Below are 112,905 nucleotides of genomic sequence, written 5' to 3' on the forward strand. Positions count from 1 at the left end.
TCGCGCAATGGGGCATCGACGTCGCGCAGCAACGCACGCGCCGGCGACGCTTCGCGTGCGGCTGCCTCGACTGGAGCGAGCGGCGCTCGCATCTCGGCGGCGCGCTCGGCGCGGCACTGCTCGAAAGCTTCTGCGCGCACGGCTGGATCGAGCGCGCTGCCCGACCGCGCGTGCTGCGCGTCACGGTGCCCGGACAGCAGGTTTTCGACGCGTGGCTTACGTCCGCTTGACGCCGGCATTGCAGCCGCACGACAACAGCGCGCGATGGACAGGTTTTGTTACATCGCGTGCCATTCGACTTACAAAACACCGTGCCTTGAAACAGGCCAAGCGGATATCGTGAACTGGACGGCACGAATCGACGCGCCGCGATCACAACGATGACGCTCACCATGGCCTCCCTCTTCACGCTCAAGCGCACCGCCCGCTACACGCTGCTCGCGTTCGTCGCGCTGGCGACGCTGCCGCCCGCCTTCGCGCAATCGGCCGATGCGCCGCCGAATATCGCCGCGGCACGGCAACCGGCCGGCGATCCGCCGGGCCGCGTCGCGCGGCTCAATTACCTGTCGGGCGCCGTGACGACCGAGCCGGCCGGCACCGATACGTGGTCGTATGCGGCGGTGAACCGGCCGCTGACGACCGGCGATCAGCTCTGGAACGATGCCGGCGCGCGCTCGGAACTGCACATCGGCTCGACCGCGGTGCGGCTCGGCGAATCGACGAGCCTGTCGGTGCTGAACCTCGACGACACGACGACGCAATTGAAGGTAGGGCTCGGCACCGTGTCGACACACGTGCGCGACTTGCCGGCCGGCGGATCGTACGAAATCGACACGCCGAACCTCGCGCTCGGCATCGCCGGCCCCGGCGACTATCGCGTCGATGTGGCGCCGAACGGCGCGAGCACGACGGTGACGGTACGTAGCGGGAGCGCGACCGTGTACGGCAGCAACGGGCAGTATCCGCTGTCGCCGGGGCAGCAGGTGGTGTTCACCGGCACCGACCTGCAGGTCGCGCAGCAATCGGGTGCACCCGGCCCCGACGCGCTCGACCAGTGGGCCGCCAGCCGCGACGCGGCCGAAACGCGCTCGGTGTCCGCCCGCTACGTGTCCCGCGACATTCCCGGCTACCAGGATCTCGACGCGAACGGCACGTGGCGCGAAACCCCGAATTACGGCGCGGTATGGGTGCCGAACGACACGCCGGCCGATTGGGCGCCGTATCACGACGGCCACTGGATCTGGCAGGCGCCGTGGGGCTGGACCTGGGTCGACGACGCGCCGTGGGGCTTCGCGCCGTATCACTACGGCCGCTGGGCGTACGTGGACGACAACTGGGCATGGGTGCCCGGCCCGATGGTCGTCAGCCAGCCGCCCGTCTATGCACCGGCGCTCGTCGCGTTCGTGGGCGGCGGGGGCGGCGGCGGTTCCGACTGGAGCGTCGCGCTCACGGTCGGCGGCGTCGCCGCGGCCGGTTGCGCATGGTTCGCGCTCGGCCCCGGCGAACCGTGGCATCCGGGCTGGGGCGGCTGGAGCCCGCACTACTACGACCGCGTCAACCGCAACATCGTGGTGAACAACGTCAACGTGAACAAGACCGTGAACGTGACGAACATCACCAATATCACCAACATCAACAAGACATATGTGAACTTCCGTGCACCGCACGCGATCACGGCCGTGCCGGCCACCGCGTTCGTGCACGGCCAGCCGGTCGCGCATTTCTCGCAGCACGTCGATCCGCAGCAATGGCGCAACGCGCACGTCACGCCGGGCACGCCCGGCATCGCGCCGGTGCGCCAGAGCTTCACCGGCGGGCTGCGCAATGCCAGCTACCGCCCGCCGGCGGCGATCGCGCAGCACCCGTACGTCGCGACGCGCAATCCGGCCGTGCCGCCCGCGTATCGCGACCAGGCCGCCGCCCACCTCGCGCAGCAAGGCGGGCGCGTACCGGGCGCCGGCGCGCCCGTCGTGAAGACGAACGTGCCAGCCGACTATACGGCTCGCCCGGTCCGCGTTCCGGGTCAGTCGCAGGGCGGCGGCGCATGGGCGATGCACAACGTGCAGCTCGTGAATCCGCACGGCCCCGTCGTGCAGCCGCCCCGTGCGTCGCGCGAAGGCCCGCCGGCCGGCGAGCAGGCCGCGCGGCCTGGCGCGCCGACGCCGGGCATGTCGAATGTCGCGCGGCCGCCGAACGGCGAAAGCCCCAACGCACCGCGATTCGCCAACGGCGGCACGCTGCCGGCACCCGGCAACCCGATGCCGCATCAGGCGTTCGCGCCCGGCAACGGCGTCCCGCATCCACCGGGCGCGAACAACGCTCCGGCAGGGACCGGCAACGCGCACGCGGCGAACGCGCCGTCCCCCGTGTGGATGCAGCCGCACACGCCGATGGCGCGTCAACGCCCCGATTCACCCACCGCACTGCATGCGGCAGGAGAGAATGCGCTGCCCCCCGTGCGCAGCGCCGCGGTGCCGCATCCGAACGGCGTGCCGGCGCCGCAAGGCGTACAGCCCGGCGGCCGCAACGAAGCGCCGCGCGCGCGGCCGCAACCGCGGGTCGACAATACCGCGCAGATTCAGCAACCGCGTCCGCACCCTGATTTCCAGACGCCGGCCCGGCATGCGCAGCCGCAACCGGAACGGGCCGCCCCCGCGCCGCAACCACGCCCGGACTTCGCTCAACCGGCGCCGCATCGCGAGGTCGCGCCGCCGCGCGTGAACGAGTACCGTCCGCCCGCGCCCGCGGTGCACGACGTGCCGCGTCCGCAGCCGCAGGCGCCGCACATGGAGCCGCGACCGCAGCCGGCGCCCCGCATGGAACCGCGCCCGTCGATGCCTGCTCCCCGGATGGAACCGCGGCCGCAGCCGGCGCCGCACGTCGAGGCGCCGCATCCGGGCAATCCGCCGCCGCAGGGCGGCCACGACGAGCGGCATCGCCAGTAAGTGCAGCAAAGATGAAACAAAAAGGCTCGACCGGCTAATACCGGTCGAGCCTTTTTGCAGGGTACGGATCGATGAAACCGTGCGGGCTCGCCCGCGCGATCAGACCGCCATCGGTGCGGTCAGCGGCTCGTGGTGGCGATAGCCGACGAGCGAGAAATCGGACGGCTCGACCTGCTCCAGCCATTCGGGCGCATAGACGCCCGTTTTCGCGTACTCGGGCACGCGCTCGGCGATCTCGAGCCGCGGGCTTTCGTACGGCTCGCGCGTGAGCTGCTGCTGCAGCATGTCGAGCTGGTTCTCATAGATGTGGGCGTCGCCGATGAAATACGTGAACCAGCGCGGCGTGTAGCCCGTCAGCCGGCCGACGAGCGACAGCAGCGCGGCCCCTTCCGTCAGGTTGAACGGCGTGCCGAGACCGACGTCGTTGCTGCGGATGTACAAGCACAGCGAGATCTCGCGCTTCGTCGCGTTCGGCAGGAACTGGTACAGCAGATGGCACGCGGGCAGCGCGATCTGGTCGAGCACGGCCGGATTCCACGCGTGAAACAGGATACGACGATCGGACGGGTTCTCCATGATCGTGTCCAGGCACTGGCGCAACTGGTCGATCGCCTTGTACAGCAGCACCTTCGGCGCGCCATCCTCGTCGAAACGCGTGACGATCCGGAAGCCGCGGCGTGTCGCATCGGCGATCTGCGCGTCGGCGCTCGCATCGAGCACCTTGTAGCCAGGCCACTGGCGCCATTGCACGCCGTATACGTCGCCGAGATCGTCGACGCCCTGGCGATACGGGTTCGCGAGCCACTGCGCGTTCTCGTTCGCGTTCGCATCCCACACCTTGCAGCCGAGCGCGCGGAAATCGGCCGCGCTGCGCGACGCACGCAGGAAGCCGACCAGTTCGCCGATCGCCGACTTGAACGCCAGCTTCTTGGTCGTCACGGCCGGAAAGCCTTGCTGCAGGTCGAAGCGCAGCATCGCGCCCGGCATGCTGATGGTACGGATCCCCGTGCGGTTCTCCTGCCAGGCGCCGGTATCGAGAATGGTACGAACGAGATCGAGATACTGTTTCATGCGGGTTCCTTCGGCCGCGAGAGGCGGCCGTACCCGCCGATTTTAACAAGCGTGGCGCGGAAGCTCCGGCAACGGCGCCGAAAACCCTGCCAGCGTGTCGCCACGATCGCGCATGCCGTGCGCACACATCAGCCGGTAGAGCGTGACGCGCGACACGCCGAGCTCGCGCGCGGCATCCGCAAAACGGCCGCGATGGCGCAGCAGCGCCTGCTCGATCGCCTGCCGTTCGGCCGCCTCGCGCGCCTCCAGCAGCGACACTGGCGCGAGCGTCGCATAGTCGTTCAGCTCGAGATCGGCGGCGGTGATCATCCGGCCTTCGGACATCACGATCGCACGGCGCACACGGTTGATCAGCTCGCGCACGTTGCCGGGCCACGAATAGCCGTACAGCGACGCGACCGCATCCGGGGAAAAACCGCGCAGGCGCCGATGCGCATCGCCCTTGAAGCGCTCGAGCATGTGGCGCGCGAGCACCTCGATGTCCTTGCCGCGCGCGCGCAGCGGCGGCTCCTCGATCTTCAGCACGCACAGCCGGTGAAACAGGTCCTCGCGAAAGCGCCCTTCACGCAGCGCCGCCTCCATGTTCACGTGCGTCGCGCAGATCACGCGTACATCGACCGGCATCGACGCATGCGCGCCGAGCCGCTCGATCTTGCCTTCCTGCAGGAAGCGTAGCAAGCTGGCCTGGCTTTCGAGCGGCAGATCGCCGATCTCGTCGAGAAACAGCGTGCCGCCGTTGGCTGCCTCGACGCGGCCGATCTTGCGCTGGTTCGCGCCGGTGAACGCGCCGCGTTCATAGCCGAACAGTTCGGCCTGCAGCAGCGTCGACGGTATCGCACCGCAATTGATCGCGATGAACGGCGCCTGCGCGCGCGCCGAGCGCTCGTGAATCGCGACCGCCGTCAATTCCTTGCCCGTGCCCGACTCGCCGGAGATGAACACCGGTGCGTCGGTCGCCGCGACACGGCGGATCGTCCTGAAGAGCCCGAGCATCGCATCGCAGGTGCCGACCATCTCGCCTTCGCTGCGCCCCGCGCCGACGGGCGGCGAAACGGGATCGGTCAATGCGACCATGCCGTGCGCATGGCCGACGGTCTCGACGATCCGCGCCGTTTCGTACGGCATCGTCACGTAGTCGAAGCAATAGTCGCGAATGAGATGGCGCAGCGTCGCGTCCTGCAACTGGCCGCGCCGCGTCGCCGCGATCCAGCCGATGTGCTGGATGCTCAGGCAGGATTCGAGTTCGCGCAGGTCCGACGGCTTGAAGCCCGGCGAGAAATCGAGCAGGCCGGCGGTGGCCACGCCGTGCTGCACGACGCGCCGCACATCGCGCACGGTCTCGGCCAAGTCGACGCGCCAGCCGCATTCGTCGAAATGGCCGCGCAACGCGTCGTTCGGTTCGCGCGAATAGTAGACCACGTGCCGCTGATCGGCTCCCATATGCTCACCCCGTTCATCAACCGTCCAACGATTGCTGCACACGTCGGATTGCGTGCAAAAGGATCGAATCGGGTCAGCCAGAGGTGGCTCGATTCGCCATGCCGATGCGCGGCAACGACACAGCCTCGCATGATGGCGCTTGTCTCGCGTCCAGTAATTTTTTGATCGAGACAACCCGGTTATAGGCACCGAATACGACAAATCCGTTTCATTGCCGATGGCGACACAGCCGAATCGCTCGGGAGTCGATGCAGATCAATCCTCTGCACATAGCACATGCGCAGGAACGGTTTCGTCATCGACACACGCGCCGATTTTCATCCTTGAAGCGTGTCGATTGAATCAGCAGTATTCCCGAGCCCCGTCGTTTCAGGCCTGAAACATTTTCAGGCGTTTTCGGCCACCATTCGCAACGCTCGAGCGCGAGTCGCAATGGCGGCAATGGCCCCGGTACGGTGGCATGTATTTCGCTGAATACGTACACGATCGGAGACATCCGCCATGCGAAAACCTCGTTTACTTTCTTTCGTGCCGATGGCGCTCGCGCTCTCGGCCGCCGGCCCGCCTGCTCCGGCATGCGCAGACGATGGCATGCAACCGGATCGCGCCATGCTGCTTGCCGAAAACACGTCGAGCAGGCAGCACGGCAACGGGTTCGGCATCCTGACCGTGTCGGCACCGCAACCGCTGCCGGCCGCCAACGCCTCCGTGACGCTGTGGGACGAGATCCCGCCACCGCCCCAGTTGCCGATGCCGCTGCCGGCGCCGCAACCGGGCGACATCCGGCATGCGATGGAAGGCAATGCGCGAGGCAATACGCATCCCTGATGCATGTGCCTCTTCAATTCGATCAGGATAACGTATTGAACTGACGAGCCGGTCGAACGGGATGCCGTCGAGCGGAACCGGCCTCGCCGATCTCGCGACATAAAACGTTTTGGTGCCCCGTCCCCCGGCGGGCACTCTTTTTATTCGGACGGGCCGCCGCGACGCGGGGCATCGCGCGTCGCGGCGCACGACGCCGGAAACGCCGGTCCCCGTGCGGGCGGGCGGAATCCGGCGCACGCCGTCGTTCCGGTAAAATCGGCCCCGTTCCGTTCCCCTCTTTCCCGACCTTCATGACGACGTTGACCCTGATCGTCGCGCGTGCCCGCAACGGCATCATCGGCCGCGACAACCAGTTGCCTTGGAAACTTCCCGAGGATCTCGCGTTCTTCAAGCGCACGACGATGGGCGCGCCGATCGTGATGGGCCGCAAGACCCACGAATCGATCGGCCGGCCGCTGCCCGGCCGCCGCAATATCGTCGTCACGCGCGACGCCACGCGCCGTTTCGACGGCTGCGATACGGTCACGTCGCTCGCCGACGCACTGGCGCTCGCCGCGCGCGACGGGGCGCCGGAGGTATTCCTGATCGGCGGTGCGCAACTCTACGCGGAAGGTCTCACGCTCGCCGACAGGCTGGTCGTCACCGAGATCGACGCCGACTTCGACGGCGACGCGTCGTTCCCGGCGCCCGACGCCGCGCACTGGCAGGAAATCTCGCGCGACGCGCATCAGGCTGCCGCGCCGAACACGTTCGGCTATGCGTTCGTCGTCTACGAACGCAAGCGCGGCTGACGTCTTCTTCCGCACGATGAAAAAAGCCCGACCGGCTTCGCGCGCCGGTCGGGCTTTCGTTTTCTGGCGGCCTGCGCCGCGTGCGGCTTACTGCCCTGCGATCGTCATCTGCTCGATCAGCACCGAGCCGGTTTCCTTCGTACCGCGCACGATCGAATCCGCACCGATCGCGACGATATGGCGGAACATCTCCTGCAGCGTGCTGGCAACGGTGATTTCCTCGACCGGATACTGGATCACGCCGTTCTCCACCCAGAAACCCGCAGCACCGCGCGAATAGTCGCCCGTCACGTAGTTCACGCCCTGCCCCATCAACTCGGTCAGCAGCAGCCCCGTGCCGAGCTTCTTCAGCATCGCGTCGAAGTCGTCGCCCGCCTGCGTGTTCGCGCTGCGCAGCGCGAGATTGTGCGAGCCGCCCGCGTTGCCGGTGGTTTGCGTGCCGAGCTTGCGTGCCGAATAGGTCGACAGGAAATAGCCTTCGACGACACCGTCCTTCACGACGCTGCGCGCACGCGTGCGCACGCCTTCCTCGTCGAACGGCGCGCTGCCCATCGCGCGCGGCACGTGCGGATCCTCGACGATCTGGATGTGCGGTGCGAACACCGGCTTGCCGAGGCTGTCGACGAGGAACGACGTCTTGCGATACAGCGCGCCGCCGCTCACCGCCTGTACGAATGCGCCGAGCAGGCCGGCCGCGAGCGGCGCCTCGAACAGCACGGGCACCTTGCGCGTGTCGAGACGACGCGCGCCCATCCGCGCGAGCGCGCGTTCGGCCGCGTAACGGCCCACCGCTTCGGGCGCGGCGAGATCGATCGCGCTGCGCTTCGACGAATACCAGTCGTCGCGCTGCATGTGGCGGCCGCTGCCCGCGATCGGCGCGCATGCGATGTAGTGGCGCGAGTACGGATAGCCGGCCAGGAAGCCGCGCGACGTCGCGAGCACGAACTGCGAGTGCTGCGCCGACACGCTCGCACCTTCCGAATTGCGAATTTGCGGGCTGACCGCAAACGCGGCGTCTTCCGCGCGGCGGGCAAGCTCGACCGCGTCGTCGGCCGTCAGCGCCCACGGGTGGTACAGATCGAGGTCCTGCGGGTCGGTTTCGAGCAGCTCGGCTTCGGCGAGACCGGCCGCTTCGTCCTCGGCCGTGAAGCGCGCGATGTTGTAGGCGGCGGCGACGGTATCCTTGATCGCGGCCGGCGAGAAATCCGACGTGCTCGCGTTGCCGCGTTTCTTGCCGATGAACACGGTGACGCCGACCATCTTGTCGCGGTTGTGCTCGATCGTTTCGACCTCGCCACGGCGCACCGACACCGACAGGCCGTCGCCCTCGGAGATTTCGGTCGCGGCGTCCGTCGCGCCGAGCGCCTTCGCATGGCGAAGGATGTCCGATGCGATTTCTTTGAGCTGGTCCTGCGTGTGCGGGAAATAGCGCGCTTGTACGTCGAGATTGGCTGCCATCGTCTTGGTATCCGGTGGCGGGCGGGCGCCCGCATGGTCAAAATGTTGCGTATCCCGCGATCATAGCAAGGTCCGGGGCCGGACACAGACAAGCTTGGGGTATCCGCGCCGCGATACAATGCGGCCCATGACACGCAAAACCCGAATCCAGCCGATCGAACATGCCGTCGAGGACGACGACAATGGCTACGATCGCCCCAGCAAATCCCAGTTGAAGCGCGAAATGCACGCGCTGCAGGAACTCGGCCAGGCACTCGTCGACCTGCCGAAGGACGCGCTCAAGCGCATGCCGATGCCCGAAGATCTCGCGGACGCCGTGCGCGAGGCCCGCCGGATCACCGATCACGAAGGCAAGCGCCGCCAGCTCCAGTACGTCGGCCGCGTGATGCGCTCGCTGACCGACGACGAAACGGCCGCGCTGCGCACCGCGCTCGACGCGCAACGCGGCGTGAACAAGGCCGCGACGGCCCGCCTGCACTGGATCGAGCGCACGCGCGAGCAACTGCTCGCGAGCGACGACGCGCTGACCGAATTCCTGCGCCAGCACCCCGACGCCGACATCCAGGAAGGCCGTACGCTGATCCGCAACGCGCGCAAGGAAGCCCAGCAAGGCAAGCCGCCGCGCTATTTCCGCGAGCTGTTCCAGTGGATCAAGACCGCGAGCGGCACGCCCGGCGGCGATGACGAAGGGGACGACGCCACCGGAGACGACCATGACGACGAAGCGTAACCATCCGGACGAGCTCGTGGTCGGCCTCGTGTCGATCAGCGACCGCGCGAGTACGGGCGTCTACGAGGACAAGGGCATCCCGGCGCTGCAGGAATGGCTCGCCGGCGCGCTCGTCTCGCCGTGGCGCGCGCAAACGCGCCTGATCCAGGACGACGCGCCGACGATCTCGGCCACGCTGACCGAACTGGTCGACGTCGCCGGCTGCGATCTCGTGCTGACGACGGGCGGCACCGGTCCCGCGCGCCGCGACGTGACGCCGGAAGCCACGCTGGCCGTGGCGACGAAGGAAATGCCGGGATTCGGCGAACAGATGCGGCAGATCAGCCTGAATTTCGTGCCGACCGCGATCCTGTCGCGGCAGGTCGCGGTGATCCGCGAAACGGCCGACCATGCGGCGCTGATCATCAACCTGCCCGGCCAGCCGAAGTCGATCCGCGAGACGCTGGAAGGGCTGCGCGATGCCGACGGCAAATCGACCGTGCCCGGCATCTTCGCCGCGGTGCCCTACTGCATCGACCTGATCGGCGGCCCGTATATCGAGACCGACGCCGCGGTGGTCGCGGCGTTCCGGCCGAAAAGCGCGCGGCGCTGAACGTGGCTCGAGCGCCGCGCGCGTGCCGGCCCGCTCAGGCGGCCGGCACGGAGTCGCCTGCCGGCGCCGATGCGGCCGGAATCAGGAAATGCTCGCGATAGTACTTCAGCTCGTCGATCGACTCGTGGATGTCGGCGAGCGCGGTGTGCATCGCCCGCTTCTGGAAACCCTTGTAGATGGCGGGCTGCCAGCGGCGGCACAGCTCCTTGAGCGTGCTGACGTCGAGGTTGCGGTAATGGAAGAACCGCTCGAATTCCGGCATCCAGCGCGCCATGAATCGGCGGTCCTGGCAAATCGAGTTGCCGCACATCGGCGACTTGCCCGGCGACACGTACTGCGCGAGGAACGCCTGCAGTTGCGCGGCGGCTTCCGCCTCGGTCACGGTCGATGCGCGCACGCGGTCGATCAGCCCCGAGCGGCCATGCGTCGACTTGTTCCAGTCGTCCATCTTCGCGAGCGTCTCGTCGCTCTGGTGAATCGCGAACACCGGGCCCTCGACGGCAACGTCGAGCGTGGAATTGGTCACCACGACCGCGATCTCGATGATGCGGTCGTTTTCCGGGTCGAGGCCCGTCATCTCCATGTCGAGCCAGACGAGGTTCAACTCGTTGCGCACGAGCGCGGGCTGGCTGGCGGAAGCGGCGGTATCGGTCATGATTCATCCTGGAAAATGGCGGACCGGGCGCGCCGATGCGGCGCCGCCCGGGCGGCCGGCATCGCATCAGCGGGGCCGGTCCGCAAGAACATATAATTCTCGCATAGAACCCTTTGGCGCCTTCGATGTCACCCTTTTCGTTCACCCTGCTGTTCGCGATCGCCGTACTCGCGATGGTCGTCACCAAGCTGTGGCTCGCGTCGCGGCAGATCCGCTTCGTCGCCGCGCACCGCAACGGCGTGCCCGCGCAATTCAGCGCCACCATCCCGCTGACCGCCCACCAGCGCGCCGCCGACTACACGGTCGAGCGCACCCGGCTGACGATGCTCGAGATCGTCGTCAGCGCGGCCGTGCTGGTCGGCCTCACGCTGCTCGGCGGCGTCGGCGCGCTCGACTCGCTGCTGACCGGCTGGCTCGGCCGCGGCTACGGGCAGCAGGTCGCGCTGGTCGCCGCAGTGCTCGTGATCATGAGCGCGATCGACATCCCGTTCGAGTATTACCGCCAGTTCGGGATCGAGCAGCGTTTCGGCTTCAACCGGATGACGAAGCGGCTGTTCTTCGCCGACATGCTGAAAAATTCGCTGCTCGGCGCCGTGCTCGGCCTGCCGCTGCTGTTCGTCGTTCTGTGGCTGATGAACCAGGCCGGCAGCCTGTGGTGGCTGTGGACCTGGATCGTGTGGGTCGCGTTCCAGATGCTCGTGCTGCTGATCTACCCGACCTTCATCGCGCCGCTCTTCAACAAGTTCGAGCCGCTGAAGGACGACGCGCTGCGCGCACGCATCGAGTCGCTGATGAAGCGCTGCGGCTTCGCGGCGAAGGGCCTGTTCGTCATGGACGGCAGCCGCCGCTCGGCGCACGGCAACGCGTACTTCACGGGCTTCGGCGCATCCAAGCGGATCGTGTTCTTCGATACGCTGCTCGCGCGCCTGTCCGGCCAGGAGATCGAAGCCGTGCTCGCGCACGAGCTCGGCCACTTCAAACGCCGCCACGTGATGAAGCGGATGCTCGTGTCGTTCGTGCTGAGCCTCGTGCTGCTCGCGCTGCTCGGCTGGCTCGCCCAACGCACGTGGTTCTATACGGGGCTCGGCGTCACGCCGTCGCTCGACACCAGCAACGCGGGCGCCGCGCTCATCCTGTTCTTCCTCGCGATTCCGGTATTCCTGTTCTTCGCGACGCCGTTCAGCAGCCTCACGTCGCGCAAGCACGAATTCGAGGCCGACGCGTTCGCGGCCAGCCAGACCGACGCGCAGGATCTCGTCAGCGCGCTCGTGAAACTCTATGAAGACAACGCGTCGACGCTGACGCCCGACCCCGTCTACACGGCCTTCTACTACTCGCATCCGCCTGCGTCGCAGCGGATCGACCGCCTGCTGCAGCACGCATGAGCCGGCCGACCTCCCGCAAGCCGGCCCCGCGCGCATCGGGCGCGCAACGGGCCGAAGGCCGCGTGATCGCGGCGCACGGCCGCCACTACATCGTCGCCCCCGACGACGGCGGCCCGATGCTGCAATGCTTCCCGCGCGGCAAGAAGAGCGACGTCGCGGTCGGCGACCGCGTCGCATACGAACTCGCGTCGGCCGACCAGGGCGTGATCGTGGAGATCGGCGAACGGCGCAACCTGCTGTACCGCTCCGACCAGTTCAAGTCGAAGCTGTTCGCGGCCAACCTCGACCAACTGCTGATCGTGCTCGCGACCGAGCCCTATTTCAGCGAGGATCTGCTCGGCCGCGCGCTGATTGCCGCCGAAGCGAACGAGCTGAAGCCGCTCGTCGTGCTGAACAAGATCGACGTGGAGGCCGCGCTGCCGGTCGCGCGCGAACGCCTCGCGCCGTACCGCGCGCTCGGCTACGACGTGCTCGAGCTGTCGGTGAAAGGCGCGCCGGACGACGCGCGCGCGCAACTGATGCCGCACCTCGCCGGCCATTCGACGATCCTGCTCGGCCAGTCCGGGATGGGCAAGTCGACGCTCGTGAACCTGCTCGTGCCCGACGCCGAAGCCGCGACCCGCGAGATCTCGGCCGCGCTCAACAGCGGCCGTCACACGACGACGTTCACGCGCCTGTACCCGCTGGAAGGCGGCGGTGCGCTGATCGATTCGCCGGGCTTCCAGGAATTCGGCCTCTACCACCTGACCGAAGGCCGCCTCGAGCGCGCGTTCCCGGAATTCCGGCCGCTGCTCGCGGACTGCCGTTTCTATAATTGTCATCATCTGCACGAGCCCGGCTGCGCGATCCTCGAAGCCGTCGCCGACGGCCGCATCGCGCCGTCCCGGCACGCGCTGTACGCGCAGCTCGTGCACGAGGCGAGCCAGATCGTCCGCTGATCGCGCGCGACGTGTGCGACGGCCGGCCGGCGCCAGACGGGCCGGCCTTCATCGACAGGAGCGGCGATGCGTTTCAAGGCACCCGACCTCGCGACCGCGCAGCATTGGGCCAACGTGCTCCAGATGGCCGGCATCGGTTGCGAGTTGCACAACTGCTACGCGACCGGCGCGCTCGGTGGCCTGCCCGCCGACGCGTGCACGCCCGAACTGTGGCTCGACGACGAACGCGACGACGCGCTCGCCCGCCGGCTCCTCGATGCCGCATCGCACGGCCCGTCTGCCGGCGCCGCACCCTGGCGCTGCCGGCAGTGCGGCGAAGCGCTCGAAGCGCAATTCACCGCGTGCTGGCAATGCGGCGCCGTGCGCGACCCGCTCGACGACTGAACGCATTGCGCCGACGCACAGCGAAAAGGCCGGCATCAAGCCGGCCTGTTCATTTCATCGGGTGCCGGGCTAGCGCGTCACGATACCCAGACCGCCAGCGTCAGCATCAGCAACAGGATCATCCACAGGATCACCGCGCGCCACACGAGGCCGACCGCCGACTGCAGCGTGCGCGGCGTGCAATCGTCACCAACCGTCAACGGACCGCTGTCGCCGACTGCCAGCGCATCGAGGCTCGACGGCTCCGCGAGCGGCCCGGCAAGACGCGCGCCGAGCGCCCCGCTGCCGGCGGCCAGCAGCACGCCGTCGTTCGGGTCGGGCCACTGGCGCGTATGGTTGCGCCACGCGTAGATTGCATCCTCGAAATTGCCGACGATCGCGAAGCCGAGCGCCGTCAGCCGGGACGGAATCCAGTCGATCACGAAGAACGCGCGCTGCGCGAACGTCGAGAAGGCAGCGGTGCGGTCGTCGCCCGGCGTCGACCAGCTGCGCGCGAGGTATTCGGAAATCCGGTACAGCACGGCGCCCGCCGGGCCGAGCGGCAGCACGTACCAGAAGAACACGCCGAAGACGTGGCGATGCGACGCGACGACCGCGTGGATCAGCGTATGACGGACGATTTCGCCGACCGGCATGTCGACCGTGTCGATACCCGTCCACTCGTGCAGGATTTCGCGCGCGCGCGGCACGTCGTCGTTGTTGAGCGCGAGATGGATATCGGTGAAGTAGTGGCTGAACTGGCGGAAGCCGAGCGTGAAATACACGACGACGACGTTCCACAGAAACGCGAGCACGAAGCTCACCTTGTACAACAGGAAATAGATCAGCGCGACGATCAGTACCCACGGCAGCACGACCGCGAGCCATGCAAGGATTCCGTGCTTCTGCTTGCCGGCGTCGAGGCCATGCGCGACGGTTTCCGCATGAAACTGGAACAGCGCGAACACCGGATTGCTCGGCGACAACGCGCGGACCTGTTCGATGATGAGGGCGAGGAGAACCGAAAAGAAAGTCATGCGTGGCGCCGTCTTCGGAGTTATGTCATTTTTTGCATAACGATAGCACAGCGTCAGCCGCGCATGGCTGCACGGCGCGCTCGCCAGGCAGCCGGCGGCGCGCGCCGGCCGGCGCGCCCGCCTAGCCGGCAGCCAAGAAGCGATACAGATTGCGAAACATGGCGGCAGTTGCGCCCCAAATGAAGTAATGCCCGTCCGGTTTCTCATTCGGATAGGGCATGGCAAAAAAACGACGCTCGCCGCCTTCCCACCGGAACACACGCACCTGATGGTTCGCGGGATTCATCACGAACGCGAGCGGCACCTCGAAAATCTCGGCGACTTCGAACGTGTCGGCCTGCACGGTGAACGGCGGATGCACGAGGCCGACCACCGGCGTCACGCAGAAACCCGTGCCGGTCAGGTAGTCGGGCAGCGCACCGAGAATCTCGACGCGTTCGGCGGCCAGCCCGATCTCCTCCTTCGCCTCGCGCAACGCGGTGGCGGTCGCGTCGCGATCGAACGGCTCGCGACGACCGCCGGGAAAGCTGATCTGTCCGGCGTGGTCGTTCAGGTGATCGGCGCGCTGCGTCAGCAATACGGTGAGGCCCGATTCGCGGACGACGAGCGGCACGAGGACGGCCGCGCTACGCGGATCGACGCCTTCCTGCAGCCTCGCTTCGCCAGGCTCGACGCTCCATTCGAGCGTGCGCGCGAACCGTTCGCGCAGGCCGGACGGCGTCATCAGCCGGGAATCGATGACCGGCAGGCCGGCGCCGGTGCCTTCGACCGGCAATACTTCGGGATCGATGATGGGGCGGCGATTCAATGGGGCTCTCGGGTTCGTGTCGTGTCGAGCATATTGTCGCGCCAGAATGAAAAAAGCACCCGGTTGGGTGCTTTTTCCTTACAGCCCTTACTCTTGGGAAGCTGCTGCGGCGCGATCCTTCGACACCAGCTTTTCCTTGATACGAGCCGACTTGCCCGAACGCTCGCGCAGGTAGTACAGCTTCGCACGACGCACATCACCGCGACGCTTCACGACGATGCTTGCCAGCAGCGGCGAGTACGTCTGGAACGTACGCTCGACGCCTTCGCCCGACGAGATCTTGCGGACGATGAAGTTCGAGTTCAGACCACGATTGCGAATCGCGATCACGACGCCTTCGTAAGCCTGAACGCGCTTGCGGTTACCTTCAACCACGTTCACGTTCACGATCACCGTGTCGCCCGGGGCGAAATCGGGGATCGTCTTGCCGGCGAGCGCGCGCTCGATTTCTTCCTGCTCAAGTTTTGCGATCAGATTCATTACTGACTCCTTATGCCATCGTGTCGGCGTTCAACCCGCCTGCTTCCAGGCTTGGTCCCGATAGAGGATGGATTCACATCAGGCGCCGCACACGCATGTACGGCACCGCCAATTCCCGCTCGCGCAGCCGCCTCAGGAGGCGTCCTTCGCTTCGCGTGCGAGGTTCGCGAGCCACGCCTCGTCGGCGCGGCTCAACAACTTCTCGCGGCGCGCCCGGACGATCAGGTCCGGCCGCTTCCGCAACGTATTCCTCAATGCTTCCTGACGCCGCCACCGCTCGATCTCGGCATGATGCCCGCCGAGCAGCACGTCCGGCACGCGCACGCCGGCGTATTCCTCGGGGCGCGTGTAGTGCGGGCAATCAAGCAGGCCGTCGGCGAAGCTGTCCTGCACGGCCGACAGCGAATCGTTCAGCACGCCGGGCAGCAACCGCACGACCGCATCCATCATCGCCATCGCCGGCAGTTCGCCGCCCGACAGCACGAAATCGCCGAGGCTGATTTCCTCGTCGACGCAACGGTCGAGCAAGCGCTGATCGATCGCTTCGTAGCGACCGCACAGCACGACGACGCCGGGTTCCTGCGCCATCCGCACCGCACGATCATGCGTGAGCGGCGCGCCTTGCGGCGACATCATCACGACGCGCGTGCTCGCGATGCCCTGCTCCGCCTGCGCCGCTTTCGCGGCGTCGATCGCGGCTTCGAGCGGCCTGGCCAGCATCACCATGCCCGGACCGCCGCCGTACGGACGATCGTCGACCGTGCGGTAGTTGTCCGTCGTGAAATCACGCGGGTTCCAGGTGCGCAGCCCGAAGCGCCCCTGCTTGACGGCCCGGCTGGTGATTCCCCAGTCGGTCAGTGCGCGGAACATCTCGGGAAAGAGCGTGATGACGTCGAACTGCACCGCGCTCTCGGTAACCTGGTTCATTTCAGTAATCGGCTTCCCAGTCGACGACGATGCGACGCGCCGCCTGATCCACCGTTTTGACGTAGACGCCGACGAACGGAATCAACCGCTCGCCGGTGGTCGGCTGACCGTCTTTGCCGGTTGCCGGATACTCGACGCGCATGATCGAATGCACGCCGTTGTCGATCATCCCGCTCACCTTCCCGAGCGCCACCGATTGCTCGTTGACGACATCGAGACCGATCAGGTCGACCCAATAGAATTCGTCCGCGGCCAGTGCCGGGAAATCTTCCCGGCGCACGAACACGCGAAAGCCGCGCATGGACAGCGCAGCATCGCGGTCGCCGACACCCGCGGGTTGCGCAACGACTGTGTCGCTGTGCGTCTTCGACTGCATGATGCGGACGGAAAGCCGCTCCGCACCGCGTTCCAGCCACCAGCGACGCGCGCTGAGCAGCGCGTCGCCACCGCGACCGGCATCGGCATGCGTCGCCACCTTGACCCAGCCCTTCAGGCCGTAGGCGTCGACCACCGCCCCGACCTCGACGACATCGTCGGGCCAGGCTTGCGTCGCTTCGGGGCCGCCCTGTTCGGCAGCCTGACCGGCGTTCGCGACCGTGTCGCGCTCGACCGGCTTGCGGACGAATGCGCCGAATGACGCACGCCCGCGCCTTGCATTACCGGAATCGTGACCCGCCATCAATGCACCTCACAGCCGGCACGACCGGCACACCGCGCCATGTCAGGCAGCCGGTTGCGCCTTTTGCGCTTCCTTCACGAGACGCTGGACGGTCGGCGACAGTTGCGCGCCAACGCCTTGCCAGTACGTCAGGCGATCCTGAGCGATACGCAGCGATTCGCCCTTCGTGGCGACCGGGTTGTAGAAGCCGACGCGCTCGATGAAGCGGCCGTCACGACGGTTGCGCGAATCGGTAGCAACGATGTTGTAGAACGGGCGCTTCTTCGAGCCGCCACGAGCCAGACGGATGATAACCATATGATGTCCTTCGGGAAAACCGGGTTCGAAACTACTGAAACACGCGATTATAGCCGGAAACCAGAGGTACAACAAACACTTACGCGTAAAAATCCGCGGACGGCCCGTCGGCCGGGCCTACAATCGTCGTGTCCAGGATGCGCTCGACCATCATGCCGCCCCTTCGCGCCACCCCGATGCGCCGCGTGCAGCGCCAATTGGCGGCGCTGCTTGCCGGCCTTGCCTGCGTCGCGTCCGCAGCGGCGTTTGCCGCGCCGCTGCCGGTGAACGAACTCGTCGTGCCGCCCGGATTCCATGTGAGCGTGCTGACCGACGCCGTACCGGCCGCGCGCGAAATGGCGTGGTCGCCGCGCGGCAACCTGTATGTCGGCACGCGAGACGGCCGCGTCCACGCGTTCGCAATGCACGAGGGCCGGATCAGCGCGCACTACGTCATCGCGTCCGGGCTCGACATGCCCGTCGGCGTCGCCTATCGCGATGGCGCCCTCTATATATCCGCCGTCTCGCGCATCCTGCGCCTCGACCATATCGACGACCGGCTCGCCAGACCGCCCGCGCCCGTCGTCGTGACCGATGCGCTGCCGACCGACCACCATCACGGCTGGAAATTCATCGCGTTCGGCCCCGACGGCAAGCTGTACGTGCCGGTCGGCGCGCCGTGCAACGCGTGCCTCGCCGATCGCGGCCGCTACGCGATCATCGCGCGGATGAACGCCGACGGCAGCGGGCGTGAAGTGATCGCTCGCGGCATACGCAATACGGTCGGCTTCGCATGGCACCCTGACTCGGGCGAGCTGTGGTTCACCGACAACGGGCGCGACATGATGGGCGACGACGTACCCGACGACAAGCTGAACCGTGCGCCGCGCACCGGCCTCGACTTCGGCTTTCCATACTGCCACGGCGGCGATACGCCCGACCCCGAATTCGGCGGCGCCGACGTCTGTCGTCATTACGTGCCGCCCGTCCTGAAACTCGGCGCGCACGTCGCGGCGCTCGGGATGCGCTTCTATACCGGGACGATGTTTCCGGCGCCCTATCGCAACAATGTCTTCATTGCCGAACACGGCTCGTGGAATCGCAGCACGAAGGTCGGCTACCGCGTGATGCGCGTGATCGCATCGGCGGACGGCAGCCACGCCCGCCAGATACCGTTCATCACGGGCTGGCTGCGACCCGACGGCACCGTATGGGGACGCCCGGCCGATGTATTGCCGCTACCGGACGGCTCGCTGCTCGTCAGCGACGATTACGCCGGCGCGATCTACCGCGTGACCTATGCGGCACCTTGACGCAGGCGAGGCGTGACCGGGCCCGACCGGGCATCGTAGAATGCGTGCCGGGCCGCGCGCCCGCGCCGGCCTGCCGGCCCCGCCCATGCCAACGACAATACGCCGCCATCCATGTCCAGCAGCACCGCATCGCCCCGCCGCTTCCGCTCCAAGACGCTCACCGCCGCCCTCGCGTTCCTGCTCGGATCGCTCGGCGCGCACCGCTTCTATCTGTACGGCTTTCGCGATGTGTACGGCTGGGCCCACCTGCTCGCGACGATCGTCGGCATCCCGGGCTTCCTCCTGCTCGCCGCAACCCAGCGCAGCGCCGGCCTCGGCTGGTGGCTCGCGGTACCCGGCGCAATCTCGCTGCTGGCGGCGTTTCTTGCCGCACTCGTCTACGGGCTGCGCCCCGACGAAAAATGGGATGCGCAATTCAACGCGGACACCGGCAAGCACAGCCGGTCGGGCTGGACCGTGATCTTCGTCGTGATCTTCTCGCTGCTGATCGGCGCGTTCCTGTTGATGACCGCACTCGCGCTGTCGTTCCAGACGTACTTCGAATCGCAGGTCGAAGCAGCCAAGCAGATTTCGCAGTAAGCACGACCCATACGGTCGATACGACACACCGGCGACTGCATGGCTCGCCGGTCAGAACAGGTTCAACTGCATGTCGTCGCGCGGCTTCGCGCCGGCCGCACGCACCGCGACACGCGGTGCCGGCACCCCGGCGGCAGGCGCACCGCTGAACCGCGACAGATCGAGGATACCGTTCGTGCGTTCGTTCAACCCGAGCCGCTTGACGGCCTGGCGGAAGCGCTGCCGCAACAGGTCGGCCCAGATCCCCTCGCCCTTCATCCGTTTCGAGAAATCGGAGTCGTAATCCTTGCCGCCGCGCATGTCACGTACGCGGTTCATCACGCGCTCCGCGCGATCGGGAAAATGCGCGGCAAGCCATTGCTTGAACAATGGCGCAACCTCCCACGGCAACCTCAGGATGATGTAGCTCGCATGCGTCGCGCCGGCTTCCGCACAGGCCTCCAGCACGCGCTCCATGTCGGGCTCGGTCACGAACGGAATCACCGGTGCAATGCTCACGCCGACCGGCACGCCCGCATCTCGCAGCGCGCGGATCGTGCGCAGCCGCCGCGCCGGCGTGGCCGCACGCGGCTCCAGCGTGCGCGCGAGCTCGGCATCGAGCGTCGTGATCGTGACCGCCGCCATCACCTGCCCGCGTTCGGCCATCGGTGCGAGCAGGTCGAGATCGCGCTCGATCAGCGACGATTTCGTGATCGCCGCGAACGGCAGCCCGCGATCGTGCATCACCTGGATCACGCTGCGCGTAATGCGCAGGTCGCGCTCGACCGGCTGGTATGCGTCGGTGTTGACGCCGAGCGCGATCGGCTCCGGCACGTAGCGCTTGCGCGAAATCTCGCGCTCGAGCAGTTCGGCCGCATTCACCTTCGCGTAGATGCGGCTTTCGAAATCGAGCCCCGGCGACAGCCCGAGGTAGCTGTGCGTCGGCCGCGCGAAGCAGTAGATACAACCGTGCTCGCAGCCGCGATACGGATTGAGCGACACGCTGAACGGAATATCGGGCGACTGATTGTGCGTCAGGATGCTCTTCGCCCGCTCCTCGAATACCTGCGTGCGCAGCGGCGCGGGGAAATCGGCATCGTCGGACTCGTGCGTCCAGCCGTCGTCCACCGCTTCGCGCTGCGCGATTTCGTACCGCCCCTGCAAGTTGTCGACCGCACCGCGCCCCTTGCGGGGCACGGGCGGCGCTACCGGAAATTCGTTGTCGGACCGATCGTCCATGTGCCCACCCATTCGCCTGCGCCCAATACTGTACATTTATACAGTATTGGGCGCAGCATGCCAAGGGCGGGATAAAGGGCCCGACAAACGGGCCGCCGGTACGTCACTCGCCGACGGCGATCGTCAGCGTTTCCTTGATTTCTTCCATCACGACGTAGCTCTTCGACTGCACGGCACCGGGCAACTGCAGCAGGATGTCGCCGAGCAGCTTCCGGTAGTCGGCCATCTCGCCGATCCGCGCCTTGATCAGGTAGTCGAAATCGCCGGAAACGAGATGGCATTCGAGCACCTCGTCGATCTTCATCACTTCCCGGCGGAATTGCTCGAACATGTTGCCGCCCTTGTGGCCGAGCGTGATCTCGACGAACACCAGCAGCGCTGCGCCCAGCTGGCCCGGGTCGACCCGCGCGTGATAACCGGTGATCACGCCGTCGCGCTCCATGCGCCGCACGCGCTCGATGCACGGCGTGACGGTCAGTCCGACCTGTTCCGCGAGATCTTTCATCGCCATCCGGCCGTCGTCCTGGAGCAGTTTCAGAATGCGCCGGTCGAGCTTGTCGAGCGAGCGTACGGGCTGACGTTGCGTTCTCATTTGTTTATGCTGAAAACCGAAAAAATACGATAACAAAAACTGCACATTCGACAATACCATAGCTCGAAAAACTAGATCAGCTAGAGGTTACACGGAGCCGCAGGTGCGCCCGGCCTCAATCTGGTCCCTTCCATCTGGAGCAGCTATGCGAGTCGTCATTCTGGGCAGCGGTGTAGTGGGCGTGGCAAGCGCGTATTACCTTGCGCGCGCCGGCCATGAAGTCACTGTGATCGACCGGGAAGCCGGCCCGGCGCTGGAGACGAGCTTCGCGAACGCAGGCCAGATCTCGCCCGGCTATGCCGCGCCGTGGGCCGCGCCCGGCGTGCCGCTGAAGGCCGTCAAGTGGATGTTCGAAAAGCACGCGCCGCTCGCGATCCGCCTCGACGGCACGCGCTTCCAGCTCCAGTGGATGTATCAGATGCTGCGCAACTGCACGGCCGAGCGCTATGCGGTCAACAAGGGGCGCATGGTCCGTCTCGCCGAATACAGCCGCGACTGCCTGCAGGCGCTGCGTGCCGACACCGGCATCCAGTACGAAGGCCGCACGGGCGGCACGCTGCAACTGTTCCGCACGCAGCAGCAACTCGACGGCGCGGCGAAGGACATCGCCGTGCTGCAGGAAGCGAACGTGCCGTTCGAACTGCTGTCGCCGGCCGAACTGAAAAAAGCCGAACCGGCGCTCGCCGCCGTCTCGCACAAGCTGACGGGCGGCCTGCGCCTGCCGGGCGACGAAACAGGCGATTGCCAGCTGTTCACGACGCGCCTCGCCGCCCTCGCCGAATCGCTCGGCGTCAAGTTCCGCTACAACACGCCGATCGATGCGCTCGCGATCGCGGGCGGCAAGATCGCCGGCGTGCAGTGCGGCAGCGAGACGGTGCGTGCCGACGCGTACGTCGTCGCGCTCGGCTCGTATTCGACCCGCTTCATCTCGAACCTGATGAAGATTCCCGTCTATCCGCTCAAGGGCTATTCGATCACCGCGCCGATCGTCAACGAAGCCGCCGCGCCCGTGTCGACCGTGCTCGACGAGACCTACAAGATCGCGATCACGCGCTTCGACCAGCGCATCCGCGTCGGCGGCATGGCGGAAATCGTCGGCTTCGACAAGACGCTGCGCGCGGCGCGCCGCGAAACGCTCGAGATGTGCGTGAACGACCTGTTCCCGGGCGGCGGCGATACGTCGAAGGCCACGTTCTGGACAGGCCTGCGCCCGATGACACCGGACGGCACGCCGATCGTCGGCCGCACGCCGGTGTCGAACCTGTTCCTGAACACCGGCCACGGCACGCTCGGCTGGACGATGTCGTGCGGCTCGGGCCAACTGCTCGCGGACCTGATCTCGGGCAAGATGCCCGCGATCCAGGCCGACGACCTGTCGGTGCATCGTTATCTGAAGGACGTGCCCAGCCAGACGCGCCCGGCATACGCGTAAATCGGAACGGCCCGCGATGCGGGCCCGTTGCATCAGCGAAAAAGGCGCCCGAGGGCGCCTTTTTCGCTTCGGCGGCTGCGACGTGCAGCGACCGCGAATGTCGATTCGGCACGAGGCTTCAGTCAACGTGCGCATGCTGCCGTCGCACGGCGATCGAATCGACGCTACCAGTCGTGCGTGCGCGACGATACGTTCCGCACGGCACGGTACGATCCGGAATCTTCCTGACGAGCGACGCTCGCGCCGCTTCGCTTCGGCGAAAAAGCGTCAACCTATTTCAGGACGGAACAAATACAACAAAAAAAGGGCGCTCGTCGCGCCCCTCTTCTCGTGTGCTTTACCGCTGAAGCGTCACGCCGCGTCAGCCGAGCTCGGTCACGAGCTCCGGCACGAGCGAGAACAGATCGCCGACGAGGCCATAGTCGGCCACGCTGAAGATCGGCGCTTCCGGATCCTTGTTGATCGCGACGATCACCTTCGAATCCTTCATCCCGGCCAGATGCTGGATCGCGCCCGAGATACCGACCGCGATGTACAGCTGCGGCGCGACGATCTTGCCGGTCTGGCCGACCTGGTAGTCGTTCGGCACATAGCCGGCGTCGACTGCCGCGCGCGATGCGCCGAGTGCAGCCGACAGCTTGTCCGCCAGCGGCTCCAGCACCTTCGTGTAGTTCTCGCCGCTGCCCAGACCGCGGCCGCCCGACACGATGATGCTCGCCGACGTCAGCTCCGGACGGTCCAGCTTCGTCACTTCACGGCTGACGAACTGCGACTTGCCGGCGTCGGCTGCCGCTTCGATCTTCTCGACCGCTGCGCTGCCGCCTTCCGCCGCCACCGGATCGAAGCCCGTCGCACGCACCGTGATGACCTTGATCGGGTCGCTCGACTGCACCGTCGCGATCGCGTTGCCCGCGTAGATCGGGCGCTCGAACGTGTCGGCCGAATCGACCGCCGTGATGTCCGAGATCTGCGCAACGTCCAGCTTCGCGGCGATACGCGGCGCGATGTTCTTGCCGTAGGCCGTCGCCGGCGCGAGGATGTGCGAGTAGTCCTTTGCAATGTTCAGCGCGGTCGCTTCGACGTTTTCCGCGAGGCCTGCTTCGAGCTGCGGCGCGTCGGCCAGCAGCACCTTCGACACACCTGCGATCTTCGCGGCCGCGTCGGCAGCCGCTTGCGCGTTGTGGCCCGCGACCAGCACGTGGATGTCGCCGCCGATCTTCGCAGCAGCCGCCACCGTGTTCAGCGTCGCGGCCTTGATCGACGCGTTGTCGTGTTCTGCAATCACCAGAATCGTCATTTCTTTCCGCTCCCTCTTACAGCACCTTGGCTTCGGTCTTCAGCTTCTCGACCAGCGTCTTCACGTCCGGCACCTTCACGCCGGCTGCGCGCTTCGGCGGCTCGGCCACCTTCAGCGTCTTCAGACGCGGCGTGACGTCAACGCCCAGGTCTTCCGGCTTCACCGTTTCGAGCGGCTTCTTCTTCGCCTTCATGATGTTCGGCAGCGTCACGTAGCGCGGCTCGTTCAGGCGCAGGTCGGTCGTCACGACCGCCGGCAGCGTCAGCGACAGCGTTTCCGCGCCGCCGTCCACTTCACGGGCGACCGTTGCCTTGCCGTCGGCGATCGTCACCTTCGACGCGAACGTCGCTTGCGGGAAACCTGCCAGCGCCGCCAGCATCTGGCCCGTCTGGTTCGAGTCGTCGTCGATCGCCTGCTTGCCGAGGATCACGAGCTGCGGCTGTTCCTTGTCGACCAGCGCCTTCAGGATCTTCGCGACGGCCAGCGGCTCGACGCTGTCGTTCGACTCGACGAGGATCGCGCGATCCGCTCCAATCGCCAGCGCCGTGCGCAGCGTTTCCTGCGCTTGCGCGACGCCCACCGACACCGCGATCACTTCGGTCGCCACGCCCGCTTCCTTCAGGCGCACGGCTTCTTCAACGGCGATTTCGTCGAACGGGTTCATCGACATCTTCACGTTCGCGATGTCGACACCCGTGTTGTCCGACTTCACGCGGACCTTCACGTTGTAGTCGACCACTCTTTTCACTGGCACCAGGATTTTCATGCACACGCTCCAAAGTTACGAATACGACCAGAGGCCATTTTATAGCGCGACCTCATGACTGCGCGGCCAGGCGGCCCCAACCATCATGGTTGTCGAGGATACCGCTTCTTGGCGACGCGCCAATGATAGCGAACGGTCGTTCTATTTTAAAAGAGAAAAAACCCGGACGCAAAGCCCGGGTTTTCGATCATCGACTCTAATCCCGCCGGGCGTCCGCGCTCCACCGTTACCAGGCAGCAACGACCGCGCCGCCGAACTTGCCTTCGATGAACTGCTTCACGTCGGCCGAGTGATACGCCGCAATCAGCTTGGCGACCCACGGCTTGTTCCGGTCCGCCTCGCGGATCGCAAGGATGTTCGCGTACGGGCCGTTGGGGCCCTCGATCGCGATCGCGTCCTGCTTCGGTTTCAACCCCGCTTCCATCGCGTAGTTGGTATTGATCGCGGCCGCGTCGACGTCGCCGAGCGAGCGCGGGATCTGCGCCGCATCGAGCTCGACGATTTTCAGCTTGCGCGGATTGTCGACGATATCGAGCGGCGTCGCCTTCAGCCCAGCATCCGCGCGCAGCTTCAACAGCCCCTGCTTCTGCAGCAACAGCAGCGCGCGGCCGCCATTGGTCGGATCGTTCGGAACCGCGACGCGCGCGCCCGGCTTCAGTTCGGCCAGCGACTTCACGCGCTTCGAATAGATGCCCATCGGGAACGTGACGGTGTCCGCGACCTTGAGCAGCTTGTAGCCGCGATCCTTCACCTGCGCCTGCAGATACGGATCGTGCTGGTAGCTGTTCGCGTCGAGGTCGCCCGACGCGAGCGCCGCGTTCGGCTGCACGTAATCGGAGAATTCGACGATGCGGATCTCCAGGCCGTCCTTCGCCGCGACCTTCTTCACCACTTCCATGATCTGCGCGTGCGGACCGCCCGTCACCCCCACCTTGATGGTTTCGGCCCGGGCATGTGCGCCCGCGAACAGCGCGGCCGCGCCCAGCGCCGCCGCAAACTTCAGCATGAAGCGTCGTTGCATCGTGTCTTTCCTATCGGATCGGTTTGGTCTTATTTGTGGCTCAGCCGGCGCACCAGCCAGTCGCCGAACGATTGCACGATCTGCACGAACACGATCAGGATCGCGACGACCGTCCACATCACTTCCGGCAGATAGCGCTGGTAACCGTAGCGGATCCCGAGATCGCCGAGCCCGCCGCCGCCGATCGCACCCGCCATCGCCGAATAGCCGACGAGCGACACGAACGTGATCGTCAGGCCCGCGACGACGCCCGGCAGCGATTCGGGCAACAGCACCTTGAATACGATCTGCGACGTGGTCGCGCCCATCGACTGCGCGGCCTCGATCAGCCCGCGATCGACCTCGCGCAGCGCCGTTTCGACGAGACGTGCGATGAACGGCGCGGCCGCGAGCGTCAGCGGCACGACCGCCGCGGCCGTGCCGATCGACGAACCGGTGACGAGCCGCGTAAACGGAATCACCGCGACCAGCAGGATGATGAACGGCGTCGAGCGGACCGCGTTCACGATGCCGCCGAGCACGCGATTCACCGCCAGGTTCTGCAACACGCCCTGGCGATCGGTCAGGTAGAGCAGCACGCCGAGCGGCAGGCCGACGAGCGCGCCGACCGCCCCGGAGATGCCGACCATGATCAGCGTCTCCCAGAACGACTGCACGAACATATCGAACATCTCACTCAACATACGAAAGCTCCTCTACCACCACACCTTGCTCGCGCAGGAACGCGAGCGCCTGCCCGACCTTGCCCGGCTCGCCGCCGGCGAGCACCGCGAGCGAACCGAATGCCTGCCCCTGGATCTCGTCGATCTGGCCGTGCAGGATGTTGAAATCGAGTTCGTACCGGCGGATCGTCTCCGACAGGATCGGCTGGTCAACACCCGAGCCCGTGAACGCGAGCCGCAGCAGATGCCCGCTGCCCGTCTTCAGCCGCTCGGCCACGCGCGCCTTCAGCGCGGGCGGCAGTTCCTGCGCGATCACGTCGCCGATCAGCGCGCGCGTGACTTCGTGATGCGGTTGCAGGAACACGTCGATCACGCGGCCCTCTTCGACCACGCGCCCCGCGTCGAGCACCGCGACGCGATCGCAGACCTGCTTGATCACTTCCATCTGGTGCGTGATCAGCACGATCGTCAGTCCGAGTTCGCGGTTGATGCGCTTGAGCAGATCGAGGATCGAACGCGTGGTTTCGGGATCGAGCGCGGACGTCGCCTCGTCCGACAGCAGCACCTTCGGCTGGCTCGCCAGCGCGCGGGCGATGCCGACGCGCTGCTTCTGGCCGCCGCTGATCTGCGCCGGATAGCGATCCTTCTGCGCGGACAGCCCGACCAGGTCGAGCAGCGGCAACACGGCGGCCTCGATGTCGGCACGGCTCGCGCCGGCCAGTTCGAGCGGCAGCGCAACGTTGTCGAACACCGTGCGCGACGACAGCAGGTTGAAGTGCTGGAAGATCATGCCGATCTCGCGGCGCGCCTCGCGCAGCGCAGCGGCCGACAGCAGCATCAGGTCACGCCCGCCGACGACGACATTGCCTTCGGTCGGCCGCGTGAGCAGGTTGATGGTGCGCACGAGCGTGCTCTTGCCGGCGCCGCTTCGGCCGATGATGCCGAACACCTCGCCTTGCGGGATCGTCAGGTTGACGTTGCGCAACGCTTCGACCCAACCGCCCGGGCCGGGGAAACGCTGCGAAAGATTGCGTAATTCGATCATGTAAACAAAACGGCGGCCGGCCGGCGAGTTGGCCCGCCAGTCGGCCGCCGATGCATCTGGAATAGCCGGCGATTTTACCGCAAACCCCTCATTCCCCTTAATAATCGATTTCGATCTTTTCATAACCGGACGAAATTAGAGGAGCGCCGCTTCGCCCCTATGGGAAGGTCGCGACTATGATCGGGAACGCACTTGCCAACGAACCGGAGACACGCCAGATGAGCGCCACCACCACGCCGGCCGCCGCACCCGCCGCCATCGCCGGATCGGCGCCTTCGGCGCCCGCGCCGCACATGGGCCGGCTGCGTACCGCGGACGGGCTCGAACTGGCGTCGTACCGCTGGCCGGCCGGCGACGGCAGCGTGCCGCCGCGCGCGACGATCGCGCTCGTGCACGGCCTCGCCGAACACGCGGGCCGCTATGCCGCGCTCGCCGGCCGGCTGAACGCAGCCGGCATCGACGTGCTTGCGATCGATCTGCGCGGGCATGGCCAGTCGCCGGGCAAACGCGTGTGGGTCGAGCGTTTCGACGGCTACCTGAACGACGCGGATGCGCTGGTCGCCGAAGCCGCGCGCGGCGATGCGCCGCTGTTCCTGATGGGGCACAGCATGGGCGGCGCGATCGCGGCGCTCTATGCGATCGAACGTGCACCGGCTCGCGGCCACGCGCTGGCCGGCCTCGTGCTGTCGAGCCCGGCGCTTGCGCCGGGGCGCGACGTGCCGCGCTGGATGCTTGCGCTCAGCCGCCTCATCAGCCGTGCATGGCCTACTTTCCCCGCGATCAGGATCGATGCGGCCCTGCTGTCGCGCGATCCGGCCGTCGTCGCGGCCAATCGCGCCGACCCGCTCGTGCATCACGGCGCCGTGCCCGCCCGCACCGGCGCGGAGATCCTCGATGCGATGGCGCGCATCGAGAGCGGCCGCGGTGCGCTGCGCGTGCCGGTGCTCGTCTATCACGGCACGGAGGACAAGCTGACCGAACCCGACGGCAGCCGGGCGTTCGGCGCGCACGTCGGTTCGCCCGATCGTACGCTGACGCTGTACGAAGGCGGCTTCCACGAAACGATGAACGATCTCGAACGCGACCGCGTGATCGACGCGCTGATCGCGTGGATTCATGCGCGCGTGCCGGCGCGCTGAACGCGCCCGGCCCGGCCGGTCAATCGCGAATCAGATCCCGGCCAGCACGCGCAGGTGCGCGACGACGCTGCGCCCGAGCGCGGACAGGTTGTAGCCGCCCTCGAGGCAACTGACGATACGGCCCTGCGCATGCCGGCGCGCCACGTCGACGATCCGCGCGGTCAGCCATTCGAAATCGGCTTCGACGAGGCCGAGATTGCCGATATCGTCCTCGCGATGCGCATCGAAGCCGGCCGACACGAACAGCATCTGCGGCTTGAACGCGTCGAGGCGCGGCAGCCAGAACATGTCGACGGCTTCGCGGATCGCCATCCCGTTGCTGCGTGCGGGCATCGGCAGGTTGACCATGTTCGGCGCCTGATGATCGACGCCCGAGAACGGATACAGCGGATGCTGGAAGAAGCTGCACATCAGCACGCGCTCGTCGTTCGCGAACGCCGCCTCGGTGCCGTTGCCGTGATGCACGTCGAAATCGACGATCGCGACGCGCTCGATGCCGTGTACGTCGAGGGCGTGCCGCGCGGCGATCGCGACGTTGTTGAAGAAGCAGAAGCCCATCGCGCGCGCGGGCTCCGCATGGTGGCCGGGTGGACGGACGCCGCAGAACGCATTCGCATAGCGGCCTTCGATCACCGCGTCGGTCGCCGCAATCGCGGCGCCGGCCGCGCGCAGCGCCGCGCGCCACGTGTCGCGATTCATCAGCGTGTCGGGATCGATCTCGACGTAACCGTCGACCGGCGTCATGCTCCGGATGTAGTCGATGTGCGCCTGCGTATGCACCCGGCCCAGCGCGACCTCGCTCGCGAACGGTGCGGTTTCGTGCACGATCAGGTCGTCGATGCGGCTCGCAATCAATTGATCCTGGATCGCCGACAGGCGGGCCGGACATTCCGGATGCCATTCCCCCATCTCGTGCAGCATGCAGTCGGGGTGCGTATAGAAAGCGGTTGCCATAAGCTGTCATCCGCGGCGCACGGTGCGTCGCAGGTCTCCATCAATGATGTCCATCGTCTGCCGCGAATTCGCCGCTAACTTACCACAACGGGGGCCAGCTTCGGCCCGGCGCGCCGGATGCGTCGGGTATACTGCGCCGAACACAATCGCCCTGTCCGCCCGCTTCGACATGAATTCCAGCAAGCCTGCCGCCCTTCTTTCCGCGCTGTTCCGGGTTCGCGCTCCGCTCGTCGCCGCTGCCCTCGCCGCTGCCCTCGGCACCGCACCTGCCGTCGCGCAGACGCAGCCGGCGAAGCCCGCCGGCACGCTCGTCGCCCAAGCCCAACCGCAGCAGGAGACGCCGCAAGGCCAGACCTTCGAAGAGGAAATCGTTCCACAGCGTTACGCGAACAATGCGAAGGTCGACGCGTTCATCGACGAGATGGTGAGCCGCAACGGCTTCGATTCGGCAAGCCTGCATGCGCTGTTCTCGCGCATCAGCTACTCGGCGACGGCCGTCAAGCTCGTGAAGCCGGCCCCGTCGCCGACGGTCAAGAACTGGCGCGTCTATCGCTCGCGCTTCATCGAGCCGATCCGCATCAACGCGGGCGTGAAGTTCTGGAAAGCGAACCAGGCCACGCTGCAGCGCGCGTCCGAGCAGTTCGGCGTGCCGCCCGAGGTGATCGTCGGCATCATCGGCGTCGAGACCATCTATGGCCGCTACATGGGCAATTTCCGCGTGCTCGACGCGCTGACGACGCTCACGTTCGACTACCCGGACACGCCGAACCGCGACAGCCGCCAGGCCACGTTCCGCAAGAACCTCGAAGACTTCCTGGTCTGGACCCGCGACAACCAGCTCGACCCCACCACCGTGCTCGGCTCGTACACCGGCGCGATCGGGATTCCGCAGTTCCTGCCGAGCAGCATCCGCGAATATGCGGTCGACTTCGACGGCACGGGCCACGTCGATCTGCGCAGCAGTCCTGTCGATGCGATCGGCAGTGTCGCGAACTACCTGAAGCAGCACGGCTGGGAAACGGACCGTCCGATGGTCTGGCAGATCACGCCCGATACAGGCAGCCTGGGCATCGCGCAGGCCGCCGCCGACGGCCAGCCCGAGCCGCACTGGGCGCTGTCGCAGCTGCTGCGTGCGGGCATGACGTTGAACGAGCCGACGGTCAACATCACGACCGAAGCCGGCACGCCGGTCACCGTGGTCGACTTGCCGACGCCCGGGCGCGCGACCGAATACATGCTTGGCCTGAAGAACTTCTATGTGCTGACGCGCTACAACCGGAGTTTCTTCTACGCGCTCACCGTGTACCAGCTCGGCGAGGCAGTGAAAGCGCAGATGGAAGCGAGCGGCGCGCTGCAACCCGCCGCTGCCGGAACGCAGTCGCAGTAAGCACTGGCCGCCCAAAGAAAAAGCGCCGCAGAAGCGGCGCTTTTTTTATCGATGCGCGGGCCGCGCCCCCATTCGCTCAGGCGGGAAACACGCCCGTGGACAAGTAGCGGTCGCCACGATCGCAGACGATGAACACGATCGTCGCATCCTCGACCTGGCGCGCAATGCGCAACGCGACTTCGCATGCGCCGCCCGACGAAATGCCCGCGAAGATACCTTCGACCGCCGCGAGCCGGCGCGTCATCGTTTCCGACGCAGCCTGACTCACGCTCTCGACGCGGTCGACGCGGCTGCGATCGAAAATGGTCGGCATGTACGCTTCCGGCCACTTGCGAATGCCCGGAATACGCGAGCCGTCTTCCGGCTGCGCACCGACGATCTCGATCGCCGGATTCTGTTCCTTCAGGTAGCGCGACGTGCCCATGATCGTGCCCGTCGTGCCCATGGCCGACACGAAGTGCGTGATACGCCCCTCGGTATCTCGCCAGATCTCCGGCCCCGTTCCTTCGTAGTGCGCGACGGGATTGTCGGGGTTGCCGAACTGGTCGAGGATCACGCCCTTGCCTTCGCGCTGCATCTGTTCCGCGAGGTCGCGCGCCAGTTCCATCCCGCCCTTCACCGGCGTCAGGATGATTTCGGCGCCATACGCCGCCATGCTCTGGCGGCGCTCGACCGACAGATCCTCCGGCATGATCAGCACCATCTTGTAGCCGCGGATCGCCGCGGCCATCGCGAGCGCGATGCCCGTGTTGCCGCTCGTCGCCTCGATCAGCGTATCGCCCGGCTTGATGCGCCCGCGCGCCTCGGCCTTGCCGATCATCGACAGCGCCGGGCGATCCTTCACGGAACCTGCCGGATTGTTGCCCTCGAGCTTCGCGAGCACCACGTTGTTGCGGGCGCGAATCTCGTCGTCCGGCAGGCGGACCAGTTGCACGAGCGGCGTATTGCCGATCGTGTCTTCGATAGTTTTGTAAGCCATGGATATACCGTGAGTACGAGGCCGATCAATCGATCGATTGTAAACCAGCACCAGCACGCGCGCCGGCAACCCCATTGCGACGATGGAATACGCGCGCCGCGCGGTGCGCGATCGCCGCGTACGCCGCCCCATGCAAAAAACCCGCGGCATGCCGCGGGAAGCCGTCGCAACGACGGCGGCTGAAGGAGCCCTTTGCGGATACGTGCGACCCGTTATTTCTGCGCGGTGCGAGCCGGTGCGGCGGCCGGTTTCGCTGCCGCCGGCTTGCCTGCGGCCGACGGCGCCGCGCCCGCCACCGCACCGATCGTCAACCCTTCCTGCTGAAGCCGCTCGACGGTATGCCCGCCCATGCCCTTCACGCGCGTGGCGAGATCGTCTGCATTCCTGAACGGGCCGCGTGCGCCGCGCTCGTCGAGAATCGCCTTCGCCCGCGCCGGACCGATGCCCTTGATACCGACGAGCGCATCCTCGTTCGCGGTGTTAACGTCGACGGCCGCCCAGGCCGACGCCACTGCGCCGAGCATGACCGCCGCGGCAAACCATTTCCTGATCATGTGCTGGATCTCCGAAGAAAAACGGCCGGCGGCTGCCGACCGTGAGACCCAGTCTATCGATGCAACGCGCCGGTTTAAACCTGGCCGGATAGCCAACGGACGTAGCGGTCGACGCCTTCCTGCACGGTCAGGAACGGTGCGTCGTAGCCGGCCGCGCGCAGTTTCGTCTGGTCGGCCTGCGTGAAGCACTGGTACTTGCCGCGCAGCGCATCGGGGAACGGCACGTATTCGATCAATCCCTGCTCGACCTGCTGCGCGAGCGTCAGCGGCGGCTGGTTGTCGAGTGCGCGCAGCGTGTTCACGACCGTCGACGCGATATCGTTGAACGGTTGCGCCCGGCCCGTGCCGAGATTGAAGATGCCCGACTTCTCCGGATGATCGAAGAAGAACAGGTTCACCTTGGTCACGTCCTCGACGGACACGAAATCGCGCGTCTGCTCGCCCGGCGCATAACCGTTGTACTCGCCGAACAACTTCACCTTGCCTTCCGCGCGGAACTGGTTGAAGTTGTGGAACGCGACCGACGCCATGCGTCCCTTGTGCGTCTCGCGCGGGCCGTACACGTTGAAATAGCGGAAGCCCGCGATCTGGCTCTTCGCGCTCGGCAGCACGCGACGGATCACCTGGTCGAACAGGAACTTCGAATAGCCGTATACGTTCAGCGGCGCCTCGACGTCGCGTTCCTCGACGAAACGCGTCGAGCCGCCGTAGATCGCGGCCGACGATGCATACAGGAACTGCGTGCCCTGCGCGAGGCAGGTATCGAGCACCGCGCGGCTGTAGCGGAAGTTGTTGTCCATCATGTAGCGGCCGTCGGTTTCCATCGTGTCCGAACAAGCACCTTCATGAAATACCGCGCGTACCTTGCCGAAATCGCCGCGCGCGAAGCGTTCGACGAATTCGGTCTTGTCGAGATAGTCATCGATCTCGCAGTCGACGAGATTGCGGAACTTGTCCGCGCGCGTCAGGTTGTCGACCGCGATGATGCGCGTCTCGCCGCGCTCGTTGAGCGCCTTGACGATGTTCGCGCCGATGAAACCGGCTGCGCCGGTAACGATGAGGGTCATGATCGTCCTGCCTGAAAAGTGCGAGCCACTCGTGCAGCGCGCTCGTCGCGCCGCCGAATGCACTCAGTGAAACAGTTCGTCGTAGTCCACCGTGGCCGTGCCGAGCTTGCCGACCACGATGCCGGCCGCGCGATTCGCGAGCACCACGGCGTCGACGAGCGGCACACCGGCGCCGAGCATCGTCGCGACCGTCGCGATCACGGTGTCACCCGCGCCCGACACGTCGAACACTTCGCGCGCAAGCGCCGGCGCATGCAGTTCGCCGCCCGCGGAAAAGAGCGTCATGCCCTCTTCCGAGCGCGTGAGCAGCAACGCGTCGATGCCGAGCGCCGCACGCAAATTCGCGACGCGCGCGCGCAGGTCGTCTTCCGATTTCCACTGCCCGACCACCTCGCGCAGCTCCGCGCGATTCGGCGTGATCAGCGATGCGCCGCGATAGCGTTCCCAATCGTCGCCCTTCGGGTCGACCAGAACCGCCTTGCCGGCCGCACGCGCCTTCTCGATCATCGTCGTGACGTGCGTCAGGCCGCCTTTCGCGTAATCCGACATCAGCACGACGTCGTGCTGCGGCAACAGCGCGTCGAAGCGCGCGAGCCCCGCGAGCAGCACCTCGTGCGTCGGCATCGCCTCGAAGTCGACGCGCAGCAACTGCTGCTGACGCGCGAGCACGCGCAGCTTGATCGTGGTCGGTAACGCCGGATCGCGCTCGAGATGCGGCGTCACGCCGCTGCCGGCGAGCAGCTCGACGATCCGCTCGCCGGGCTCGTCGCAACCGACGACGCACAGCAGCCCGGCCTGGCCGCCGAGCGTCACGGCATTGCGCGCAACGTTGGCCGCACCGCCGAGCCGCTCCTCCTGACGCTGCACGTGCACCACCGGCACCGGCGCTTCAGGCGAAATGCGATCGACGTTGCCGAACCAGTAACGGTCGAGCATCACGTCGCCGACGACGAGCACACGCGAGCGCGCGAGTTGCTCGCGCGGCACCGGAACGACTTCGCGAAGAGTATCCATCGTACGTTCAGCCACGGGAGAACGACTGGGGATCGACATACGGCCGGCCGATCGCGTAGTAATCGATGCCCAGTTCGGCCATCGCGTCCGGCTCGTACAGATTGCGCCCGTCGAAGATCACCGGCGCCTTCAGTTCGGCCTTCAAGCGCGTGAAATCGGGGCTGCGGAATTCCTTCCACTCGGTCACGATCACGAGTGCGTCCGCGCCGGTGACCGCGGCGTCCTGCGTGTCGACGAGATGCAGTCGTGCCAGCATGTGCGCATCGTCGCCGAAATCCAGCGCGAACACGCGCCGCGCTTCGTCGACGGCGACCGGATCGTAGGCGCGCACGGTCGCGCCGCGTTCGAGCAGCGCGGCGATCAGGCGGCGGCTGGGCGCCTCGCGCATGTCGTCGGTGTTCGGCTTGAACGCCAGGCCCCAGACCGCGAATTCGCGCCCCGTCAGGTCGGCGCCGAAGCGCTGCTCGATCTTGCCGATCAGCACGTCCTTCTGAGCATGGTTGGCGGCCTCGACGGCCTCCAGGATGCGCAGCGGCTGGCCGTTCTCGCCGGCGGTGCGGATCAGCGCCTGCACGTCCTTCGGAAAGCACGAGCCGCCGTAGCCGACGCCCGCATACAGGAAGTGATAGCCGATGCGCGGATCGGAGCCGATTCCGCGGCGCACGGCCTCGATGTCGGCGCCGACCTTGTCGGCGAGATTCGACATCTCGTTCATGAACGAGATGCGCGTCGCAAGCATCGCGTTCGCCGCATACTTCGCGAATTCGGCCGAACGCACGTCCATGTAGATCGTGCGCTCGTGATTGCGGTTGAACGGCGCGTAGAGCTTCTTCATCTTCTCGCGCGCGATCGTGCCGGTGTCGTCGTCGTCGACGCCGATGATGATCCGGTCCGGGCGCATGAAGTCCTCGACCGCGGCGCCTTCCTTCAGGAATTCCGGGTTCGACACGACCGAGAAGCGATGCGCGACGCTGCCCGCGAGCCCGCGTGCAGCCAATGCCTCGTCGACCACGTCGCGCACGCGCCGTGCGGTGCCGACCGGCACCGTCGACTTGTCGACGATCACCTTGAAGCCCGTCATGTGGCGGCCGATGTTGCGCGCGGCCTCGAGCACGTACTGCAGATCGGCCGAGCCGTCCTCGTCGGGCGGCGTGCCGACCGCGATGAACTGGATCTCGCCATGCGCGACGCTCGCCTCGATGTCGGTCGAGAAGCGCAGACGCCCCGCCGTGCGGTTGCGCGCGATGATGTCCAGCAACCCCGGCTCGTGAATCGGCATCCCGCCGTTGTTCAGGATATCGATCTTGCGCGGATCGACGTCGAGACAGAAGACGTCGTGACCGATCTCCGCGAGGCAGGCGCCCGTGACGAGGCCGACATAGCCGGTGCCGATGATGGTGATTTTCATAGATGTTCCGGTACTTCCCGGTAATTGACTAACTTGGCCGCCGGAGCGAGCCCGGCGGCAACCGCAGCGCGTTGGCTCCGCGGCCGGGATCAGCCCGGCATCGCAGGTTCGACGCGGCGCGGCGCATAGGTTTCCCAGCCGCTGCATCCGGGGCACTGCCAATAGAAGAGCCGTGCCCGGAAACCGCAATTCTGGCACGTATACCGTGGCAGATTTTTCGTGCGCTGCTTGATCAGCGCACGCATCATTTCAAGTTCCTTACGACGCGGTTCCTCGGCCGCCGCGATCTGCGCATCGAGCAGGTGCAGCATCCCCGACAGGTTCGGCGACTTTTCCATCTGCGTCCGCGCGAGCGTGTGCGCCGCATCCTGGCCACGCAACCCGGCGATATGCTGATAGGCGATGTCGAGCAGGTCGTTCGACGGATAACGATCGACGTACCCCATCAGCAACTCCGCGCCTTCGACGTTCTTGCCGAGCGCGACGTATGCCTTCATCAGCTTGTCGGCCACGAGCGGCAGATACGCCGGGTTCTGCGCTTCGACGCGCTTCCAATGCTCGATCGCGCCCGCGTGATCGCCCGCCGCTTCCGCCGCGTCGCCGGACAGGACCGTCGCACGCACGTTCTGCGGATTCACGGTCAACGCAAGGCGCAACTGTTCGGCCGCTGCGGCGGCATTCTTGCGCTGCAGCGCGTCCTGCGCGAGTTCGCAGTGAAACTGCGCGATTTCGGTGCCGAGCGGCTTGTCGCTCATCGACTCGATGCGTTTCGCCGTATCGATCGACTTGTTCCAGTCCTTCTCGATCTCGTAGATCGTCAGCAGCGCCCGCTGCGCGCCGAGCGCGTAGTCGCCGTCCGCGAGCTTGTGGAACGCCTCTTCCGCGCGATCCAGCAAGCCGGCTTTCAGGAAATCCTGGCCCAGTTCGTACAGCGCGTGGTCGCGTTCGTTGACCGGCAGATCGGTGCGACTCAGCAGGTTCTGGTGCACGCGGATCGCGCGGTCGGTCTCGCCGCGACGGCGAAACAGGTTGCCGAGCGCGAAGTGCAGCTCGACCGTTTCGGGATCGAGCTTGGCAACCTCGATGAACGCATCGATCGCCTTGTCGGGTTGTTCGTTCAACAGAAAATTCAGGCCGCGAAAATACGAACGCGGCAGGTTGGCGCTCTCCGACAGGAGATTCTTCAGGTCATAGCGTGACGCCGCCCAACCGAGCGCGAACGCGACCGGAATCGCGAGCAACCACCAGAAATCCAGATCCATGCGAAATATCGAAGCAGAGACGAAAACCGCGCGATGATCGCGCGGCGTCCGTGTTAAATGACGGGCGGCATCGGCGGCTGGTCGATGACGGCAGGCGTTTCGCGCGCCGCACGCAGATCGCGCTTCAAACGCCCGTTCTCGAGACGCAGGCGGAAGATCGAAGGCAGCGCGGACAGCAGGCCGGCCAGCAGCCCCACGGCGAAGAATGCCAGGCCGATCAGGATCAGCGGCGCTTGCCATGCGTAGCCGGCAACGAAATTCAGCGTCGCGGTTTGCGTATTGGCCAGCGCAAGCACCAGCAGCAGGACGAACACCAATACCCGGATCAGCCAGACGATAAACTTCATGAAGCCCTCTCTTTGTTGAGGTTTGCCGCGGCGCGCGACTCCCCTTCGTCGCACCGAATCGACCCGTATTGTAAAGGAAGCGTTTCCGCGGCTGCGCACATCCTGTGCGCGGCGTTGCGCATCGGTGGCCGGAAATGAAAAAAGCGCCCGCAAGGGGCGCTTTTCTTTTCAGCCTTCGCCGGACAGGTTCCGGGCACACCGAACGACGTTCAACGCTCGTCGTCCGGATCGTCAGCCTTCAGCGGTTCACCGGCGCGACCGTCGACGCGTTCACGCAATTCCTTGCCAGGTTTGAAGTGCGGCACGAACTTCTCGGGCACCTGCACTTTCTCCCCCGACTTCGGGTTGCGTCCGACACGCGCCGGGCGACGATTGAGGCCAAAGCTGCCGAAACCCCGAATTTCAATGCGATGCCCTTTCGCCAGGGCGTCGGACATCGCATCGAGCATCGTTTTCACCGCGAAATCCGCATCCTTGAGGACAAGTTGCGGAAATCGCGATGCCAGCTGCGCGACCAACTCGGATTTGGTCATACTTCAGCAGACCTCGTAAGGCTTACTGGTTTTGGCCGTCGAGCTTCGCCTTCAGCAGCGCGCCGAGGTTGGTCGTACCGGTCGCAGCAGCGCTGGAGTCCGACTGCAGGCCGCGGATCGCTTCCTGTTGTTCGGCCGAATCCTTCGCCTTGATCGACAGGTTGATGCCGCGCGACTTGCGATCGATGTTGATCACCATCGCGTTGACCTTGTCGCCTTCCTTCAGCACGTTGCGTGCGTCTTCGACGCGATCCTGCGAGATTTCCGACGCACGCAGGTAGCCTTCGATGTCGCCCGTCAGCGTGACGACCGCACCCTTCGCATCGACCGTCTTCACGACGCCGTCGACGATCGAGCCCTTGTCGTTCATTGCAACGTAGTTGCTGAACGGGTCGCCTTCGAGCTGCTTGATGCCGAGCGAAATACGCTCCTTCTCGACGTCGATACCGAGCACGATTGCTTCGACTTCGTCGCCCTTCTTGTACTTGCGAACGGCTTCTTCGCCGGCTTCGCTCCACGACAGATCCGACAGGTGGACCAGGCCGTCGATGCCGCCCGGCAGACCGATGAACACGCCGAAGTCGGTGATCGACTTGATTGCGCCCGTGATCTTGTCGCCCTTCTTGAAGTTGCGGCTGAAGTCATCCCACGGATTCGGCTTGCACTGCTTCATGCCGAGGCTGATACGACGACGGTCTTCGTCGATCTCGAGGACCATGACTTCGACTTCGTCGCCCAGCTGGACAACCTTCGACGGCGCAACGTTCTTGTTGGTCCAGTCCATTTCCGACACGTGGACGAGGCCTTCGATGCCCGATTCCACTTCGACGAATGCGCCGTAGTCGGTGATGTTCGTGACCTTGCCGAACAGGCGCGTGCCCGACGGGTAACGGCGCGAGATGCCTTCCCACGGATCGTCGCCCAGTTGCTTGATGCCCAGCGAGACGCGGTTCTTCTCTTGGTCGAACTTGAGGATCTTCGCGGTGACTTCCTGGCCAACCGACAGGACTTCGCTCGGGTGACGCACACGACGCCATGCGATGTCGGTGATGTGCAGCAGGCCGTCGATGCCGCCGAGGTCGACGAACGCGCCGTAATCGGTGATGTTCTTGACCACGCCGTTGACGATCGCGCCTTCCTTCAGCGTCTCGAGCAGCTTCGCGCGCTCTTCGCCTTGCGTTGCCTCGATCACTGCACGACGCGACAGCACGACGTTGTTACGCTTGCGATCGAGCTTGATCACGCGGAACTCGAGCGTCTTGCCTTCGTACGGGGTCGTGTCCTTGACCGGACGCGTGTCGACCAGCGAACCCGGCAGGAACGCGCGGATGCCGTTGACCATCACGGTCATGCCGCCCTTCACCTTGCCGGTGATCGTGCCGGTGACGAGCTCGTTGTTGTCGAGCGCCTTTTCCAGCGACAGCCACGATGCAAGGCGCTTCGCCTTGTCGCGCGACAGGATCGTGTCGCCGTAGCCGTTTTCGAGTGCGTCGATCGCGACGGACACGAAATCGCCCGACTGCACCTCAACCTCGCCCTGATCGTTCAGGAATTCCTCGATCGGAATGTAAGCCTCGGACTTCAGGCCTGCATTGACGACCACGAAGTTGTGGTCGACGCGCACGACTTCGGCGGAAATCACTTCGCCGGCGCGCATGTCTTGGCGGGTCAGCGACTCTTCGAACAGAGCCGCAAAGGATTCGGTATTCGGGGTGGAGGTTTGCAGGTCGGACATAAAAATCTGATTGTGCATGGCTCGCTGTGCCACGCCGGCCGGAATGGCAGGCTGAAAGGGCCAGATCGAAGACCACACGGGGTTAAGGGTTCGAAACACGCTCTGCACTTACGCGCGGAGCACCTACTGCCGCCCGCCTTCTCAGGCTGGCTGGCCGAGCGCCCGGTACCACTGCAGCACCTGATCGACGGCTTCATCGACCGAAAGTGCCGACGTATCGAGCAGCTTGGCATCTGCCGCAGGCTTCAGCGGCGCGGCTGCGCGATTGCTGTCGCGCGCGTCACGTTCACGAAGATCCCGGAGCAAGTCATCTATGTTAGCAGAAAAACCTTTTTGCATCAATTGCTTATGCCGTCTGGTCGCACGCGCCTCGGCGCTGGCCGTCAGGAACACCTTCAGCACGGCGTCGGGGAAGATCACCGTGCCCATGTCGCGCCCGTCCGCCACGAGGCCCGGCGTCTTGCGAAACGCCCGCTGGCGCGCGACGAGCGCGGTGCGCACGGGGCCGTGCACGGCAATGGCCGACGCGCGGTTGCCGACCGCTTCGGCACGGATGTCGTTCGACACGTCGACGCCGTCAAGCTGCGCGCAGCCTTCACGGAACGTGATGTGCAGATCGTCGATCAGCTTCACCAGCGCGTCGACGTCTTCCGCGGCGATTCCGTAGCGCACGCTCGCGAGCGCCGCGAGCCGGTACAGCGCGCCGCTGTCGAGCAGGTGGAAGCCGAGGTGCGCGGCGACGAGCGCCGCCACGGTGCCCTTGCCGGAGGCGGTCGGGCCGTCGATCGTGATGACGGGAGTCGGGTGAAAGGGTCGGGTCGATTTCATCGGAACAGTCGGATCAGGCTTTGGCGAGCGCGGCGAAGCGGTCGAAATAGTCGGGGAACGTCTTGCCGACGCACTTCGGATCGTTGATCCGCACGGGCACGCCGCCCAGGCTGACGAGCGAGAAGCACATCGCCATCCGGTGATCGTCGTACGTATCGATCGCCGCGTTCGGCGTGAGCTTTTCCGGCGGCGTGACGACGAGATAGTCGGGGCCTTCCTCGACGATCGCGCCGACCTTGCGCAGCTCGGTCGCCATCGCGGCGATGCGGTCGGTCTCCTTCACGCGCCAGCTCGCGATGTTGCGCAGCGTGCTCGTGCCGTTCGCGAACAGCGCCGCGACCGCGATGGTCATCGCCGCGTCGGGAATCAGGTTGAAGTCCATGTCGATCGGCTCGAGCTTGCCGTGATCGTGGCCGATGCCGCGCACGTCGATCCAGTCGTCGCCCATCGTCACGTTCGCGCCCATCTGCATCAGCGCATTCGCGAAGCCGACGTCGCCCTGGATGCTCGCCCGCCCGACGCCCTCGACCCGCAGCGGGCCGCCGCCCAGCGCGCCGGCCGCGAGGAAATACGACGCAGACGACGCGTCGCCCTCGACCATGATCCGCCCCGGCGAGCGGTAGCGGACGCCGGCCGGCACGACGAAGCGCTGCCAGCCGTCGCGCTCGACGCTCACGCCGAAGCGCGCCATCAGCCGGATCGTGATGTCGATGTACGGCTTCGAGATCAGCTCGCCGTCGACTTCGACGACGATCCGGCCGTCCCTCGCCTTCACGAGCGGCAGCGTCATCAGGAGCGCGGTGAGGAACTGGCTCGACACGTCGCCGCGCACGCGGATCGGCGCATCGACCGAGATCGTCGCGGGCTTGATCTTCAGCGGCGGGTAGCCTTCGTTCAGCTCGTAGTCGATCTGCGCGCCGATCTGGCGCAAGCCGTCGACGAGATCGCCGATCGGCCGCTCGTGCATGCGGGGCACGCCGTGCACACGGTAGTCGCCGCCGTTCACCGCGAGTGCGGCGGTCAGCGGCCGCACGGCCGTGCCCGCGTTGCCGAGGAACAGGTCGGCCGTCTTCGCGGTAAACGCGCCGCGCGTGCCGGCGACGACACAGGTGTCGCCGGCACGCGCGAGCTTCACGCCGAGCTTGCCGAGTGCATCGAGCATCACGCGCGTATCGTCGGAGTCGAGCAGGTTGGTGATCGTCGTTTCACCTTCGGCGAGCGCCGCGAGCAGCAGCACGCGGTTCGAAATGCTCTTCGAGCCGGGCAGGCGCACGGTGCCCGATGCGCTGGAGTACGGGCCGAGATCGAGATAGTCCATGGGAATCGTCCTGTTATTTCTTGACCGGTTCGGCAGCGGGCGTGCCGCCGCGTTCCTGCCATGCCTTGCGCGCGGCGCGCGAGCGCGTGAATACGGCTTCGAGCGCCGCGCCGTCGCCGGCGTCGATCGCCGCGCGCAACCGCGTGAGCACGCGTGTGTAGCCGTCGAGTTCGTCGAGCAGCGCCGCGCGGTTCGCGACGCACACGTCGCGCCACATTTCCGGGTTCGACGCCGCGATGCGCGTGAAATCGCGAAAACCGCCGGCCGCATACGAGAATTTCAGTTCCGCGTCGGCCTCGCCGAGAATCTGCTCGACGAGCGCGAACGACAGCACGTGTGGCAGATGGCTGATCGACGCGAATACGCGATCGTGCTGTTCGGTGGTCATCGTGCGCACGTCGGCGCCGGTCGCGCGCCACATCGCGTCGATCCGGGCCACCGCTTCGGGCGCGTTCTCCGGCAGCGGGCACAGCACGACGTTGCGGCCGACGTAGAGGTCCGGCAACGCAGCCTCGACGCCGCTCGACTCGCGTCCGGCGATCGGATGACCCGGCACGAACTGCACGATCCGCGCGCCGAGCGCGTCGCGCGCAGCCGCAACGACATCGGACTTGGTGCTGCCTGCATCGGTGACGATCGTCGCGCCGTCGAGCCACGGCGCAATACGTGCGAGCAACGGGCCCGTCTGTGCGACAGGCGCGGCCAGCAAGACGAGATCGGCGCCGGCAAGGGCGTCGCGCACCTGAGCGTCGTCGTCGAGCGCCGCTGCGCGGTCGATCACGCCGAGCGACAGCGCGCGCTCGACCGATGCACGCGAACGGCCCACGCCGATGATCTCGCCCGCGCCGCCCGGCGCGCGTTCGCGCAGCGCGCGGGCCAGCGATCCGCCGATCAGGCCGACGCCGAAGATGACCAGTTTGTTGAATGCAAAGCCTGACACGACAAGAGCCAAGTTACGCGTGCGGGACGACGCCCAGCACGCGGAATTCCAGATTCCGGGCAACCGGCCCGCACCCGGCGCAACCTGCGCCGGATACCGCCCGCCCCCGCCTTCGGCAGCGCCGATCGGCCTGCCCTGCCCGCTTCTTCGCGCGCCGCCTGCGCACCGCAGGCGACGAGCCGCCGCGTCAGCGTGCGCGCGGATACGAACCGAGTATCTTCAGGAACGCAGCCTTTTGGCCGAGTTCCGCCAGCGCGGCCGCCACCGCCGCATCGTCGCGATGCCCTTCGATGTCGATGTAGAAGTAGTACTCCCACGTACCGACGCGCGCCGGACGCGACTCGAAGCGCGTCATCGACACGCCGTGCCGCGCGAGCGGCTCGAGCAGCTTGAACACGGCGCCCGGCTCGTTCTTCACCGACACGATCAGCGACGTCTGGTCGTGACCGCTCTGGCCGGCCGGCTGCTTGCCGACGATCACGAAGCGCGTGCGATTGTGCGGATCGTCCTGGATCAGCGAGAACGCAATCTGCAGGCCGTAATGCGCGGCCGCGCGATCGCCCGCGATCGCGGCGACGGTCGGATCGGCCGCGGCCAGACGCGCGGCTTCCGCGTTGCTCGCCACGGCTTGCCGCTCGAGCTGCGGCGCATTCGCCGCGAGCCACTGCTGGCATTGCGCGAGCGCCTGCGCATGCGCGCAGACACGCTTCACGCCGTCGAGCGTGCCGCTCTGCGTGAGCAGGTTGTGATGGATCGGCAGCGCGAGCTCGCCGCTGATCACCAGTTGGGTCTGCAACAGCAGGTCGAGCGTGCGCGATACCGCGCCTTCGGTCGAATTCTCGACCGGTGCGATGCCGAACGCGGACGCCCCGGCCTCGACCGAGCGGAACACCTCGTCGATCGACGGGCACGGCAAGCCTTCGATCGACTGACCGAAATACTCGAGCATCGCCTGCTCGCTGTACGTGCCGACCGGCCCGAGGAACGCGACGTGGATCGTCTGCTCGAGCGCGCGGCTCGCCGCCATGATCTCGCGCCAGATGGCGCTGATGTGCTCGCTCGCGAGCGGCCCCGCGCTCATGTCCTGCAGCCGCGCGATCACCTGCAGCTCGCGCTCCGGCCGGAACACCGGCGCGTTGAAATGCTTCTTGACCTCGCCCACCTCCAGCGCCACCGCGGCGCGCTGGTTCAGGAGCGCGATCAGCTGCGCGTCGATCGCGTCGATGCGGTCGCGCAGCGGTTTCAGGCGGGAATTCAGTTCGTCGTCCATGCGTTTTGCCGTGCTGTTTGAACAGCGCCGCGGTCAGGCGCCGCGCTGCTCGAAGTCCTTCATGTACTCGACGAGCGCCTTCACGCCCTCGAGCGGCACCGCGTTGTAGATCGACGCCCGCATGCCGCCGACGGACTTGTGGCCCTTCAGCTGCAGCAGCCCGCGCGCCTTTGCGCCGGCAAGGAAGTCTTCGTTGCGCGTTTCGTCGGCCAGGAAAAACGGCACGTTCATCCGCGAACGTGCTGCCGGCTCGACCTTGTTCAGATAGAAACTGCTCGCGTCGATCGTGTCGTAGAGCAGCTTCGATTTTTCGATATTGCGGGCCTCGATCGCTTCGAGGCCGCCCTGCCGCTTCAGCCACTGGAACACGAGGCCCGCGATATAGATCGCGTAGGTGGGCGGCGTGTTGTACAGCGAGTTGTTCGCGGCGATGGTCTTCCATTCGAATGCGGACGGACAGATCGACAGCGCGCGATCGAGCAGATCCTCGCGCACGATCACGACCGTCACGCCGGCCATCCCGATGTTCTTCTGCGCACCGCCGAACAGCACGCCGTACTTCGCGACGTCCATCGGGCGCGACAGGATGTGCGACGAGACATCCGCGACCAGCGGCACGTCGCCGAGATCGGGGATCTCGAACGTCTCGACGCCGTCGATCGTCTCGTTGGTGCACAGATGCACGTAGGCGGGATCGTCCGACAGATGCCATTCGGCGCGCGCGGGCGCGCGCGTGAAGCCGCCCTCCGTCTTGCCGGTCGCGGCCAGATGCGGCGTGCAGAACTTCTTCGCCTCGCCGAACGATTTCTGCGACCACGAACCCGTCACGACGAAGTCGGCCGTCTTGCGCGAGCCGAGCAGGTTCATCGGCACGATTGCGTTTTCCGCGATGCCGCCGCCCTGCAGGAACAGGATCCGGTGGCTCGCCGGCACGCCGAGGAGGTCGCGCAGGTCGGTCAGCGCGGCCTCGTGGATCGACATGAACTCCTTGCCGCGATGGCTCATCTCCATCACGCTCATGCCGCTGCCGTGCCAGTCGAGCATTTCGTCGGCGGCCTGCCGCAACACTTCCTCGGGCATCGCCGCGGGGCCGGCGGAGAAATTAAAGACGCGCATCGTGAAAACCTCGGGAGGGACGCGACCGGCTTGCCGCCGGCAAAACGCGCCAGAAAAGAAATGGCCGCTTGCGCTCGCGCGCAAACGGCCATTATCGCACTGTCGTCAGGCTCCCGCCAAACCCGGCCGAACGGCCGGGGGCGTGCCCGGACAGCTTACTTGCCCGGCTTGACTGCTGCGACTTCCTTGTCAGCCTGCGTACGCGTTGCCTGGATCGCTTGCGGCATGTACTTCTGCATCAGGCCGTTGACCACGTCGCGACCGACCTGATCCTGAACCTGGATGAACTTGCGGCCCGTCGGGCTCTTGTAGAACGTCGTCAGATCCTTGATCTCCGACGTGCTGTAGTACTTCGCGTACGCGTCGTACTGAGCCGACATCGCGTCGCTCTGGAACTGCTGCGTGCCGAACACCTTGCCTGCACCGTCGACCAGCTTCGGCACCGCGTTCTTCTGCAGCGTCGGAACGGCAGCCTGCTTCTGCTTGTCGTTCAGCGTCTTGTTTTCCGACAGCGCGTCCGACAGGATCGCCGGCACGAGCTGCTTGGCCTGCATTTCGGCGCTGTTGCCGATTGCCGACACGAGCTTCGGCGCGTCGATCGCGTCGAGCAGATCCTTGATCGCCGCCTTCTTGTCGGCGTCGATCGGCGCAGCTGCCGCCGGAGCAGCCGGTGCGGAATTCGACAGCGCCTGCGCCATCGCGAACGTCGGCACCAGTGCAGCCAGCAGAACCAGTTGCTTGAATTGCTTTTGCATCATCACTCCCTTTTGGAAATATGAATGGTTGCTCGCCGGCCGCGGCGCTTTTCGCCCGCGGCGGCCAGAGTCTCATCCGTTCTTCAGGCTTCGCCGTCCGACGCCTCGTCGGCCTCGCCCTCTCCCTCTTCGGCCTCCGCGATCTGCTGCAGGCCAGAGAGCTTGGTACCCTCATCGAGACTGATGAGTGTAACACCTTGCGTGGCGCGCCCCATCTCGCGTATCTCGGAAACACGGGTGCGAATCAACACGCCGGCCGTGGTGATCAGCATGATCTGATCCTCGGCGTCGACGAGCGTGGCGGCCACGACCTTGCCGTTGCGCTCGGACGTCTGGATCGCGATCATGCCCTTCGTGCCGCGGCCGTGACGCGTGTATTCGGTGATCGGGGTGCGCTTGCCGTAGCCGTTCTCGGTTGCGGTGAGCACGGTCTGCTCCTCGCTGCCCGCGACCAGCATCGCGATGACCTGCTGCCCGTCCTCGAGTTGCATGCCGCGCACGCCGCGCGCCTCGCGCCCCATCGGACGCACGTCGTTCTCGTCGAAACGCACTGCCTTGCCGGAATCCGAGAACAGCATCACGTCGTGCGCGCCGTCGGTGATCGACGCACCGATCAGGTAGTCGCCATCGTCGAGACCGACCGCGATGATGCCCTTCTTCATCGGGCGGCTGAATGCTTCGAGCGGCGTCTTCTTCACGGTGCCGAGCGACGTCGCCATGAAGATGAACTTGTCGGCCGAGAATTCCTTGACCGGCAGCACGACGTTGATCTTCTCGCCTTCCTGCAGCGGGAACATGTTGACGATCGGACGACCGCGCGAGTTGCGCGAGCCCTGCGGCACTTCATAGACCTTGACCCAGTACACGCGGCCGCGGTTCGAGAAGCACAGGATGTAGTCGTGCGTGTTCGCGATGAAGAGCGTCTCGATCCAGTCGTCTTCCTTCATCTGCGTCGCCTGCTTGCCGCGACCGCCGCGCTTCTGCGCGCGGTACTCGGACAGCGGTTGCGACTTCACGTAGCCCGCATGCGACATCGTGACGACCATGTCCTGCGGCGTGATCAGATCCTCGGTGTTCAGCTCGGTCGCGTTCAGCTCGATCTTCGAGCGGCGCGCGTCGCCGAATTCGGCCTTCACCGACGTCAGTTCCTCGCCGATCATCGTCGTGATCCGCTCGGGGCGCGCGAGGATGTCCAGCAGGTCGGCGATCTGCGCCATCACTTCGCGGTACTCGCCGATGATCTTGTCTTGCTCGAGGCCGGTCAGGCGCTGCAGACGCATCTGCAGGATTTCCTGCGCCTGCGTGTCGGACAGGCGGTACAGCCCGTCGGTCTGCATCCCGAACGCCGGGTTCAGGCCTTCCGGACGGTACGCGGACCGGCCGCCGGCCGCCGCGTTCTCGCTCTCGGCGCGCGTCAGCATCTCGCGCACGAGCGACGAATCCCACGGCTTCGCCATCAGTTCCTGCTTCGCGATCGGCGGCGTCGGTGCAGCCTTGATGATCGCGATGAACTCGTCGATGTTCGCGAGCGCGACCGCGAGACCTTCGAGCACGTGGCCGCGCTCGCGGGCCTTGCGCAGTTCGTAGATCGTGCGGCGCGTCAGCACTTCGCGTCGATGCGACAGGAAGCACTGCAGGATTTCCTTCAGGTTCAGCAGCTTCGGCTGGCCGTCGACGAGCGCGACCATGTTCATGCCGAACGTGTCCTGAAGCTGCGTCGCCTTGTACAGGTTGTTCAGCACCACTTCCGGCACTTCGCCGCGCTTGAGTTCGATCACGACGCGCATGCCGCTCTTGTCGGACTCGTCGCGGATGTCGGAAATGCCTTCGAGCTTCTTCTCGTTGACGAGCTCGGCGATCCGCTCGAGCAGCGAGCGCTTGTTCACCTGGTACGGCAGCTCGTCGACGATGATCGCCATCCGCTGGCCGCGGTCGATCTCCTCGAAATGCGTGGCCGCGCGCATCACGACACGGCCGCGCCCGGTGCGGTAGCCGTCGCGCACGCCGGCGACGCCGTAGATGATGCCGGCCGTCGGGAAGTCCGGCGCCGGGATGATCTCGATCAGCTCGTCGACAGTCGCCTCCGGATTGCCGAGCAGATGCTGGCACGCGTCGACGACTTCGTTCAGGTTGTGCGGCGGGATGTTGGTCGCCATGCCGACCGCGATGCCCGACGAGCCGTTGATCAGCAGGTTCGGAATACGCGACGGCAGGACCGACGGCTGCGTTTCGTTGCCGTCGTAGTTCGGCTCGAAATCGACCGTTTCCTTGTCGATGTCGGCGAGCAGTTCGTGACCGATCTTCGCCATGCGAATTTCGGTGTAACGCATCGCCGCGGCATTGTCGCCGTCGATCGAGCCGAAGTTGCCCTGCCCGTCGATCAGCATGTAGCGCAGCGAGAAGTCCTGCGCCATCCGCACGATCGTGTCGTAGACCGCGGTATCACCGTGAGGGTGATATTTACCGATCACGTCACCGACGATACGCGCCGATTTCTTGTACGCGCGGTTCCAGTCGTTGTTCAGTTCGTGCATCGCGAACAATACGCGCCGGTGCACGGGCTTCAGGCCATCGCGGACATCCGGAAGGGCACGTCCGACGATCACGCTCATCGCGTAATCGAGATACGAACGGCGCATTTCCTCCTCGAGGGAGGTGGGCAGGGTCTCTTTGGCGAATTGATCCATGTATCCGTATCGTTTCGGAGCGAAGACGGCGAACGCCTTTCGCGTGGGCGCTGCATGCGCAACGCAACGCGAGATTCTAACATGCGCCCATCAGCCGCCAATCCGCTCCCCCTCTATATGTAAACAGCAAAAATCGCGGCGGCGGCGAATCGGCCGAAATCGCGCGCGACTGGAGACGTCGCATACGATCCCATCCGCCGTGTTTCACGCGCGCGAGTAAACGATGGCATGCATTCGTACGATTTCCCGGCCACGCTCTTGACAATCTCTAAAAGTTACGGCAGGCCGGTGTTGCGCATGCACCACAAAGTTGAAGCGATCTTGGGGTGGGGAGGATTTTTTTTCGTAGGAAGGGAACGATATGGCAAAATGCCAACGCACTGAAAGTTAGACGCTGCTCGAAGTCTACACAGAGCGGTGCCGCGTTTTTTGTGCCGCACCAATGTTATACTTCGAGCAATGTATGACTTGTCACCGTCAACAGGCTCGCAGTAAACCTGCGGTAATCTCAATTTCGAGAGGAGAAATATGAATAAACTTTCAAAGCTCGCGTTCATTGCAGCTACCGCAGTTATGGCTGCATCCGCTTCGGCACAGTCGGTGCCGGCGTCGCGTCAAGCCGTCAATGACAACTGGGTGAACGGCACGGGCGAATGGGTGTGGATGAACGGCACGAACGAGCTCTGCTGGCGCGATGCGTTCTGGACGCCGGCCACCGCCAACGCGAAGTGCGATGGCGCACTGGTCGCCCAGGCACCGCAGCCGCCGGTCGCTCCGGTCGCTCCGGCCATCACGAGCCAGAAGATCACGTATCAAGCTGACGCACTGTTCGACTTCGACAAGGCAACGCTCAAGCCGCTGGGCAAGCAGAAGCTGGACGAACTGGCATCGAAGATCCAGGGCATGAACACGGAAGTGGTCGTCGCAACGGGCTACACGGACCGCATCGGTTCGGACAAGTACAACGACCGTCTGTCGCTGCGCCGTGCGCAAGCCGTGAAGTCGTACCTGGTCAGCAAGGGTGTGCCGGCCAACAAGATCTACACGGAAGGCAAGGGCAAGCGCAACCCGGTCACGACCGGCTGCAACCAGAAGAACCGCAAGCAACTCATCGCCTGCCTCGCACCGGACCGCCGCGTGGAAGTCGAAGTGGTCGGTACGCAAGAAGTGCAGAAGACGACCGTTCCGGCGCAGTAAGCCGCGGTTTTCGACTGCTTCAAAGCCCCGCTCCGGCGGGGCTTTTTCATTGATGCCCGTCCAGGCGCTCGCTGGCCTCGTCGTCCGCCCGCTTATATACTCGGGGCTGACGCACCGAAGCATCGCCCTCCTCTCGTAGCCCGTTTGCCGACATGACCAACGCCGATCCGCACGAACTCCAGAAATTCAGCGACCTCGCCCACCGATGGTGGGATCCGAATGCCGAATTCAAGCCGCTGCACGACCTGAACCCGGTGCGGCTCGGCTGGATCGACGCGCATGCGCACCTGGCCGGCAAGCGCGCGCTCGACATCGGCTGCGGCGGCGGCATCCTGTCCGAATCGATGGCCGGGCTCGGCGCCCAGGTGAAAGGCATCGATCTGTCGACCGAAGCGCTTGGCGTTGCCGACCTGCACAGCCTCGAAAGCGGCATTTCGGTCGATTACGAGGCGATCGCCGCCGAAGCGATCGCCGCGCGCGAACCGGGCACCTACGACGTCGTCACATGCATGGAGATGCTCGAGCACGTGCCGTCACCCGGCGATATCGTGGCCGCGTGCGCGACGCTCGTGAAACCGGGCGGCTGGGTGTTCTTCTCGACGCTGAACCGCAACCTGAAGTCCTATCTGTTCGCGGTGATCGGCGCGGAATACATCGCACAAATGCTGCCGAAGGGTACGCACGATTACGCGCGCTTCATCCGCCCGTCGGAACTGGCCGGCTTCGTGCGCGCGACGGATCTGCACATCGTCGAGATCAAGGGCATCACGTATCACCCGATCGGCAAGCGCTTCGCGCTGTCGAACGACACCGACATCAACTACCTCGTCGCATGCCGACGCGGCGCATGACCTTTCGACCGGCATGACGACTCCCCTTTCGACTGCGCGGATCGCTGACGAACCGCGCTTGCTGCACTGCGATGCGGTCCTGTTCGATCTGGACGGCACGCTCGCCGACACGGCGCCCGATCTCGCGGCAGCCGTCAACAAGATGCAGCGCGAGCGCGGCCTACCCGAAACGTCGCTCGACGTGTTGCGGCCGCTGGCCTCGGCCGGCGCGCGCGGCCTGCTCGGCGGCGCGTTCGGCATCGATCCGCACACGCCCGGCTACGAAGCGATGCGCGACGAGTTCCTGGCCAACTACGCAACCGATCTCTGCGTGCATACGACGCTGTTCCCCGGCATCGGCGACGTGCTCGACGAACTCGATGCGCGCGGCGTGCGCTGGGGCATCGTCACGAACAAGGCGATGCGGCTCACGGCGCCGCTCGTCGAGCTGCTCGGTCTCGCGCCGCGCGCCGCGTGCGTCGTCGGGGGCGACACAACGCCGCACTCGAAGCCGCATCCGGCCCCGCTGCTACATGCGGCCGACCAGTTGGCGCTCGCGCCTGCGCGCATCGTCTACGTCGGCGACGACCTGCGCGACATTCAGGCCGGCAGCGCCGCCGGCATGGCCACAGTGGCAGCTGCGTACGGCTATTGCGGCGACGGCGTCGCGCCGGTCGACTGGCAGGCCCAGCACCTCGTCGACACGACGCAGGAACTGCGGGACCTGCTGCGCGATGTTGGGCTATAATGTTTGATCTTATCCGCGGGGGCGACCTGGTTTCGACAGGGGTTGTGAAGCGGCTAGGGCATGTCGAGGACCCGTCACCTCGTTAATCAATGGGAAAATCGTAACTGCAAACGACGATACGTTCGCACTGGCAGCCTAAGGGCCGCCGTCCTCTGCCTAGTTCACTGACGGGCTAGTGTCGCAAGACCGGTAGCAATACCGCCAGAGGTCATTTACGTCAGTTAAGCCCTGTCGGCGTCGCGACGCCAGGGTCGAAAATCCAGCGAATCGCCGTAGTGCAGCGTGTTCGTCCGCGTCGCTGCGGTTAAATCAAAAGACTGGACTAAACATGTAGAACTAGTCGTGGAGCGCTTCTGGACGCGGGTTCGATTCCCGCCGCCTCCACCAAATTCCGCGCTCGTCGCACGAACCCCGCATGACGGAAGTCTGCGGGGTTTTTTGTTTCCGGCGTCCGACTCCCTCCGAAAAAGCGCCCAGCCACGGATGGGCCGGGCGGAATGCCGCCGATGTCCGGCGGCAGGAGGTGACGGATGTTCTGCCGCGCCCGCGCGATCGTCGCTGCGCCGGGCGGTGACCGGCCCGATGGTTCGGGCGTCGGGCGCAGCGCCGCGCCCGCACCTGCCCATACCGGGCGATACGCGGTTTAACTGCCGCGATACAGCGACTTCATTTCTTCCGCGCTGGCCGGGCGCACGCCCATTGCGCGCGAACCCGACGCCGATGCACCCTGTGCCTGCGCACCGTAGCCGCTGGCGTCGGCGCCTTGAGCTTGTGCCAGCGCGCTGCGCTGCTGCTCAGCGATACGGGCCGTGGCGGCCTGGATCGCTTCCGGATAGTGCGGATCTTCGCCGCGGGCTGAGTTGTAACCGGCCTGCTGGAGTTGAACCAGTTCGGCGCGCACCTGCGCTCGGGTGATCGTCGAACCCGACTGGGCGAACGAAGCGACCGGAGCAACGAGAGCAGCAGCAACAACAACGGCTTGAACGAGCGACTTCATGATGACCTACCTCCAGATTTGTCTGATTCGGCGGTGAACACCTTGATCAGCGCCGACAAACCGAAGTTTATGTAGGTGGGTGCTTAAGAATAAGGCAGGTTTCAGGAAGACATCCTTCCTAATTTGCGGGTTAACCCTAGAATCGTGTCGGAACGGCAATACGGGCGAATGGCCGCTTCGTCCTCCCCGTATCGCGTGAAGGGCCGCAAATGCACGAGCCCCGCGAAGCGGAAGGCTTCGCGGGGCTCGAATAGAGTGGAATCAAGCGGAGCGTCTGCTGCCGTCTGCCTGCTGATCAAACCGCTGTGCCGAAGACAGGCGCGCCTCGCTCGCGCGCACACACGCCGCCTGCCCGTTACCGGGCATCCATCGGGCACTTCAGGTTGCAGCCGTTCGGGTCGCCCAGGTCACCCTTGCGGCGCAATGCCGACTTTTTGCCGCTCTGATATTTCTCCGACGGCGCCGACGCCGCGAACGGCATCTGTGGATGTTCGTTCAAGCGGAACTGTTCGCTGAGGATACCGCCGGGCACCCCCGGGGAATTCTGCGCGAACGCAAACGGCGAAGCGACGACCAGCAGCCCCGCGGTCAACGCTGCCGCGGCAAGGGGAACGGAAAATTTCATGGCGGGATGACGCCTGAACGGCGTGCTTGTTGGAACGTTGATCAAGCGGCAAGCGTAGCGCAATTCCCCCACTGTTGCAGCGCGGCTCGATCGCGTCTTCGTTACCGCGAATTGCCGTCCGCGCCACTCGCGTCGTCGCGGCCGGCCAGCCCGGCTGCGATGGGCTCCAGCGCGCCGCACGCGGCCGGATCGTAGCCGTCCAGATGCGCGACACGCTCGACGAAGCGTGCGTCACGCAGCAATGCCAGCACATCGGCGAGCGGCCGCACATCGAGCCGTGCGCGTTCGCATGCGAAGTAATAGTCCTCGTCGACGATCGGGATGAAGTCGAGCCCGAAGTGATGGGCAGCCGGCTCGACGCCGAACCCCAGATCGGCCATTCCGCTCGCGACGAACGCCGCGATCGCCGAATGCGTGAGTTCGGCCGACGCATAGCCGTCGATGCGCTCCGGGTCGATGCCGATCGCGCGCAACGCAAGATCCAGCAACATGCGCGTGCCCGATCCCGGCTGGCGGTTGACGAAGCGGATGTCGTCGCGCGCCAGATCCGCCAGCCCGCGCACCTGCTTCGGGTTGCCGCGCGGGACGAACAACCCCTGCTGGCGGCGCGTCAGGTGAATCAGCACGTGGCGCGTGTCGTCGAGCCAGGGCCGGTAGATTTGCGCGCACTGCGCGCGAAACGCGCCGCGCGGCAAATGGAAGCCCGCGAGATCGCATTCGCCGCGCGCGAGCGCCTGCACGGCCTCGACGCTTTCGCGATACTTGATGTCGACGGCCGCCTGCGCATCGACGAGCGCGGAAACGAGCGTCGCGACCGCGTAACCGTGCGACGCATGGATGCGCACGGCGCCGTCGCGCTGCGCGAGCCGCCGGTTCAGCTCGCTGGCCACCTCGGCCGCCAGCGTGCGCAGGTTTCCGTCGAGGCGGCTGCGTGCCAGACGCTGCGCATCGACGACCGCCTGCCCGAGCGCCGACAACGTCGAACCCTTGCCGCGCGCGGTTTCGATCAATTCCCCGCCGATGCACGATTCCAGCGCGCGCAGCATGCCCCACGCATGCCGGTACGACAGCCCCTTGGCTTGCGCGGCCTGCGCGATGCTGCCCGTATCGGCCACGAGTTCCAGCAGCGGAGCGACGTCGGACAGGCTGGCCGAACGGCCTTCCGTGTCGCGTACGGTCAGATACGCGTCGCATTCGATCCGAATCAATTATGCACCCCGATTTCCTATTGCGACCGCGAAATCTTCCGCTTATCGTTGGTCGAAATCAATCAGAACGAAGTCCCGCTGCGCACTATATGAATTTCGAGCGCATATGAGACTTTGGAGGAGCATAACCGATGTCCCCGAATTCCCCCGCGCCCGACGCGCTCGTCGAGCGCCATGCGAGCGCCGGCCGGTCGCTCGTCGCGATCCTGCACGCGATCCAGGACGAGGCGGGCTACGTGCCGCCGGGCTGCGTCGCGCCGCTCGCAAAGGCGCTGAACCTGTCGCGCGCGGAAGTGCACGGCGTCCTGACCTACTACCACCATTTCCGCACCGCGCCGCCCGCACGCGTCACGATCCAGATGTGCCGCGCCGAAGCGTGCCGCAGCATGGGCTGCGAAACGCTCGCCGCCCACGCGGAAGCCCGCACGGGCTGCCGGTTCGACGCCGCGCACGGCGATGCCGCCGCAGCCCACACACCGGACGACGTCGCGCTCGAATCGGTCTACTGCCTCGGGCTGTGCGCGCAATCGCCGTCGATGACAATCAACGGGGTGCTCCACGCAAAGGTCACGCCGGAGAAGTTCGACGCCCTGCTGGCCGACGCGGTCGCCCACACGCCGGAGGCCGCATGACGACCCGCATCTACGTTCCGCGCGATTCGTCCGCGCTGGCACTCGGCGCCGACGCGCTCGCCGCCGCGATCACGGCCGAAGCCGAACGGCGCGGCGTCGCGGTCGAGGTGATCCGCAACGGTTCTCGCGGGCTGCTGTGGCTCGAACCGCTCGTCGAAGTCGGGACGGCCCCGGGCCGCGTCGGCTATGCGAACCTGTCGGCCGCCGACGTGCCGGCCCTGTTCGACGCCAACTGGCTCGAAGGCGGCACGCATCCGAGCGGCGTCGGCCTCGTCGACGCGCTGCCCTATCTGGCGCGCCAGCAGCGGCTCACGTTCGCGCGCATCGGCCTGACCGATCCGCTGTCGATCGACGACTACCTGCAACACGACGGCCTCGCCGGCCTGAAGAACGCACTGGCGCTCGACGGCGACGCCGCATGCGAAACGCTGATCGAGTCGGGGCTGCGCGGCCGCGGCGGCGCGGCGTTTCCGGCCGGCATCAAGTGGCGTACCGTGCGGCAAGCGCGCGCCACGCAGAAATACATCGTCTGCAACGCGGACGAAGGCGATTCGGGCACGTTCTCCGACCGCCTGCTGATGGAATGCGATCCGTACTGCCTGATCGAAGGGATGATCATCGCGGGCGTCGCCACCGGCGCGACGGTCGGCTACATCTACGTGCGCAGCGAATACCCGCACGCGATCGCCACGCTCGAAGCCGCGATCGGCCGCGCGCGCGAAGCCGGCTGGCTCGGCGAGCACGTGCTCGGCTCCGCGCACGCGTTCGAGCTGCACGTTGCGAAAGGCGCGGGCTCGTACGTATGCGGCGAGGAAACGGCGCTGCTCGAATCGCTCGAGGGCAAGCGCGGCGTCGTGCGCGCGAAGCCGCCGCTGCCCGCGCTCGCGGGCCTGTTCGGCCAGCCGACCGTGATCAACAACGTAATCACGCTCGCGACGGCGCCGGTGATCTTCGCGCGCGGCGCCGCGTTCTATCGCGACTACGGGATGGGCCGCTCGCGCGGCACGCTGCCGTTCCAGCTGGCAGGCAACATCCGTCACGGCGGCCTCGTCGAGCTCGCGTTCGGCGTCACGCTGCGCGAACTGCTGTTCGACTTCGGCGGCGGCACGGCCAGCGGCCGGCCGGCACGCGCCGCACAGGTCGGCGGCCCGCTCGGCACCTACCTGCCCGACCACCAGTGGGACGTGCCGCTCGACTACGAGGCGTACACGGCGATCGGCGCGGTGGTCGGCCACGGCGGCATCGTGCTGCACGACGACACGTCGAATCTCGCCGAGCTGGCCGAATACGCGATGAAGTTCTGCGCGATCGAATCGTGTGGCAAGTGCACGCCGTGCCGGATCGGTTCGACGCGCGGCGTCGAGACGATCGCGCGGATTCGCGACGGCGATACGTCGGAGCGGCAGGTCACGCTGTTGCGCGACCTGTGCGACACGATGCTCGCCGGCTCGCTGTGCGCGATGGGCGGCATGACGCCGTACCCGGTGCTGTCCGCGCTCGACCATTTCCCCGAAGATTTCGGGCTCGCTGCCGGCAAGGATGCCGCGTCGGGCCCGGTCAAGGCTGCGGCCTGACCCAGAAGGAGCCCTGCATGTCCCTCGACACGAACAACGTCCGCCAAGGCGGCTGCGGCTCGGGCCAATGCGCGTGCAAGAGCGCCGCCCAGGCGCGCGCCCGCGATCCGTTGGACGATACCGACTACGGCACGCCGCAACGGCATGCCGACACCGACGTCACGCTCGAAATCGATGGCCAGCCGGTCACCGTGCCGGCCGGCACGTCGGTGATGCGCGCGGCGATCGAAGCCGGCATCAACGTCCCGAAGCTCTGCGCGACCGATTCGCTCGAGCCGTTCGGCTCGTGCCGGCTGTGCCTCGTCGAGATCGAGGGCCGGCGCGGCTATCCGGCGTCGTGCACGACACCCGCCGAAGCCGGCATGAAGGTGCGCACGCAGTCGGACCGGCTGCAGTCGCTGCGCCGCAACGTGATGGAGCTGTACATTTCCGACCACCCGCTCGACTGCCTCACCTGCCCGGCCAACGGCGACTGCGAGCTGCAGGACATGGCGGGCGTGGTCGGCCTGCGCGAAGTGCGCTACGGCTTCGACGGCGCGAATCACCTGAAGGGCACGAAGGACGAGTCGAACCCGTACTTTACGTACGACCCGTCGAAATGCATCGTCTGCAACCGCTGCGTGCGCGCGTGCGAGGAAACGCAGGGCACGTTCGCGCTGACGATCGCCGCACGCGGCTTCGAATCGCGCGTCGCCGCGGGCGAAAGCGAATCGTTCATGGCGTCGGAATGCGTGTCGTGCGGCGCATGCGTGGCCGCCTGCCCGACGGCCACGCTGCAGGAAAAATCCGTCGTGCAGCTCGGGCAGGCCGAGCACTCGGTGATCACGACCTGCGCGTACTGCGGCGTCGGCTGCTCGTTCAAGGCCGAGATGAAGGGCACGCAGGTCGTGCGCATGACGCCGCACAAGAACGGTCTCGCGAACGAAGGCCACGCATGCGTGAAGGGACGCTTCGCGTGGGGCTATGCGACGCACAAGGACCGCATCACGAAGCCGATGATCCGCGAGAAGATCACCGATCCGTGGCGCGAAGTGAGCTGGGACGAAGCCCTCACCTACGCGGCGACGCAATTCCGCAAGCTGCAGCAGAAGTACGGCCGCGACTCGATCGGCGGCATCACGTCGTCGCGCTGCACGAACGAGGAAACCTATCTCGTGCAGAAGCTCGTGCGCGCCGCATTCGGCAACAACAACGTCGATACCTGCGCACGCGTGTGCCACTCGCCGACCGGCTATGGCCTCAAGACGACGCTCGGCGAATCGGCCGGCACGCAGACGTTCGCATCGGTCGGCCAGGCCGACGTGATCGTCGTGATGGGCGCGAACCCGACCGACGGCCACCCGGTGTTCGGCTCGCGGCTGAAGCGGCGCGTGCGCGAAGGCGCGAAGCTGATCGTGATCGACCCGCGCCGCATCGACGTGGTCGACGGCCCGCACGTGAAGGCCACGCATCACCTGCAGTTGCGTCCGGGCACCAACGTCGCGATCGTCAATGCACTGGCGCACGTGATCGTCACCGAAGGGCTGGTGGCCGACGCATTCGTCGCCGAGCGCTGCGAGACGCGCGCGTTCGAGCAATGGCGCGACTTCGTCGCGCAGGCCGACAATTCGCCCGAGGCGACAGCGGACGTGACGGGCGTGCCGGCCGAGCTGGTACGCGCCGCCGCGCGCCTGTACGCAACGGGCGGCAACGCCGCGATCTATTACGGGCTGGGCGTGACCGAACACGCGCAGGGCTCGACGACGGTGATGGGCATCGCGAACCTCGCGATGGCGACCGGCAACGTCGGCCGCGAAGGCGTCGGCGTCAATCCGCTGCGCGGCCAGAACAACGTGCAGGGTTCGTGCGACATGGGCTCGTTCCCGCACGAACTGCCCGGCTACCGCCACATCGGCGACGAAGTCGTGCGCACGCAGTTCGAGCAGGCGTGGGCGGCCACGCTGCAGCCGGAACCCGGGCTGCGGATTCCGAACATGTTCGACGCCGCGCTCGACGGCAGCTTCAAGGGGCTTTACTGCCAGGGCGAGGACATCGTCCAGTCGGATCCGAACACGCAGCATGTCGCGGCCGCGCTGTCGGCGATGGAATGCATCGTCGTGCAGGACATCTTCCTGAACGAAACCGCGAAATACGCGCACGTGCTGCTGCCGGGCTCGACGTTCCTCGAGAAGGACGGCACGTTCACGAACGCGGAACGCCGGATCTCGCGCGTGCGCAAGGTGATGCCGCCGCTCGCGGGCTACGCGGACTGGGAAGTCACGCTGCTGCTGTCGCAGGCGCTCGGCTACGACATGCACTACACGCATCCGTCGGAAATCATGGACGAGATCGCGCGGCTCACGCCGACCTTCTCGGGCGTGTCGTACGACAAGCTCGACGCACTCGGCAGCATCCAGTGGCCGTGCAACGAACACGCGCCGGAAGGCACGCCGACCATGCACATCGACACGTTCGTGCGCGGCAAGGGCCGGTTCGTGATCACCAAGTTCATTCCGACGCCGGAGAAGGTCACGCAGCGCTATCCGCTGATCCTGACGACGGGCCGCATCCTGTCGCAATACAACGTCGGCGCGCAGACGCGCCGGACCGAAAACGTGCGGTGGCACGAAGAGGATCGCCTCGAGATCCATCCGCACGATGCCGAGGATCGCGGGATCCGCACCGGCGACTGGGTCGGCATCGAATCGCGCGCGGGGCAGACGGTGCTGCGCGCGCTGGTGACGGAGCGCATGCAGCCGGGCGTCGTGTACACCACATTCCACTTTCCCGAATCGGGCGCGAACGTGATCACGACGGACAGCTCCGACTGGGCGACGAACTGCCCCGAATACAAGGTGACTGCCGTGCAGGTGATGCCGGTTGCGCAGCCGTCCGACTGGCAGCGCGCGTATGCGCGCTTCAACTCGGAGCAGCTCGACTTGCTCGAGCGCCGCGCCGCCGCGCCAGCCGCCGTCACAACAGGCAAGTGAGGCCGCAATGGACAACGACCACCTGATCGACATGGCCAATCAGATCGGCGCATTCTTCGAATCGATGCCCGATCGCGACGAAGCGCTGACCGGGATCGCCGAGCATATCCGGCGCTTCTGGGAGCCGCGGATGCGACGCGCGTTGCTCGCCGCGCTCGACGACCCGTCGAGCGAAGCCGGGCAACGCGCGATGCCGATCGTGCGCGATGCGATCGCCGCGCATCGCGCGTCGCTCGTCCCTGCCGCAGCGCCCGCCTGACCGCCCGGCTACGCGGACACCGACATGCCCGCGAACCAGCTTTCGCAGTGGCGCAGCAATGCGTTGGCGTCGGTCGCCGTGCGCCCCCGCGCGGCGACATAGCCATCGGGCCGCAGCAGATAGAACGACGGCCGCGAGCGGCCGTATTCCTGCGCGAGCCCCGCTGCACCGTCGCCTTCGGCATCGGCGACGCGCCACACGCGCACCGCTTCCGGCATGATCCGTTCGAGCCCCTGCACGAGCGCCTGCGCATCGGCCGGGATCGGCGGCACTTCGCCGGCGTCGGTATTCACCGGTTCTTCCAGCAGCAACAGCGTGAAACTCGCCGGATCGTGAAGATCGTATAGCCGCGCCGTGCCGGGCGCCCGACCGAGCGGCCCGTCGAGCACGTGCACGAGCGCATCGGGCGCGCGCTCGCCCGCGCGCGGGCCGCCGTCGAGCACGCGCTCGAGCGTGAGCGGACTCTTCCGATACTGCACGCCGAGTTCGCTCACCGTGCGCCTGAGCGCGTCACGCATCGGCCCGAACGACGCCAGCAGCGGCACGACATGATCGCGCAGCAGCTTCATCGCACCGCGTTCGGCTTCGACCACCTGGGTGACGAAACCGGTCTGCCGCAACACGTCGCGCTCGATCGGATGGCGCTCCGCGTGATACGTGTCGAGCAACCGCTCGGGCGCGCCTGCGCCGAGGACGCGCGCGAGCTTCCAGCCGAGGTTGAACGCCTCCTGGATGCCGGTGTTCATGCCCTGCGCGCCGGCCGGGCTGTGGACGTGCGCGGCGTCGCCCGCGAAGAACACGCGGCCATGACGCAGCCTGTCGACCATCCGGCTGTGCAGGTGGAAATAGGACGACCACGCGAGATCGCTTGGCGAGATCGACGCGCCGACGCGCGCGCGGATGATCGCGTCGCATTCCGCGAGCGACGGAGCCGGTGCGTCGGGCGACGCACCGCTGCCGGGCGGCCGGTCCGCCACGAGCCGGTAACGGCCGCCTCCCATCGGAAACAGGCCCGCGATGCCTGCGGGCGTCGTGAACAGATGGATCTCCTCGTCCGGCCAGTCGGGTATCGCCGCGAAATCGGCAAGCAGGAAAGTCTGTTCGAACGCATGCCCGGCAAAGCCGAGGCCGAGGAGATGCCTGACCGTGCTGTGCGCGCCGTCGGCGGCAATCAGGTATGACGGGGTGAACGACTCTTCGCGGCCGTCGGCGCGGCGCAGCGTCACGTCGAGCGACGTGCCGCCCGCGTCGCATGCGGTCAGCGTCGTCCCGCGTTCGACGGTCACGCCCAATGTGGCCAGGTGTTCGGCGAGCAGCCGCTCGGTGATGCTCTGATCGAGAAACATCAGATACGGATAGCGCGTTTGCAGCGGATCGAAATCGAGCCGTGCGATCACGCGGCCGTCGGCATGCAGCTCGGCCGCATGTGCGCGATGGCCGAGCGCGAGAAACGGTTCGACCGCACGATGCTGCTCCAGCAGCTCGAGCGTGCGCGCCTGGATGCCGATCGCACGCGAAAACGGCGCCGGCGCGACGAGACGATCGATGATGCGCACCGGCACGCGGGCACGCGCGAGGCTCATCGCCGCGGCAAGGCCGGTCGGCCCCGCGCCGACGATCAGCACGGGTGGGATATCGGACAGTGTGTCAGCCATGAGACCCTCGATGACACGCGACTCTGCAAGTCTACGCCGCTCCGCGTCACGGGGCCATATGCCGACCGGCCGATACGCGCCCGCGCCGCACGGTGTGGGAAAATACGCGCTTTCCGCCAGTTTTCGCGTCATGGATTCCGCATTCGACCGGGCATACGCCGCGCACCGCGCGGGTCGCCTCGCCGAGGCCGAGCACGGCTATCGCAACGCGCTCGCCTCCAACCCCGCCGACGCCGACGCGCTGCACCTGTTCGGCGTGCTGCGGCACCAGCAGGGCCAGCACGCCGAGGCGGCCGATCTCGTCGGCCGCGCCGTCGCGCTGCGTCCGGACGATGCCGCGCTGCAGCTCAATCTCGGCAACGCGCTGAAAGCGCTCGGCCGGCTCGACGAAGCGATCGACCGCTTTCGCAACGCGCTGACGCTCGCGCCCGAGTTTCCGCTCGCGCACTACAACCTCGGCAACGCCTATGCGGCGGTGCAGCGTCACGACGATGCGATCGACGCCTTCGGCCGCGCGCTGCAGCTCACGCCCGACGACGCATCGATCCACAACAATCTCGGCAACGCGCTGAACGCGCTCGGCCGCCACGACGACGCGCTCGCCGCGTTCCGTCGCGCGCTCGAGCTCCGGCCCGGGCATGCGGGCGCGCACAACAATCTCGCGATGGCGCTGAGCGCGATGGGTCGCGCCGACGAGGCGATCACGCACTTCCAGGCCGCGATCGCCGCGCAGCCGCGGTTCGTCGCCGCGCATTTCAATCTCGGCAACACGTTCGACGCGGTCGGCCGGCATGCCGAGGCGGCCGCCGCCTTCGAAGCCGCGCTCGCGCTGCACCCGCCGTTTCCGCTCGCGCTGTTCGGGCTCGCGAACGCACTCTGCGCGCAGGCGCGCCACCGCGACGCGCTGCCCTACTACGAACGCGCCGTCGGGCTCGATCCGTCGTTCGGGCTCGCGTGGCTGAATCTCGGCAACGCGCATCACGCGCTCGGCGCGCACGAGATGGCGCTGCGCGCATTCGACCAGGCGCTGCGCGTCGCGCCCGATCTCACGCTCGCGCGGCTGCATCGCGCGGTCACGCTGCTGACGCTGCGCGACTTCACGCGCGGCCTGCCCGCCTACGAAGCGCGCCACGAGACGCCCGGCGCGACGCCGCTCGGCGCGCTGCCGCGCTGGCAGGGCGAGCCGATTGCGTCGCGTACGTTGCTGATTCGCGCGGAACAGGGGTTCGGCGACACGCTGCAGTTCGTGCGCTTCGTGCCGCTGGCCCGCGCACGCTGCGCGCGCGTCGTGCTCGAAGTCCAGCCGGAACTCGTCGCACTGCTGACGCCGGCCGCGTCGCGCTGGCGCGTGACGCTCATCGCGCAAGGCGCCGCGAAGCCGCCTGTCGCGGACGTCGGCTGCACGCTGATGAGCCTGCCGTTCCTGCTCGGGCTTCAGCCGGAAGACATCGTCGGCTCGCGCTATCTCGATGCGCCCGACGGCGCCCGGCGGCGCTTTCGCGGGTCGCTCGGCGGGCAGTCGAAACGCAAGTTCGGCCTGGCATGGTCGGGGCGCCGGCAGGCGCAGGAAAACCGCTCGATGCCGTTCGACGCGCTCGCGCCGTTGCTCGCGCTGCCGGACATCGACTGGATCGTGCTGCAGCCCGCGCTGGACGACGACGAACGAGCGCGCGTCGACGCACATCCGCGCGTGCATCGCCTCGACGGCCGGCTGAACGACTTTGCCGATACGGCGGCGCTGATCGAACGGCTCGACGGCGTCGTCACGATCGACACGGCCGTCGCGCACCTCGCGGGCGCGCTCGGCAAGCCGCTGTGGGTCATGCTGCCGTTCGCGCCCGACTGGCGCTGGTTCACCGGCGACGACTGCCCGTGGTATCCGCAGGCCAGGATCGCCCGGCAGCCTGCGCCGGGCGCATGGCTCGACGTGGCGGCCGCGGTGGCCGACATGCTGCGCGAGGCATGACCGCCAACGAGAAAGGGAGCGCATGGCGCTCCCTTTTTTCGATGCGATGCGCGGCCGACGCCGCGCGACAGACCGGCCGCCGTCAGGCCGACTTGTACTGGTTGCGCGCGTCGGCGGTGCGATAGAGCACGAGCGTCGCGATCAAGCCGCAGATCGCGGCCACGCTCAACCACAGCCCGGGCGCCGCTTTATTGCCCGTCTGGTGGATCAGCAGCGTCGAGATCGCCGGCGTGAAGCCGCCGATCGTCGTTGCCAGGCTGTACGCGAGCGAGAAGCCGGCCGTACGCACGTCGGCCGGCATCACTTCGGTCAGCGCGACGACCATCGCCCCGTTGTACGACGCGTACAGGAACGACAGCCACAGCTCGACCGCGAGCAGCCGCAGGAACGACGGATCGCCGACGAGCCACAGCACGGCCGGGTAAGCCGACAGCAACGTCAGCACGGTGAACGCGATCAGCACGGGGCGACGGCCGATGCGGTCGGACAGCGCACCGGACAGCGGCAGCCACACGAGGTTCGAGATCCCGACGCAGACGGTCACGACCAGCGCGTCGAGCGACGACAGATGCAGCACTTCCTTGCCGAAGGTCGGCGTGTAGGCGGTAATCATGTAGAACGACACCGTCGTCATGATCACCATCCCCATGCCGGCCACCACGACACCCCAGTTGTCGAGCATCGAGCGCATGATCTCGCCCATCGTCGGGCGGTGACGCTTTGCAAGAAATTCGTCGGTCTCCTTCAGCGACCGGCGGATCAGGAACAGGAACGGCACGATCAGGCAGCCGATGAGGAACGGAATGCGCCAGCCCCACGCGGTCATTTCCTCGACCGGCAGTGCGCGGTTCAGCACGACGCCGACGAACGCGGCGAACACGACGGCCACCTGCTGGCTCCCCGACTGCCACGACGTGTAGAACCCCTTGTGGCCCTTCGTCGCGATCTCCGACAGGTAGACCGACACGCCGCCGAGTTCGACGCCCGCCGAGAAACCTTGCAACAATCGGCCGAACAGCACGAGCACCGGCGCCAGCACGCCGATCGTCGCGTATCCCGGTATCGCGGCCACCGTGAGCGTGCCGATCGCCATCAGCCCGAGCGTCAGGATCAGCCCCTTGCGGCGGCCGTGATGGTCGATATACGCGCCGAGCACGATCGCACCGACCGGCCGCATCAGGAAGCCCGCGCCGAATACCGACAGCGACAGCATCAGCGATGCGAAGGCGTTGCCGCTCGGAAAGTACGTTTTCGCGATGGCCGACGCGTAATACCCGTAGACCATGAAGTCGTACATTTCCAGGAAGTTGCCGCTGACGACCCGGAAGACGGTGCGGACTTTCGATTCCTGCGCGATGGCAGGGGACGCAGTGGACATGTTTTCTCGCTCAGCTCGGACGGCGCATACCGCACCGCATGAATCCGACGATGCACGACGCGCCGGGCCGAGCCGGTGCGCACGGGCATCGCTGCCCGCCGGCAACGCGTAACGGTGCGCCGCCGGCATGATTCGCGAATCATGCCACGTCAGCCCGACATTTGCCTTGTGGCGCCCTGTCATGACCTTCGCGGTATCCGTCTCGTACACGTCGCCCCGAAACGGGTACGAGAATCAGATTGATCTGATCGACCGGCATTCGCCTGCCGACCACAATGCAGGATTTGCGACGACATTTCCGCGCCGCGCCGGCACGGTCGCCCGTGTCGCACGGCGTACTCTCTTCATGACCCCATTGCCTCTCGTCCCGGTCGAAGGCGCGCTCGCCCGCCCGCGCGCCACTCCGCTCGATCACGTCCCGCCGTTCGGCCGCGAATGGCGACTACCCGGCGCGCCCGGCACACGGCCCGGCAGGCCCTGCCTCGCGACACTGACGACGTCCTGCATCGATGTCGACCGGCCACACCACGCGTGCCGATGGCAACCGCTGCCTGCGGTGGTATCGCTACCGGCTTCGGTCGGGGTGGCCGTCACGCCGGCTGCGGCAGCCACCCGTCGCGTGCGCCGCCCTCACGACCGGCGCGCGATCTACGCCGTCTGCTGGAGCATCGGCGCACTCGGCATCATCGGCGGGCTGATCGGCGCGTACGACCCGCCTGCGGGGTTCGGTCCTGCATACGGGACGCAAGCAGCCGGCAGTTCGGCCGATGTCGTCGCAACATCGACCGGCACGATTCACGCCGCTACGGCACGACCTGGTACGTCGACGCACGTCATACCGCAGCGCAACGTGGCGACGCTTGTCGCGAACACGATCGGATCGCCGCCAGCCACGCATCGCATCGCAGTTCGCCCGGCGTCGCTTCACCCGCAAGCGGCGACCGACGCGCGGCACGTCCACCCTGCCTCGCCACGTCGGACAACCAGCCCGCGCGCAACGAAAGCACCGCCCCGCACACCGGTCGTGCCGCGGCTGGCCGCACATCCGTCGACCCAGCGCAGCGCGCGCCCCACCGGCACACCCGATCGGCTCGCTCCCCCGCCGCGTCTGGCAGACACGCGCGATACCCGCGACTCGCTCGACGATCCGGCCACGTTGATTGCCATGGCGAACGCGCTGCGCGCCACCCAGCCCGCGCGCCCGGCGCCGCCGCCCGCGGCCGGTTTCGACTGGACGTCGCAACTGTCGCACCGTCGCGTGACCGACGCGCCGGACGCGTTCGCTCACTGACGCCCGCGCAATAAAAAACCCGGCGAAGATCGCTTCGCCGGGTTTTTGCTCGTCTCGCTCCGTCCGTTCGACGAATCGTTACTTGTGCGCGGACAGCCCCGTCTCGGTCTGCTTCTCGAGTTGCCGCACCTGCTCCTGCAGATCGCGCAACTGCAACTGCGCAGCCCGCTTCTCGACCTGCAGCGCCTGCGCCTGCTCCTGCGCCGACTTCTGCCGCTGCGCGACTTCGGCCTGCTGGCTGCGCGCGATGCTCAAGTCGGCCTGCAACTGCTGCGCACGATTCGCCTGCAGCGCGATCACGCGTTCGAGAAATGCCTTCTGCGCCTGCAGCTCGGTCCGGCGGATCTCGATATCGGCAAGCTGCGCCGTCTGCTGGACGAAGTTCGCGTACACCATCTCCGCGCGGTTCTTTTCCTGCGAACGGATCACGCGCCACAGGTTCTTGTCCTGGAACAGCGCGACGTAGTACGTCATCTCCCGCGGATCGAACATCAGGCTCGCGCCGTAGCTGCCGTTGTACGTCGTGCGCATCTCGACGATCCGGCCGTCGTGCAGCAGTTGCGTCAGCTCGGCGACGTTGCCTTGCGCGGCGGCGTCCGTCGCGGCCGATGCCGCCGGCTGCGCGCCGCCGCTCAGGCTCGTGACCGCCGGACGCGTACCGGCGGCAGGTGCGGTCGCATCGGCGGACCAGGCCGTGCCCGCTTGTGCGCAGGCAACCAGCGCGACGATCCACGTCGCGCATCGTGCAGGAAAGAAGTTTCGGAAAGCCAACGTCAGACTCCGGCGAACGAATCGGAACTCGCGATTATCGTTCAAAACGAAACGGCCGCATCTCGAATTTATCGGAATGCGGCCGGCCGTCGTGCGACGCGAAAAATGCCGCGTACTACAGACGCGTTTCGCGCGCCGCGCGCAGGAACGCATCGAGCAGCGGCGTGCAGTCGAGCAGTTCCGAGCCGCCCGCGCGATGAAACTCCGGATGCCACTGCACGCCGACGACGAACGGCGAACGCCGATGGCGAATGCCTTCGATGATCCCGTCGCCGGCCGACACGGCCTCGATGTTCAGATCGCGGCCGAGATCGCGGATCGCCTGGTGGTGTATCGAGTTGACGATCGCTTCGCTGCGCCCCGGGAACATGCTCGCGAGCGTCGACGAGTCGGGGAAGCGGATCGCGTGGCGATGCTGGTCGTAATGCTCGCTCACGTGCGCGTTCGCGGTCGGCACGTCGGTGGCGATGTCCTGGTACAGCGAGCCGCCGAACGCGACGTTGATCAGCTGGCAGCCGCGACACACGCCGAGCACGGGTTTGCCGGACTCGACGAATTCGTGCAGCAGTTCGAGCTCGTACATGTCGCGCACGCGATCGCCCGGCCATTCGGGGCGCGCATCCGACGCCGCGTAGGTCTGCGGCGACACGTCGGCGCCGCCTTGCAGCAGCAGGCCGTCGAGATGCTTCGCGTAATCGCGCAGGCGGATGTTGCTCGGATGGATCATGCCTTGATGGCCGACCGTCGGAATCATGAACACGAGCACGTCGCGCGACATCACCCAGTGGGCGATCGACTCCTCGAGATACTGCAGCGTCTTGCCGCGCAACCCCTTCGCGCCCGGCTCCGGATGGAAGATCCGCGCCGACACGCCGATGCGCAGCGTGCGCTGCGTAATGCGCTGGCCGGCACGGTCGAACAGCCGTCGCGCGCGGGCCGCGACGATCCGGCCGAACACCGACCACGGCGTGTCGCTCTGCTTCAAGTAGGCCGGCGGCGCATTCTGCGCGTTCGCGGGGGGTGGCCGGGGCGTGTCGAAATCGGGCGGCGCGCCGAAGCCGGGCGGCGGCGAGCCGGGCTTCGGCGGCGCGGCCGTGGCGGCGCCATCACCGACGGCGCCCGCCGCGCCGGGCGCACCCGGCTCGGATGCGGCCGTGACGGGCGACGCACCGTCGTCGGCGACGTTCTCCGCGGCGGCCTGCGTGGCCGGCGCAGCGGGCGTTTTCGCCGGATCGGGACGGGGGGAATCGGAAGAAGCGGAAGAGGTGCCGGGCAGACCGGCCGGAGAAGGCGTGTTTTCGCTCATGACGATGGTCTGATGCGTCGCTCGCGCGTAGGGATAGACGAGGATTCATTATGCTTCAGTGCACGATCGCGCGGCAAACCGGCAACATCCTGTCGATATTGTTGCAAGTCGTTGGCAAGTCGTACCGGAGAGCGGCTCGGTCACGCGCCCGCCTCGTATCGACCATGCTGGACATCGCTGATATATCACAATAATATCCAGAGATCGTTCATCCTTTCCGAGCCATCCGCGCCATGATCGCGCCCCTTCCGGCCCTTGCGCCGCACCCCGTGTGAGCACCCTCACCGACGTCGCCCGCGACCGCGCCGCCGCGTCGCCGGCCAGCCTCGCCGAGCGCGCGTACGCGCTGATTCAGCGGGACATCATCACGATGCGCCTGAAGCCGGGCGCCGCGCTCAACGAAGCCGATCTCGTCGCCCGCACGGGGATCGGCCGCACACCGGTGCACCAGGCCGTGCATCGGCTCGTGCTCGAAGGGTTGCTGTCCGTGATGCCGCGCAAGGGCTTGATGGTGCAGCCGCTGTCGCTCGACGACATCGTCGCGGTGATCGACGTGCGGCGCATCAACGAAGCGCACTGCGCCGAACTCGCCGCGCGCCATGCAACGCCCGACGATCTCGCGCGCCTGGCCGCGCTGCTCGACGACGGGCAGGCCTGCGTCGACACCCACGACGTCGAGGGCATGATGGCGCTCGACCGCGCGTTTCATCAGACGATCGCCGCGGCCGCGCGCAACGCGGTGCTCGCCGACATCCTGCGCGCACTGCACGATCGTTCGCTGCGCTTCTGGTTCGTCACGCTGTCCGAACCGCACCATCTCGCCGACGTCCAGCACGAGCACCGCGCGCTGTTCGATCGGCTGTCCGCACGCGACGCCGCCGGCGCGCGCGCAGCCGTCGAACGCCATATCGATTCGTTTCGCTCCACGCTTCTTCAACATCTTCGCCCCTGAGCCGCCCGCCATGACCACTTTCACGCCCTTCCCCCCGCTCGCCCAGCTCGCCGCCGACCTCGCCGCCGGCCGGACCACGAGCCGCGCGCTCGTCGACACCGCACTCGACCGGATCGCCGATCCGTCGGGCCAGGGCGCCGTCGTCTTCACCGAAGTCGATGCGGACAACGCCCGCGCGGCCGCCGACGCACACGACCGGCTGCGCGCCGCGGGCACCGTGCTGTCGCCGCTCGCGGGCATTCCCGTGTCGGTCAAGGATCTGTTCGACGTCGCGGGCCAGGTCACGCGCGCGGGTTCGCGCGTACTCGACGGCGCGCCGGTCGCGCGCACCGATGCGGTCGCCGTCGCGCGGCTCAAGCGTGCGGGCGCGGTGCTGGTCGGCCGCACCAACATGAGCGAGTTCGCGTTCTCGGGGCTCGGGCTGAATCCGCACTTCGGCACCCCGCGCTCGCCGTACCATCGCGACGTGCCGGGCGATGCACGGATTTCGGGCGGCTCGTCGTCGGGTGCGGCCGCATCGGTCGCCGACGGGATGGCTGCGGTCGCGCTCGGCACCGACACTGGCGGCTCGATCCGCATTCCGGCCGCGCTGTGCGGGCTGACGGGTTTCAAGCCGACCGCGAGCCGGATTCCGACGCAAGGCGGCGTGCCGCTGTCGACGACGCTCGACTCGTTCGGCCCGATCGGCCTGACGGTCGCGTGCTGCGCGCTCGTCGACCGGATGCTCGCGGGGCTCGAGCCGCACGTGCCGGCTGCCCGGCCGCTCGAGGGCGTGCGGCTCGGCGTGCTGACGAACTACGTGACGGACGGCGTCGATGCCGACGTCGCGGCCGCGCTCGACACCGCGCTCAAGCATCTCGAAGCCGCCGGCGCGATCGTCACCGAAGTGCGCTTCCCCGCGCTCGACCGGTTGCCGGAGATCAACCGTTTCGGCTTCTCGCCGATCGAAGCGTACGCATGGCATCGCCCGCTGCTCGCCACCCATCGCGACCGGTACGACCCGCGCGTGCTGACGCGGATCCTGAAGGGCGAGCCCGCGACGGCCGCCGACTATCTGGACCTGCTCGCCGCACGCGCCGCGATGCTCGACGAAGCCGCGCACACGGTCTGGTCGCGCTTCGATGCGCTCGTCGCGCCGACGGTGCCGGTCGTGCCGCCGCGCATCGCCGAACTCGAAACGGACGACGACGCGTTCACGCGCACCAACGCGCTGATCCTGCGCAACCCCAGCGCATTCAACTTCCTCGATGCATGCGGGCTGTCGCTGCCGTGCCATCCGCGCGATGCCGCGCCGGTCGGCCTGATGCTCGCGGCGGCGCCGCATCGCGACGATGCGCTGCTCGCGATCGGCCAGTCGGTCGAAGCCGTGCTGAACACGATCCGCTGACCGCGCCAGCCGGTGGCCAGCCGATCGCCGGCGGCCCGCGCGCGGTGCGGCAGGGTGCCGCACGCGCGCCGTCAGTTTCGTGCCAGACCGTTCGCGCTAAAATCGCGCGATTGTTTTCCGGACCGACCGACGAGGAACCCCGCCGACATGAACGACTACACGCTTGCACTACGCCGCGAACGCCGCCTGCTGATGCTGCTCGGATGGGTGTGCATCGCCCTGCTGGCCGGCGCGCTGTACCTGCAGTACGTGAAGAACGAAGACCCGTGCCCGCTGTGCATCATCCAGCGCTACTTCTTCTGCGCGATCGGGATCTTCGCGTTCCTGGCCGCGGGGATCCGCAACTGGCGCGGCATCTGGGTGCTCGAACTGCTGATCGCGATCGCCGCGGCCGGCGGCGTTGCCACGGCCGCGCGACACCTGTCGATCCAGATGAATCCGGGCTTCAGCTGCGGCTTCGACACGCTGCAGCCGATCGTCGACAGCCTGCCGCCCGCGCAGTGGTTCCCCGGCATGTTCAAGGTCGCCGGGCTGTGCGAGACCGTCTACCCGCCGATCTTCGGCATCCTGCTGCCCGGCTGGGCGCTGATCGGATTCGCCGTGATCCTGATCGCGGTCGTCGCGAACCTCTGGCGCCATCGCCGCAAGCTCGCGAGCTGACCGGCCGGCCGTTTTGCCGGCCCACGGCCTGCACGGCCCGGCCGAATGGGCCGCGCGGCGCCGGCGAGTCGCCACCCGGTCGCGGCGGGCGCCTGCGCCGGCCTCGCCCGGTCGTCGCGCGTAAACACCTACCCCGCCGCCGTCCGGATCGCCGAGCCGGCGTGCGTCGCGCAATCGCCGCGCTCGCGCCCGTCACACGGGCGTTTCGGCCCGATGTGCATGCCTCGGCGCCCCGATCCCGCGCAGCGGGCCTATGATCGACATGGTCGCCGCCTGATAGCCCGGATCACCGCCCGCCCATGTTCCCGCCGCGTGGCGGTGCTATCTTCGGGACTGGATGGCGATCTACGTGCGCGAGGCTAGGCGGTCTCACCGCTGCCTGCGTAACGCGCGCCCGATCCGCAATGTCGACTGGATTCATCATGACAACGCAAACCATCCGCATCCGTCACCCTCATGGCGTCCGCGCGTCCGGCGGCGCCGTTCGCGCACGCCGTCGGTCCCCGGCCGCCGCACCGCATCGGCCGTGCGGCCGGGCTGCCCCGCTCCCGTCCGTCCTCGTTGCCGCCGCGCCCGCCAGCCCGCGCCGCGTGTCGTGCCGCGTCGTCCCGAACAGAGCGTGCTGATGGAAGCCTGGCTCGGCGATCTGCAGCAACTGCTCGCGCACGGCGAAGCGGCCGTGCTCGTGACGGTCGCGCACACCGACGGCTCCGCGCCGCGCGAGGCCGGCACCAAGATGCTCGTCACGCGCGACACGGCACGCCATACGATCGGCGGCGGTCATCTGGAATGGAAGGCGATCGAGATCGCGCGGCACCTGCTGAAGGACGGCGCGCACGTGCCGCACGCACGCCGGCTCGAGCGGCTCGCGCTCGGCCCGAGCCTCGGGCAGTGCTGCGGCGGCGCCGTGGTGCTCGCATTCGAGCGGCTCGACGTCGGCGATCTCGGCTGGATCATGTCGCTCGCGAAGCGCGTCGCGGCCGGCGCCGCGACCGTCCGTAGCGTATCATTCGGCCCCTCGCCGGGCGCGCCGCTGTTGAGCGAGCCCGAATCGGAAGCCGCGCGCGCCGACTGCCTGCTGTGGGAAACCGGCGGCGTATCGCTGATGACCGAAACGATCGCCCCGTACGCGTTCCCCGTCATGCTGTTCGGCGCCGGGCACATCGGCACCGCGCTCGTGAAGGTGCTGGCGACGCTGCCGTGCCACGTGCGCTGGATCGACCGGCCCGATGCGGTATTCCCGCCGGCCGACGCGCTCGCCGGCATCGGCAACCTCGCGATCGACGCGGCCGCTTCCCCGGCGGACGCGGTCGATGCAGCGCCGCCGCAGTCCTACTTCGTCGTGATGACGCACGACCACGCACTCGATTTCGCGCTGGCCGAGCGCATCCTGCGACGCGGCGACTATGCATACTTCGGGATGACCGGCTCGCACACGAAACGCGCGCAGTTCGATCATCGCCTCGCCGCGATCGGCATCGACCCGGCCCAGCTCGCGCGGATGCGCTGCCCGATCGGCGTCGAAGGCATCGTCGACAAGGCGCCCGAAGTGATCGCGATCTCGGTGGCCGCGCAGTTGCTGCAGGCCGTCGAGGCGAATGCGTCCGCGCAGACTTCCCCATCCTACTGACCGACCAAGAACGACGCCATGACCCCGACATTCAAGGACAAGATTGCCCGCGCACCGAAAGCGGAGTTGCATATCCATATCGAAGGCTCGCTCGAGCCCGAGCTGATCTTCGCGCTCGCGCAGCGCAACGGCGTGAAGCTCGCGTACGATTCGATCGATGCGCTGCGCGCCGCATACGCGTTCACCGACCTGCAATCGTTCCTCGACATCTACTACGCCGGCGCGAGCGTGCTGCTCACCGAGCAGGATTTCTACGACATGACGGCCGCGTACTGCGAACGCGCGCTCGCCGACAACGTCGTCCACACCGAACTGTTCTTCGACCCGCAGACGCACACCGAGCGTGGCGTGCCGATCGAGACGGTCGTCGCGGGCATCGAGCGCGCACTCGCCGATGCCGAACGACGCGGGCTGTCGAGCAAACTGATCCTGTGCTTCCTGCGCCACCTGTCCGAAGAAGATGCGCTCGCGACGTTCGAATCCGCATTGCCGCTGTTCGAACGCTATCGTCATCGCCTGATCGGCGTGGGCCTCGATTCGTCGGAGCTCGGCCATCCGCCGACGAAGTTCGCGCGCGTGTTCGAGAAGGCGCGTGCGCTCGGGCTGAAGCTCGTCGCGCACGCCGGCGAGGAAGGTCCGCCTGCGTATATCTACGAAGCACTCGACGTGCTGAAGGTCGACCGGATCGACCACGGCGTGCGCAGCATCGAAGATGCGGCGCTCGTCGAACGCCTCGCGAAGACGCGCACGGCGCTCACCGTCTGCCCGCTGTCGAACCTGAAGCTGTGCGTGTTCGACGACATGGCGAAGCATACGCTGAAGGCCCTGCTCGACCGTGGCGTGGCGGTGACGATCAATTCCGACGATCCGGCCTATTTCGGCGGCTACGTCAACGAAAACTACTTCGCGACGGCCGAAGGGCTGCAACTCACGGACGCCGAAGTCCATGCGGTGATCCGCAACGGCTTCGAGGCGTCGTTCATCGAGCCGGCGCAGCGCGACGCACTGTACGCGCGCCTCGACGCTTACTGGAAGGCCGCGTGACGACCCGCATCGAGGAACGCTAGACGGATGAAACACGGCAACGACATTCGCTTCGCGATCGCCGGTTCGGCCTGGCGCCGGGCCGGCCGACTGCGTGCAGGCGGAGCGACCGTGCAGCGCGTCGTCGCCTGCTTGCACCGGCCGTCGCGGCTTGCCGTGCCGTTCGCCGTCGTACCGGATGCGGGCGCACCGGTTGCGGACGCAACGGCCGCGAGGTGTGCGGGCAACCACTCGTTGGCGGCTCCGGCCGCCACGTTCACCCGCGCCGTTGCCCCGGTCGTGCCGCACGTCGCGTGCCGCCGCCGCTCGCGAAGCACCGTCCCGCCGCCATGCGGCGTCGATCGCCTTCTTCCGTTCGCCTTACCTTGATGCAGGACCTTTCGTCATGACGCAAACCGCTTTCCGTTCCCAACTGCTGACCTTCAACGGCGACCCGGCGCAATCGAGCCAGGCCGCGAACTACGAGACCGACGGACTCCTGATCGTCGACGCCGGCAAGGTCGTCGCGGCCGGCCCGTATGCACGGCTCGCCGCGACGCTTGCGCGCGACGCGGTGGTCCACGACCTGCGCGACAAGCTGATCGTGCCCGGCTTCATCGACACGCACATCCACTATCCGCAGACGGACATGATCGCGTCGCCGGCCCCGGGCCTGTTGCCGTGGCTCGACAAGTACACGTTCCCGACCGAGCGCCAGTTCGGCGACCCCGAGCATGCGCGCGAAGTCGCCGAGTTCTTCGTCGACGAACTGCTCGCGTGCGGCACGACGAGCGCGCTCGTCTACTGCACGGTGCACAAGCAGTCGGCCGATGCGCTGTTCGCGGCGAGCGACGCACGCGACCTGCGGATGATCGCGGGCAAGGTGCTGATGGACCGCAACTGCCCCGAATTCCTGCGCGACACCGCGCAATCGGGCTATGACGACAGCGCCGAGCTGATCGACCGCTGGCACGGCAAGGGGCGCCAGATGTACGCGCTCACGCCGCGCTTCGCGCCGACGTCGACCGAGGCGCAGCTCGAGGCGTGCAGCGAACTCGCGCGCCGCCATCCGGACGTGTTCGTGCAAAGCCACGTCGCGGAAAACGTCGACGAGGTGAAATGGGTGGCCGAGCTGTTCCCCGGCCACCGCAGCTATCTCGACATCTACGACCGCTACGGGCTGCTGCGTCCGCGCGCGGTGTACGGCCACTGCATCCACCTCGACGACGAGGATCGCCGCCGGATGGCCGAGACGCGCACCGTCGTCGCGCACTGCCCGACGTCGAATTTCTTCCTCGGCAGCGGGCTGTTCGATTTCGACAAGGCCGGCGAATACGACGTGCCCGTCACGCTCGCGACCGACGTCGGCGGCGGCACGTCGTTCTCGATGCTGCAGACGATGAACGAGGCGCACAAGGTCGCGCGGCTGTCGGGCCATCATCTGACCGCCACGCGGATGTTCTGGCTCGCGACGGCCGGCGCCGCGCAGGCGCTCGACCTCACGGACACGGTCGGCACGCTCCAGCCGCGCACCGAAGCCGATTTCGTCGTGCTCGACCCGCAGGCGACGCCGCTGCTCGCGCGCCGCACGAAGCGCGCGGATTCGCTCGAGGAACTGCTGTTCGCGTTCGCGCTGCTCGGCGACGACCGCGCGGTGTACCGCACCTATGCGGCCGGCGAACTCGTGCACGAGCGCGGCGCCGCTCGCCGCCCCACCGCCGCGTAACGCCCGGCGGGCACGCCGTTCCGGCAGCGCGGCAGCTTCGCCGCCGTGCATGCCGGCGATCGAATGCACGGCGGCCGGACCGCTTTCCCGCGTGCAATGCGCCGTGCTAGAATTCGCCGCTCATTGGGGAGTAGCCGCTCCGCTCGATGTCCCGCGCCACCGGCGCGCATCGTGACGGGGGCGTCCGTCAACAGACTTGGCCGTTCGGCCATGGCGGGCGCAGCCACGTTGGCCTGGCGAGACCGATGGTTCACAGCGCGCCGCATCAGGGCCCGGCGCGCGGTGGATCGTCGCTCGCACGCACAACAACGGCCCGTGGAACCCCATTCGTGTCTCAAGCCTTCCTGATCTCCACCGGCGCCGTCGCCCTCGCTGAAATCGGCGACAAGACCCAACTGCTTTCCCTCGTCCTGGCTGCGCGCTATCGCAAGCCGATGCCGATCATTCTCGGCGTGCTCGTCGCGACGCTCGTGAATCACGGGTTCGCCGGTGCGCTCGGCGAATGGCTGGGCGTACTCGTCACGCCGTCGATCATGCGTTGGGCGCTCGCGTTCTCGTTCATCGCAATGGGGCTGTGGATTCTCGTGCCGGACAAGCTCGACGAGGACGAAGCCAATGCGACCCGCTCGCGGCTCGGCGTGTTCGGCGCGACGCTCGTCGCGTTCTTCCTCGCCGAAATGGGCGACAAGACGCAGATCGCGACCGTTGCGCTGGCGGCGCGCTTCCAGGATTACATCGGCGTCGTGGCCGGCACGACGTTCGGAATGATGCTCGCGAACGTGCCGGCGATCCTGCTCGGCGACCGCTTCGCGCACCGTCTGCCGACGAAGCTCGTGCACGGCATCGCGGCCGTGCTGTTCGTCGTGCTCGGCGTGCTGGCGCTGCTGGGTATCGGGATTTGACGCAGGTTTGACGCCCGCTCGATGCAGGCGAGCGAGCGGCGCGGCCGCGCGGCCGCGCCCGTACCGCGATCGCATTACTTCGCGACCGCCGCGCCCGACGCCGGGGCCGCCGGCACCGCGCGCTCGTTGGCGGCCGGCGCGGCCGGCCCGCCGCGCTTGTCGACCGGCAGCCGCACGGTGCGGATCGCGCCGTTCGACAACGGGAAATCGGCGAGCGCGCTGCGCGCGAGGAACGGCATCGCGTACAGCAGCGCGCCGTTGTCGCCGGTGGTGCGCGCGGTCACGTTGTAGACCTCCTTGCCGGTCGCGCGCTCGGTGATCCGGATGCCGAGCGTGTAATCGAACACCTGGTAGGTCTGCGCGACATAGCCGGCCGGCATCCCGCCCCATGGCCCCCACGGGCCCCACGGCCCGCCCCGCCAGTACGGCCCAGGCCCCATGAACCACGGGTCGTAGTAGACCGGCTGCGGCACCGTCACCAGATCGCTGCCGACGCCGTACGTCAGGCCGACCAGATAGCGCGCCTGCGCGGCCGGCACCTGGCGGAACGCGTACACAGACAATTCGTTCGCGACGATCGGCTCGTAGGTCGACTGCTCGATGCTGTGCTTCTGCGCGTCGGTGCGCGTGAAGGCGTAAGTGCGTGTCGCGTCGCTGCCGCTCCAGTCGGAGAAGGCCGTGACCTGCGTCGTCACGTAGCTCGTGCAGCCCGCCAGCAGCGCCACGCACAGCACCGCAACCCAGCCCGCACCGCGTTGTATCCATTCGCGTTTCATGTCGATCCTCGTCGATCCATCACCCGTTCGTCGCACCGCGCGAAGCGCACGGGATGCCGATAATACGCGGACTCCCGGAAGCGGTAAAAAGTTCGCAGCGGCACGCGGCGGCAAGCCTTTGTACAATGGCCCGGTTCGCCCGGCCCGCGCCGCGGGCCCGATCCCCACTCCACCGATCTCGACGACCATGTCCGACAACGCCTCCTCCACCGTGATCCGCCGCGCCGACTATACGCCGCCGGCCTTCCTCATCGATGCCGTTGCACTCGAATTCGATCTCGCGCCGGCCCGCACGATCGTCAGGAATACGATGCGCGTGCGCCGCAATCCGGACGCCGCGCCCGCGCCCCACCTGGAACTGATGGGCGAGGCGCTCGAATTCCTCGGCGCGCGGCTGGATGGCGCGCCGCACGGCGCGGTGCGCGCGCACGAACACGGCCTGACGGTCGAGAACGTGCCCGAGGCGTTCGAGCTGACGCTCGAAAGCGCGTGCGCCCCCGATCAGAATACGACGCTGTCGGGCCTCTACGTGTCGAGCGGCAACTTCTTCACGCAGTGCGAAGCCGAAGGCTTTCGCCGCATCACCTACTTCCTCGACCGCCCCGACGTGATGGCGTCGTACACCGTCACGCTGCGTGCCGACAAGGCCGCGTACCCGGTGCTGCTGTCGAACGGCAACCTCGTCGATTCGGGCGACCTGCCCGACGGCCGCCACTTCGCGAAATGGGAAGACCCGTTCCGCAAGCCGAGCTACCTGTTCGCGCTGGTCGCGGGCAAGCTCGTCGCGATCGAGGAAACGATCACGACCGGCTCCGGCAAGGAAAAGCTGCTGCAGGTGTGGGTCGAACCGGCCGATCTCGACAAGACGCGCCGCGCGATGGATTCGCTGATCCACTCGATCCGCTGGGACGAAAAGCGCTTCGGTCTCGAGCTCGATCTCGACCGCTTCATGATCGTCGCGGTCGGCGATTTCAACATGGGCGCGATGGAAAACAAGGGGCTCAACATCTTCAACACGAAGTACGTGCTGGCGAACCCCGAGACCGCGACCGACACCGATTTCGCGAACATCGAGTCGGTGGTCGGCCACGAGTACTTCCACAACTGGACCGGCAACCGCGTGACCTGCCGCGACTGGTTCCAGTTGAGCCTGAAGGAAGGCCTGACGGTGTTCCGCGACCAGGAATTCTCGGCCGACATGGCCGCGGGCGACGACGTCGAATCGGCGGCCCGCGCGGTGAAGCGCATCGAGGACGTGCGCGTGCTGCGCCAACTCCAGTTCGCCGAGGATGCCGGCCCGATGGCGCACCCGGTGCGCCCGGAGAGCTACGTCGAGATCAACAACTTCTACACGATGACGGTCTACGAGAAAGGCTCGGAAGTCGTGCGGATGTACCAGACGCTGTTCGGCCGCGACGGCTTCCGCAAGGGGATGGATCTCTACTTCAAGCGCCACGACGGCCACGCGGTGACCTGCGACGACTTCCGTCACGCGATGGCCGACGCGAACGGGCGCGACCTCGCGCAATTCGAGCGCTGGTACAGCCAGGCCGGCACGCCGCGCGTGTCGGTGCGCACCGCGTACGACGCGTCCGCGCGCCGTTATACGATCACCCTCGCGCAAGGCTACGGCGACGCGTCGCCGGCCGCGCGCGAAACGCAGCAGGGGCCGCTGCTGATTCCGTTCGCGATCGGCCTGATCGGCCGCGACGGCCGCGACCTGCCGCTGCGTCTGGACGGCGAAGCCGCCGCATCGGGCACGACGCGCGTGCTCGAGTTCACCGATACCGAGCAGACCTTCACGTTCGTCGACGTGCCGGAAGCGCCGCTGCCGTCGCTGCTGCGCAACTTCTCGTCGCCGGTGATCGTCGAGTACGACTACAGCGACGACGATCTCGCGTTCCTGCTCGCGCACGACAGCGATCCGTTCAACCGCTGGGAGGCCGGCCAGCGCCTCGCGACACGCGCGCTGCTGACGCTCGCCGCACGTGCCGCCGCCGATGCGCCGCTCGCCCTCGGCGAGAATTTCGTCGCGGCGTTCCGTCGCGTGCTGACCGATGAAAGCCTGTCGCCGGCATTCCGCGAACTCGCGCTGACGCTGCCGTCGGAAACCTATCTCGCCGACCAGATGGCCGAGGCCGACCCGGCCGCCGTGCATCGCGCGCGCCAGTTCGTGCGCCGCCAGCTCGCGAGCGCGCTGCGCGCCGACTGGCTCGCCGCATACGAACGGCACCAGACGCCCGGCGCCTATGAGCCGACGCCGGAAGCCTCGGGCCGCCGCGCGCTGAAGAACCTCGCGCTCGCGTATCTCGCCGAACTCGACGATCCGGCCGATGCTGTGCGCCTCGCCACGGCCCAGTACGACGCGGCGAACAACATGACCGATCGCGCGGCTGCGCTCGGCGCGCTGCTGTCCGCGGCCGCCGCGGGCGCGAACGGGCCGGCCGAGCACGCGCTCGACGACTTCTACCGTCGCTTCGAGAAGGAGGCGCTCGTGATCGACAAGTGGTTCGCGATGCAGGCGGCGCAACGCGGCACGCCCGCGCAGCCGACGCTCGCGAAGGTGCGCAAGCTGCTCGCGCACCCCGCGTTCAACCTGAAGAATCCGAACCGTGCGCGCTCGCTGATCTTCAGCTTCTGCGCGGCCAACCCCGCGCAATTCCACGCGGCGGACGGTTCGGGCTACGCGTTCTGGGCCGAACAGGTGCTCGCGCTCGACGCGATCAACCCGCAGGTCGCGGCACGCCTCGCGCGCTCGCTCGAACTGTGGCGCCGCTTCACGCCGACGCTGCGCGACCGGATGCACGAAGCGCTCGAACAGGTCGCCGCCGGCGCGAAATCGCGTGACGTGCGCGAGATCGTCGAGAAAGCGCTCGCGTAAGTCGGGCGATCGACGCTGTCGCGTCCGCGCGATCGAGCCGGCGCCGCCCGACGCGGCGCCGGCTTTTTTATTGCGCGTGCCCGTCCTGAAAGCAGACGCACGCGCGGGGTCGGACCGCGCGGCGTCCCTGCGTCGCGATGCGCGCCCCACCCGTCATCGCCACCCGACCCATACCCGATTCGGCGGCCCGGCCATGTAACCGGACGAAAAAAGCCGGCGGCATCGGAAGCGCGGCGGGTAAAATTGCGGCCATTCAAGGATTCTTTGGCCTTTCGGAGTCTGTCATGTCCATTGCCCGCCGCACCACGCTGTCGAAGTTCCTGATCGAACAGCAACGTGAGACCAACAACCTCCCCGCCGACCTGCGCCTGCTGATCGAAGTCGTCGCCCGCGCGTGCAAGGCGATCAGCTACAACGTGTCGAAGGGCGCGCTCGGCGAGGCGCTCGGCACCGCCGGCAGCGAGAACGTCCAGGGCGAAGTGCAGAAGAAGCTCGACATCCTGTCGAACGAAATCCTGCTCGACGCGAACGAATGGGGCGGCAACCTCGCCGCGATGGCGTCGGAAGAAATGGAGACGTTCTTCCCGATCCCGGCGAACTACCCGCGCGGCGAATACCTGCTCGTGTTCGATCCGCTCGACGGCTCGTCGAACATCGACGTGAACGTGTCGATCGGCACGATCTTCTCGGTGCTGCGCTGCCCGGACGGCAAGCAGGCGACCGAAGAATCGTTCCTGCAGCCCGGCACGCAGCAGGTCGCGGCCGGCTACGCCGTCTACGGCCCGCAGACGGTGTTCGTGCTGACGACCGGCAACGGCGTGAACTGCTTCACGCTCGATCGCGAAGTCGGCTCGTGGGTGCTCACGCAGAGCAACATGCAGATCCCGGCCGATACGCGCGAATACGCGATCAACGCGTCGAACGCCCGCCACTGGTACGACCCGGTCAAGCGCTACGTCGACGAACTGAACGCCGGCAAGGACGGCCCGCGCGGCGACAACTTCAACATGCGCTGGATCGCGTCGATGGTGGCCGACGTGCACCGGATCCTGAATCGCGGCGGCATCTTCATGTATCCGGCCGACAAGCGCACGCCCGATCGTCCGGGCAAGCTGCGCCTGATGTACGAAGCGAACCCGATGTCGTTCATCGTCGAACAGGCGGGCGGCGCCGCGACGACCGGCACGCAGCGCATCATGGAAGTGCAGCCGACCGGCCTGCACCAGCGCGTGCCCGTGTTCCTCGGCTCGAAGAACGAAGTCGAGCGCGTGACCGGCTATCACGACGAAGCAAAATAATTGCACTGCAGCACTGGACGGAGGCGCGAGACATCAGTACAATCGCGCCTTCGCGATGTGGCCCTAACGGGTCGCGTCGCAGTGAAGTGAAAGCGGAAAGTCCGCCGGATCGAGGGTTTCGCGAAGCAGCCGCAGCAAGCTGAAAAAATTTCGCAAAACCTATTGCCAAGATCGCGGATTTCACCATATAATTTCATTTCTCTGCTGCCGGTGTAGCTCAGTTGGTAGAGCAGCGCATTCGTAATGCGAAGGTCGTAGGTTCGACTCCTATCTCCGGCACCAAGACATAAAGGTCTGACAAGCATCGCTTGTCAGACCTTTTCTCTTTTCCGGCGCCGAAATCCTGAAGTCGTTCGACGACGCCCCTCCCGATCGCCGCTTACGCCGCGCGCGATCACATGCGCGTTCGGCAACCGCGCACGTAGCCTTGCTCGTTGCCGATCGTCGCGTCAGCCGTTCTCCACACAACCTCGCTGACGCATCGACACGACGTTTCCACGCACGCGACGGCCACCAGCGATCGCATCGCCCCTCGCGGTGCGCAGCGTCACGGTCTGCGCGGCGGCCATGGCGACGATGGCCAACTGGCCGACCTCGACGGCGCACTCAACGGCACCGTCCATCTCGGGCTCGGGCGCGACGCACGCACCGACGACATGGCCGCCACGGTTGATCTCCCGCTCCACCGCACACCACGACCGAATCCCGTCCTTCAGGATACCGAACGATGACGGACATCGGATATGAGCGCCCTACGCCGATCCGCGCCACACGATGCCCCGGATCGGCGAAGCGGCGAGTCGTGCCGCCTCGCCCGTTTTGCACTGCTTTCGATCGAGGCGATCGGCGATGCGCGACGGTCGCGCGACTGATTGCGACGCAGCCGACGGACTCCAGCGGCGGCCAATCCTTACAAATCCATTTCGCCAAACGTGGGCGCACGAATCGTGCCCTACGCAGACAAATCCCCCTTGGCAAATCTGCTTAAGGGTGCATAACATTACTTAACGATCCTGACCCGTCTATCGCGTTACATTGCGTGGGCGGCGCGGCGGTCGCAGCCGCTTTCAGTTTTTCGGCGTGCGGCAGCCGACGCGCGGTCATTTCGACTCAACCCCAAGGAGAGGACCACCATGACTCATGGCTTGATTATGTGGCTCATCATCGGCGCGATCGCCGGCTGGCTTGCCGGCTTGCTCGTGAAGGGCGGCGGCTTCGGGCTGATCGTCGACATCATCGTCGGCATCGTCGGCGCGGTCATCGGCGGGTGGCTTGCCGGACTGCTCGGCATCAGCATCGGCAGCGGCTTCATCGGCTCGGTGATCGTCGCGGTCATCGGCGCGGTGATCCTGCTGTTCGTGATCCGGCTATTCAGGCGAGCGGCCTGACGTTTCTCTCCCCACGCGCCTTCGGGCGCGTTTTCGCATCGGGCCGGCGCGCGGCCGGTTCGCCGCGCGCCGCCGGCTCGGTCAGCGCTCCGTTTGCTGCCGCCAACCATCGAGCACGCCGGCCGCCAGCAATCCCCTTCGCGCCCGATCGATACGGTGCGCGGCATCCCCTCTTCATCCCGCATCGAGCGGCATCGACCACGATACGTAACCGCACGCCGGTCCGGGCTCGTCGCGAGCTTCGGGCGATTGTCGGCGCGCGTGTAGATCCGCTCCGGCACCGTGTAGACGGTGACGGGCGCGGACAGCGTGCGGCCCGCATCGTCGCGTGGGTCGACGACATGAGCACCGTCTACCCAGGCGACCCAAAGCGGGCACCGCGCGTCGTCGAACGCGGCGCCGGTCGCGAGCGGCTGCTTCCTGCGCAGACGCGGCCTGCATGCTCATATGCGCGGCGACCGGATCGGCGGCCCCGGCCCACCGTGCGCGCCGGCGGGTGACAGCGCCGCCAACCACGGCGCACGGTCTGCCGCGAACGATTTCACAGCGACCATTTCAGTTCTCCATAGAAAGTGCGGCCCGGATACGGGTGGAATGTGTAGTAGCGGCGGTCCGTCAGGTTGTCGATGCCGGCCGACGCGCTCCAGTGACGATCGAAGCGGTAGCGCGCCTTCAGATCGACGACCGTGAACGAACTCGTCCCGCCGTAGACGTCCGGATTCACGTCGCTGTTGTCGAGCGTGTTGAACTGGCGTCCCGAATAGCGCACGCCGACGCTCGCGAGCCAGTGCTCGTCGAAGCGATACGACGCGAGCAGGTTCGCGCGCATGCGCGGAATGCGCGGGAAACGCGAACCGACGTAGGCCGGGTTCGCGGCATCGGCGAGAATCTGCGCGTTGCTCGCCGATACGTTCGCATCGACGTTGAACCCGCGCAGCCCGACGTTCTCGCCGCTGAACGCGAGTTCGACACCGCGTACGCGTACGCGGTCGACGTTCGAGATGTTCGTGACGGTCGTCGCGCCCGACACCGTCGTCTGGCTGTAGATCGAATCGCGCAGGTCGCTCTGGAACACGCTGGCACGCACGACGCCGACGCCCACGTCGCGCTCGGCGGTGAAATCCCAGTCGATCGCCTTTTCCGGCCGCAGGTTCGGGTTGTTGTTGACGATCGCGTTGTTCGAAATCGTGCCCTGGAACAGTTCGCCGACCGTCGGGAATCGCGTGCCGGTCGCGAACGACAGCCGGAAACGCCAGACCTCGGTCGCATCCCACTGCAGCGCGACTTTCGGCGACAGCGCATTCGCGCTGCGGTCCGCATAGCCGAGCGTGCCGTTCGCGTTGCCGAGCGCGCCGCCGTACGCATCCCAGCGCTCGTAGCGCAGCCCGAGCGTCGCCAACCAGCCCGGCGCGAAACGCCACGTGTCCTGCCCGAACAGCGCCTGCGTGCGCGTGTCGCCGCGATAGACGCTCGCGAGCGACGTGGTCGGCCCGGCCAGCCAGTCAGCCGTGTTGTACGTGACGTTGCGCAGGAAGTAGTTGTCGTAGTGATAGCCGAACGTGAACGCATGCCCCCTCACTTCGGGCGCCTCCGCCTTCAGGTCGAGCGTGCGCCAGCCGGTGCCGTCGCCCTGGAACAGCGTGCCCGCGCCGCCCTGCACGGTCGAGGCCGCGCGCAGCACGTCGCGCGAGACGTCGTACGCGGACACGACGCCCGACAGCCGCCAGCCGGAATCGAGCCGGCCGTTCAGCCCGAGCGCATACAGCCAGTTCTCCTGGTCGCCACGCTGCGGCGCGAAGGCGTTCGGCGCGACGGTCATGTTCCGGCCGCCGATCGACACGTTGCCGCCGTAGACCGGATGGCCGGCCGCATCGCGCAGGAAGGTCTCGCCGTGCTGCCGGTAATGGTTCTCCCAATGCCCGAGCGTCAGCGTCGCATCGACATGATCGGTGAACGCATAGCCCATCCGGACCGTCTCGTTGAGCTGCTCGGTCCGCTCGATCGTCTGTGCGCCGACGATCGTCCGCGGCTTGCCGTTGGGTCCGATGTCGGTCGCGGCGCCCGTCACGGGCACGGCGGCGCCCAGTTTCGGGTTGTAGGCCGAATTGGGGCTCGCATACTGCATCGGCTGTCCGTCGTTCTCCAGCCGGTCGAGCGACAGCGCGAACCAGAACCGGCCGACGCGGTTCGCGATTCGCGCGGTCTGATGATTGCCGCCGAAGCTGTCCGCGAACCCGTAGCCGTCGTGGTAGCGCTGCGTAAAGAACTGCGTCGACAGCGACGCCTCGAGCCGTTCCGGGCGGCGCGTGGTGAGCAGCACGGTCGAGCCGATCGCATTGCCCGGATACAGCGCGGAAAAAGGGCCGTAGAGCACATCGACGCGCGCGATGTCGTCGGGCGGAATCAGCGACCAGCGCGGCGGATACGCATAGCTCGACCCGAGCAGGTTCGACAGCAGCACGCCGTCGGCATAGACGAGCCCGCGCGCGCTCTGCAATTCGTTGAAGTCGCGGCCCGCGAATATGCTGTTGCGGTCGCCGATGTAGCGCTTGCGGACCATCAGGTTCGGCGCGTACTTCAGCGCGTCCTCGGTGGTGACGTTGGTGTGCGCATCGATCTGCTCGCGCGTGATCGACGTGACGACGGCCGGCGTGTCCGGGTCGACCGGTTGCCGTTGCGCGGTCACGCTGACGGCGGTCAGCGTATCGCCGGCCGGTGCGGCCGACGCAGCGACGCCAGCGGCAGCCGGTGCGGCGGTGGCGGGACGGCCGACGCCACCGCTGCGGGCGGCTTCGGCGCGTCCATCGTCCATCGAAGCCGCGTGAGCGGCCGGCCATGCGAAAGCGGCCGCGCATGCAAGCGCGAGCCGGCCGCGCGACGGTCGCGCGGCAAGAGTAGACGACATGAGTGAGTTCCTGAAAACGTGATCGGACGCCGCCGGACACGAGCGCGCGAGCCGCGCACAAACGGCGCGACGCGCGGACCAGGGCCGCGGGCGGCTCGCGCGCCACCGGGGCGCGCGGACGACATCAATCAGACCGGAACGTTTTCAGGCGGGGCGCGCGGCTGCGCGAGACGGATGCCCTTGCGGCGCACATCGGCAACGATCGGCGCGGCTATCCGATACGCGAACGTGCGCACGAAGCCCGGCATCGCGGGCAGGCTCGTACCCAGCGCGACGTTCGCCGCGAAGCCGGGGCAGTACACGCAATGCGGGACGCCGGCATGGTCGAACGACGACGTGTCGCGCTCGTCGCCCGCTTGCGCGAGCACGACCTGACGGGCGCCCGCTGCACTGCACAACTCGAGCGTGAGCGCGCCGCCGGAGCCGCTCGACGCGAGACGCGCGTAGCCGACGACGGGCGACAGTACGTTCAGTACCAGCGCCAGCCATACGAGGCCGATCCATCGCGTCGTTCGTCTCATCGCGGTCCAGAAAAAAGTGCGCGCAAGTATAACAAGCAGTCCGATTGTTGCCGATTGTGCAGCGTGCAATACCGGGCATCGCACTGCGCGTCTGAGCGCATGTGCCGTTAATACAACAGAGACAAAATCTAACGATTCGCCGCTGGCATAAATCCGAGCGCGAGGTTGATAATCATTGCACCTGCTGGAGAAACGATCATGGACGAAAGACCAACTCGCATGCCCCCGCCCGAGCAAGTGATGAGCCCGGATCCGGAACCCGTCGGCGTGGAATTTCTCGCCGAATTGCCCGAGCACGTTCGGGCATTCTTCGACGAGCAGCACAAGCTGTACGCGCCGAAGTGAACGTCAGTTCGGTTCTGTAACCGCCACGTGTCGATCATCGTTATCGTGCGGTTCATTCGTGCGCTTCGCGCGCAATTCGCCTCGCACCCGGGCCGCAACAGCCTGACGGTGCCGGATCAGGTCGCCGGCTGATTCTCCTGTCGCGACGCTGCGCCGCGCGACTGTCTTCGTCTATCCTTCTGGTTTTCCACGTCCGGCCCGCCCGGCTCTCCCGATCGTTCCGATGAAGCAAGCCATTCGTGCCAGCCTCGCTGTCGCCGTGCTCGGCGTCGCCCTCTTTTCGTCTCCTCATATCGCCCGTGCAGACGGCGACGACACCGCCCTCACCAACGTCGTGGCGCTCGCGTCGCAGCGCCTCGCGCTCGCCGAACCGGTCGCGCGATGGAAATGGGCGAATCACAAGGCCATCGAGGACGGGCCGCGCGAAGCGGCATTGCTCACCGCAGTCGAAAAACGCGCCGTCCAGGCCGGCGTCGATCCCGCATTCGCCCGCATGTTCTTCGAGGATCAGATCACCGCCAGTAAGGACGTGCAGAACGCACTGTTCGCGACCTGGCGCACGACGCGGCCGCCGGAAGGCACGCCGCCGGATCTCGCGACCAGCACGCGCCCGGCACTCGATCGGCTGACGCAGAAAATGCTCGCCGGTCTCGCGCAGGTCGCCCCGCTGCGCGATGCGCCCGACTGCCAGGCGCGGCTCGCGCGCAGCATCGCAAACTGGAAGACGCTCACGCGCTACGATTCCACGCAAACGCAGGCGCTCGATACCGCGCTGTCGCATGTGTGCGCCGCCGGCGGAGCCAGCGCGATCGGCTGACGCGGCCGGCGCGGATCGCGCCGTGGCGCTCAGTGCGCCGGCGTCAGTGCCATGAGCGGAATCACTTGCAGGCCGCGCGCGAGATGCGTCTGCAGCAGGCGATGAGTGAAGGGTTCGAACCCGCCACCCGCCGCGTCGGCCACCAGCCGCGCGGCTGCATCGAGCGATTCCGCCGAACCGAGATAGCACCAGCCGTCGATCACATGAAACAGGCGACGCTCGCCGCTCGCCTCGAACGCGACAGCCCCCTCGAACGGCCAGGGCGCACCGCCCCCGCGAGCGGCGTCGGCCGCCGGGCGCCGGTTGTACGACGGGCGCAAGCGGGCGATCCATTGCGCTTCGGCAAGCATCGCCCCCAGCTCGTTGCCGGTCTCGCGCCATTCGACGCGGCGCACCTGCTGCGCCAGCCGCATTTCCTTCGACGAGCGGCGCTCGCCGGTCAACAGCGCGCGCAGCCGCTGCCGTACGCGCACGCTGCGGCCGACATACAGCGCTTCGTCACGCTCGCCGAAGAGCGCATACGCGCCACACCCTGCCGGCGCGGTATCCAGCCAGGCCTCGGTCAGGTCGCCGCCCAAACGGAAGTGGCGTGTCGTCCGCGCGATCTGGTCGCGCAGCCGCTCGAGCGGCACGATGTCGTGCAGTTGGCGCCAGAACTGCCAGAGCAGGTCGGCATCGGCCAGTGCCCGGTGGCGCGCGGCCGGAACGAGCCCATGCCGCTCGATCAACGCATCGAGCCCGTGCCGCGATTCGCGCGGAAACAGCGCGCGCGACAGCCGCACCGTACAGAGCACATCGGGATTGAACGCCAGGCCGGTACGCTCGAATTCGGCGCGCAGGAAGCCGCGATCGAAGCTCGCGTTGTGCGCGACGAACAACTTGCCATCGAGCCGCTCGAACAGCGCCGGCGCGAGCGACGCGAACGTCGGCGCATCGCGCACCATCGCGTCCGAGATGCCCGTCAGTTGCTGGATGAACGGCGGAATCGCCTGCCCCGGATTGACGAGGCTCGTCCATGTCGACACGCCGAGCGGCCCGATTTCGACCACGCCGATTTCGGTGATCCGGTGGTCGGCGGACGAGCCGCCGGTGGTTTCAAGGTCGACGAAGACGAGCGGCTGCTCACTGGCGGGATCGGACGGACGGGAATCGGACATGAAAAGACAAGGAAACGATGCTTTCATGAGTATGCACCGGCATGCGTACTCGCGGCCAGCCCGGGCCGGTTCGTTCCGTCCCCGGAAAACAAAAAGCCCCCGCGATGCGGGGGCCGGACGTGATCGGCAATGCGAGGCGCGTCAGACCGCCTGGATATTCGCTGCCTGCTTGCCTTTCGGCCCGACTTTGACGTCGAACGAAACACGCTGGTTTTCCTTCAGCGTCTTGAAGCCTTCCATCCGGATTTCGGAAAAGTGCGCAAACAAATCTTCACCGCCATTGTCCGACGTAATAAAGCCAAAACCTTTAGCATCGTTAAACCATTTCACGATACCGGTATCCATGTCTTCGTTCCCCACTCGATAAGATCAAAAAAGCTATTTTTATAGCCGTTTCCCGAAATCCCGAAACATCGCGCCAGCACCCGTACCAGCATGCCGCCCGAGGACGGAGTGCTGACTTTATAAATTGGACAATCCGGGTGCGTCAAGAAAATTTTTAGCGATCGCTTTCTCGAAAAGGCGCTAATACCACTGGAATCGGTACACCGTCGCCTTTGATTAATTGATGCGCATCAAAAACCTGTCAATATTACCGGGACCGGATCATCATTAATGCGAGGCGTGAAATTCCTACCGGGGACAAATCGATTCGGTAAAATCCTCGGGTTTTTTCCGGGTTGCAGAAATCCGGGGACGTTGCGATCCTGAATCAACGCCGAAAGGAAGGAGAGGGTCATGTGGTTGGACGGAATCATGCGCTTCGCGAGCCGACTCGGGCGCGTACGTCGCAAGTCCCGCGCCTTGGCCGAGTCCGCGCGCGAAGCGCCGTGCGATACCGAATTCGATACGACGTGGCACGGCGATCACTGGCAGAACCTGCTCGCATCGCCTCTGGATGCCCGTCACTACGTGATGGAAGACTGGACCTACACGCCGCCGCCGATCGAAGCAGAAGACGCCGCGCCTGCGGGCAAACGCAAGCGCCGCTCGTACACGCCGTAGCGCACCGGGCAGCGGGACAAAAAAAAAGCGCGACTGGGAAGTCGCGCCGACAAAGGTTTGGAGATCTTTTCCGTCAACGAAAAAGTCTGCTTCGGAAAGCAGAGATTGCAGTATAGCGAGAGAACTACCTTTCATTATCCATGCCCCACACAAACCTCTATTGCCGATGTGTCAATAATCGCGCTATCGCGACTCCCGCCCGCTGCTGATCGTCTGTCGCAATCTCGCAACGCCCGCTCGGCAGTCCTGATCGTCACTTCCCTTCGCTGCACTGCCGCAAACCCTTACTGGGCAACCGTTTGCGCGGTTTTTCTGATTTTTGCGGATTCCAAAATACATTATTTCTTAAAGCGTAAGACACCCCTGCTCCGCACACTCCGTACACTGCAGACGGCTTTCTGATAAGCGCACCGCCGTTCTGCCGGACCGGCTACAGCGTCAAGCAAAACACGGCCAGTCTGCCGCAGGTTCGATCGACATCATCGTGTTTGGAGACATATCCATGAAAAAAACCCTGATCGTCACCGCGTTGTCGGGCGTGTTCGTTACCGCAGCCCATGCTCAAAGCAGCGTGACGCTGTACGGCCTGATCGATGCAGGCATCACCTACACGAACAATCAGGGCGGGCACAGCTCATGGTCGGAACGCAGCGGCCAGATCAATGGCAGCCGCTGGGGCCTGCGCGGCACGGAAGATCTCGGCGGCGGCCTGAAAGCAATCTTCGTACTGGAAAACGGCTTCAACATCGCCAACGGCACGCTCGGCCAGAACGGCCGCGAATTCGGCCGCCAGGCGTTCGTCGGCCTGTCGCAAGACCAGTTCGGCTCCGTCACCCTCGGTCGCCAATACGATAGCGTCGTCGACTACATCGGGCCGCTGTCGCTGACCGGCACGCAATTCGGCGGCACCCAGTTTGCCCACCCGTTCGACAACGACAACCTGAACAATTCGTTCCGGATCAATAATTCGGTCAAATATACGAGCGTCAATTTCGGCGGCCTGAAGTTCGGCGCGTTGTACGGCTTCTCGAACAGCACCCAGTTCTCGAACAATCGCGCATACAGCGCGGGCGTGTCGTATTCCTACGCCGGCTTCAATATCGGCGCCGGCTACCTGCAGTTGAACAATGACATCTCCGGGCTCACGTCGGCTGCGGTGACCAACAGCGCCGGCGCGGTGGCAGGCGACAACACGTTCGTCGGCAAGCGTCAGCGCGTGTTCGGCGGCGGCCTGAACTACACGTTCGGCCCGGCCACGGCCGGCTTCGTATTCACGCAATCGCGCGTGAACCGGGCGCTCGGCATCTCTGCGGGTGCGTCGGGCGTGTCGAACGGCCTGGCTCTCGACGGCACGTTCGCCCGCTTCAACAACTACGAAGTCAACGCACGCTACGCGCTCACGCCGGCCTTGTCGCTGGCCGGGTCGTACACGTACACCGCAGGCTTCCTGGACGGCCGCCATCCGGGCTGGAATCAATTCAACCTGCAGACCGACTATGCGCTGTCCAAGCGAACCGACGTGTATGTACAAGGCGTGTATCAGCGAGTCAGCACGGACGGCCTGGGCCTCGGCGCCTATGTCAATGGTCTCGGCGGCGCTTCGTCGACCAACAAGCAGATCGCGGTGACCGCCGGCCTGCGTCACCGTTTCTGACCGGAGCGGCTTCGGCACAAAAAGCGCCTCGCGAGGCGCTTTTTTTTTCGGGAAGGGAAGCAGGTCTCGCGGACGGCCGGACGGCCCGGCGCAGCGCCGACCATGCGGTTCACGTCCGGCTGTCCGCGGCCGGGTAACGCACATCGAGGATATCGATCGGCTGCGGGCCGGCCGGCGTCATCAGCGTGACGGTATCGCCGATCCTCGCCTTGATCAGCGCGCGTGCGACCGGCGAAATCCAGCTGACGCAGCCGCGGTCGAGATCGACCTCGTCGATCCCGACGATCGTCACCGTGTGATCCTCGCCGTCCGGCGTCTCGTAATCGACCGTCGCGCCGAAGAACACCTGATCGACGTTCTCCTGCCGGCTCGCGTCGACGACTTCCGCGAGGTCGAGCCGCTTCGTCAGGAAGCGGATCCGGCGGTCGATCTCGCGAAGCCGCCGCTTGCCGTAGATGTAGTCGCCGTTTTCCGACCGGTCGCCGTTCGACGCGGCCCACGATACGAGCCGCACGACCTCGGGACGCTCGACGTCGATGAGGTTCAGCAGCTCGTCGCGCAGCCGCTTGTGGCCGGCCGGCGTGATGTAGTTCTTCGCGCCCGCCGGAATCGCGGGTTGAGCCTGGTCGAGATCGTCGTCGTCACCGTCCGACTCTTTGACAAACGCCTTGTTCATGATGCAGATTCAACGTGAATGACCGATCCCCCAAGGGTACACGAAGGGCGGCCGACCGAGGCCATGCTGCCTTATTCGCGAATAAGGCTTCCCTTTTTATACGACTCTGCTATACTTCCGCTTCTGCGTGCGGCTGTAGCTCAGTTGGATAGAGTACTTGGCTACGAACCAAGGGGTCGTGGGTTCGAATCCTGCCAGCCGCGCCACTTTTTCGAGGGCCTTCCCAACCGAAGGCCCTTTCAGTTCGAAGCAGTAGAAGTTTGTTTTTGCGTGCGGCTGTAGCTCAGTTGGATAGAGTACTTGGCTACGAACCAAGGGGTCGTGGGTTCGAATCCTGCCAGCCGCGCCACTTTTTTGGGGGCCTTCCCATCGCAGAAGGCCCCGACAGTTGAAGCAGTACCGTTTTGCGTGCGGCTGTAGCTCAGTTGGATAGAGTACTTGGCTACGAACCAAGGGGTCGTGGGTTCGAATCCTGCCAGCCGCGCCACCTTAAAAGGGCTTTCCTCCGGGAAAGCCCTTTTTCTTTTTGCGCTCGCCTTCCCTCGCTCGCGCCATCGGCCCGGGCGCCCTCGGCAAAGCGCCGGCAACGTCGGCCGCACGTTCGGCAGCCCCAATGAAAACGGCGGCCATAGGCCGCCGTCCGTCGAGTTCGCCCGCCCCGGCGCGTCGGCGTCAGTAATCCTGCCGCTCGCGCTCGATACGCATGCCGCCGTCATGGCGCGCGTGCGCACCGTCGTCGGTCGAACGCTCGCGCATGATCCGCATCACGTCCGGATTGGTTCTCACGCGCCGCATCACGTTCGCGAGATGCACGCGGTCGCTGACCTGGATCACGAAGCGCAGCACCGTCGATTCGTGCGTCAGATCCTCGTCCATCGCGATATGGACGATGTTCGCGTCGGCCGACGTGATGTCCGCCGCGACGCGCGCAAAGATGCCCTTCGTGTTCTTCACGAGCGCCTTCACCGCGACATCGAACAAGCGGCCCGGCTGCGGCGCCCACTCGACGTCGATCCAGCGCCCCGGATCGCGGCGATGGATGCGCTGCGCGACACGGCAATCCGTCGTATGAATCGCCATACCCAGACCGATGCCGATGTAACCCATGATCGCGTCGCCCGGAATCGGCCGGCAGCAGGCGGACAACTGCACGGACATCCCTTCGGTGCCGGTGATCACGACCGGCGGCGCGTGATGCGCAGGATGCCGCTCGGACTTCGGGAGATCGTCGTCCGCGTCGCGGCCGCTCATCAGCACCTCGATGCGCTTGGCCATCACCGCGGCGACGCGACGGCCGAGGCCGATGTCCGCGAAGATCTCCTGGCGGCTCTTGTTACCCGTCCACTGCACGAGCTTCTCCCACACTTCCGGCTCGATATCGGCCAGCGAGAGACCATAGACCTTCAGGCTCTGGTCGACGAGCCGCTCGCCCAGTTGCACGGACTCGTTCAGGCGCATCGTCTTCAGGTAGTGGCGAATCGCCGAGCGCGCCTTGCCGGTACGCACGAAGCCGAGCCACGCGGGGTTCGGCTTCGAATACGGCGCGGTGATCACCTCGACGATGTCGCCGCTCTTCAATTCGGTGCGCAGCGGGAGCAGCTCGTTGTTGATCTTCACGGCCACGCACTGGTTGCCGAGATCGCTGTGGATCGAATACGCGAAATCGAGCGCCGTCGCGCCGCGCGGCAGCGCCATGATCTTCGACTTCGGCGTGAACACGTAGACCGCGTCGGGGAACAGGTCGATCTTCACGTGCTCGAGGAATTCGCTCGAATCGCCAGCTTCGCTCTGGATGTCGAGCAGCGACTTCAGCCACTGATGCGCGCGCTTCTGCACGTCGCTGAGATCCGCGCTGCCGTTCTTGTACAGCCAGTGCGCGGCGACCCCCGCCTCGGCGATCTCGTGCATCTTGCGCGTGCGCACCTGGAACTCGATCGGCGCACCGAACGGGCCGACGAGCGTCGTGTGCAGCGACTGATAGCCGTTGATCTTCGGGATCGCGATGTAATCCTTGAACTTGCCGGGCACGGGCTTGTACAGCGCGTGCAGCGCGCCGATGCACGTGTAGCAGTCGAGCGGGCTGTCGACGACGACCCGGAAGCCGTACACGTCGAGCACCTGCGAGAACGACAGTTGCTTGTCGCGCATCTTGCGGTAGACGCTGTAGATGGTCTTCTCGCGGCCGGTGATCTCGGCGTCGATCTTCGCGTCGGCCATCGCGCGCTGCGCGGCCTCGAGGATCTTGCTGATCACTTCGCGGCGGTTGCCGCGCGCGGCCTTCACGGCCTTCTCGAGCGTCGCGTAGCGATGCGGGTTGAAGTTCGCGAAGCTCATGTCCTGCAGCTCGCGATACGTGTTGTTCAACCCGAGCCGGTGCGCGATCGGCGCGTAGATGTCGAGCGTTTCGCGTGCAACGCGACGGCGCTTTTCCATCGGCACCGCACCGAGCGTGCGCATGTTGTGCAGGCGATCGGCGAGCTTGACGAGAATGACGCGCACGTCGCGCGCCATCGCGAGCAGCATCTTGCGGAAGTTTTCCGCCTGCGCTTCCTCGCGGCTGCGGAATTCCATCTTGTCGAGCTTCGACAGGCCGTCGACCAGCTCGGCGACCTTCGGGCCGAACCGCTCGGCCAGCTCGTTCTTGGTCACGCCCTGGTCTTCCATCACGTCGTGCAGCAACGCGGCCATCACGGCCTGCGCGTCGAGCTTCCAGCCGGCGCAGATTTCCGCGACGGCGACGGGATGGGTGATGTAGGGCTCGCCGCTCTGGCGATATTGACCGAGGTGGGCTTCGTCGCTGAAGTGGAACGCCGCCTTGACCTCTTTGATTTCGTCCGGAGCGAGATATTCGGCAAGCACGGCCGTCAGTTTCGCGATCGAAACGACGCCGTGCTTGCGCGGCTGCTCGGGCGTGGCGGTCGGCCCGAACAGATGCCGGAAGGACTGTTCGAGGACCGCGTCGATGTACTGGCGCGCAGGCGACTGGGCCGGGGCTTCGGTGGTCGGATCCGCGGAGGCGGACGATGGGGTGGTGCTCATATTCGCCTCCAGGTCGAGTCGTTGCGCGCGTGGACTACATGGCTGGAACGGGCCGGATGCGCGTTACACCGGCACCTTCTTCAGCATCTCGACGCCGACCTGGCCGGCGGCGATTTCGCGCAGCGCGACGACGGTCGGCTTGTCGCGGCTTTCGATTTTCGGCGTATGGCCTTGCGCGAGCTGCCGCGCGCGATAAGTGGCGGCGAGCGCCAGTTCGAAGCGATTCGGGATTTGCTTCAGGCAGTCTTCGACGGTAATGCGAGCCATGTTGGTAATTCCTTCTGAATATAGTCCTTATTCTACCTTATGTCCCTCGTGCCCCGCGTCATTCCGCGTGGGGCAGATGGATGCCGAGCTCGATGAACAGCTCCGTGTGTCGCGCGTACTGCGAAGCAAAACGCAGGCGCGTCGCCGCGACGATGCATTCGAGTTCGGCGAGCGCACGCTCGAAATTCTCGTTGATCACCACGTATTCCGCTTCCGACGCGTGCGCGATCTCGCTGCCGGCGGCCAGCAGGCGTCGCGTGATCACGTTCGGTTCGTCCTGGCCGCGCTTCTTCAGGCGCTCCTCGAGGGCATCGAGCGACGGCGGCAGGATGAAGATGCCGACCGCGTTGCGGAACTGCTTCTTCACCTGCAACGCACCTTGCCAGTCGATTTCGAGCAGCACGTCGTGGCCGTTCTTCATCTGCTCTTCGATCCAGACGCGCGACGTGCCGTAGTAGTTGCCGTGCACTTCCGCGCTCTCGAGGAATTCGTGCGCCGCGTGACGCGCGCGGAAATCCTCGACGGTCGTGAAGTGGTAGTGCTGGCCGTCCTGCTCGCCCAGGCGCGGCTTGCGCGTCGTGTACGAGATCGACAGGCAGATGTCGCTGTCCTTCGACAGCAGCGCATTCACGAGCGTCGACTTGCCGGCGCCCGACGGTGCGACGACCATGAACAGGTTACCGGGATAGACGCCGCCATGCAGCGAATGCGACGCGTGGCCGTCGCGATGGGATTCGGTCATGTTGCTTTTACTCCAGGTTTTGCACTTGCTCGCGCATCTGCTCGATCAGCAGCTTCAGCGCCATCGACGCGTCGGCGAGTTCCTTCGCCGCCGCCTTCGAGCCGAGCGTGTTCGCTTCGCGATTCAGTTCCTGCATCATGAAGTCGAGACGCTTGCCGACGCGGCCGCCCTTCTCGATCACGTGACGCGTTTCGTTCAGGTGCGCGGTGAGCCGCGACAACTCTTCCGCGATGTCGATCCGGATCCCGTACATCGTCACTTCCTGACGGATGCGCTCCGCGGCTTCCTCGCGCGTGACGACCGTCGAGCCGCCTTCGGGCGCCGCGAGGCCGAGCGCTTCCTGCAGCCGCTCGACGATCTTCTGTTGATGCTTCGCGATCAGCTCCGGCACGAGCGGCGTGATGCGCGCGACGATCGCTTCCATCTCGGTGACGTTCGACAGCAGCATCGTCGCCAGTTGCGCGCCTTCGCGCGAACGCACGACGACGAGCTCGGCGATCGCTTCCTTGCCGCATGCGAGCACCGCGTCGCGGATCGCGTCGGCCGACACCCCGCTCTCGGCGAGCACGCCGGGCCAGCGCAGGATTTCGCCCGCGCGCAGGCGGCCGACGCCCGGGAACGAATCGAGCACCGCGCGTTCGAGCTCGGCAAGCTGGCCGAGCGCCGACTGATTCAGCGCACCCGCGCCGATCCCCTGCTCGCCGCGCTGCAGGTTGATGCGCACATCGACTTTGCCGCGCGACAGCTTGTTCATCAGCATTTCGCGCAGCGCGGGTTCGCACGCGCGCACGTCGTCCGGCATCCGGAAATTGAGATCGAGGAAGCGCGAGTTCACGGTGCGCAGTTCGACCGACACGCTGGTGCCGCCGTTGCCGGTGGCCGTCGCGAGTTCGCGCGTCGCGCTCGCGTAGCCCGTCATGCTGTAGATCATGGTTCGTCTCGCCGTCTGGTGCCCTCGCGGGCGGGGAATACATCGAGGCGCCCGGCGCATCGAAAGGCGCGGGGCGGGAAGCGCGCATTATCCCATTTTTGCGGACCGTCCCGCCGGGCACGCCCGCCGTTCGGCGCTAAAATCGGGGTTTCCTCCCCTTCCGCGATTTCCCCATGACGTCTTCCGTTTCCCGCCCGAGCGGCCGCCGCGCCGACGAACTGCGCAAGGTCGCCCTCACGCGCCACTACACGAAACACGCCGAAGGCTCCGTGCTGGTCGAATTCGGCGACACCAAGGTGCTCTGCACCGCAAGCGTCGCCGAACGCGTGCCCGAGTTCCTGCGCGAGCGCGGGCAAGGCTGGCTGACCGCCGAATACGGGATGCTGCCGCGCGCGACCCACACGCGCAGCGACCGCGAAGCCGCCCGCGGCAAGCAAACGGGCCGTACGCAGGAAATTCAGCGCCTGATCGGCCGCGCGCTGCGCGCGGTATTCGATCTCGAGGCGCTCGGCCCGCGCACGATCCACATCGACTGCGACGTGATCCAGGCCGACGGCGGCACGCGCACGGCCAGCATCACCGGCGCGTTCGTCGCCGCGCACGACGCCGTGTCGACGCTGATCGCGGCCGGCAAGCTCGCGCGCTCGCCGATCACCGACCATGTCGCCGCGATTTCGGTCGGCGTGTACGAAGGCGCGCCCGTGCTCGATCTCGACTACGCGGAAGATTCGCGCTGCGACACCGACATGAACGTCGTGATGACGGGCGCGGGCGGCTTCGTCGAAGTGCAGGGCACGGCCGAAGGCGTGCCGTTCTCGCGCGCCGAGATGAATGCGCTGCTGGACCTCGCCCAAGGCGGGATCGCCGAGCTCGTGCGGTTGCAAAAAAATGTCCTGGGCACGAGCCATGCCTGACGACCTCACCCTCGCGCCGCTGTCGCGCATCGTGCTCGCATCGAACAATCCGGGCAAGCTGCGCGAATTCACCGCGCTGTTCTCGACGGTCGGCATCGAGATCGTCCCGCAGGGCGACCTCGCGGTGCCGGAGGCGGAAGAGCCGTTCGGCACGTTCATCGAGAACGCGCTGACCAAGGCGCGCCACGCGTCGCGGCTCACCGGGCTGCCGGCGATCGCCGACGATTCCGGCCTGTGCGTGCGCGTGCTGCGCGGCGCGCCGGGCGTCTATTCGGCGCGCTATGCGCAGCGTGCGGGCCGCGCCAAGGGCGACGCGGCGAACAATGCGTATCTCGTCGAGCAGTTGCGCGGCGTCGACGACCGGCGCGCCTACTACTGCTGCGTGCTCGCGCTCGTGCGCCATGCGGACGATCCGGAACCGCTGTTCGCCGAAGGGCGCTGGGCCGGCGAGATCGTCGATACGCCGCGCGGCGAACACGGATTCGGCTACGACCCGTATTTCTACCTGCCGTCGCTCGGCGCGACGGCCGCCGAACTCGAGCCGGCCGTGAAGAACACGCACAGCCATCGCGCGCTGGCGCTGAAGGCACTGCTCGCACGGCTCGCGGAGGAAGCATGACCATCTCCGATATCGCTTCGCCGCAGGAGGTGGCATGAGCCAGGCCGCGGAAACCGGTGCACGCGTCGTCGCGACCTTCACGTCGCCCGGCCAGGTGCGCCTCACGTCGCTGCCGCCGCTCGCGCTGTACGTGCATTTCCCGTGGTGCGTGCGCAAGTGCCCGTACTGCGATTTCAACTCGCACGAATGGAAAGGCGAGCGGTTTCCGGAAGCGGAATATCTCGACGCGCTGCGTGCCGACCTCGAGCAGGCGCTGCCGCTCGTGTGGGGTCGGCAGGTGCATACCGTGTTCATCGGCGGCGGCACGCCGAGCCTGCTGTCGGCGGCCGGCCTCGATCGGATGCTGTCCGACGTGCGTGCGCTGCTGCCGCTCGACGCCGATGCCGAGATCACGCTCGAGGCGAATCCGGGCACGTTCGAAGCCGCGAAGTTCGCGCAGTTCCGCGCGAGCGGCGTGAATCGCCTGTCGGTCGGCATCCAGAGCTTCAACGAGGCGCACCTGAAGGCGCTCGGCCGGATTCACGACACCGCGCAGGCACGCGCGGCCGTCGAGATCGCCGCGAAGAATTTCGACAACTTCAACCTCGACCTGATGTTCGCGCTGCCGAACCAGACGCTCGACGAATGCCGCACCGACATCGAGACCGCGCTGTCGTTCGCACCGCCGCACCTGTCGCTGTATCACCTGACGCTAGAGCCGAATACGCTGTTCGCGAAGTTCCCGCCGGTCGTCCCCGACGACGACGCGTCGGCCGACATGCAGGAATGGATTCATGCGCGCACGGCCGAAGCCGGCTACGAGCGCTACGAAGTGTCCGCATACGCGAAGCCGAATCATCAGTGCAAGCACAACCTGAATTACTGGCGCTTCGGCGACTATCTCGGGATCGGCGCGGGTGCCCACACGAAGCTGTCGTTCCCGAACCGGATCCTGCGGCAGGCGCGCTACAAGCATCCGGCGACCTTCATCGAGCAGGCGAAGGCCGGCACGGCCGTGCAGGAAGAGCGTGAAGTCGGCGCGCGCGACCTGCCGTTCGAATTCATGCTGAACACGTTGCGGCTCGTCGAGGGCTTCCCCGTGCACAGCTTCGTAGAACGCACGGGCCTGCCGATGAGCACGATCGAGCCGGCGCTGAAGGAAGCGGAGCGGCGTGGACTGATCACACGCGATTTCACCCGGATCGCGCCGACGCCGCTCGGCCAGCGTTTCCTCAACGACCTGCAGGAATTGTTCCTGCGCGACGACTGACCGGATGAACCCGGCGGCATTTCGGTTACAATGCCGCCTCGTGTGGAAGCGTGGCCGAGCGGTTTAAGGCACTGGTCTTGAAAACCAGCGACGGGAAACTGTCCGTGAGTTCGAATCTCACCGCTTCCGCCAGGAAGTTCGCCCAACCCCGTCCATTCCCGGAATGACGGGGTTTTTGTTTGGCCGCACACGTGCGCTCCGCACGTTCCGACGCGCCCCGCCGGATGCCGTTACAATCCCGCGCTCCGATTCGCGAAACGGGAAATCCACGTCATGAAGCCCTTCCTCGTCTCGTCGCTCGTCGCCGTGCTGGCCACCGTCAGCACGCATGCAGCGGCCGACACCGCCGCCGGCAGCGACGCACAGGCGTCGTGCGCGATCGCGTACGTAACCGGCGTCGGCGGTTCGCCGCGCGGCCTGAGCGAATACCTCGCCAGTCCGTCGCCGTACAACTACCTGAAGGACAACGAGCTTCAGTGCAAGGTGGGCGACGACGGGCGCACGTCGAACTGCACCGGCGTGACCTACCTTCGCAACGAACAGGTCAGCGTATACGACGATTCCGATCCTGCGACGCTGACCGTCGTCGCGCGCGTGGAACTCGATCACGGCCAGAAGTATCCGGTGATCGTCGTCGTGCAACGCAAGGACGCGCGCTGCAAGTAGCGATGTCGCGGTGCGACACGCCTGTCGATCGAGTCGGAACGCGCGTTTGCGCCGTGCCCTGCGCGGCACCTGGCTGGCACGCCGGGGCGGCGGCGCCGCACGCGATCAATACGACAATCCCCGCTTCCGTCGCTCGCCAATGGAATCGGCGCCCGATCGTCGGCGCCGAATCGGCATGGTATGCGCACCCGGCCGGAAGTCGCCGCACCACCGCCGCACGCCTCCCGACCCACCCCGCCATCGCCTAGAATTCGTTCAACACGGCGACACGAACGCCGCCGCGTATTCGATGCCGCACGCGCCACCCTTGCGTACGGCACACGGAGATCGCCATGACCGACCTGTCGACCGCGACGAACCACGTCGATTACGAAGGCTTCGAGATCCATGTCGTGCCGGCCGCGGTGCCCGGCAGCGACACGCGCTATACCTACACCGGCTACGTATGTCATCCGGGTGCGAATCCCGCGCTGCCCGGCCATGCGGTGCCGTTCCACGCGGACGGCGAGGAAAGCTTCGCGAGCCTCGACGAGGCCGCCCACGAAGCCGTGCACATCGGCAAGAGCATCATCGACGGCACACATCCCGACCTGTCGGTACTGTCGCTCGTGACGCACGGCTTCTGACGCGGCCGGCCCGCATCGCTTGCGATCGAGCGGACGGCCAGCCGAAATTGCCGCATCGGCCGAGCGCGCCGCCCGCCCGGACGGATCGCGGCATGCCGTGGCTTTCAACTTCGCAACACGCGCGTGCCCCGATGTGGCGCTGTCACATGTCGCGTCGCATCGGGGCGCACCATGCACACGCACGTTGCTCGACGCGGCGCCCGGCCGCCATCATCAGCGATCGCAGCGACCGGTCCCGCGCGCTATGCGTTTCTCCCCATATCGCGTCGCGTCGGTGCGCCTATCATTTTTTTATCGTCCCTCCTGGCCGTCACCTCATGCGCCCCCTTCTCCGTCCGCGCGTCGCCCGGCTGCGTGTTGCCGCGCTGGCCGCCGTCGCCCTGCTTGCCGCGTGCACGATCACGCCACCTTCGTCGCTACGCTCGGTCCTGACGATTCCGTCCGTCACACGCAGCGGCAGCCTCGACCAGTATCGCGTCGAGGTCGCCCATCGTGTCGCCGAACGCAATCCGTCCGGGATGCTGCACGGCACACCGCAGGCCATGCTGCGTTCGCTCGTCGTCGTGGCCTTCACCGTCGACGGCAGCGGCCGCGTCATCAATGCATCCGTCTATCGCAGCAACGGCGACAGCGAAGCGGAAGCGCTCGCGCTCGCGTCGCTGCGCCGCTCGGCCCCGCTGCCGGCGCCGCCGTCGCGGCTGCTCGACGGCAACGGCCGGCTCGAACTGATGGAAGGCTGGCTCTTCAACGACGACGGTCACTTCCAGCTGCAAAGCACCGCGTCCGCGCAGGCGCAATCGATCGATTGACGCGCCGCCGCGACCCGATTGCGGGTGAGCGGCGGCGGTGGCTATAATTTTCCGCACTCGCGCGGCCATCACGCCGCGCGTGCGTTCGCGCGCCCCACCCGGCAAGCGAGCCGACCACGCCGGCACCGGGCGGCGACGTACCCGTCTCCATCGTCGACCGGCGGGTGACGTCCGCGCCACGGCGCGCGTCCACGCCGCCACCGCGTCATCCGCATCATCATCTGCCCGGCTGCTCCCGGCAGGCAAGCGCCTGCCCGAGTGCATGCTCGGCCGACCGCCCCAACGACAAAACGGAGACATCCATGTCCGCATCCCCCCCGGCCGTTGCACACGCAACCGGTTCGGCCGGCGCCGTCAGCCACCGGCGCATCGTGTTCGCGAGCTTCATCGGCACCGCGATCGAGTTCTACGATTTCTACGTGTACGCGACAGCCGCCGCGCTCGTCATCGGCCCCGTGTTCTTCCCGCACGGCTCGGCGACGGCGCAGGCGCTGTCCGCGTTCGTCACGTTCGGCATCGCGTTCATCGCGCGCCCGATCGGCTCGTTCCTGTTCGGGCACTTCGGCGACCGCATCGGCCGCAAATCGACGCTCGTCGCATCGCTGCTCGTGATGGGCGTGTCCACCACCGCGATCGGCTTCGTGCCCGGCTACGACGCGATCGGTGCGCTCGCGCCGGTACTGCTGTGCGTGCTGCGCTTCGGCCAGGGGATCGGCCTCGGCGGCGAATGGGGCGGCGCGGCGCTGCTCGCGACCGAGCACGCGCCGCAGGACAAGCGCGGCTGGTTCGGGATGTTCCCGCAACTGGGGCCGTCGGTCGGCTTCCTGATGTCGAACGGGCTGTTCTTCGCGCTCGCGCTGTCGTTGTCCGACGAGCAGTTCCGCAGCTGGGGCTGGCGCATCCCGTTCCTCGTCAGCGCGGTGCTCGTCGCGCTCGGCCTGTACGTGCGACTCAAGATCACCGAAACGCCCGCGTTCCAGGCCGCACTCGACCGCAACGAGCGCGTGCGCGTGCCGGTCGCGACGCTCGTCACGCAGCACTGGCAGCCGACGCTGCTCGGCGCGCTCGCGATGGTCGTCTGCTACACGCTGTTCTACATCTCGACGGTGTTCTCGCTGTCGTACGGCGTGTCGACGCTGCATATTCCGCGCCAGAGCTTCCTCGGCCTGCTGTGCTTCGCGGTCGTCTTCATGGGCCTCGCGACGCCGCTGTCCGCATGGGCGTCGGACCGCTTCGGTCGCAAGCCGGTGCTGGTCGTCGGCGCGATCGCGGCGCTACTGTCGGGATTCGCGATGGAACCGCTGCTCGGCAGCGGCTCGATGCCGCTCGTCGCGCTGTTCCTGACGATCGAGCTGTTCCTGATGGGCGTGACGTTCGCCCCGATGGGCGCGCTGCTGCCGGAATTGTTCCCGACCAACGTCCGGTATACGGGCGCGGGCGTGGCGTACAACCTCGGCGGAATTCTCGGTGCGTCGATCGCACCGTATATCGCGCAACTGCTGGCTGCGCATGGCGGGCTGTCGTGGGTCGGCGGCTATGTGTCGGTGGCCGCGGCGATCAGCCTGATCGGCGTACTGCTGATGCGCGAAACGCGGGACGCGTCGCTCGTCTGACCCTCCGGGGCGGCCCGGGTTGTGCGACGGCGAGCGCTCTCTATACTCGATCCTGGGCGCGTCGTTACGCGCCCTCGGATCCCGCCCCCGACAGGAGCCGCCGCCATGAATATCCGCCTCGCCAACGCCGATCTCGTCCTGATCCTCGCACTCGCGCTGGGTGGCGCGCTACTGCTCGCGCTGCGGTTCCGGCCGAAGACCTGGCGCGGCCTCGTGTTCGAGGCGCTGCTGGCGAATCTGGCGGCCATTGCCGCCGTCGTCACGGTCGAGATGTTGCTGGCCTGATCGCGGCCGCCGCGCCGCGTCAGGCGGACAGCCGCGCGCGCAACGCGCCGTAGGCCGGGCAGACCGTGTCGATCGCGTCCAGCGCCTCGCCGACGGTCGGCATCGCCCCCGGCTCGCCGATCGACAGCGCCGTCGGCGCACCGCCGATGCCGCAATGGTGGCGCGACGTCGCGACGAAAATCATCACGGTCGGCCGCTGCAGTGCGTGCGCCATGTGCACGAACCCCGTATCGACGCCCACCACGAGCGCAGCCCGGCCAAGCGCCGCGCCGAGCTCGCGCACCGTCATCGCCGGTAACACGATCGCGCCCGGCGCACGGGCGGCGATATCCCGCGCATCGTCGTGCTCGGCCGCCGATCCCCACGGCAGCAGCACGCGCACGCCGCGCGCCATCATCTGCGTGGCAAGGGCGGCCCAATGCTCGGCCGGCCACTTCTTGTCGGGGTTGGACGTGGCATGGAACAGCAGCATGAACGGCCCGCCGTCGGTCACGGCGGCTGGCAGGCTCGCGTCCCGCGGCGCGACGATGCCGTACGCGGCAGGCCCTTCGGGCACGTAGCCGAGCGCTTCGCCGGCACTCACGCGCATCCCGTGCCATGCATCGCAGTCCGGTCGCGGACCGAAACGGTGCGAATACGCGAAGCGCGCGCCCGTTTCGCCGAGATCCTGCGTCTGATAGCCAACGCGGCGCGCGGCGCGCGCCAGCGACGAAATGATCGCGCTCTTGTAGACGCCGTGCAGATCGATGACGGCGTCGTACCGATGCGCACGCAACGCACCGATCGATGCCGAGATCGCCTTCAGGTCGCCGGCGTTGCGCATTTTCTTGAAGCGGCGCAGCGGCGCGCACAGGACGACGCTCACGCCCGGATGCCAGCGTACGACCTCCGCGCACGATTCGTCCACGGCCCAGTCGACCGTCACGCCGGGGAAGGCGCGATGCACGTCGGCAACGACAGGCAGCGTCTGGACGACGTCACCGAGCGACGTCACTTTCACGATAAGGATGCGTTTCACGATTTGCGGGGGAATCCTCGACTGGCCATCTCGGCATGCTAACGACGGTTGCTATGTGCAGACATTACGCGGGCATTACATTTGCAACAAATTGCATCTGTTTTGTGAATTTTTGTCGCCCCATTCGGGCTTTTGTCGTCCCCGCCGGCATCCGGTTCTTTTTATAATCGACTCTTTGCCCCTCCGGCCCGCCCCAATGCCGCGCCCCGCCCTCCCCGCGCTGTTTCCCGCCCTCACCCGCCGCTCGCTGCGAATCTGGCGCCAATATGGTGTTTTCTGGCTGGGCGCGATCGTCGTCGGCCTCGCCGCCGTACTGTACGCCCGGTTGATCGACTGGGGTTACGAGACCTTCCGCGCGATGCGCGATCACGCCGTCTGGCTGCCGCTGTTGCTGACACCGGCAATCGCCGCGATGTCGGCATGGATCACGCGGCGCTTTTTTCGCGGCGCCGAGGGCAGCGGCATCCCGCAGGTGATCGCGACGCTGCATGCGCGCCCGAGCGCATTCGGCGCTCGGCTGCTGACGCTGCGCATCCTGTTCGGCAAGGTGCTGATCTCGTTCCTCGGCATCCTGGGCGGCTTCACGATCGGTCGCGAAGGGCCGACGGTACAGGTGGGTGCGGCGCTGATGTTCAACCTGCGGCGCTTCTACCCGCGCTCGAACGCACAGATCGAACGCCAGTTGGTGCTGGCCGGCGCGGCGGCCGGGCTGTCGGCCGCCTTCAATACGCCGCTCGCCGGGATCGTGTTCGCGATCGAGGAGCTGACCCGCAGCTTCTCCGCGCGCGCCAGCGGCGTACTGATCACCGCGATCATCCTCGCCGGCGTCGTCGCGCTCGGCCTGAACGGCAACTACACGTATTTCGGCACGATCGACGCCGGCCTCCATTTCCCGAAACTGCTGGCGGTCGCGGTGCTGGTCACCGCGATCGTGACGGGCATCGCGGGCGGCCTGTTCTGCTGGCTGCTGCTCAACACGGGGCGCTGGCTGCCCGCGCAACTGCTGGGCCTGTATCGCGAGCGGCCGATCGCGTTCGCCGCGCTGTGCGGCTTCGCGATCGCCGTCGTGGGCCTCGTATCCGGCGGCACGACGTTCGGCAGCGGCTATGCCGAGGCGCGCGGCCTGCTCGACGGCAGCCAGCAACTGTCGGTGTTCTATCCGTTCCTGAAGATGATCTCGATGGTCGCGTCGTACCTGCCGGGCATCCCGGGCGGGATCTTCGCGCCGTCGCTGTCGATCGGCGCCGGCTTCGGCAACCTGCTGCACGCCGTGTTCAGCAACATGAGCCTGCCGATGCTGATCGCGCTCGCGATGGTCGGCTATCTCGCCGCCGTCACGCAGTCGCCGATCACGTCGTTCGTGATCGTGATGGAAATGATCAACGGTCATGCGCTGGTGATTTCGCTGATGGCGACCGCACTGGTATCGAGCCGGGTCTCGCGCTTTTTCGCGCCACCGCTCTACGAAACGCTCGCGCAGCGCTATCTCGCGCCGCCGGTCGCTGCCGCCGCGCCGGCAGCGGCCGCCGCAGCGGCCACTGCGGGCAACGTGACCGACGTGACCGAACCCCAGGATGCGAACGCGGCCCCCGCCGATCCGCTCGACACGCTGCGCGACGAAGGCGGCGACGAGCCGGCCGCCGCGGCGGCCGACAGCGCCGCGCATGCGCCGCACGATGCCGGGCCGGCCGCGACCGACGCAAACGGTTCGGCGCAGCGGCACGGCCCCCGCGACGCTCAGTAGATCACGACGGGTGCCGGCCGGTAGTAGACCGGCCGCGCCGGCACGACGATGCACCCGGCCAGCGTGATCGCGACGAGCACGATGGCGATTGCGGTTCTTTTCATCGCGCGCCTCCGTCAAGCCCAGTGGCCGCGCGTCCAGAACCAGTTCGGGCCGCGCTGGTCCCAATGCCCCGGCACCCATTGCATGCCCACGCGCTCGGCTTCCCAGTGGCCGCCGATCCACACGTAGCGGCCATGATCCCAGTGCCAGTGCCCGCGCTCCCACACATAGCCCACGCGCGTGGCCGGTACGACCTCGTAGCGCACGGGCGGCGGCGCATTCGGCGCAACGACGACGATTTCCCCGGTGCGCACGGCGACCGGCTCCGCGATGACCATGCGCCCCTGCGGCGCGAGCACGGGCGTGCCGACGAGCATCTCGTCCGCATGCGCGGCACACGGTGCGACGACGGCTGACAGGCCCGCGGCGAACAGCGCGAGCGAAACGATACGACGTGAAACGGTAGAAACGGCCATCACAACCTCCGGGTTGAACAAGTCACGCGAGCGTATTCGTTCAATGCGGGAGGGTCGATTACGGCCGACAGGCGCCGTGTTACGGCGTGCCCGAAAGTGCAACAGGGCGTAAGACGCGCACGGCGGCGGGCGCCGCCGTGCGGAAGGACGCGCGCAAGCGTCAGGCTTGCGGGATCTCGATCTTCACTTCGAGGACTTCGAGATCGTCCTGGCGCTCGAGGCTCACGCGAATGTCATCGTCGGAAATATGAACGTACTTCGAGATGACCGCGACGAGCTCTTTCTGCAGCGCGGGCAGGTAATCGGCCGGCGGCCGGCCGCCGACCCGCTCGTGCGCGATGATGAGCTGCAGGCGCTCCTTCGCGACCGATGCGGACTTCTTCTTCTCGCCGAGGAGAAACGAAAGGATGGACATGGGCGGCCTCCGTTACTTGCTGCCGAAGAGGCGCTGCAGCAGGCCCGGCTTCTGGTAATCGGTGAAGCGCAGCGGCTTGTCCTCGCCGAGAAAGCGCGCGACGACGTCCTTGTACGCTTCCGCGACGTCGGTGCCGTCGATGTGCACGGCCGGCAGACCCTGGTTCGATGCGTGCAGCACGGCCTCCGACTCCGGCACCACGCCGATCAGCTTGATGCGCAGGATCTCGCTGATGTCCTCGAGCGACAGCATCTCGCCCTCGCTCACGCGCTTCGGGCTGTAACGCGTGATCAGCAGGTGCTCCTTGATCGGCTCCTTGCCTTCGGTCGCGCGCTTCGTCTTCGACGACAGGATGCCGAGAATGCGATCCGAGTCGCGCACCGACGACACTTCCGGGTTCGTGACGATCAGCGCTTCATCCGCGAAGTACATCGCGTGCAGCGCGCCCGCCTCGATACCGGCCGGCGAATCGCAGACGATGTATTCGAAGTCCATCGCGACGAGATCGTTCAGCACCTTCTCGACGCCGTCGCGCGTCAGCGCGTCCTTGTCGCGCGTCTGCGACGCCGGCAGGATGAACAGGTTCTCGCACTTCTTGTCCTTGATCAGCGCCTGGTTCAGGTTCGCTTCGCCCTGGATCACGTTCACGAGGTCATACACGACGCGACGCTCGCAGCCCATGATGAGATCGAGGTTGCGCAGGCCGACGTCGAAGTCGATCACGGCCGTCTTGTGGCCGCGCAGCGCGAGGCCCGACGCGAAGCTCGCGCTCGTCGTCGTCTTGCCCACGCCGCCCTTGCCCGAGGTCACCACGATGATTTTTGCCATTTACCCAATACCCTGTGTTCGTCAATGAGAGCCGATCGATCCGGAGCGCACCGCGTGAATCACGTCAGCCGCAGCGGTTCGATCATCAGTTTTTCCTCTTCGAGCCGGATCTGCACCGATTTGCCCAGTACGTCGGCGGGCAGCGGGTTCTCGGTCGTTCGATAGATACCCGCGATCGAAATCAGTTCCGGTTCGAGACACGTGCAGAAAATGCGCGCGTCGTGATTGCCGTGCACGCCCGCCAGCGCGCGGCCGCGCAACGGCGCGTAGATGTGGATATTGCCTTCCGCGATGATTTCCGCACCGTGACTGACCGGCGCGAGCACCACGAGGTCTCCTTTCGCGTAAATCTGCTGCCCCGAACGCAGCGGCCGGTCGATCACCAGCGTCTGGCCGCCGGCCTGCGCGAGCGTCGGCGCGGGCTCCGACGACTGTTCGGGCGCCGCTGCGGTTGCCGCAGCGGCGGCGGTTTCGGCGGCTGGCACGGCCGCCGGTTCCGCTTCGTCGGCAGGTTTCGCGGCCGGCGCGCGGCGATCGCGCGCCTCCAGCAACGGCAGGCCGGCTTCCCCCGCCCAGCCCTGCGTTGCCAGTGCGACGACGCCCACCGGACGCATCCGCACGTCGTTCAGCATCTGCCGGATGTCCGCGAGCGCGACGCGTTCGCCGTCAGCCAGGCGGCGGACGTCGATCGCGACGACATCGTCGGCGAAAAACTCGGGAGTCGCTTCGAAGCGCTTGACCAGTTCGGTACGCAACGCATCGAGATCGGTCGTCTTCACGGTGAACAGCAACGTATCGACCGATCCGCTGCGCAGCTCGAAGAATGGCGATTTTTTAAGCGACATGGACACTCTGCAAAAATTTTTTGCGTATTTTACAGGCGTCCACGCGTGCGGCCATTATTTTTGGGACGAGGAGCGGTGGCGCCCCGGGCGGACGCGGCACCGGCCAGCGGGCGGGCCGGTGGGCGACCAGGCTGTCATCGCGCCACGCGGTGGCCTTTTTGAGGTCGCGTCAGTGCTTCACCTGCGACACGAACAGCGATTTCATCGCGCCGGGCATCCGTGCGATCGGCGCGTGTTCGCCGGTGTTGCCGAAGCCGGCACGCTCGTAGAAGCGGATCGCGTTGCGGTTCGCATCGGCGATCCACGCGTAGACGTCGGTGGCGCCGCGCTCGGCGAGCCATGCGGTGGCCGTCTCCAGCAACAGCACGCCGCCGCGCAGGTGACGCACCGCATGCGCGACCCACAATTCGCTGACGAACGCGCGCCGATCGGGGCTGTTGTCGAAATACGCCCCGATCATGCCGGCCGGGTGGCCTTCGGTGTACAGCAGGAAAGTCGTCGACTCGTCGGACACGGCGCGCTGCGCGGCAATCGCCGACGCCTCGTCCGTTTCGACGGTCAGCAATTCGGCCTCCGGCGCTTCGCCGGGTGCGTAGGGCTCACGCAGCGACGCGGCGCGGAGTTCGCGATACACGCCGCCCTGATCGGCAGCGATACGACGAACGGTCAAGGTCGAACTCATGCAGGCACAGCCCCCTTCGGACAGCAAGCTAGTAGCTTCAACCGAAAGCGGGGCATGAGTCAAATCGTAATTTTCAAATGGCGGCGCGGATCGAAAGGCGGCAGATGTCATCAGCGGCGATACGCGCCGCCCGGTGTGCAGGTGCAGCATCAGCACATCGACGCAGGCCCGCCGACGGTGAGCGCGATCTGGCGATCCGACGCTTCGCGTCGTTCTCCTTGCGACGCGCGGTCGTCCGGTTTCGAGCCGCGTTGCATTGCATCGCCGCGACCGTAATGCTCCGTAATATAAGCAAACGAAAAGCCCGCTGCGCCCCTCCTTCGTCGACCTCTCTATTGCAACGCAACATTTGTTGTAACTCGCCGTACCGACCTGTGCTTGCCGCCTGCGGAGTCATTCCTCCGACAAACATCTCGCCGCTGCGGGCCGATCCACCCGCGTCGGCATGTTTCAATCAGCGCGCGTCGGCCCCTCCCCGACGCATGTTGCGCGCACCCCGTCGTTTGGAGCAACACGCCTAGCGCCGGAGTTTGGCAAGCGCGCGCACCGGTCGTATAACAGGCAGAACCGGACGACGATCCGGCGGCCGCGCGCGTCGCGGACCACGAGGATTCGAACGATGTTGCATGAGGCCGCCCGCGGGCCGGCCGACTGGAGGGAGACAATGGCAATGACCGACGGACCGGCTTCGGGCTGGTCGGATGGCAAGCGTTATCTGTGGCTGCTCGGCGCGCTGACGATCACGCTGCCGATCCTCGCCGCGCAGCTCGCGCTGTCGACGGGCCTTCACGTGTTCTGGTGGTTCGGCCCGCTGTTCGCGTTCGGCGTGATCCCGATCCTCGATACGCTGATCGGCGACGATCGCGACAATCCGCCCGAAGCCGTCGTGCCGCATCTCGAACGCGAGCGCTATTACCGGCACATCGTCTATCTCGCGACTTTCGTCGAATACGTCGCGTTCTTCATGTGCGTGTGGATCGTCGGCACGCATACGCTCGCGTGGTACGACTACGTCGGCTTCGCGCTCTCGCTCGGCGCCGCGACGGGCATCTCGATCAATACCGCGCACGAGCTCGGACACAAGACCGACCGCTTCGAACGCTGGCTCGCGAAGATCACGCTCGCGCCGGTCGCTTACGGCCACTTCTACGTCGAGCACAATCGCGGCCATCACGTGCGCGTCGCGACGGCCGAGGATCCGGCGAGCGCGCGCTACGGCGAGTCGTTCTGGGCATTCCTGCCGCGCACGGTGACCGGCAGCATCCGCTCGGCGTGGCGGCTCGAAAAGGGCCGCCTCGAACGGCTCGGGCATTCGCCGTGGACCTGGCGCAACGAAGTGCTGCACGCGTGGGCGATGACTGCGGTCGTGTGGGGCATCGCGATCGCGGTGGCCGGCAAGGTCGCGATCCCGTTCCTCGTGATCCAGGCCGTCTACGGCGCGTCGCTGCTCGAAGTCGTGAACTACGTCGAACACTACGGGCTCGGCCGTCGCAAGCTGCCAAGCGGCCGCTACGAACGCTGCACACCGCAGCATTCGTGGAACAGCAATCACGTCGTCACGAACCTGTTCCTGTACCAGTTGCAGCGACACGCCGACCATCACGCGAATCCGACGCGCTCGTACCAGGCACTGCGCCACTTCGACGATGCGCCGCAGTTGCCGGCCGGCTACGCGACGATGATCCTGCTCGCGTACGTCCCGCCGCTCTGGTATCGCGTGATGAACCCGCGCGTGGTCGCGCACTATCGCGGCGACATGGCGCACTCGAACATCAAGCCGTCGATCCGCGACAGGGTGCTGGCGCAGTATCCGGCGGCGGCGTGATCGTTCGGGATGGGGGAGAAGCCGGCGGACGCGGCTTGAAACGGTCGACGCGCCGGTTTTGCGCGCGCTCGGTGTGGCAGCTGCGCCGTCACGCCTAATCGAACATGGTCCTTCTGCGGCGGGGCCGTGGCGCGCTCGACGAGCGCTGCGAAGATCCACGACCGCGATGACCGCAATCGGCAATGCAATAACCGTCAGGACTTCCGACGGTCGGTTCGTCGCCGACGGGTCGGCTCGTCATGCAGCGAGGCTGCATCGACGATGCGGCACGATCGTGCGCGCAGTGGAATCGCTATTGTCTCGGCACGACCCGATGCGCCGGTAGCCGGCCTGCCGTCGCCGTATCGGCAATCGACACATTGCACCGGCGGCTCAAAACGAAAAACCCCTTGATCCTTCCGGATCAAGGGGCTTCGTATTTTGGCGGAGAGGGTGGGATTCGAACCCACGGTACGGGGAAACCGTACGCCTGATTTCGAGTCAGGTACATTCGACCACTCTGCCACCTCTCCTTCCTTACTGCATTTCGCGGTTGGTCGTTTCCGCGAAAGAAAAGATTATAAAACGATCTTTTCTTGGCTGACAAGCCCCTTCGGCAAATTTTTTTGCAGGGCTTCGGAAGGCCCGCGTTACGACGCCTGTGCCGGCGCGTCGATCCGCTCGATGCCACCCATGTACGGACGCAGCACTTCCGGCACCGTGACCGAGCCGTCCGCGTTCTGGTAGTTCTCCAGCACCGCGACGAGCGTGCGGCCGACCGCCAGGCCCGAACCGTTCAGCGTATGCACGAGCTCCGGCTTGCCTTGCGCGTTGCGGAACCGCGCCTGCATCCGGCGCGCCTGGAACGCCTCGGTGTTCGAGCAGCTCGAGATCTCGCGATAGGTGTTCTGCGCGGGCAGCCACACCTCGAGGTCGAACGTCTTCGCCGCCGAAAAGCCCATGTCGCCCGTGCACAGCGTGATCACGCGGTACGGCAGGCCGAGCTTCTGCAGGATCGCTTCCGCGTGGCCGACCATCTCGTCGAGCGCCGCGTACGACGTTTCCGGCGCGACGACCTGCACCATCTCGACCTTGTCGAACTGGTGCTGACGGATCATCCCGCGCGTGTCGCGGCCGTACGAACCGGCTTCCGAACGGAAGCACGGGGAATGCGCGGTGAGCTTGATCGGCAGCGCGGATGCGTCGACGATCGACTCGCGCACGGTGTTCGTCAGCGAAATCTCGGACGTGGAAATCAGGTATTGCGTGACCGTGTTTTCCGCGCCGCCCTTCTCGACGCGGAACATGTCGTCCGCGAACTTCGGCAACTGGCCCGTGCCGTACAGGATCTCGGGATTCACGATGTACGGCGTATACGTCTCGGTATAGCCGTGCTGCTGCGTGTGCGTGTCGATCATGAACTGCGCGAGCGCGCGGTGCAGGCGTGCGATCGGGCCGCGCAGCATCGTGAAGCGCGCACCGGCGAGCTTCGCCCCCGTCTCGAAATCGAGACCGAGCGGCGTGCCGACATCGACGTGATCCTTCACCTCGAAGTCGAACT

General features: G+C 66.6%; 107 protein-coding genes, 6 tRNA genes, 1 other RNA gene, 1 pseudogene and 1 riboswitch (2 of these 116 cut by a window edge). Of the genes and pseudogenes, 54 read left to right on the forward strand and 61 right to left on the reverse strand.

Annotation, left to right across the window (positions count from 1 at the left end; all coding sequences use genetic code 11):
• A protein-coding gene (locus tag WS89_RS13845; RefSeq protein ID WP_059501635.1) for an ArsR/SmtB family transcription factor crosses the window boundary here: on the forward strand, positions 1-230 show its 3' end. Its footprint begins 478 nt before the window's first position; the window shows 230 of its 708 coding nt (coding positions 479-708); its start codon lies beyond the left edge, outside the window; it ends in the stop codon at positions 228-230.
• A gap of 150 nt (positions 231-380) precedes the next feature.
• Complete coding sequence (locus WS89_RS13850; protein ID WP_257128170.1) at positions 381-2,945, forward strand: DUF6600 domain-containing protein; 2,565 nt, start codon at positions 381-383, stop codon at positions 2,943-2,945.
• Positions 2,946-3,044: 99 nt separating this feature from the next.
• On the opposite strand, the gene WS89_RS13855 is transcribed toward WS89_RS13850, so the two are convergent.
• Both WS89_RS13855 and WS89_RS13860 read right to left on the reverse strand, forming a co-directional pair.
• Positions 3,045-4,016 (reverse strand): thymidylate synthase, encoded by a 972-nt coding sequence (locus WS89_RS13855; protein WP_059501636.1) that lies wholly within the window; start codon positions 4,014-4,016, stop codon positions 3,045-3,047.
• Between the two features lie 42 nt (positions 4,017-4,058).
• Positions 4,059-5,456: a sigma-54 dependent transcriptional regulator gene (locus WS89_RS13860; RefSeq protein WP_059501638.1), complete on the reverse strand. Its 1,398-nt coding sequence runs from the start codon at positions 5,454-5,456 to the stop codon at positions 4,059-4,061.
• A gap of 609 nt (positions 5,457-6,065) precedes the next feature.
• On the opposite strand from WS89_RS13860, the gene WS89_RS13865 reads away from it, so the two are divergent.
• Both WS89_RS13865 and WS89_RS13870 read left to right on the forward strand, forming a co-directional pair.
• The gene (locus WS89_RS13865) at positions 6,066-6,284 is read left to right on the forward strand and encodes a hypothetical protein (protein WP_257128171.1); all 219 of its coding nucleotides are present in this window, start codon (positions 6,066-6,068) and stop codon (positions 6,282-6,284) included.
• Positions 6,285-6,574: 290 nt separating this feature from the next.
• Positions 6,575-7,075 carry a dihydrofolate reductase gene (locus tag WS89_RS13870; RefSeq protein WP_059501642.1) on the forward strand — a complete coding sequence of 167 codons (501 nt, stop codon included), beginning with the start codon at positions 6,575-6,577 and terminating at the stop codon, positions 7,073-7,075.
• 87 nt (positions 7,076-7,162) lie between these two features.
• Here WS89_RS13870 and pmbA read toward each other — a convergent pair whose 3' ends face one another.
• Positions 7,163-8,533, reverse strand: coding sequence for a metalloprotease PmbA (pmbA, locus tag WS89_RS13875; protein ID WP_059501644.1), 1,371 nt, complete (start codon positions 8,531-8,533; stop codon positions 7,163-7,165).
• A 127-nt stretch (positions 8,534-8,660) separates the two neighbouring features.
• Here pmbA and yjgA point away from each other — a divergent pair, with 127 nt between their 5' ends.
• Positions 8,661-9,263, forward strand: a complete 603-nt coding sequence (yjgA, locus tag WS89_RS13880) for a ribosome biogenesis factor YjgA (protein ID WP_306453343.1) — start codon at positions 8,661-8,663, stop codon at positions 9,261-9,263.
• Entirely contained in the window at positions 9,247-9,855 is a 609-nt protein-coding gene (gene mog, locus WS89_RS13885) for a molybdopterin adenylyltransferase (RefSeq protein WP_082720383.1), read from the forward strand. Before yjgA ends, mog begins: the two co-directional genes overlap by 17 nt.
• A gap of 34 nt (positions 9,856-9,889) precedes the next feature.
• Here the strand turns inward: mog and orn are convergent, their stop codons facing one another.
• Entirely contained in the window at positions 9,890-10,510 is a 621-nt protein-coding gene (orn, locus tag WS89_RS13890) for an oligoribonuclease (RefSeq protein ID WP_059501648.1), read from the reverse strand.
• Positions 10,511-10,635: 125 nt separating this feature from the next.
• Here orn and WS89_RS13895 point away from each other — a divergent pair, with 125 nt between their 5' ends.
• From WS89_RS13895 to WS89_RS13905, 3 genes are all read left to right on the forward strand, one after another.
• Positions 10,636-11,895 (forward strand): M48 family metallopeptidase, encoded by a 1,260-nt coding sequence (locus tag WS89_RS13895; protein ID WP_059791505.1) that lies wholly within the window; start codon positions 10,636-10,638, stop codon positions 11,893-11,895.
• A complete protein-coding gene (rsgA, locus tag WS89_RS13900) occupies positions 11,892-12,833 on the forward strand; it encodes a ribosome small subunit-dependent GTPase A (protein ID WP_034206736.1) in 942 nt (313 codons plus the stop codon). Before WS89_RS13895 ends, rsgA begins: the two co-directional genes overlap by 4 nt.
• Before the next feature lie 66 nt (positions 12,834-12,899).
• Complete coding sequence (locus tag WS89_RS13905) at positions 12,900-13,217, forward strand: putative signal transducing protein (protein WP_059791508.1); 318 nt, start codon at positions 12,900-12,902, stop codon at positions 13,215-13,217.
• A gap of 77 nt (positions 13,218-13,294) precedes the next feature.
• Here WS89_RS13905 and WS89_RS13910 read toward each other — a convergent pair whose 3' ends face one another.
• The 6 genes from WS89_RS13910 to rpsP form a co-directional block, all read right to left on the reverse strand.
• Positions 13,295-14,233, reverse strand: coding sequence for a CobD/CbiB family protein (locus WS89_RS13910; RefSeq protein WP_059791509.1), 939 nt, complete (start codon positions 14,231-14,233; stop codon positions 13,295-13,297).
• 121 nt (positions 14,234-14,354) lie between these two features.
• Positions 14,355-15,041 (reverse strand): CoA pyrophosphatase, encoded by a 687-nt coding sequence (locus WS89_RS13915; protein ID WP_059501654.1) that lies wholly within the window; start codon positions 15,039-15,041, stop codon positions 14,355-14,357.
• Between the two features lie 87 nt (positions 15,042-15,128).
• Positions 15,129-15,521, reverse strand: coding sequence for a 50S ribosomal protein L19 (rplS, locus tag WS89_RS13920; RefSeq protein ID WP_006486838.1), 393 nt, complete (start codon positions 15,519-15,521; stop codon positions 15,129-15,131).
• A 132-nt stretch (positions 15,522-15,653) separates the two neighbouring features.
• On the reverse strand, positions 15,654-16,448 hold the full coding sequence (gene trmD, locus WS89_RS13925; RefSeq protein WP_059501656.1) for a tRNA (guanosine(37)-N1)-methyltransferase TrmD: 795 nt from the start codon (positions 16,446-16,448) through the stop codon (positions 15,654-15,656).
• Between the two features lies 1 nt (position 16,449).
• Entirely contained in the window at positions 16,450-17,127 is a 678-nt protein-coding gene (gene rimM / locus WS89_RS13930; RefSeq protein ID WP_059791512.1) for a ribosome maturation factor RimM, read from the reverse strand.
• 42 nt (positions 17,128-17,169) lie between these two features.
• Positions 17,170-17,424 (reverse strand): 30S ribosomal protein S16, encoded by a 255-nt coding sequence (gene rpsP, locus WS89_RS13935; protein ID WP_006476550.1) that lies wholly within the window; start codon positions 17,422-17,424, stop codon positions 17,170-17,172.
• 152 nt (positions 17,425-17,576) lie between these two features.
• On the opposite strand from rpsP, the gene WS89_RS13940 reads away from it, so the two are divergent.
• Both WS89_RS13940 and WS89_RS13945 read left to right on the forward strand, forming a co-directional pair.
• Positions 17,577-18,716, forward strand: coding sequence for a PQQ-dependent sugar dehydrogenase (locus WS89_RS13940; RefSeq protein WP_059791940.1), 1,140 nt, complete (start codon positions 17,577-17,579; stop codon positions 18,714-18,716).
• Between the two features lie 111 nt (positions 18,717-18,827).
• Positions 18,828-19,295 (forward strand): NINE protein, encoded by a 468-nt coding sequence (locus tag WS89_RS13945; protein ID WP_059791513.1) that lies wholly within the window; start codon positions 18,828-18,830, stop codon positions 19,293-19,295.
• 51 nt (positions 19,296-19,346) lie between these two features.
• Here the strand turns inward: WS89_RS13945 and WS89_RS13950 are convergent, their stop codons facing one another.
• Complete coding sequence (locus tag WS89_RS13950; protein WP_059791515.1) at positions 19,347-20,525, reverse strand: PA0069 family radical SAM protein; 1,179 nt, start codon at positions 20,523-20,525, stop codon at positions 19,347-19,349.
• 91 nt (positions 20,526-20,616) lie between these two features.
• Entirely contained in the window at positions 20,617-21,105 is a 489-nt protein-coding gene (locus WS89_RS13955; RefSeq protein WP_012492860.1) for an Lrp/AsnC ligand binding domain-containing protein, read from the reverse strand.
• A 145-nt stretch (positions 21,106-21,250) separates the two neighbouring features.
• On the opposite strand from WS89_RS13955, the gene WS89_RS13960 reads away from it, so the two are divergent.
• On the forward strand, positions 21,251-22,537 hold the full coding sequence (locus tag WS89_RS13960; protein WP_059501664.1) for a D-amino acid dehydrogenase: 1,287 nt from the start codon (positions 21,251-21,253) through the stop codon (positions 22,535-22,537).
• A 361-nt stretch (positions 22,538-22,898) separates the two neighbouring features.
• Here the strand turns inward: WS89_RS13960 and WS89_RS13965 are convergent, their stop codons facing one another.
• The 5 genes from WS89_RS13965 to WS89_RS13985 form a co-directional block, all read right to left on the reverse strand.
• Positions 22,899-23,834 (reverse strand): electron transfer flavoprotein subunit alpha/FixB family protein, encoded by a 936-nt coding sequence (locus WS89_RS13965; protein WP_059791517.1) that lies wholly within the window; start codon positions 23,832-23,834, stop codon positions 22,899-22,901.
• A gap of 16 nt (positions 23,835-23,850) precedes the next feature.
• Entirely contained in the window at positions 23,851-24,600 is a 750-nt protein-coding gene (locus WS89_RS13970) for an electron transfer flavoprotein subunit beta/FixA family protein (protein WP_059791519.1), read from the reverse strand.
• A 226-nt stretch (positions 24,601-24,826) separates the two neighbouring features.
• Positions 24,827-25,621, reverse strand: a complete 795-nt coding sequence (locus WS89_RS13975; RefSeq protein WP_059791521.1) for a MetQ/NlpA family ABC transporter substrate-binding protein — start codon at positions 25,619-25,621, stop codon at positions 24,827-24,829.
• Between the two features lie 29 nt (positions 25,622-25,650).
• Entirely contained in the window at positions 25,651-26,304 is a 654-nt protein-coding gene (locus WS89_RS13980; RefSeq protein WP_006486982.1) for a methionine ABC transporter permease, read from the reverse strand.
• A complete protein-coding gene (locus WS89_RS13985) occupies positions 26,294-27,328 on the reverse strand; it encodes a methionine ABC transporter ATP-binding protein (RefSeq protein WP_059791522.1) in 1,035 nt (344 codons plus the stop codon). The genes WS89_RS13980 and WS89_RS13985 overlap by 11 nt, the downstream gene beginning before the upstream one ends.
• A gap of 218 nt (positions 27,329-27,546) precedes the next feature.
• On the opposite strand from WS89_RS13985, the gene WS89_RS13990 reads away from it, so the two are divergent.
• Positions 27,547-28,467: an alpha/beta hydrolase gene (locus WS89_RS13990; protein WP_059501726.1), complete on the forward strand. Its 921-nt coding sequence runs from the start codon at positions 27,547-27,549 to the stop codon at positions 28,465-28,467.
• A gap of 30 nt (positions 28,468-28,497) precedes the next feature.
• Here WS89_RS13990 and WS89_RS13995 read toward each other — a convergent pair whose 3' ends face one another.
• Positions 28,498-29,421, reverse strand: coding sequence for a histone deacetylase family protein (locus WS89_RS13995; protein WP_034206723.1), 924 nt, complete (start codon positions 29,419-29,421; stop codon positions 28,498-28,500).
• Between the two features lie 43 nt (positions 29,422-29,464).
• Between WS89_RS13995 and mltB the strand changes: the two genes are divergently transcribed.
• Positions 29,465-30,808, forward strand: a complete 1,344-nt coding sequence (mltB, locus tag WS89_RS14000; protein WP_082741860.1) for a lytic murein transglycosylase B — start codon at positions 29,465-29,467, stop codon at positions 30,806-30,808.
• A gap of 76 nt (positions 30,809-30,884) precedes the next feature.
• Here the strand turns inward: mltB and cysM are convergent, their stop codons facing one another.
• From cysM to gyrA, 16 genes are all read right to left on the reverse strand, one after another.
• Complete coding sequence (cysM, locus tag WS89_RS14005) at positions 30,885-31,787, reverse strand: cysteine synthase CysM (protein ID WP_059791526.1); 903 nt, start codon at positions 31,785-31,787, stop codon at positions 30,885-30,887.
• A gap of 212 nt (positions 31,788-31,999) precedes the next feature.
• Complete coding sequence (locus WS89_RS14010) at positions 32,000-32,341, reverse strand: ComEA family DNA-binding protein (protein ID WP_059501678.1); 342 nt, start codon at positions 32,339-32,341, stop codon at positions 32,000-32,002.
• 74 nt (positions 32,342-32,415) lie between these two features.
• A complete protein-coding gene (gene rfaD / locus WS89_RS14015) occupies positions 32,416-33,408 on the reverse strand; it encodes an ADP-glyceromanno-heptose 6-epimerase (RefSeq protein ID WP_006496538.1) in 993 nt (330 codons plus the stop codon).
• Between the two features lie 63 nt (positions 33,409-33,471).
• Complete coding sequence (gene rfaE1 / locus WS89_RS14020) at positions 33,472-34,422, reverse strand: D-glycero-beta-D-manno-heptose-7-phosphate kinase (RefSeq protein ID WP_059501680.1); 951 nt, start codon at positions 34,420-34,422, stop codon at positions 33,472-33,474.
• 7 nt (positions 34,423-34,429) lie between these two features.
• Positions 34,430-35,830, reverse strand: a complete 1,401-nt coding sequence (locus WS89_RS14025) for a UDP-glucose dehydrogenase family protein (protein ID WP_059791528.1) — start codon at positions 35,828-35,830, stop codon at positions 34,430-34,432.
• A gap of 89 nt (positions 35,831-35,919) precedes the next feature.
• Positions 35,920-37,092 (reverse strand): lipopolysaccharide assembly protein LapB, encoded by a 1,173-nt coding sequence (lapB, locus tag WS89_RS14030; RefSeq protein WP_059791529.1) that lies wholly within the window; start codon positions 37,090-37,092, stop codon positions 35,920-35,922.
• 53 nt (positions 37,093-37,145) lie between these two features.
• Entirely contained in the window at positions 37,146-37,439 is a 294-nt protein-coding gene (locus WS89_RS14035; RefSeq protein ID WP_012328123.1) for a lipopolysaccharide assembly protein LapA domain-containing protein, read from the reverse strand.
• A gap of 209 nt (positions 37,440-37,648) precedes the next feature.
• Entirely contained in the window at positions 37,649-37,972 is a 324-nt protein-coding gene (locus WS89_RS14040; RefSeq protein ID WP_006486894.1) for an integration host factor subunit beta, read from the reverse strand.
• Positions 37,973-37,994: 22 nt separating this feature from the next.
• The gene (rpsA, locus tag WS89_RS14045) at positions 37,995-39,707 is read right to left on the reverse strand and encodes a 30S ribosomal protein S1 (RefSeq protein ID WP_011544885.1); all 1,713 of its coding nucleotides are present in this window, start codon (positions 39,705-39,707) and stop codon (positions 37,995-37,997) included.
• 141 nt (positions 39,708-39,848) lie between these two features.
• On the reverse strand, positions 39,849-40,535 hold the full coding sequence (cmk, locus tag WS89_RS14050; protein WP_059574065.1) for a (d)CMP kinase: 687 nt from the start codon (positions 40,533-40,535) through the stop codon (positions 39,849-39,851).
• Between the two features lie 13 nt (positions 40,536-40,548).
• On the reverse strand, positions 40,549-41,853 hold the full coding sequence (gene aroA / locus WS89_RS14055) for a 3-phosphoshikimate 1-carboxyvinyltransferase (RefSeq protein WP_059791532.1): 1,305 nt from the start codon (positions 41,851-41,853) through the stop codon (positions 40,549-40,551).
• A 13-nt stretch (positions 41,854-41,866) separates the two neighbouring features.
• Positions 41,867-42,793, reverse strand: a complete 927-nt coding sequence (locus WS89_RS14060) for a prephenate dehydrogenase (protein ID WP_059791942.1) — start codon at positions 42,791-42,793, stop codon at positions 41,867-41,869.
• Positions 42,794-42,980: 187 nt separating this feature from the next.
• Positions 42,981-44,063, reverse strand: coding sequence for a prephenate dehydratase (gene pheA / locus WS89_RS14065; protein ID WP_034206715.1), 1,083 nt, complete (start codon positions 44,061-44,063; stop codon positions 42,981-42,983).
• 33 nt (positions 44,064-44,096) lie between these two features.
• Positions 44,097-45,179: a 3-phosphoserine/phosphohydroxythreonine transaminase gene (gene serC, locus WS89_RS14070; protein ID WP_059791533.1), complete on the reverse strand. Its 1,083-nt coding sequence runs from the start codon at positions 45,177-45,179 to the stop codon at positions 44,097-44,099.
• 155 nt (positions 45,180-45,334) lie between these two features.
• Complete coding sequence (locus WS89_RS14075) at positions 45,335-45,934, reverse strand: DUF2059 domain-containing protein (RefSeq protein WP_006486966.1); 600 nt, start codon at positions 45,932-45,934, stop codon at positions 45,335-45,337.
• An 83-nt stretch (positions 45,935-46,017) separates the two neighbouring features.
• On the reverse strand, positions 46,018-48,621 hold the full coding sequence (gene gyrA, locus WS89_RS14080; RefSeq protein WP_059791536.1) for a DNA gyrase subunit A: 2,604 nt from the start codon (positions 48,619-48,621) through the stop codon (positions 46,018-46,020).
• Positions 48,622-49,149: 528 nt separating this feature from the next.
• Here gyrA and ompA point away from each other — a divergent pair.
• The 4 genes from ompA (at position 49,150) to ssrA (ending at position 51,783) form a co-directional block, all read left to right on the forward strand.
• A complete protein-coding gene (gene ompA, locus WS89_RS14085; protein ID WP_006400736.1) occupies positions 49,150-49,818 on the forward strand; it encodes an outer membrane protein OmpA in 669 nt (222 codons plus the stop codon).
• Positions 49,819-49,970: 152 nt separating this feature from the next.
• A complete protein-coding gene (gene ubiG / locus WS89_RS14090; protein WP_059501696.1) occupies positions 49,971-50,669 on the forward strand; it encodes a bifunctional 2-polyprenyl-6-hydroxyphenol methylase/3-demethylubiquinol 3-O-methyltransferase UbiG in 699 nt (232 codons plus the stop codon).
• Between the two features lie 13 nt (positions 50,670-50,682).
• Entirely contained in the window at positions 50,683-51,396 is a 714-nt protein-coding gene (gene gph / locus WS89_RS14095) for a phosphoglycolate phosphatase (RefSeq protein ID WP_059501698.1), read from the forward strand.
• A 17-nt stretch (positions 51,397-51,413) separates the two neighbouring features.
• Positions 51,414-51,783: a transfer-messenger RNA gene (gene ssrA / locus WS89_RS14100) on the forward strand.
• Between the two features lie 256 nt (positions 51,784-52,039).
• Here ssrA and WS89_RS14105 read toward each other — a convergent pair.
• From WS89_RS14105 to WS89_RS14115, 3 genes are all read right to left on the reverse strand, one after another.
• The gene (locus tag WS89_RS14105; RefSeq protein WP_059791538.1) at positions 52,040-52,393 is read right to left on the reverse strand and encodes a DUF4148 domain-containing protein; all 354 of its coding nucleotides are present in this window, start codon (positions 52,391-52,393) and stop codon (positions 52,040-52,042) included.
• Positions 52,394-52,748: 355 nt separating this feature from the next.
• Entirely contained in the window at positions 52,749-53,018 is a 270-nt protein-coding gene (locus WS89_RS14110) for a hypothetical protein (protein WP_059791540.1), read from the reverse strand.
• A 101-nt stretch (positions 53,019-53,119) separates the two neighbouring features.
• Positions 53,120-54,226 carry a substrate-binding domain-containing protein gene (locus WS89_RS14115; protein ID WP_059791541.1) on the reverse strand — a complete coding sequence of 369 codons (1,107 nt, stop codon included), beginning with the start codon at positions 54,224-54,226 and terminating at the stop codon, positions 53,120-53,122.
• Between the two features lie 131 nt (positions 54,227-54,357).
• Between WS89_RS14115 and WS89_RS14120 the strand changes: the two genes are divergently transcribed.
• The 4 genes from WS89_RS14120 to WS89_RS14135 are packed head-to-tail and all read left to right on the forward strand — an operon-like array spanning position 54,358 to position 59,660.
• Positions 54,358-54,858 (forward strand): NAD(P)H-dependent oxidoreductase subunit E, encoded by a 501-nt coding sequence (locus WS89_RS14120; RefSeq protein ID WP_059499981.1) that lies wholly within the window; start codon positions 54,358-54,360, stop codon positions 54,856-54,858.
• On the forward strand, positions 54,855-56,432 hold the full coding sequence (locus WS89_RS14125; RefSeq protein ID WP_059791544.1) for a formate dehydrogenase beta subunit: 1,578 nt from the start codon (positions 54,855-54,857) through the stop codon (positions 56,430-56,432). Before WS89_RS14120 ends, WS89_RS14125 begins: the two co-directional genes overlap by 4 nt.
• 17 nt (positions 56,433-56,449) lie before the next feature.
• On the forward strand, positions 56,450-59,401 hold the full coding sequence (gene fdhF, locus WS89_RS14130; protein ID WP_059791546.1) for a formate dehydrogenase subunit alpha: 2,952 nt from the start codon (positions 56,450-56,452) through the stop codon (positions 59,399-59,401).
• A gap of 7 nt (positions 59,402-59,408) precedes the next feature.
• A complete protein-coding gene (locus WS89_RS14135; RefSeq protein WP_059499978.1) occupies positions 59,409-59,660 on the forward strand; it encodes a formate dehydrogenase subunit delta in 252 nt (83 codons plus the stop codon).
• A gap of 8 nt (positions 59,661-59,668) precedes the next feature.
• On the opposite strand, the gene WS89_RS14140 is transcribed toward WS89_RS14135, so the two are convergent.
• The gene (locus tag WS89_RS14140) at positions 59,669-61,315 is read right to left on the reverse strand and encodes an FAD-dependent monooxygenase (protein WP_059791548.1); all 1,647 of its coding nucleotides are present in this window, start codon (positions 61,313-61,315) and stop codon (positions 59,669-59,671) included.
• 130 nt (positions 61,316-61,445) lie between these two features.
• Between WS89_RS14140 and WS89_RS14145 the strand changes: the two genes are divergently transcribed.
• On the forward strand, positions 61,446-63,281 hold the full coding sequence (locus WS89_RS14145; RefSeq protein ID WP_441294213.1) for a tetratricopeptide repeat protein: 1,836 nt from the start codon (positions 61,446-61,448) through the stop codon (positions 63,279-63,281).
• Between the two features lie 82 nt (positions 63,282-63,363).
• On the opposite strand, the gene WS89_RS14150 is transcribed toward WS89_RS14145, so the two are convergent.
• A complete protein-coding gene (locus tag WS89_RS14150) occupies positions 63,364-64,659 on the reverse strand; it encodes an MFS transporter (RefSeq protein WP_034206702.1) in 1,296 nt (431 codons plus the stop codon).
• A gap of 346 nt (positions 64,660-65,005) precedes the next feature.
• Between WS89_RS14150 and WS89_RS14155 the strand changes: the two genes are divergently transcribed.
• Positions 65,006-65,950 carry a hypothetical protein gene (locus tag WS89_RS14155; protein WP_179949867.1) on the forward strand — a complete coding sequence of 315 codons (945 nt, stop codon included), beginning with the start codon at positions 65,006-65,008 and terminating at the stop codon, positions 65,948-65,950.
• A 78-nt stretch (positions 65,951-66,028) separates the two neighbouring features.
• On the opposite strand, the gene WS89_RS14160 is transcribed toward WS89_RS14155, so the two are convergent.
• Positions 66,029-66,721 carry a DUF2968 domain-containing protein gene (locus WS89_RS14160; protein WP_059791552.1) on the reverse strand — a complete coding sequence of 231 codons (693 nt, stop codon included), beginning with the start codon at positions 66,719-66,721 and terminating at the stop codon, positions 66,029-66,031.
• Positions 66,722-66,836: 115 nt separating this feature from the next.
• Positions 66,837-68,027, reverse strand: coding sequence for a gamma-glutamyl-gamma-aminobutyrate hydrolase family protein (locus tag WS89_RS14165; RefSeq protein WP_059791554.1), 1,191 nt, complete (start codon positions 68,025-68,027; stop codon positions 66,837-66,839).
• 271 nt (positions 68,028-68,298) lie between these two features.
• Between WS89_RS14165 and WS89_RS14170 the strand changes: the two genes are divergently transcribed.
• The 8 genes from WS89_RS14170 to WS89_RS14205 all read left to right on the forward strand — a co-directional run bounded on the left by WS89_RS14170 (position 68,299) and on the right by WS89_RS14205 (position 76,307).
• A complete protein-coding gene (locus WS89_RS14170) occupies positions 68,299-68,979 on the forward strand; it encodes a GntR family transcriptional regulator (RefSeq protein ID WP_059499973.1) in 681 nt (226 codons plus the stop codon).
• 10 nt (positions 68,980-68,989) lie between these two features.
• Positions 68,990-70,366, forward strand: coding sequence for an amidase (locus tag WS89_RS14175; protein WP_059791556.1), 1,377 nt, complete (start codon positions 68,990-68,992; stop codon positions 70,364-70,366).
• 147 nt (positions 70,367-70,513) lie between these two features.
• Positions 70,514-71,026 carry a disulfide bond formation protein B gene (locus tag WS89_RS14180; protein WP_059791558.1) on the forward strand — a complete coding sequence of 171 codons (513 nt, stop codon included), beginning with the start codon at positions 70,514-70,516 and terminating at the stop codon, positions 71,024-71,026.
• 625 nt (positions 71,027-71,651) lie between these two features.
• Positions 71,652-72,656, forward strand: coding sequence for a xanthine dehydrogenase accessory protein XdhC (xdhC, locus tag WS89_RS14185; RefSeq protein WP_059791560.1), 1,005 nt, complete (start codon positions 71,652-71,654; stop codon positions 72,654-72,656).
• A gap of 18 nt (positions 72,657-72,674) precedes the next feature.
• Complete coding sequence (locus WS89_RS14190) at positions 72,675-73,700, forward strand: adenosine deaminase (protein ID WP_059499969.1); 1,026 nt, start codon at positions 72,675-72,677, stop codon at positions 73,698-73,700.
• A gap of 27 nt (positions 73,701-73,727) precedes the next feature.
• Positions 73,728-74,069, forward strand: a complete 342-nt coding sequence (locus WS89_RS14195; RefSeq protein WP_257128172.1) for a hypothetical protein — start codon at positions 73,728-73,730, stop codon at positions 74,067-74,069.
• Positions 74,070-74,085: 16 nt separating this feature from the next.
• Positions 74,086-75,405 carry a guanine deaminase gene (gene guaD / locus WS89_RS14200; protein ID WP_059499968.1) on the forward strand — a complete coding sequence of 440 codons (1,320 nt, stop codon included), beginning with the start codon at positions 74,086-74,088 and terminating at the stop codon, positions 75,403-75,405.
• Between the two features lie 113 nt (positions 75,406-75,518).
• Positions 75,519-75,640, forward strand: a riboswitch (yybP-ykoY riboswitch).
• 94 nt (positions 75,641-75,734) lie between these two features.
• Complete coding sequence (locus tag WS89_RS14205) at positions 75,735-76,307, forward strand: TMEM165/GDT1 family protein (protein WP_059791562.1); 573 nt, start codon at positions 75,735-75,737, stop codon at positions 76,305-76,307.
• A 74-nt stretch (positions 76,308-76,381) separates the two neighbouring features.
• Here WS89_RS14205 and WS89_RS14210 read toward each other — a convergent pair whose 3' ends face one another.
• On the reverse strand, positions 76,382-77,083 hold the full coding sequence (locus WS89_RS14210) for a DUF4136 domain-containing protein (protein ID WP_059499966.1): 702 nt from the start codon (positions 77,081-77,083) through the stop codon (positions 76,382-76,384).
• Between the two features lie 187 nt (positions 77,084-77,270).
• On the opposite strand from WS89_RS14210, the gene pepN reads away from it, so the two are divergent.
• The 3 genes from pepN to WS89_RS14225 all read left to right on the forward strand — a co-directional run bounded on the left by pepN (position 77,271) and on the right by WS89_RS14225 (position 81,544).
• Positions 77,271-79,964, forward strand: coding sequence for an aminopeptidase N (gene pepN / locus WS89_RS14215; RefSeq protein ID WP_059791564.1), 2,694 nt, complete (start codon positions 77,271-77,273; stop codon positions 79,962-79,964).
• Positions 79,965-80,248: 284 nt separating this feature from the next.
• Entirely contained in the window at positions 80,249-81,262 is a 1,014-nt protein-coding gene (locus tag WS89_RS14220; protein WP_006485729.1) for a class 1 fructose-bisphosphatase, read from the forward strand.
• 206 nt (positions 81,263-81,468) lie between these two features.
• A tRNA-Thr gene (locus WS89_RS14225) sits at positions 81,469-81,544 on the forward strand.
• A 167-nt stretch (positions 81,545-81,711) separates the two neighbouring features.
• On the opposite strand, the gene WS89_RS14230 is transcribed toward WS89_RS14225, so the two are convergent.
• A complete protein-coding gene (locus tag WS89_RS14230) occupies positions 81,712-81,948 on the reverse strand; it encodes a hypothetical protein (RefSeq protein ID WP_059791565.1) in 237 nt (78 codons plus the stop codon).
• A 447-nt stretch (positions 81,949-82,395) separates the two neighbouring features.
• Between WS89_RS14230 and WS89_RS14235 the strand changes: the two genes are divergently transcribed.
• Positions 82,396-82,650 (forward strand): GlsB/YeaQ/YmgE family stress response membrane protein, encoded by a 255-nt coding sequence (locus WS89_RS14235; protein ID WP_006476609.1) that lies wholly within the window; start codon positions 82,396-82,398, stop codon positions 82,648-82,650.
• Between the two features lie 180 nt (positions 82,651-82,830).
• On the opposite strand, the pseudogene WS89_RS34650 reads toward WS89_RS14235, so the two are convergent.
• From WS89_RS34650 to WS89_RS14245, 3 genes and pseudogenes are all read right to left on the reverse strand, one after another.
• Positions 82,831-83,204: pseudogene (locus WS89_RS34650) on the reverse strand (exo-alpha-sialidase); the annotation flags it as partial.
• Positions 83,192-85,555 (reverse strand): TonB-dependent receptor, encoded by a 2,364-nt coding sequence (locus tag WS89_RS14240; RefSeq protein WP_059791567.1) that lies wholly within the window; start codon positions 85,553-85,555, stop codon positions 83,192-83,194. The gene WS89_RS14240 and the pseudogene WS89_RS34650, both read right to left, overlap by 13 nt.
• A gap of 128 nt (positions 85,556-85,683) precedes the next feature.
• Positions 85,684-86,076, reverse strand: a complete 393-nt coding sequence (locus WS89_RS14245) for a DUF2946 domain-containing protein (protein ID WP_059791569.1) — start codon at positions 86,074-86,076, stop codon at positions 85,684-85,686.
• 198 nt (positions 86,077-86,274) lie between these two features.
• Here WS89_RS14245 and WS89_RS34210 point away from each other — a divergent pair, with 198 nt between their 5' ends.
• Together WS89_RS34210 and WS89_RS14250 are read left to right on the forward strand one after the other, a co-directional pair.
• On the forward strand, positions 86,275-86,421 hold the full coding sequence (locus WS89_RS34210) for a hypothetical protein (protein ID WP_006476612.1): 147 nt from the start codon (positions 86,275-86,277) through the stop codon (positions 86,419-86,421).
• A gap of 223 nt (positions 86,422-86,644) precedes the next feature.
• Positions 86,645-87,238: a chorismate mutase gene (locus WS89_RS14250; protein WP_059791571.1), complete on the forward strand. Its 594-nt coding sequence runs from the start codon at positions 86,645-86,647 to the stop codon at positions 87,236-87,238.
• Between the two features lie 29 nt (positions 87,239-87,267).
• Here WS89_RS14250 and WS89_RS14255 read toward each other — a convergent pair whose 3' ends face one another.
• Positions 87,268-88,395 (reverse strand): exonuclease domain-containing protein, encoded by a 1,128-nt coding sequence (locus WS89_RS14255; RefSeq protein WP_059499960.1) that lies wholly within the window; start codon positions 88,393-88,395, stop codon positions 87,268-87,270.
• 141 nt (positions 88,396-88,536) lie between these two features.
• On the reverse strand, positions 88,537-88,740 hold the full coding sequence (locus tag WS89_RS14260) for a cold-shock protein (protein ID WP_059499959.1): 204 nt from the start codon (positions 88,738-88,740) through the stop codon (positions 88,537-88,539).
• Positions 88,741-89,133: 393 nt separating this feature from the next.
• On the opposite strand from WS89_RS14260, the gene WS89_RS14265 reads away from it, so the two are divergent.
• Positions 89,134-89,400, forward strand: coding sequence for a hypothetical protein (locus tag WS89_RS14265; RefSeq protein ID WP_034206682.1), 267 nt, complete (start codon positions 89,134-89,136; stop codon positions 89,398-89,400).
• Positions 89,401-89,902: 502 nt separating this feature from the next.
• On the forward strand, positions 89,903-91,054 hold the full coding sequence (locus WS89_RS14270) for a porin (RefSeq protein WP_059499958.1): 1,152 nt from the start codon (positions 89,903-89,905) through the stop codon (positions 91,052-91,054).
• A gap of 109 nt (positions 91,055-91,163) precedes the next feature.
• Here the strand turns inward: WS89_RS14270 and greB are convergent, their stop codons facing one another.
• Positions 91,164-91,730 (reverse strand): transcription elongation factor GreB, encoded by a 567-nt coding sequence (greB, locus tag WS89_RS14275; protein ID WP_059499957.1) that lies wholly within the window; start codon positions 91,728-91,730, stop codon positions 91,164-91,166.
• Positions 91,731-91,859: 129 nt separating this feature from the next.
• On the opposite strand from greB, the gene WS89_RS14280 reads away from it, so the two are divergent.
• The 3 genes from WS89_RS14280 to WS89_RS14290 all read left to right on the forward strand — a co-directional run bounded on the left by WS89_RS14280 (position 91,860) and on the right by WS89_RS14290 (position 92,217).
• Positions 91,860-91,936 (forward strand) — tRNA-Arg (locus WS89_RS14280).
• A gap of 66 nt (positions 91,937-92,002) precedes the next feature.
• A tRNA-Arg gene (locus WS89_RS14285) sits at positions 92,003-92,079 on the forward strand.
• A gap of 61 nt (positions 92,080-92,140) precedes the next feature.
• Positions 92,141-92,217, forward strand: a tRNA-Arg gene (locus WS89_RS14290).
• 185 nt (positions 92,218-92,402) lie between these two features.
• Here WS89_RS14290 and WS89_RS14295 read toward each other — a convergent pair.
• The 4 genes from WS89_RS14295 to WS89_RS14310 all read right to left on the reverse strand — a co-directional run bounded on the left by WS89_RS14295 (position 92,403) and on the right by WS89_RS14310 (position 96,709).
• The gene (locus WS89_RS14295) at positions 92,403-94,769 is read right to left on the reverse strand and encodes a RelA/SpoT family protein (protein WP_059499956.1); all 2,367 of its coding nucleotides are present in this window, start codon (positions 94,767-94,769) and stop codon (positions 92,403-92,405) included.
• A gap of 63 nt (positions 94,770-94,832) precedes the next feature.
• The gene (rpoZ, locus tag WS89_RS14300) at positions 94,833-95,036 is read right to left on the reverse strand and encodes a DNA-directed RNA polymerase subunit omega (protein WP_006025620.1); all 204 of its coding nucleotides are present in this window, start codon (positions 95,034-95,036) and stop codon (positions 94,833-94,835) included.
• Positions 95,037-95,094: 58 nt separating this feature from the next.
• The gene (gene gmk / locus WS89_RS14305; RefSeq protein ID WP_059791573.1) at positions 95,095-95,778 is read right to left on the reverse strand and encodes a guanylate kinase; all 684 of its coding nucleotides are present in this window, start codon (positions 95,776-95,778) and stop codon (positions 95,095-95,097) included.
• Between the two features lie 7 nt (positions 95,779-95,785).
• On the reverse strand, positions 95,786-96,709 hold the full coding sequence (locus tag WS89_RS14310) for a YicC/YloC family endoribonuclease (protein WP_059791575.1): 924 nt from the start codon (positions 96,707-96,709) through the stop codon (positions 95,786-95,788).
• Positions 96,710-96,882: 173 nt separating this feature from the next.
• Here WS89_RS14310 and rph point away from each other — a divergent pair, with 173 nt between their 5' ends.
• From rph to WS89_RS14355, 9 genes are all read left to right on the forward strand, one after another.
• A complete protein-coding gene (rph, locus tag WS89_RS14315; RefSeq protein ID WP_059791577.1) occupies positions 96,883-97,623 on the forward strand; it encodes a ribonuclease PH in 741 nt (246 codons plus the stop codon).
• A complete protein-coding gene (gene rdgB / locus WS89_RS14320; protein WP_059499952.1) occupies positions 97,616-98,242 on the forward strand; it encodes an RdgB/HAM1 family non-canonical purine NTP pyrophosphatase in 627 nt (208 codons plus the stop codon). The genes rph and rdgB overlap by 8 nt, the downstream gene beginning before the upstream one ends.
• Positions 98,243-98,276: 34 nt before the next feature.
• Positions 98,277-99,491 (forward strand): radical SAM family heme chaperone HemW, encoded by a 1,215-nt coding sequence (gene hemW, locus WS89_RS14325; protein WP_059791578.1) that lies wholly within the window; start codon positions 98,277-98,279, stop codon positions 99,489-99,491.
• Positions 99,492-99,535: 44 nt separating this feature from the next.
• A tRNA-Ser gene (locus WS89_RS14330) sits at positions 99,536-99,623 on the forward strand.
• A 141-nt stretch (positions 99,624-99,764) separates the two neighbouring features.
• Complete coding sequence (locus WS89_RS14335) at positions 99,765-100,157, forward strand: hypothetical protein (RefSeq protein ID WP_034206673.1); 393 nt, start codon at positions 99,765-99,767, stop codon at positions 100,155-100,157.
• 332 nt (positions 100,158-100,489) lie between these two features.
• A complete protein-coding gene (locus WS89_RS14340) occupies positions 100,490-100,783 on the forward strand; it encodes a hypothetical protein (protein ID WP_059499928.1) in 294 nt (97 codons plus the stop codon).
• Positions 100,784-101,100: 317 nt separating this feature from the next.
• On the forward strand, positions 101,101-101,592 hold the full coding sequence (locus WS89_RS14345) for an energy transducer TonB family protein (RefSeq protein WP_059499927.1): 492 nt from the start codon (positions 101,101-101,103) through the stop codon (positions 101,590-101,592).
• A 302-nt stretch (positions 101,593-101,894) separates the two neighbouring features.
• Complete coding sequence (locus tag WS89_RS14350; RefSeq protein WP_059791580.1) at positions 101,895-103,205, forward strand: MFS transporter; 1,311 nt, start codon at positions 101,895-101,897, stop codon at positions 103,203-103,205.
• A 105-nt stretch (positions 103,206-103,310) separates the two neighbouring features.
• Positions 103,311-103,490 carry a hypothetical protein gene (locus WS89_RS14355; RefSeq protein WP_059499925.1) on the forward strand — a complete coding sequence of 60 codons (180 nt, stop codon included), beginning with the start codon at positions 103,311-103,313 and terminating at the stop codon, positions 103,488-103,490.
• A 19-nt stretch (positions 103,491-103,509) separates the two neighbouring features.
• On the opposite strand, the gene waaC is transcribed toward WS89_RS14355, so the two are convergent.
• The gene (gene waaC, locus WS89_RS14360; protein ID WP_059791582.1) at positions 103,510-104,508 is read right to left on the reverse strand and encodes a lipopolysaccharide heptosyltransferase I; all 999 of its coding nucleotides are present in this window, start codon (positions 104,506-104,508) and stop codon (positions 103,510-103,512) included.
• A 196-nt stretch (positions 104,509-104,704) separates the two neighbouring features.
• On the opposite strand from waaC, the gene WS89_RS14365 reads away from it, so the two are divergent.
• A complete protein-coding gene (locus tag WS89_RS14365) occupies positions 104,705-106,252 on the forward strand; it encodes a chloride channel protein (RefSeq protein ID WP_059791584.1) in 1,548 nt (515 codons plus the stop codon).
• A 116-nt stretch (positions 106,253-106,368) separates the two neighbouring features.
• Here the strand turns inward: WS89_RS14365 and WS89_RS14370 are convergent, their stop codons facing one another.
• The 5 genes from WS89_RS14370 to WS89_RS14390 all read right to left on the reverse strand — a co-directional run bounded on the left by WS89_RS14370 (position 106,369) and on the right by WS89_RS14390 (position 109,651).
• Positions 106,369-106,770: a YXWGXW repeat-containing protein gene (locus WS89_RS14370; protein ID WP_059791586.1), complete on the reverse strand. Its 402-nt coding sequence runs from the start codon at positions 106,768-106,770 to the stop codon at positions 106,369-106,371.
• A gap of 160 nt (positions 106,771-106,930) precedes the next feature.
• A complete protein-coding gene (gene minE, locus WS89_RS14375; protein ID WP_006476634.1) occupies positions 106,931-107,185 on the reverse strand; it encodes a cell division topological specificity factor MinE in 255 nt (84 codons plus the stop codon).
• A gap of 12 nt (positions 107,186-107,197) precedes the next feature.
• Positions 107,198-108,013, reverse strand: a complete 816-nt coding sequence (minD, locus tag WS89_RS14380; protein WP_006476635.1) for a septum site-determining protein MinD — start codon at positions 108,011-108,013, stop codon at positions 107,198-107,200.
• A gap of 59 nt (positions 108,014-108,072) precedes the next feature.
• Complete coding sequence (gene minC / locus WS89_RS14385; protein WP_059791589.1) at positions 108,073-108,858, reverse strand: septum site-determining protein MinC; 786 nt, start codon at positions 108,856-108,858, stop codon at positions 108,073-108,075.
• 169 nt (positions 108,859-109,027) lie between these two features.
• Positions 109,028-109,651, reverse strand: coding sequence for a GNAT family N-acetyltransferase (locus WS89_RS14390; RefSeq protein WP_257127200.1), 624 nt, complete (start codon positions 109,649-109,651; stop codon positions 109,028-109,030).
• Between the two features lie 553 nt (positions 109,652-110,204).
• Between WS89_RS14390 and WS89_RS14395 the strand changes: the two genes are divergently transcribed.
• The gene (locus WS89_RS14395; protein ID WP_059499919.1) at positions 110,205-111,365 is read left to right on the forward strand and encodes an alkane 1-monooxygenase; all 1,161 of its coding nucleotides are present in this window, start codon (positions 110,205-110,207) and stop codon (positions 111,363-111,365) included.
• Between the two features lie 421 nt (positions 111,366-111,786).
• Here the strand turns inward: WS89_RS14395 and WS89_RS14400 are convergent.
• A tRNA-Ser gene (locus tag WS89_RS14400) sits at positions 111,787-111,877 on the reverse strand.
• A 117-nt stretch (positions 111,878-111,994) separates the two neighbouring features.
• A protein-coding gene (serS, locus tag WS89_RS14405) for a serine--tRNA ligase (protein ID WP_059499918.1) crosses the window boundary here: on the reverse strand, positions 111,995-112,905 show its 3' portion. 391 nt of this gene lie beyond the right edge of the window; 911 of the gene's 1,302 nt are visible here — the last part of the coding sequence; the start codon falls outside the window, past its right edge; it ends in the stop codon at positions 111,995-111,997.

Origin of the sequence: Burkholderia sp. MSMB1072, assembly GCF_001524725.1 — a bacterium.
GTDB lineage: Bacteria > Pseudomonadota > Gammaproteobacteria > Burkholderiales > Burkholderiaceae > Burkholderia.

Excerpts from the sequence above, each read along its gene's own strand:
- rfaD (WP_006496538.1), bottom strand. The coding sequence starts at position 33,408 with ATGACCCTCATCGTTACCGGCGCAGCCGGTTTCATCGGCGCGAACATC.
- WS89_RS34210 (WP_006476612.1), top strand. The coding sequence starts at position 86,275 with ATGGACGAAAGACCAACTCGCATGCCCCCGCCCGAGCAAGTGATGAGC.
- cysM (WP_059791526.1), bottom strand. The coding sequence starts at position 31,787 with ATGGCTTACAAAACTATCGAAGACACGATCGGCAATACGCCGCTCGTG.
- trmD (WP_059501656.1), bottom strand. The coding sequence starts at position 16,448 with ATGAACCAGGTTACCGAGAGCGCGGTGCAGTTCGACGTCATCACGCTC.
- orn (WP_059501648.1), bottom strand. The coding sequence starts at position 10,510 with ATGACCGATACCGCCGCTTCCGCCAGCCAGCCCGCGCTCGTGCGCAAC.
- WS89_RS14265 (WP_034206682.1), top strand. The coding sequence starts at position 89,134 with ATGTGGTTGGACGGAATCATGCGCTTCGCGAGCCGACTCGGGCGCGTA.
- WS89_RS14390 (WP_257127200.1), bottom strand. The coding sequence starts at position 109,651 with ATGACATCTGCCGCCTTTCGATCCGCGCCGCCATTTGAAAATTACGAT.
- WS89_RS14365 (WP_059791584.1), top strand. The coding sequence starts at position 104,705 with ATGCCGCGCCCCGCCCTCCCCGCGCTGTTTCCCGCCCTCACCCGCCGC.
- WS89_RS14150 (WP_034206702.1), bottom strand. The coding sequence starts at position 64,659 with ATGTCCACTGCGTCCCCTGCCATCGCGCAGGAATCGAAAGTCCGCACC.
- pepN (WP_059791564.1), top strand. The coding sequence starts at position 77,271 with ATGTCCGACAACGCCTCCTCCACCGTGATCCGCCGCGCCGACTATACG.
- WS89_RS14105 (WP_059791538.1), bottom strand. The coding sequence starts at position 52,393 with ATGAAGTCGCTCGTTCAAGCCGTTGTTGTTGCTGCTGCTCTCGTTGCT.
- serC (WP_059791533.1), bottom strand. The coding sequence starts at position 45,179 with ATGCGCGTCTTTAATTTCTCCGCCGGCCCCGCGGCGATGCCCGAGGAA.
- xdhC (WP_059791560.1), top strand. The coding sequence starts at position 71,652 with ATGGAAGCCTGGCTCGGCGATCTGCAGCAACTGCTCGCGCACGGCGAA.
- WS89_RS13965 (WP_059791517.1), bottom strand. The coding sequence starts at position 23,834 with ATGACGATTCTGGTGATTGCAGAACACGACAACGCGTCGATCAAGGCC.
- WS89_RS14370 (WP_059791586.1), bottom strand. The coding sequence starts at position 106,770 with ATGGCCGTTTCTACCGTTTCACGTCGTATCGTTTCGCTCGCGCTGTTC.
- minE (WP_006476634.1), bottom strand. The coding sequence starts at position 107,185 with ATGTCCATCCTTTCGTTTCTCCTCGGCGAGAAGAAGAAGTCCGCATCG.
- rfaE1 (WP_059501680.1), bottom strand. The coding sequence starts at position 34,422 with ATGGATACTCTTCGCGAAGTCGTTCCGGTGCCGCGCGAGCAACTCGCG.
- rplS (WP_006486838.1), bottom strand. The coding sequence starts at position 15,521 with ATGAATCTGATCGCAAAACTTGAGCAGGAAGAAATCGAGCGCGCGCTC.
- WS89_RS14175 (WP_059791556.1), top strand. The coding sequence starts at position 68,990 with ATGACCACTTTCACGCCCTTCCCCCCGCTCGCCCAGCTCGCCGCCGAC.
- rpsP (WP_006476550.1), bottom strand. The coding sequence starts at position 17,424 with ATGGTTATCATCCGTCTGGCTCGTGGCGGCTCGAAGAAGCGCCCGTTC.
- WS89_RS14165 (WP_059791554.1), bottom strand. The coding sequence starts at position 68,027 with ATGAGCGAAAACACGCCTTCTCCGGCCGGTCTGCCCGGCACCTCTTCC.
- WS89_RS14125 (WP_059791544.1), top strand. The coding sequence starts at position 54,855 with ATGACGACCCGCATCTACGTTCCGCGCGATTCGTCCGCGCTGGCACTC.
- WS89_RS13960 (WP_059501664.1), top strand. The coding sequence starts at position 21,251 with ATGCGAGTCGTCATTCTGGGCAGCGGTGTAGTGGGCGTGGCAAGCGCG.
- WS89_RS13950 (WP_059791515.1), bottom strand. The coding sequence starts at position 20,525 with ATGGGTGGGCACATGGACGATCGGTCCGACAACGAATTTCCGGTAGCG.
- ompA (WP_006400736.1), top strand. The coding sequence starts at position 49,150 with ATGAATAAACTTTCAAAGCTCGCGTTCATTGCAGCTACCGCAGTTATG.
- WS89_RS14135 (WP_059499978.1), top strand. The coding sequence starts at position 59,409 with ATGGACAACGACCACCTGATCGACATGGCCAATCAGATCGGCGCATTC.
- cmk (WP_059574065.1), bottom strand. The coding sequence starts at position 40,535 with ATGAAATCGACCCGACCCTTTCACCCGACTCCCGTCATCACGATCGAC.
- WS89_RS14250 (WP_059791571.1), top strand. The coding sequence starts at position 86,645 with ATGAAGCAAGCCATTCGTGCCAGCCTCGCTGTCGCCGTGCTCGGCGTC.
- WS89_RS14140 (WP_059791548.1), bottom strand. The coding sequence starts at position 61,315 with ATGGCTGACACACTGTCCGATATCCCACCCGTGCTGATCGTCGGCGCG.
- guaD (WP_059499968.1), top strand. The coding sequence starts at position 74,086 with ATGACGCAAACCGCTTTCCGTTCCCAACTGCTGACCTTCAACGGCGAC.
- WS89_RS13865 (WP_257128171.1), top strand. The coding sequence starts at position 6,066 with ATGCTGCTTGCCGAAAACACGTCGAGCAGGCAGCACGGCAACGGGTTC.
- gmk (WP_059791573.1), bottom strand. The coding sequence starts at position 95,778 with ATGACCGAATCCCATCGCGACGGCCACGCGTCGCATTCGCTGCATGGC.
- WS89_RS14235 (WP_006476609.1), top strand. The coding sequence starts at position 82,396 with ATGACTCATGGCTTGATTATGTGGCTCATCATCGGCGCGATCGCCGGC.
- WS89_RS13910 (WP_059791509.1), bottom strand. The coding sequence starts at position 14,233 with ATGACTTTCTTTTCGGTTCTCCTCGCCCTCATCATCGAACAGGTCCGC.
- WS89_RS13985 (WP_059791522.1), bottom strand. The coding sequence starts at position 27,328 with ATGATCGAATTACGCAATCTTTCGCAGCGTTTCCCCGGCCCGGGCGGT.
- WS89_RS13860 (WP_059501638.1), bottom strand. The coding sequence starts at position 5,456 with ATGGGAGCCGATCAGCGGCACGTGGTCTACTATTCGCGCGAACCGAAC.
- gyrA (WP_059791536.1), bottom strand. The coding sequence starts at position 48,621 with ATGGATCAATTCGCCAAAGAGACCCTGCCCACCTCCCTCGAGGAGGAA.
- aroA (WP_059791532.1), bottom strand. The coding sequence starts at position 41,853 with ATGGACTATCTCGATCTCGGCCCGTACTCCAGCGCATCGGGCACCGTG.
- WS89_RS14310 (WP_059791575.1), bottom strand. The coding sequence starts at position 96,709 with ATGATCTACAGCATGACGGGCTACGCGAGCGCGACGCGCGAACTCGCG.
- WS89_RS14145 (WP_441294213.1), top strand. The coding sequence starts at position 61,446 with ATGGATTCCGCATTCGACCGGGCATACGCCGCGCACCGCGCGGGTCGC.
- fdhF (WP_059791546.1), top strand. The coding sequence starts at position 56,450 with ATGTCCCTCGACACGAACAACGTCCGCCAAGGCGGCTGCGGCTCGGGC.
- WS89_RS14040 (WP_006486894.1), bottom strand. The coding sequence starts at position 37,972 with ATGACCAAATCCGAGTTGGTCGCGCAGCTGGCATCGCGATTTCCGCAA.
- ubiG (WP_059501696.1), top strand. The coding sequence starts at position 49,971 with ATGACCAACGCCGATCCGCACGAACTCCAGAAATTCAGCGACCTCGCC.
- WS89_RS14210 (WP_059499966.1), bottom strand. The coding sequence starts at position 77,083 with ATGAAACGCGAATGGATACAACGCGGTGCGGGCTGGGTTGCGGTGCTG.
- WS89_RS13940 (WP_059791940.1), top strand. The coding sequence starts at position 17,577 with ATGCCGCCCCTTCGCGCCACCCCGATGCGCCGCGTGCAGCGCCAATTG.
- rdgB (WP_059499952.1), top strand. The coding sequence starts at position 97,616 with ATGCCTGACGACCTCACCCTCGCGCCGCTGTCGCGCATCGTGCTCGCA.
- minC (WP_059791589.1), bottom strand. The coding sequence starts at position 108,858 with ATGTCGCTTAAAAAATCGCCATTCTTCGAGCTGCGCAGCGGATCGGTC.
- WS89_RS14245 (WP_059791569.1), bottom strand. The coding sequence starts at position 86,076 with ATGAGACGAACGACGCGATGGATCGGCCTCGTATGGCTGGCGCTGGTA.
- WS89_RS14190 (WP_059499969.1), top strand. The coding sequence starts at position 72,675 with ATGACCCCGACATTCAAGGACAAGATTGCCCGCGCACCGAAAGCGGAG.
- WS89_RS13975 (WP_059791521.1), bottom strand. The coding sequence starts at position 25,621 with ATGCAACGACGCTTCATGCTGAAGTTTGCGGCGGCGCTGGGCGCGGCC.
- WS89_RS14110 (WP_059791540.1), bottom strand. The coding sequence starts at position 53,018 with ATGAAATTTTCCGTTCCCCTTGCCGCGGCAGCGTTGACCGCGGGGCTG.
- pmbA (WP_059501644.1), bottom strand. The coding sequence starts at position 8,533 with ATGGCAGCCAATCTCGACGTACAAGCGCGCTATTTCCCGCACACGCAG.
- WS89_RS13970 (WP_059791519.1), bottom strand. The coding sequence starts at position 24,600 with ATGAAAATCCTGGTGCCAGTGAAAAGAGTGGTCGACTACAACGTGAAG.
- mltB (WP_082741860.1), top strand. The coding sequence starts at position 29,465 with ATGATGTCCATCGTCTGCCGCGAATTCGCCGCTAACTTACCACAACGG.
- rph (WP_059791577.1), top strand. The coding sequence starts at position 96,883 with ATGACGTCTTCCGTTTCCCGCCCGAGCGGCCGCCGCGCCGACGAACTG.
- rimM (WP_059791512.1), bottom strand. The coding sequence starts at position 17,127 with ATGGCGGGTCACGATTCCGGTAATGCAAGGCGCGGGCGTGCGTCATTC.
- hemW (WP_059791578.1), top strand. The coding sequence starts at position 98,277 with ATGAGCCAGGCCGCGGAAACCGGTGCACGCGTCGTCGCGACCTTCACG.
- yjgA (WP_306453343.1), top strand. The coding sequence starts at position 8,661 with ATGACACGCAAAACCCGAATCCAGCCGATCGAACATGCCGTCGAGGAC.
- WS89_RS14155 (WP_179949867.1), top strand. The coding sequence starts at position 65,006 with ATGACCCCATTGCCTCTCGTCCCGGTCGAAGGCGCGCTCGCCCGCCCG.
- WS89_RS14260 (WP_059499959.1), bottom strand. The coding sequence starts at position 88,740 with ATGGATACCGGTATCGTGAAATGGTTTAACGATGCTAAAGGTTTTGGC.
- WS89_RS14025 (WP_059791528.1), bottom strand. The coding sequence starts at position 35,830 with ATGAAAATCACCATCATCGGCACCGGCTATGTCGGCCTCGTCACGGGC.
- WS89_RS14345 (WP_059499927.1), top strand. The coding sequence starts at position 101,101 with ATGCGCCCCCTTCTCCGTCCGCGCGTCGCCCGGCTGCGTGTTGCCGCG.
- WS89_RS13850 (WP_257128170.1), top strand. The coding sequence starts at position 381 with ATGACGCTCACCATGGCCTCCCTCTTCACGCTCAAGCGCACCGCCCGC.
- mog (WP_082720383.1), top strand. The coding sequence starts at position 9,247 with ATGACGACGAAGCGTAACCATCCGGACGAGCTCGTGGTCGGCCTCGTG.
- WS89_RS13995 (WP_034206723.1), bottom strand. The coding sequence starts at position 29,421 with ATGGCAACCGCTTTCTATACGCACCCCGACTGCATGCTGCACGAGATG.
- WS89_RS14255 (WP_059499960.1), bottom strand. The coding sequence starts at position 88,395 with ATGTCCGATTCCCGTCCGTCCGATCCCGCCAGTGAGCAGCCGCTCGTC.
- WS89_RS14035 (WP_012328123.1), bottom strand. The coding sequence starts at position 37,439 with ATGAAGTTTATCGTCTGGCTGATCCGGGTATTGGTGTTCGTCCTGCTG.
- WS89_RS14270 (WP_059499958.1), top strand. The coding sequence starts at position 89,903 with ATGAAAAAAACCCTGATCGTCACCGCGTTGTCGGGCGTGTTCGTTACC.
- pheA (WP_034206715.1), bottom strand. The coding sequence starts at position 44,063 with ATGGACGACGAACTGAATTCCCGCCTGAAACCGCTGCGCGACCGCATC.
- WS89_RS14355 (WP_059499925.1), top strand. The coding sequence starts at position 103,311 with ATGAATATCCGCCTCGCCAACGCCGATCTCGTCCTGATCCTCGCACTC.
- lapB (WP_059791529.1), bottom strand. The coding sequence starts at position 37,092 with ATGGATCTGGATTTCTGGTGGTTGCTCGCGATTCCGGTCGCGTTCGCG.
- WS89_RS14075 (WP_006486966.1), bottom strand. The coding sequence starts at position 45,934 with ATGCAAAAGCAATTCAAGCAACTGGTTCTGCTGGCTGCACTGGTGCCG.
- minD (WP_006476635.1), bottom strand. The coding sequence starts at position 108,013 with ATGGCAAAAATCATCGTGGTGACCTCGGGCAAGGGCGGCGTGGGCAAG.
- rpoZ (WP_006025620.1), bottom strand. The coding sequence starts at position 95,036 with ATGGCTCGCATTACCGTCGAAGACTGCCTGAAGCAAATCCCGAATCGC.
- rpsA (WP_011544885.1), bottom strand. The coding sequence starts at position 39,707 with ATGTCCGACCTGCAAACCTCCACCCCGAATACCGAATCCTTTGCGGCT.
- WS89_RS14180 (WP_059791558.1), top strand. The coding sequence starts at position 70,514 with ATGAACGACTACACGCTTGCACTACGCCGCGAACGCCGCCTGCTGATG.
- greB (WP_059499957.1), bottom strand. The coding sequence starts at position 91,730 with ATGAACAAGGCGTTTGTCAAAGAGTCGGACGGTGACGACGACGATCTC.
- WS89_RS14340 (WP_059499928.1), top strand. The coding sequence starts at position 100,490 with ATGACCGACCTGTCGACCGCGACGAACCACGTCGATTACGAAGGCTTC.
- WS89_RS13870 (WP_059501642.1), top strand. The coding sequence starts at position 6,575 with ATGACGACGTTGACCCTGATCGTCGCGCGTGCCCGCAACGGCATCATC.
- WS89_RS14010 (WP_059501678.1), bottom strand. The coding sequence starts at position 32,341 with ATGATCAGGAAATGGTTTGCCGCGGCGGTCATGCTCGGCGCAGTGGCG.
- WS89_RS14220 (WP_006485729.1), top strand. The coding sequence starts at position 80,249 with ATGTCCATTGCCCGCCGCACCACGCTGTCGAAGTTCCTGATCGAACAG.
- WS89_RS13955 (WP_012492860.1), bottom strand. The coding sequence starts at position 21,105 with ATGAGAACGCAACGTCAGCCCGTACGCTCGCTCGACAAGCTCGACCGG.
- WS89_RS13945 (WP_059791513.1), top strand. The coding sequence starts at position 18,828 with ATGTCCAGCAGCACCGCATCGCCCCGCCGCTTCCGCTCCAAGACGCTC.
- WS89_RS14195 (WP_257128172.1), top strand. The coding sequence starts at position 73,728 with ATGAAACACGGCAACGACATTCGCTTCGCGATCGCCGGTTCGGCCTGG.
- gph (WP_059501698.1), top strand. The coding sequence starts at position 50,683 with ATGACGACTCCCCTTTCGACTGCGCGGATCGCTGACGAACCGCGCTTG.
- WS89_RS13855 (WP_059501636.1), bottom strand. The coding sequence starts at position 4,016 with ATGAAACAGTATCTCGATCTCGTTCGTACCATTCTCGATACCGGCGCC.
- WS89_RS14335 (WP_034206673.1), top strand. The coding sequence starts at position 99,765 with ATGAAGCCCTTCCTCGTCTCGTCGCTCGTCGCCGTGCTGGCCACCGTC.
- WS89_RS14350 (WP_059791580.1), top strand. The coding sequence starts at position 101,895 with ATGTCCGCATCCCCCCCGGCCGTTGCACACGCAACCGGTTCGGCCGGC.
- WS89_RS13980 (WP_006486982.1), bottom strand. The coding sequence starts at position 26,304 with ATGTTGAGTGAGATGTTCGATATGTTCGTGCAGTCGTTCTGGGAGACG.
- WS89_RS14120 (WP_059499981.1), top strand. The coding sequence starts at position 54,358 with ATGTCCCCGAATTCCCCCGCGCCCGACGCGCTCGTCGAGCGCCATGCG.
- WS89_RS13895 (WP_059791505.1), top strand. The coding sequence starts at position 10,636 with ATGTCACCCTTTTCGTTCACCCTGCTGTTCGCGATCGCCGTACTCGCG.
- WS89_RS13905 (WP_059791508.1), top strand. The coding sequence starts at position 12,900 with ATGCGTTTCAAGGCACCCGACCTCGCGACCGCGCAGCATTGGGCCAAC.
- WS89_RS14295 (WP_059499956.1), bottom strand. The coding sequence starts at position 94,769 with ATGAGCACCACCCCATCGTCCGCCTCCGCGGATCCGACCACCGAAGCC.
- WS89_RS14240 (WP_059791567.1), bottom strand. The coding sequence starts at position 85,555 with ATGTCGTCTACTCTTGCCGCGCGACCGTCGCGCGGCCGGCTCGCGCTT.
- WS89_RS13990 (WP_059501726.1), top strand. The coding sequence starts at position 27,547 with ATGAGCGCCACCACCACGCCGGCCGCCGCACCCGCCGCCATCGCCGGA.
- rsgA (WP_034206736.1), top strand. The coding sequence starts at position 11,892 with ATGAGCCGGCCGACCTCCCGCAAGCCGGCCCCGCGCGCATCGGGCGCG.
- WS89_RS14395 (WP_059499919.1), top strand. The coding sequence starts at position 110,205 with ATGGCAATGACCGACGGACCGGCTTCGGGCTGGTCGGATGGCAAGCGT.